This is a genomic window from Pseudomonas sp. TE3-3-F2023 (genome assembly GCF_036784815.1).
GTDB lineage: Bacteria > Pseudomonadota > Gammaproteobacteria > Pseudomonadales > Pseudomonadaceae > Aquipseudomonas > Aquipseudomonas pudica.
The window spans coordinates 5,518,784-5,634,126 of sequence record NZ_CP145113.1; the positions used below are offsets into that span (position 1 = coordinate 5,518,784).

The window sequence follows — 115,343 nt, forward strand, 5'->3', positions numbered from 1 at the left end:
TGCTGCTGTCGGCGCGTGACGACGGCGATGGCAAGCACTATGCGGTCGGGTTCCGCCTGGACGGCACCCAGGTGTTCAGCACCCAGGTCGCCCAACGTTGCCATGCCATCATCCATCACCCGGATCTGCCGATCGCCCTGTTCGTCGCCCGCCGTCCCGGCACCGAAAGCTACCTGGTCGACCTGCGCGACGGGCGCCTGCTGCAGACCGTGAGCTCGCAGCCGAACCGGCATTTCTACGGCCACGCGGTCATCCATAAAAGTGGCGAATGGCTGTACGCCACCGAGAACGACACCACCGACCCGGGGCGTGGCGTACTCGGTGTATACCGCTTCGAAGGCGAGCGCCTGGTGCACAGCGGCGAGATTCCGACCCATGGCATCGGCCCGCACGAAGTGGCCTGGCTGCCGGACGGCGAGACGCTGATCGTGGCCAACGGCGGTATCCGCACCGAAGCCGAGAGCCGGGTGGAGATGAACCTCGACGCCATGGAACCGAGCCTGGTGCTGATGCAGCGCGACGGTACCCTGCTGAGCAAGGAAACCCTGGCCCAGCAGATGAACAGCGTGCGCCACCTGGCGGTGGGCAGCGATGGCACCATAGCCGCCTGCCAACAGTTCATGGGCGATGCCGATGAAACCGCCGAACTGCTGGCAATCAAGCGCCCGGGCGAGCCGTTCAAGGCCTTCCCGGTACCGGAGCGGCAGTTGCAGGCCATGGCCCAGTACACCGCCAGCGTGGCTATCCACAGCGAGCTGCGGCTGGTCGCGCTTACCGCGCCACGGGCCAACCGCCTGTTCGTCTGGGACCTGGACAGCGGCGCGGTGCGCCTGGATGCGCCAATGCCCGATTGCGCGGGGGTGGGCGCGGTACGGGACGGCTTTGTCGTCACCTCCGGGCAGGGCCGTTGCCGGTTCTATGATTGCCGCAAGGCCGAGCTGGTCGGGCAACCGATGAACCTGCCGTCCGGTTTCTGGGACAACCACCTGCATCTCGTCTGATTTTCAGGTTGGCTGTACTGGCCTCTTCGCGGCTAAAGCCGCTCCCACAGGAACAGCGCAACCCACTGGCTGCGTGGTCCCTGTGGGAGCGGCTTTAGCCGCGAAGGGGCCGGCACAGGCATTCCACTCCCCCTTCCCCCCAAAAACAGTCAATACTTCCCCCATCCACACGTGGGCAGGATCGCCCGATGTCGTGTCCAAGCCAATAACAACCCTATCCAAGGAACCGGACCTATGCTGCGCCGCCGCATGCTCATCATGTTGGCCGTGGTTCTGCTGATCGTGCTGGCCCTGGGGGGCTACAAAGCTTTTTCGATCTATCAGCAGATCCAGATGTTCACTGCCCCCAAGCCGCCCATCACCGTGGCGGCCGCCTTGGCCGAACAGCGCCCGTGGCAGGAGCGCCTGCCCGCCGTCGGCAGCCTCAAGGCGCTACAGGGCGTGGAGCTGAGCCTGGAGGTGGAAGGCATCGTCAAGGCCCTGCATTTCGACTCGGGCCAACAGGTCAAGGCCGGGCAACTGTTGCTGCAACTCAATGACGACCAGGAAACCGCCCTGCTCGGCACCGCCCAGGCCGACCTGGGCCTGGCCAAGGTCGATTTCGGCCGTGGCAGCCAACTGGTCGGCGACTCGGCCATCTCCCGCGGCGAGTTCGACCGCCTCACCGCCCAGTACAGACGCAACCAGGCGGTGGTCGACCAGCTCAAGGCATCGAAGACCAAGAAAAGCATCAGCGCCCCGTTCAGCGGCACCATCGGCATTCGCCAGGTGGACGTCGGCGACTATCTGGCCGCCGGCACGGTGATCGCCACCCTGCAGGACACATCCAGCCTCTATGTCGACTTCAACGTACCGGAACAGGCCCTGCCGCACCTGAGCCTGGGCCAGCAGGTGCTGGTGCAGGTGGCCGCCTACCCGGGCCAGACCTTCCCCGCCAGCCTCAGCGCCATCAACCCCAAAGTCGAGGAAACCACGCGCAACCTGCTGGTGCGCGCGACCATGGCCAACCCGGACGGCAAGCTGCTGCCAGGCATGTTCGCCAGCCTGCTGGTCCTGCTACCCAACCCGCAGCCAAAAGTGGTAGTGCCGGAAAGCGCCATAACCTACACCCTGTATGGCAACTCGGTATACGTCGCCACGCCGAAAAAGGACAAGGACGGCAAGCAGGAAAACGACGACAAGGGCCAGCCGCAACTCACCGCCGAGCAGCGCACGGTGCAGACTGGCGAGCGCCGTGACGGCATGGTGGTGGTCAGCAAGGGCCTGCAGGCTGGGGAACAGGTGGTTACCGCCGGCCAGCTGAAGCTCACCCCCGGCGCCGCGATCCGCATCGGCCAGGACAAAGCCCTCAAGCCCGCACAGGGCGCGCCGGGCAAGGACTGACAGGAGGCTGGCATGGCGTTCACCGACCCGTTCATCCGCCGCCCGGTGCTGGCCAGCGTGGTCAGCCTGCTGATCCTGCTGCTGGGCTTCCAGGCCTGGAACAAGCTGCAGATCCGCCAGTATCCGCAAATGGAAAACGCCCTGATCACGGTGACCACCGCCTACCCCGGCGCCAACGCCGAGACCATCCAGGGCTATATCACCCAACCGCTGCAGCAAAGCCTGGCCAGTGCCGAAGGCATCGACTACATGACCTCGGTGAGCCGGCAGAACTTCTCGATCATATCCATCTACGCACGCATCGGCGCCGACAGCGACCGCTTGTTCACCGAACTGCTGGCCAAGGCCAACGAAGTGCGCAACAAGCTGCCCCAGGACTCGGAAGACCCGGTACTGAGCAAGGAAGCCGCCGATGCCTCGGCGCTGATGTACATAAGTTTCTACAGCAAGGAAATGAGCAACCCGCAAATCACCGACTACCTGTCGCGGGTGATCCAGCCCAAGCTGGCGACTCTGCCGGGCATGGCCGAAGCGGAAATCCTCGGCAACCAGGTGTTCGCCATGCGCATCTGGATCGACCCGGTGAAACTGGCAGGCTATGGCTTGTCGGCCAACGACGTGACCAATGCCGTGCGCCGCTACAACTTCCTTTCCGCGGCCGGCGAGGTGAAGGGCGAATACGTGGTCACCAGCATCAACGCCAGCACCGAGCTGAAGTCGGCCGAGGCGTTCGCCGCCCTGCCGGTCAAGACCAGCGGCGACAGCCGCGTGCTGCTGGGCGATGTGGCACGGGTCGAGATGGGGGCGGAAAACTACGACACGGTCAGCTCGTTCGACGGCACCCCATCGGTGTACATCGGCATCAAGGCCACACCGGCCGCCAACCCGCTGGACGTCATCAAGGAAGTGCGGCGCATCATGCCCGAGCTGGAAAGCCAGCTGCCCTCGGCGCTGAAGGTATCCATAGCCTACGACGCCACGCTGTTCATCCAGGCCTCCATCGACGAAGTGATCAAGACGCTCGGCGAGGCAGTACTGATCGTCATCGTGGTGGTGTTCCTGTTCCTCGGTGCCCTGCGTTCGGTGCTGATCCCGGTGGTGACCATTCCGCTGTCGATGATCGGCGTGCTGTTCTTCATGCAGATGATGGGCTACTCGCTCAACCTGCTGACCCTGCTGGCCATGGTGCTGGCCATCGGCCTGGTGGTGGACGACGCGATTGTCGTGGTGGAGAACATCCACCGGCACATGGAAGAAGGCAAGTCACCGTTCGACGCCGCCCTTGAGGGCGCACGCGAAATCGCCATGCCGGTGGTGTCGATGACCATCACCCTGGCGGCAGTGTATGCACCGATCGGCTTCCTTACCGGGTTGACCGGCGCGCTGTTCAAGGAGTTTGCCCTGACCCTGGCCGGTGCCGTGATCATATCCGGCATCGTTGCCCTCACCCTGTCACCGATGATGTGCGCCCTGCTGCTGCGCCAGGAACAGAACCCCAGCGGCCTGGCCCACCGCCTGGACATGCTGTTCGAACGCCTGAAGGTGCGCTACCAGCGCCTGCTGCACACCACCCTCGACAGCCGGCCCGTGGTGCTTGTGTTTGCCGTGATCATCCTGTGCCTGATTCCGGTGCTGCTGAAGTTCACCCAGAACGAACTGGCGCCTAACGAGGACCAGGGGGTGATCTTCATGATGAGCAGCTCGCCTCAGCCGGCCAACCTTGATTACCTCAACGCCTATACCGACGAATTCACCCCGCTGTTCAAGGCTTTCCCCGAGTACTACTCGTCGTTCCAGATCAACGGTTTCAATGGCGTGCAGACCGGCATCGGCGGCTTCCTGCTCAAGCCCTGGAACGAGCGCGAGCGCACGCAGATGGAGCTGCTGCCACTGGTGCAGAGCAAGCTCGAGGAAATCAGTGGCCTGCAGATCTTCGGCTTCAACCTGCCGTCGCTGCCCGGCACCGGCGAGGGCCTGCCGTTCCAGTTCGTCATCAACAGCGCTGGCGACTACCCGGCTCTGCTGGATGTGGCCCAGCGCATCAAGGCCCGCGCCCAGGAATCTGGCAAGTTCGCCTTCCTCGACATCGACCTGGCCTTCGACAAGCCCGAGGTAGTGGTGGATATCGACCGGGCCAAGGCGGCGCAGATGGGGGTGTCGATGGACACCTTGGGCAGCACTCTGGCGACCTTGCTGGGCGAAGCGGAAATCAACCGCTTCACCCTCGAAGGCCGCAGCTACAAGGTGATTGCCCAGGTCGAGCGGCCGTACCGCGACAACCCCGGCTGGCTGAACAACTACTACGTGAAGAACGACCAGGGCCAGCTGCTGCCGCTATCTACCCTGATCACCATCACCGACCGCGCCCGCCCGCGCCAGCTCAACCAGTTCCAGCAGCTGAACTCGGCGATCATCCAGGGCGTGCCCATGGTCAGCCTGGGCGAGGCGCTGCAGACCGTGCAGGGTATCGCCCGCGAAGAGGCTCCGGAAGGCTTCGCCTTCGACTATGCCGGCGTGGCCCGCCAGTACGTGCAGGAAGGCAGCGCGCTGTGGGTGACCTTCGGCCTGGCATTGGCGATCATCTTCCTGGTGCTGGCGGCGCAGTTCGAGAGCTTCCGTGACCCGCTGGTGATTCTGGTGACGGTGCCGTTGTCCATCTGCGGCGCGCTGCTGCCGCTGTTCCTGGGCGTATCCAGCATGAACATCTACACCCAGGTCGGGCTGGTGACGCTGATCGGGCTGATCAGCAAGCACGGCATCCTCATTGTCGAATTCGCCAACCAGTTGCGTGAGGAACGCGGCCTGAGCGTGCGCGAAGCAATCGAGGAAGCCGCTGCGATTCGCCTGCGTCCGGTGCTGATGACCACGGCGGCAATGGTGTTCGGCATGGTGCCGCTGATCCTGGCGACCGGCGCGGGGGCGGTCAGCCGCTTCGACATCGGGACGGTGATTGCCACCGGGATGTCGATCGGCACGCTGTTCACCCTGTTCGTGTTGCCTTGTATCTACACCCTGCTGGCGCACAAGGCGAAAGCCAGGGAACCCGCTGTAGCCTGATCCGGCCTCTTCGCGGGCTTGCCCGCTCCCACAGGTGCGGCACCAGTTTCAGGACCGGTGCCATACCTGTGGGAGCGGGCAAGCCCGCGAAGAGGCCGGTAAGGCAGATGCAAAAATGCCAGAGGCCCCGCAATCGCGAGGCCTCTGGCATTTCCATCTACACCGGGTTCAACCGAACGGCCGCAACCCCTGGCGCAGGCCGAACAGGAACAGCAGCAGGTCCTGATCTGGCGCGGCCTCGGCTTGTTGCTGCGGTTTCACTTCCCGCGGCAACGCGCATTGGTCGGCCAGCTCGGCCTTGCTGAACACAGTCGGCCTCGGCTCTTCCCAGGCAGCCACCGCCACGGTGGTCACCGCCAGGCCAGCTACCAGGAACAAAGCTCGAGCTATTTCTAGTTTCATTACCCTAACCCTTTGACAGCGCTGCCAAACGCCATCTGGTAAAAGTAGAGCAGTGTTTGCCATTCCGCGTCATTGAGCGACGAATGGCGGCGCAACTGGCGCAGGTCATTGCCCGCCGCGCGCTGGCAGCTGATGCGCCGCCGGCATTTTTCCAGGTCCAGCAGGGCGACTTCGACCCGGGCCTGCTCGCCCTCGCCAATCACCTTGACGAACACGTGCTTGCCATACAGGCAGCCGTGCTGCCAGTGCCCCAGATGCATGCGCGCCAGGTTGTCTGCCAGGTCCTTGAGCATACGCTCATGCACCACCTGCGGATAACGCTCGCGGGCACCTTCGGCATGCCAGGTGTCGAGTTCGACGAAGCCGTCGAGTGCTTCGCTCACCAGCAGCGCACGCCACTGCTGGTCGGCACCCCGCTCGGCGCCACAGAAGACGATGCGCGGTACACGCACACCCAGTTGCTCGAAGCTGTTCAACGCATCCAGCTCACGCAATACGGTCGGCCGGCCGAAAGGGTGCAGCAGGCTACGGTAGATATGCCCGACCTGGCGCTTTGCATACAGCAGCTTGCCATTGCCATCGTCGAGGCGTTGCACACCGCTCTCGCCACCACGGCGCTGGTTAGGCTCCTCGACCCACTCGCCCTGCTGGCGCCAGTAAAAATCGAACCGCGACTCCCCTTTCTGGGCTACAGCCATCAAACACTACCCCTTACGCAATACATAGACCCGCCACATGGCATAGAACGGCAGGAAGTCGAGGCGTTCCTGGATTCTGAAGCCGGCGGCTCGGAATTCTTCTTCGACCGTGTCGGCCGGTAACACAAAACGGTTCTGGTAATTGTCCTGGTCGCCCTTTCGGGCGTTGCGACGTTGTTCCAGCTTTTTCCGGCGCCAGGCCTTGAAGTTACCATCCACCCACAAGGACAGGATCACACTATCACGGCTAACCCGTTGAAATTCCGAAAGAATGGTCTTTCTGTGCGCCGCTTCGCCAATGTGGTGGAACAAGCGCATGCAGAAAATGCTGTCCACCGAGTTGTCCGGCAAGTCGATGGCAAATGCCGAAGTCTGCAAAGGCCGTACCCGTGCCACCACCTCTGGCGCTTGCGCGGTACAGGCTGTCTCGATCATCGCTTCGGAGTTGTCGGCGCCGATGATCACCCGGTTGGGCTTTTCTGCCAGCAACGGCCAGAAGCGGCCGGCGCCGCATGGCAGGTCGAGGACCAGGCCAGGCTCACCAGCCAATGCCAAGGCGCGACGCGCCAACTGCTCATCACGCTTGTGGGAAAGGCGTCGCGCCAGGCCATCCTGGTGCTTGAGAAAGTACTCGCGCGCATGTTCTTTGTCGTACTTCTCGGAAAATTCAAGCTTGATGGGGCTACGCATTGGGCATCTCCTGACTCCATTCCGCCCACATTAGGTAAGCAAGCGTAGGAATCAGGTCATGCTGATGTGAAAAATATGTTGAGCGCCGAGTGACCTGTTACAACAGATTACTCGGCCAACGTGTCCGGATCGCCTTTTGCCGCAGTATTGCTCAGGTCTACCACGAAACGGCAGCCGTGCGGCAAGGTGGAGGTCAGGGTGACATGCCAGCCTTGGTCGTCGCAGATCCGCTGCACCAGCGACAGGCCAAGGCCCAGCCCCTCGCCGCGCCGCTCGTCGCCGCGTACGAACGGCCGGAACATCGCTTCGCGCTGCTCCTCCGGGATACCCACGCCACTGTCCTCCACGCTGAAACCGTTGGCTTCCAGGCTCAGGCGGATATAGCCGCTGTCGGTGTAGTGCGCGGCGTTGCGCAGCAGGTTGCCCATTACCGATTGCAGGAAAGTAGCGTTGTACAGCACAGGGCTGGCACTGACGCGGCCATCGTAATACAAGGCCAGGCCCTTCTGCTCGATGGTGTCGCGCCACACCCCGACCAGTTCGTCGGCCACCTCCCGCAGGGTGGCGCGCGAAGCCACTGCGCCCTCGTCGCGCTGTGCCCGGGCCAGCATCAGGAAGGTCTTGACTAGCTCGCGCATCTCTTCGGTGGCCCGCGCCACACGCTCCACCTGGCTGCGCGAACGGGCATCCAGGGCCGGGTTCTCCATCAGCAGTTCGCACGAGGTAGCCAGCACCATCAAGGGGGTGCGCAGTTCGTGGCTGACGTCGCTGGTGAACAACCGTTCACGGGTCAGCGCATCGCGCAGGCGGCCCAGGGTGTCGTCGAAGGCTACCGCCAACTGGCCGACTTCGTCCGCGGCATAGTCCGGCGCCAGCGGCGGGGCCAGGCCCAGCAACTGGTCACGGTGGCGTACCTGGCGTGCCAGGCGAATTACCGGCGCCATCACCCGGCGCGCCACCAGCCAGCCGAGAATGACTGCCAGCACCAGGCTGAGCAGGAAGCCCACCACCACCACCGCGAACAGCACGCGCTCGCGTTCCTCGAAGTCGCTCTGGTCCTGCAGCAGCACATAACGGCGGCCATCAACGATCTCGACCATGGCGTGGTACGACAGCTGATCGCGGAATACCTCGTGGAAGCCGCGGTCAAGGTGGCGCAGGTCCTTGGGCAGTTCGAAGTCGTCACGCCCGCCGCTGAAGTAGAAAAGCTGGTCGGGGCGCGGCCGGTGGCTCCAGTCGCTGACGCTGTCCATGCGCAGCAGGCGTTGCAGGTCACCACCCAGCACCGAGGAAATCAGCCGCTCTTCGACCAGGTGCACGGTGCCGACGATGCCGAAGGCGAAGGCCCCGGCCACCAGCGCGCTCATCAGGGCAAAGGCAATGATGATGCGCTGGGCAAGGCTTTGCTTAAACTCCATCACGGCCCTCGGCGAGGCGATAGCCGACGCCATGGACGGTATGCAGCAGCGGTTTTTCGAACGGTTTGTCGATCACCTGGCGCAGCTGGTGCACGTGGCTGCGCAGGCTGTCGCTGTCAGGGCAGTCATCGCCCCACAGGGCTTCTTCCAGCACTTCGCGACGCAATACGTGCGGGCTCTTCTGCATCAGCACCGCCAGCAGCTTGAGGCCGACCGGGTTGAGCTTGAGCAGGCGGCCCTGGCGGGTGACTTCGAGGGTGTCGAGGTCATAGCTGAGGTCGGCCACCTGCAAGGTGCGGCGCCCGCCGCCCTGGGCCCGGCGCAGCACCGCTTCGATGCGGGCGGCCAGCTCCGACAGGGCGAAGGGCTTGAGCAGGTAATCGTCGGCACCGGAGCGGAAGCCCTGCAGGCGGTCGTCCAGTTGGTCGCGGGCGGTGAGCATGATCACCGGCGTATCGCGGCGGGCGTCTTCGCGCAGGCGCTTGCACAGGGTGTAGCCGTCGATGCCCGGCAACATGATGTCGAGCACGATCAGGTCGTAGTGCTCGGTGGCAGCCAGGTGCAGGCCGGACAGGCCATCCTGGGCACAGTCGACGGTGTAGCCCTTCATGCCCAGGTAGTCGGCCAGGTTGGCCAGGATATCGCGGTTGTCTTCAACCAAAAGAATGCGCATCGGTTTCTCCTGTGCGGCGCTTCTCGCTGTGGTGCGCGGCAGGCGCAGCTTAAGGCCTATGCCTGCAGGGTGCCAGCCCCAGGGAAAATTCAGCGCACTTGACGGTTTTTTCACTGATCCTTCACGGACACAGGATAGCGGGCGGCCGACAATGCCCGATCTTTTTCGCGCCCTGGAGCCGTCATGCAGCAACCAACCCGCCCTCGCCCGATCAATTTCTGGCTGTACCTGGGGCTACCTCTGGCGACCGCGCTGGGCCTGATTCTGCTGGAACTGACCTCGGTCGACATGGACATTGCCAACCTGTTCTTCGACCCTGCTGCCGGGCAATTCATCGGCCGCCACAGCTATTTGCTGGAGAACATCCTGCATGACCGGGTCAAGCAGGGGGTGATCCTGCTGGGGGTGATGTCGCTGGTGACTTTTGCTGCCAGCTTCTTCTGGAAGCGCCTGTTCGGCTGGCGCCGTGAGCTGGGCTGCCTGGTGCTGGCGCTGGGCCTGTCCACGGCATTTGTCACGCCGCTGAAGAAAGTTACCCAGGTGCAATGCCCATGGAGCCTGACCCAGTTTGGCGGGAAGGAAACCTACAGCAAGCTGCTGGAGCCGCGGCCGGCGACCGACAAGCCCGGGCTGTGCTGGCCGGGCGGGCATGCCGCGACCGGGTTCTGCCTGTTCGGCCTGTTCTTCATGTTGCGTGATCGCAAGCCGCGCCTGGCGCGGGTGGCATTGACGGTTGCCTTCGTCGCCGGGTCGGTGTTGTCGCTGGGCAGGATGATGCAGGGGGCGCACTTCCTTTCGCACAACGTGTGGACGGCGGTGTTCTGCTGGTTGATCGGGTTGGGGTCGTATTACCTGATTCTGTACCGTCGGGGAATGGCTGAGGTGCCTGCTGCCGAGCGTAGCGTCGCCTGACCCAGGGGCCGCTTTGCGGCCCTTTCGCCGGCAAGCCAGCTCCCACAGGTACAGCGCAAGTCCCAGTGTTGGCGCAATCCTGTGGGAGCTGGCTTGCCGGCGATGGGCTGCGCAGCAACCCCAATGGCCCTCACAAGGCAAACGAAAAAGCCCCGACTCTCGCGAACCGGGGCTTTCTGGTGGTGCAGGGGGTAAGGCTGGCTTACGGCATGCCAGCATGCCTGCAGCATCGCCTGAACCAGGGGCCGCTTTGCGGCCCTTTCGCCGGCAAGCCAGCTCCCACAGGTACAGCGCAAGTCCCAGTGTTGGCACAATCCTGTGGGAGCTGCCTAGCCGGCGATGGGCTGCGCAGCAGCCCCAATGGCCCCAACAGGAAAAACAAAAAAGCCCCGGTTCTCGCGAACCGGGGCTTTCATGGTGCAGGGGGTAAGGCTGGCTTACATCATGCCGCCCATGCCACCCATGCCGCCCATGTCAGGCATGCCAGCAGCTGGCTTGTCTTCCGGCAGGTCGGCAACCATGGCTTCGGTGGTGATCATCAGACCGCCGATCGAAGCAGCAGCTTGCAGCGCCGAGCGGGTGACCTTGGCTGGGTCCAGGATGCCCATCTCGATCATGTCGCCGTATTCGCCGGTAGCAGCGTTGTAACCGAAGTTACCCGAACCTTGCTTGACCTTGTCAGCGACAACGCTTGGCTCGTCGCCGGCGTTGGCAGTGATCTGGCGCAGCGGCGCTTCAACGGCGCGACGCAGCAGGGCGATACCGACGTTCTGGTCTTCGTTGTCGCCTTTGAGGTTGGCAATGGCCGCCAGGGAGCGAACCAGAGCTACACCACCGCCAGGCACCACGCCTTCTTCAACGGCTGCACGGGTAGCGTGCAGGGCGTCTTCAACGCGGGCTTTCTTCTCTTTCATTTCAACTTCGGTGCCGGCACCGACCTTGATCACGGCAACACCGCCGGCCAGCTTGGCCAGACGCTCTTGCAGCTTCTCACGGTCGTAGTCCGAGGAAGTCTCTTCGATCTGGGCACGGATCTGCTTGACGCGTGCTTCGATCTCGGTGTCGGCGCCAGCGCCGTCGATGATGGTGGTGTTTTCCTTGGACAGGATGACGCGCTTGGCGTTGCCCAGGTGCTCCAGGGTAGCGGTTTCCAGGGACAGGCCGATTTCTTCGGAGATGACCTGGCCGCCAGTCAGGACCGCGATGTCCTGCAGCATGGCCTTGCGGCGGTCGCCGAAGCCCGGAGCCTTGACCGCAGCAACCTTGACGATGCCGCGCATGTTGTTGACTACCAGGGTAGCCAGGGCTTCGCCTTCAACGTCTTCGGCAACGATCAGCAGTGGGCGGCCGGCCTTGGCAACGGCTTCCAGAACTGGCAGCAGCTCACGGATGTTGGAGATCTTCTTGTCGACCAGCAGCAGCAGCGGGCCTTCCAGCTCGGCAACCATGGTGTCCGGCTTGTTTACGAAGTACGGCGACAGGTAACCACGGTCGAACTGCATGCCTTCCACGACAGACAGTTCGTTCTCCAGGCCCGAGCCTTCTTCAACGGTGATCACGCCTTCTTTACCGACTTTTTCCATGGCTTCGGCGATGATTTCACCGATGGAGTTGTCGGAGTTGGCAGAGATGGTACCTACCTGGGCGATGGCCTTGGAGTCGGCGCATGGCTTGGACAGGTTCTTCAGCTCGGCGACGACGGCAGCGGTGGCCTTGTCGATGCCGCGCTTCAGGTCCATAGGGTTCATGCCGGCAGCAACGGCTTTCAGGCCTTCGTTGACGATGGCCTGAGCCAGGACGGTAGCGGTGGTGGTGCCGTCACCGGCTGCGTCGTTGGCCTTGGAAGCAACTTCCTTGACCAGCTGGGCGCCCATGTTCTCGAAGGCGTCTTTCAGCTCGATTTCCTTGGCAACGGAAACGCCGTCCTTGGTGATGGTCGGCGCGCCGAAGCTCTTGGCCAGCACCACGTTACGGCCTTTCGGGCCCAGTGTCGCTTTTACCGCGTCAGCCAGAACGTTGACACCTACCAGCATTTTCTTACGAGCGGAATCGCCGAATTTTACGTCTTTAGCAGCCATGATCGTTTAATCCTTGGAATTTCTTTGGAGTAACGGGAAGTCGTGGAAATCAGCCTTCGATAACGGCGAGGATTTCGTTCTCGGCCATGACCAGCAGGTCTTCGCCATCGACTTTCACGGTGTTGCTGCCCGAGTAAGGGCCGAAAACCACTTTGTCACCCACTTTCACGGCCAGCGCGCGAACTTCGCCGTTGTCCAGGATGCGACCGGTGCCGACGGCGACGACTTCGCCGCGGTTTGGTTTTTCAGCGGCCGAACCCGGCAGGACGATACCGCCAGCGGTTTTCGATTCTTCTTCGCTGCGACGGATGACGACGCGGTCATGCAGAGGACGAAGCTTCATTGTCGATCTCTCCCAAATAGTGGTTTTCATCGGCCGGTGTCGACACCGGCGGTTTGATGCAGTCCGGCGTTGCCGGGGGTGATCCGCAATGGGCGAAGCACCTGTGTAATGTCTGGTGTCGCCACCAGAAACCTTGCGGTGACCACTACATGAGGCCGTCATATTCAATTACAAGGCTTGCTTCAGAAAATTTTTCATTAGCCTGAAAAGCTTGGGGCCGCTTCGCAGCCCTATCGCGACACAAGGCCGCTCCTACAGGGGTTCGCATACTCTGTAGGAGCGGCCTTGTGTCGCGATAGGGGCGCGAAGCGGCCCCCGGCTATTACTTGTCGCGGCGCTCGTACTCGCCTTCGATCACGTTCGGGCGATGCCCGCCATCGTGCGGCCGTGCCTGGAACGGGTCGTCCTGGAAGGCACGCTGGCGCATGGCCTGAGCCTCGGCACGCTCGCGCATCTTGCGCGCGGCCAGGTGACGGGTGAATGGCAGCAGGCACAGCAGGCCCAGAACGTCGCTGATGAAACCTGGCAGCAACAGCAGGCCCCCACCAACGGCCAGCATCATGCCCTGGAACATGTCCTCGGCGGGCAGTTCGCCACGCTGCAGGCTTTCACGGGCGCGCAGTGCGGTAGCCAGCCCGGCCACGCGCATCACCAGCACACCCAGGGCGGAGCCGGCGATGATCAGCAGCAGCGCCGGGAAGAAACCGATGGCGGCACTGACCTTCACGAAGACGAACAGCTCCAGCACGGGAAACAGGAGAAACAGCAGTAGAAAAGCACGCATCAAAGCAATCCTCGTTGGAAGACAACCTTCCTGTAAGACCAACAAATGGATGCGTGAGCTCGGCTTTTCAACCCTCGACTTCCGTGGCAACCGGCCACTTGTCGGCGCGAGCCAGCAAAACCAGGGCTTCGCGGACTTGTGTCGGCGTGTTGCAGTTACTTGGGAAAGGCAACCAGTACACCGCCTGGCCGATACGCAGGTGCATGCCTTCGCTGTCTACACCGACCATCTGCGCGGGTGCATGGCGTGGCAAATCGCTCAGCTCCACATAATGGGCTATCGCGTTGGCGTGGTCGTTGTTCATGTGCTCGACCATGCTCGTCTCGGCCTTGCCGGCGAACGGGTTGGCCAACGTCACCTGGTCGAGCCAGTGGATTGCGCCGAAGCCGCCAATGTAGCGGTGACGTACCGGCTGCAACACCCAGAAGTCGAAGTCGTGGGCCTTGTGGTAGTTGGCCGCGTCCGGGAAATAGCGGTAGTAGCGCTCGGCGGCAGCCTCGATGACGGCCTCATCCACCAGCTTGTGGGCCTCGGCCATCACCGTCAGCCGCCCCACGGCCTGTACGTCCTCGGCTTCGCGTTCGCCCACCAGCAGCGAGCACTTGGGGTCCTTCAGCAGGTTGTGGGTGTGCTGGGCGATGCGGCTGATGAGGATCAGCGGGTTGCCCTGGGCGTCCAGGCAATACGGTACAACAGAGCCGAAGGGGTAGCCGGGCATCGACTTGGAATGGGTCGAGAGTACGCCGCGGTATTCCTTGAGTAGCAGCTCCCGGGCGGGGCGGATGGCATTGGTACTCACTTGGGGGCGGCTCCTGATATCGGACTGGATGAGACAAGATAAGCATTATCAGATCCAGTGCCAATGGGCCTGCTTTGCAGCCCATCGCGACGCAAGGCCGCTCCTGCAAGGGATCGCGTACATCCTGCAGGAGCGGCCTTGTGTCGCGAAAGGGGCGCTACGCGCCCCCGGCGGTTCACCAGGTAACGCCGAAGCCTGCGGTGTAACGGGTCTTGTCCAGGTCACTGTCCCGCGTACCAGTGATTATGTCCTTTTCCGCCTTGAGGTTCAGCGAGGCCCACTCGGTGACCTTGTAGCGCAGGCCAACCTCGGCATCCAGCGCGTAGTCGGCCACGCCACCCAGCGGCTTGGCGAACTCGCCGTTGGTGAACAACTGCACGTTCTTGCCAATCAGGTAGCGGGTGTAGTCCCACTTCACCGCCGCGGAATAGAAGTTGTCCTTGGCGCCATCCTGGTATTCGAAGTCGGTACGGTTGATCAGCGAACCCAGCGAGAACGCGCCCAGCTCGTTGTCCCAGAACTGGTAACCCGGGCCGGTACCCACGGTGCGCTGGCGGGCGAGGTCTTCGATGCGGTCGCGCTTGTACTCCACGCGCCCCTGCCAGAACCACTTCTCGGTGAGGAAGCGGTCCAGGGCGTACTCGGCACTCCAGTTGTCGGTGGTGGTGACGTCGTCCTTGGTCTCGCGGTTGTATTCGCCTTCGGCGTTGTGCCGCCAGCGGCCATGGCGGGCACTGGTCTTGAAGCCGACGTCGTAGTCGTCGGTGTCGTTCTCGGCGCGCTTGTAGTCCAGGGCCACGTCGACGTTGCCCTTCCACACGAAATCCTCGACCAGTGGCTTGGGCTTCATGATCTGCTCGATGCTGGCCAGCTCCACGGTCTTCGGCGCCTCGCCATTGGCCAGGGTCACCTTGCCGGGCTCGGCGGCCTTCAGCGACTTGGCGCGCTCACCGCTGTAGGCGTCCTGCTTGACCAGCATCTCCTGGTCGCTCTCCAAGGTCTGGACCTCTTTCCAGTCCAGGGCGATGGAACCGCCATAGGGGGTTTCCAGCAGCAGCTTGCCGCCATCGAATACTTTGATCTTGCCGCTTAGCCGATCACCGTTCTTCATCCACACGGTGTCGGCGAACACCGGGGAGGCGCACAGGGAAGCAGCAAGCAGGCACAACAAGGATCTAGAATTCATAAGCGGGCTATGATTTGCGGAGTACGGGTTCGATTTGACGAAAAAAGCCGGGCATTATCCAGATAACCACGACCAGAGCAAGGAAAGACCGGGAGCATGCCGTTGAGTTCAACTCTCATTTGCCAGACCGCCGGTCCGGTTTCATCTGCAGCCCAGTGGGTGCCTGATGTCTGACGGATATGAGCACGCCCTCGACTCCGCCGAGGGCCGACGAACGGCGCTGTATTCGGTACTCGGCCAAGTGCCCGCCGGCAAGGTGGTCAGCTATGGCCAGCTGGCCGAGCTGGCGGGGCTTGGGCGGGCGGCACGCTGGGTCGGGCGCACCCTCGGGCAACTGCCCACGGACACTCGCCTGCCCTGGCACCGGGTGCTTGGCGCTGGTGGCCGGCTGAGCCTGGCACTGGGTACCCCATCGGGGGATGAACAACGGGCGCGACTGCGCGCGGAGGGTGTGAATGTAACCAACAATCGTGTGGATATGACGCGCCATGGCTGGCGCCCGATGGAGCACAGCGGTTAGAGTGCGCGCTTTGTTTTCGCAAACTTGAGGCAGATGTTGGCCCATGCCCCGTAAAACCTGGCGCGCTGCGCTTGCTGCCTATGCCAGCCCGTCAACCTTGGTACTTTTGCTGCTCGGCTTCGCTGCCGGTCTGCCCTACATGCTGGTGTTTTCCACCCTTTCGGTGTGGTTGCGCGAAGCCGGCGTGGCCCGCGAGACCATCGGTTACGCCAGCCTGATCGGCCTGGCCTACGCCTTCAAGTGGGTATGGTCACCGCTGCTCGACCAATGGCGCCTGCCGCTGCTTGGCAGCCTGGGGCGTCGGCGTTCGTGGCTGCTGCTGTCGCAGGCACTGGTGGTGGTCGGGCTGGTCGGCATGAGCCTGTGCGACCCGCAGCAGCACCTGTCATGGCTGATCGCCCTGGCGGTGCTGGTGGCCTTCGCTTCGGCCACCCAGGACATCGCCGTCGATGCCTACCGCCTGGAAATCGCCGACGACCAGCGCCAGGCAGCGCTCGCCGCCAGCTACATGGCCGGCTACCGCGTGGCGGCCCTGCTGGCCACGGCAGGCGCACTGTTCTTCGCAGAGTGGTTCGGCTCCACCGGTTTCAGCTACCTGCACAAGGCCTGGGCCGGCACCTACGTCATGTTCGCGGTGATGATGCTGCCCGCCGTGTTCACCACCCTGATCATGCGCGAACCGCCCGTACCCATGCGTACCCAGCTGTCGGCAGCGCGCTATGGGCTGGTGCACCAACTGGCCTCTGTGTTCGTGCTGATCATTCTGCTGGTGTCGGTACCGGCCAGCTTCACCCAGATGTTCAATACCGGCTGGTCCAGCGTCATCTCCGGTGATGCCACGCCACTGGACCTGCTGCTGGAAGACCGCGCCTTCCTGCGCCTGATCCTCTATGTGCTGCTGACCTGGGCGTGCCTGTCGAGCCTGGGCCGTCGGGGCCTGGCGCCGGTGCTGACCCCGGTCAACGATTTCATTGCCCGCTACCGCTGGCAGGCCTTGCTGCTGCTCGGCCTGATCGCCACCTATCGCATGTCGGACACGGTGATGGGTGTGATGGCCAACGTGTTCTACATCGACATGGGCTTCACCAAGGACCAGATCGCCAGCGTCAGCAAGATTTTCGGCCTGATCATGACCCTGGTCGGCGCCGGGGTTGGTGGCCTGCTGATCGTGCGCTTCGGCATCATGCCGATCCTGTTCATCGGTGGTGCGGCCTCGGCGGGTACCAACATCCTGTTCCTGATGCTGGCCGACATGGGCCCGAACCTGCAGATGCTGGTGGTGACCATCTCGTTGGACAACTTCAGCTCAGGCATGGCCACCTCGGCCTTCGTCGCCTACCTGTCGAGCCTGACCAACCTGAAGTTCTCGGCTACCCAGTACGCGTTGCTCAGCTCGATCATGCTGCTGTTGCCAAGGCTGATCGGCGGGTATTCGGGGGTCATGGTGGAGAAGTTCGGCTACCACGACTTCTTCCTGATCACTGCCCTGCTGGGCGTGCCGACCCTGATCCTGATTGCCCTGCAGTGGCGCCAGGAGGCCGGGCCGGGCAAACCGGTGGCAGAGGAAGGTTCGGCGGCCGAGCGGCCCTGACAGGTTTGTATTGCCTGTACCGGCCTCTTCGCAGCACAAGGCTGCTCCTACAGAGCTGTTGTGTATCTGTAGGAGCAGCCTTGTGCTGCGAAGAGGCCGGTACAGGCAATGAAGTTTACTGAGCAACAGCCCCCTCACCAGGCCGTCTACCCACCACAAACCACAGTGGCCAAAGCGCCAAGGCCCCCGCCACACCCGCCGCCAGGGCAAAGTGCAACAAGCTGGCCCCGGCGCCAATCATTGCCAGCACCGCCCCACCCAGCCCCAGCAAGGCGATGGTGATCATCCCCAGCATGGCCGAGACGAGACCCTTGCTCTGCTCGCTGGCGAACAGCGTCATGCGATACAGCACCGCGTTGGCCACGCCCAACCCCAGCGCGTACAGCGACATGCCCGCCACCACGCTGGTCACGCTCGGCCAGTGCCAGGTCGCCAGTACCATCAGGCAAAGGCCGGCCAGGTATGGCCACAACGCACCCCGCACCAGCGTTGGCAGCGGATAACGGTCGGCTATGCGGTTGATGATCAGGTTGCCCAGAATCAGCCCGCCAAACACCGGCAACTGCCACAACGCGTACTCCATGGTGCTCAGCCCCTCGTCGTGGATCAGCAGCACCGGCGACAGGCCGATCCAGCCAATCAGCGGCAGACCGACCAAGCCCAGGGCCGCGCTACCAGCGACAAAGCGGCGGTTGGCCAGCAACTGGCCGTAACCGGCCAGCAGCGGCAGCAGATGGATCGGCGTGAATGCCAGGCGCGAGCCATCGCGGCGTTCCACGCCAAGGGTTTCCGGCATCAGCCGGTACAGCAGCAGCCACGCCAGAACCGCGCCAATGGCAAAGGCCACGAACAGCCAGCGCCAGTCCAGCCACTGCAGCAGCAAGGTGCCCACCAGCGGCCCGAGCAGTGGCGAAAGCAAGGCGATGTTGGCCAGCAGCGCCATCATGCGCACGGCGTCGGCTTCGCTGAAGGCTTCGTTCAGGGCCGGGTAGCTGACCGTGACCACGAAGCCCAGGCCGATGCCCTGCAGCAGGCGCAGCAAGTTGAACAGGCCAATGTCGTGGACCCAGAAGGTGGCCATGCAGGCCAGGCCGAAGAACGCGCAACCACTCAGCAGCAACGGGCGCCGGCCATAGCGGTCGGCCAGCGGGCCGATCAGCCATTGCAGCACCACGCCCCCCAGCAGGTACAGGTTGAGGGCGTGGGGAATGTATTCGGGGCTGGCGTTCAGATCGCCGACCACCACCGGCATGGCCGGCATGACGGCATCGCTGGCCAGGTAGGTGAGCAGCTCGAACAGGGCCAGGGTCAGGCCGAACAGCAAGGCGCGCAGTGGGGTGATGTACAGCAGTGGTTTCATGATGGCGTATCGGGTGTGGCAGCTGGGGTCAGGCTATATGCCAGAAATGTCGGGGTATTGCTGTGAACAAGTGTAAAAAAACTGGGGCCGCTTCGCGCCCCATCGCCGGCAAGCCAGCTCCCACAGGGTTATCACAGTCTTCAGGCCTGTGTTGTACCTGTGGGAGCTGGCTTGCCGGCGATGGGGCGCGAAGCGGCCCCGGCTTCAACGCGGTATTACTGCGCTGCAGTCTCCTGCACCACACGAATCACCCGCTGTGGGAACGGAATGTCGATCCCTTCGGCCTTCAACCGGTCACGCGCATGCTCGTTGAGCATGAACATCACATCCCAGTAATCGGCGGTCTTGGTCCACAAGCGCAACGATACGGTGATAGAGCTGTCGCCCAGGGTCGCGACCACCGCCTGCGGCGCCGGGTCGGGCAGCACACGAGGGTCCTGCGCCAGCTCCAGCAGCACGTTACGGGCCTTCTGCAGGTCGGCCTCGTAGTCCACGCCCACATCGAACACCACCTTGCGCGTCGGCTGGCGGTTGGTGTTGGTGATGATGCCGTTGGACAGGCTGCCGTTGGGCATGATCACGGTCTTGTTGTCACCGGTGCGCAGCACGGTGTGGAAGATCTGGATGCTGTCGACGGTGCCGGCCACGCCTTGCGCCTCGATCCAGTCACCGATGCGGAACGGGCGGAAGAGCAGGATCAGCACACCACCGGCGAAGTTTGCCAGGCTGCCCTGCAACGCCAGACCGATGGCCAGCGTGGCACCACCAATCGCAGCCACGAACGAAGTGGTCTCAATGCCGATCATGGAGGCAACGCTGATCGCCAGCATGACCTTGAGGATGATGTTAGCCAGGGTGCGGATGAAGCCCTGCAGCGCCGGGTCTTGTACGCGCAAACCCACCAGCCTGGCGAGTCGATCACTGACCACGTTGGTAAGCCACCAGCCGATCGCCAAGGTCAGCAGTGCCAGCAGCAGGCGGCTGCCGTATTCCATGATCAAGGGGACCCAGGTCTGCGATTGGCGGACCAGCTGATCGACTTCAGCGTTCAAATCCATATTCATCTCCTGATGCCGCACGGCATGTACACGTATAGCAGGCCGCCGTAGGTTCGGCGGCCATGACCCCCATGGACATCATTACGCCATCGGGGTTCCGGACAACCCTGCGATCAGTCGCGGAAGTTGTTGAACTGCAGCGGCATGTCGAATTCCTTGGTACGCAGCAGGGCAATGGCCTCCTGCAGGTCGTCACGCTTTTTACCGGTAACGCGTACCTGCTCGCCCTGGATGGCGGCCTGCACTTTCAGCTTGGCATCCTTGATGGTGGCGACAATCTTCTTCGCCAGGTCCTTGTCGATGCCTTCGCGGAACTTGGCTTCCTGTTTCTTTTCCTTGCCCGAGGCGTACGGGTCCTTGGTTTCCAGGCACTTCACGTCGATCTTGCGCTTGACCAGCGCCAGGCGCAGGATTTCCAGCATCGCTTCGAGCTGGAACTCTTCCTCGGCGGTGAGCATCACGGTCTGCTCTTTGTCCTTGAACTCGAAGGTACCCTTGCCCTTGAGGTCGTAGCGGCGGTCCAGGTCCTTGATGGCGTTGTCGACCGCGTTCTGCACTTCGTGCTTGTCCAGTTCCGATACCACGTCGAACGAAGGCATGGTTGTTCTCCCAAAATAAAAGCGCGCTCAGGCTGAAGATGGAGCGCGCTGGGTTTGACGGTTAAAATGCGGGCTCATTATAACGGGTTGCGAAACGCATATGAGCAGCACCTGGCATATTCTCGGCGCCGGTAGCCTGGGCAGCCTGTGGGCTTGCCGCCTGGCGCGCGCGGGCAAGGCAGTACGCCTGATCCTGCGTGACGGGCAACGGCTGCAGGCCTATCAGCAGGCCGGCGGCCTTACCGTGGTCGAACAGGACCAGCCCCGCCACTACGCCATCCCCGCCGAAACCGCGCAGGCACACGGCCCGATCCATCGCCTGCTGGTGGCCTGCAAGGCCTACGACGCCGCCCCGGCCATTGCGGGCGTCGCAGCGCGCCTGGCCGAGGGCGCCGAAGTGGTGCTGCTGCAGAACGGCCTGGGCAGCCAGGACGAAGTCGCCGACCTGGTGCCCCACGCGCGCTGCATCTTCGCCTCCAGTACCGAAGGGGCGTTCCGCGAGGGTGACTGGCAGGTACGCTTTGCCGGCCACGGCTTCAACTGGCTGGGTGACCCACGCAACCCGACGATCCCGACCTGGTTCGATGACCTGCACGAGGCCGGCATCCCCGCCGAGTGGACGGTGGATATCCTCACTCGCCTGTGGCGCAAGCTGGCACTCAATTGCGCCATCAACCCGCTGACCGTGCTGCACGACTGCCAGAACGGCGGGCTGCTGGGGCACCTGGGCGAAGTTGACGCCCTGTGCGCCGAGCTGGCCCAGCTGCTGCGCCGCTGTGGCCAGCCAGAGGCGGCGGATGGGCTGGACGAAGAAGTACAGCGGGTTATCCTCGCCACGGCTGCCAACTACTCTTCCATGTACCAGGATGTACGCGCTGGCCGGCGCACCGAGGTGCACTACCTGCTTGGCCACGCCTGCCGCGCCGCCGACCGCCACGGCCTGCAGTTGCCAGAGCTGGAACGCCTGCTGCGGCACCTGGTCGATAACCTGCGCGGGCGTGGTTTGCCCTGCGACTGACGCGGCCCTTTCAACCGGATACGGACATTGCCTAGCCCATGACCTTGCGCCAACGCCTGGAAAACCTCCCGGTCGGGCAGAAGCTGCTGGCAGCCCTGCTGGTGTTGCTGGTGACCATCCTGCTGGTGGCCAACCTCACCTTCATCAGTGCCGCCTACTGGATCACCCAGGAAAGCATGGCGCCACAGGCGCTGCACACCATCGGCCGGCTGGTGGCCAACCCGCAGCTGGCGGCCCGCGCCGGCGATAGCCCGGACACCGCCAGCGCCCTGCTCAAGGAACTGGACAGCTACACGCCGCTGCGCGCCGCCGCCGTCTACGGGGGTGACGGCCGTATACTGGCGCAACTGCAACACGGCGAGCCGCTGGCGCTGCCCAGGCGTTTTCGCGACATCGACGGCTGGCGCCTGATGGAGTTTCGCAGCACCCAGCTGATCCGCATGCCACGTGACGCCAACCCACCCGCGCACCTGCTGCTGGTGGCCAGCAGCGAACTGCCCACGGCCTTTTACACCGGCACCCTGAGCGCAAGCCTGGGCATCCTGGTATTCAGCATCCTGCTGTGGATAATCATCGCCCGGCAGATCAAACGCCTGATCACCCAGCCGATCAACCAACTCGAAGAGCTCAGCCGCCAGGTCACCCGCGAAGAGAGCTATGCCCTGCGTGCGCAGCGCGGCAACGACGACGAAATCGGCAGCCTGGCCGAAGCGTTCAACACCATGCTCTCGCGCATCGAGGCTCGCGAACAGCAGCTCAAGCGCACCCGCGACGAGTTCCAGGAAGCCTATGACCAGGCCCAGGGCCTGGCCGAGGAAACCCGCCACACCAACCGCAAGCTGGAACTGGAAGTCCAGGTGCGCAGCAAGATCGAGAAGAAACTCACCGGTTTCCAGAACTACCTCAACAGCATCATCGACTCGATGCCCTCGGCGCTGATCGCCCTCGATGAGCAGCTCTACGTGACCCAATGGAACCACGAAGCCACGGTGCTATCCGGCACGCCACTGGACGAAGCGCTGAACCAGCCGATCTTCATCGCCTTCGAACCGCTCAAGCCGTTCTTGCCGCAGTTGAAGGAAACTGTGGAGAAACACCGCGTTGCAAAGATCGAGCGGGTCACCTGGCCCAAGGGCGAAGACCTGCGCCACTACGCCCTGACCTTCTACCCGCTGACCGGTGGAGGCGGCCGTGGCGTGGTCATCCGCATCGACGACATCACCCAGCGCCTGTCGTTGGAAGAAATGATGGTGCAATCGGAGAAGATGCTTTCGGTCGGAGGCCTGGCCGCCGGCATGGCCCATGAGATCAACAACCCGCTAGGCGCGATCCTGCACAACGTGCAGAACATTCGCCGGCGCCTGTCACCAGAGCTGCCGCGCAACCAGGAGCAGGCCGAAGAACTGGGCATCGACCTGCCCACGGTCAACCGCTACCTGGAGAGCCGCGAAGTGCCGCAATTGCTCGACGGCATCCAGCAGGCCGGTGCCCGGGCGGCAAAGATCGTCACACACATGCTCAGTTTCAGCCGACGCAGCAACCGCCAACTGGCGCCGTGCGACCTGCCAGCGCTGATCGACCAGGCGGTAGAGATTGCAGGCAACGACTTCGACCTGGCCATCGGCTTCGACTTCAAGGGCCAGGCCATCGTGCGCCAGTTCGACCCCGAACTGGGGCCGGTGCCGTGCACGGCCAACGAACTGGAGCAGGTGCTGCTCAACCTGCTGAAAAACGCCGCCCAGGCTATTCACCAGCGACCACAGCCGAGCGAGCCTGGGCGCATCATCCTGCGCACCCGCTTGAGCCCGCCATGGGCGGAAATCCAGGTCGAGGACAACGGCGTCGGCATGCCCGAGGGGGTGCGCAAACGCACCTTCGAACCGTTCTTCACCACCAAGGAAATCGGCCAGGGCACCGGGCTGGGCCTGTCGGTCTCGTACTTCATCATCACCAACAACCACAAGGGGCAAATGGAAGTGCAATCCACGCCCGGCCAAGGTACCTGCTTCACCCTGCGCCTGCCCCTCGGCCAGCCGGCAGCGGTAGCGCCGGCCAAAACGGAGAAATGACATGGGCTACCGCCTGTCGAAGATCTACACCCGCACCGGCGACAAAGGCGAAACCGCCCTGGGCGACGGGCGCCGGGTACCCAAGGACCACCCACGGATCGAAGCGATTGGCGAGGTGGACAGCTTGAACAGCCAGCTGGGTTTGTTGCTGGCGGGGCTGGCCGAACAAGGATTGAGTGAAGTGAGCGTAGTGTTGGCACCATGTCAGCACCGCCTGTTCGACCTGGGCGGTGAGTTGGCGATGCCCAGTTATCAGGCGCTGAACCTGGCGGAAGTGGAACGCCTGGAAGCAGCGATCGATGTGTGGAATGAAGAGCTGGGGCCGTTGAAGAACTTCATCTTGCCCAGCGGCTCGGCGCTGGTGGCGCAGGCGCATGTGTGCCGTAGCCTGGCGCGCAGTGCGGAGCGGCGGTGCCAGCAGCTGAATGCGCTGGAGCCGTTGGCGGGGGTTGGGTTGGCGTATATCAACCGGCTTTCGGACCTGCTGTTTGTGGCGGCGCGGATCATTGGGCGGCGGCAGGGGGTGGCTGAGGTTTTGTGGCAGCCTGCTGAGAAACCAAAAGGCTGATATTTCTGGGGCTGCTTTGCAGCCCGTCGCGACACAAGGCCGCTCCTACAGGGGGTTCGCGATTCATTCAGGATTACGCGATTCCTTTGTAGGAGCGGCCTTGTGTCGCGAAGGGGCGCAAAGCGGCCCCAATTACAGGCGACTCAGATCTCGGGCCAGAACGCCCGGATGCCGGCAACACCCTGCGCCCCCGCTTCCCAGGCCTGTTCACGCTCGCCCGGCCCGACCCCACCCAGCAGGTAGACCGGCTTGTTGAAGCCGGCGATCAACCGCTGTGCCTCGTCCCACCCCAGCGGCACCGCCTCAGGGTGTGTCCGGGTTGCCTGCACCGGTGACAAGGTGACGAAGTCCACGCCCATCTGCTCCGCCAGCGCCAGCTCTTCGGCACTGTGGCAGGACGCCGCCAGCCAGCGCTCCTTGGGGAACGGCCGGCCGTTGGCGGCATACTTGCGCAGTTGTGCAGCCGTCAGGTGCCAACCCGCGGCAGGGAAGTCACCCAGCCACTCTAGCGGCCCCTTGAGCATCAGCTGCGCCTTGCCCGCGCACAGGCCGACCGCATCCACCGCCACATCGCGGTACTTGGGGTCGTACATGTCCGGGGCACGCAACTGGATCAGGCGAATTCCGCTGGCCACCGCCTTCTGGATGCCCTTGAGCATCTGCGGCACTTCCAGGCCATCTGGGGTGATCAGGTACTGGTCCGGCAGGCGCGCGGCTGCAACGATCGGCTTGTTGGCCTCGGGGAATTCGTACTGCGGCAAATCACGTGGGGCAACCCATTCCAGGGGTTGGCCCTCGGCGCCATGCGGCTCGCCGGTGAACGCCTGGACTTCGCGCACGTCCAGCAGCACCTGCTTGTCCGGGTAGTCGTGGCTGACCTTGATCAGCGCGCGCGAACGGCTCACCTCGATGCCCAGCTCCTCGCGCAGCTCGCGGGCCAGCGCCGCCTCGACGCCCTCACCCTCTTCCACCTTGCCGCCCGGGAATTCCCACAGGCCGCCCTGGTGCTGGGTATCAGCACGCCGCGCGATCAGAATGCGGCCGTCAGTACCGCGGATGACAGCGGCTACAACATGAATCCGTTTCACCCTTCACGCTCCGCCAGGCCAGCCTTCTGCCAGGCCTGGAAGGCCGGCCACTGGTAAATGGTTTCGATATAGGCCGCCGCCTCCGCAGGCACTTCCACGCGGTAAGTGCGCAGACGCACGGCCACCGGGGCGAAGAAGACATCGGCCAGGCTCGGCTTGCCGAACAGGAACGGGCCGCTGTCCTTGGCCACCAGGCGGCACTCGGACCACAGTGCAACGATACGGTCGATATCGATCTGAACCTCCAACGGCACGCTCTCCAGCGCCTGGTCGCGCGACAGGTCGAACGGCATGGCACCGCGCAAGGCGAAGAAGCCGCTGTGCATCTGTGCGCAGGCCGAACGGGCCTGTGCCCGGGCCGCCACGTCGGCAGGCCACAGCTGGGCGTCGGGGTGGCGTTCGTTGAGGTATTCGGCAATGGCCAGCGAGTCGGCGATCACACCGTGCTCGGTCTTGAGCAGCGGTACCTTGCCGGTGGCAGAGAAGGCGAGGATGCGCTGACGAGTGTCAGGCTGGTTGAGTTTGATCAGTGTTTCTTCGTAAGGCACGCCAGCCAGCTCGAGGGCCAGGGCGCCACGCAGCGACCAGGAGGAATACAGCTTGTCGCCGATGATCAGGTGATAGCTCATGGTTCGGCTCCATCGTTTGGGAATTTTGGGGCTGCTCTGCAGCCCTTTCGCGACACAAGGCCGCTCCCACATGCGGCGGTGTACGCAGGTCCTTGTGGGAACGGCCTTGTGTCGCGAAAGGGCCGCAATGCGGCCCCAATTACATCAGGTACGGTACTCGGCGTTGATCTTCACGTACTCGTGGGACAGGTCGGTGGTCCAGATGGTTTCGCTGCACTGGCCACGGCCCAGTTCGATGCGGATGGTGATCTCTTCCTGGGCCATTACCTTGGCGCCCTGGTCTTCGGTGTAGCTCGGGCTGCGGCCGCCTTTGCTGGCAATGCACACGTTGTCCAGGTACACATCAATCAGGCTCACATCCAGCTCCGGTACGCCGGCACGGCCGACGGCAGCGAGGATACGGCCCCAGTTGGGGTCTGAAGCGAACAGCGCGGTCTTGATCAGCGGCGAGTGGGCCACGGCGTAGCCGACGTCCAGGCACTCCTGGTGGTTACCACCGCCGTTGACCTGCACGGTAACGAACTTGGTGGCGCCTTCGCCATCACGGACGATGGCCTGGGCTACTTCCATGCACACCTCGAACACCGCCTTCTTCAGCGCTTCGAACAATGCGCCGCTGGCTTCGGTAACTTCCGGCAGGTTGGCCTTGCCGGTGGCGATCAGCATGCAGCAGTCGTTGGTCGAGGTGTCGCCATCGATGGTGATGCGGTTGAACGACTTGTTGGCGCCGTCCAGCATCAGGTCCTTGAGTACCGCTGGGGCAACCTTGGCGTCGGTGGCGATGTAGCCGAGCATGGTAGCCATGTTCGGGCGGATCATGCCTGCACCCTTGCTGATGCCGGTGACGGTAATGGTCACGCCATCGTGCTGGAACTGGCGGCTGGCACCCTTGGGCAGGGTGTCGGTGGTCATGATGCCGGTGGCGGCTTCGGCCCAGTGGTTTTCCGACAGGTTGTCGAGGGCGGCCTGCAGCGCGCCTTCGATCTTCTCGACCGGCAGCGGCTCACCGATTACGCCGGTGGAGAACGGCAGTACCGATTCGGCCGGTACGCCGGCCAGTTCGGCCAGCTTGGCGCAGGTGCGCTCGGCGGCGGCCAGGCCTGGCGCGCCGGTGCCGGCGTTGGCGTTACCGGTGTTGGTCAGCAGATAGCGCACGGTGCCCTGCACACGCTGCTTGGACAGGATCACCGGCGCTGCGCAGAAGGCGTTGAGGGTGAACACGCCAGCCACGCTGGAGCCTTCGGCGCAGCGCATGACCACCACATCCTTGCGCCCCGGGCGCTTGATGCCGGCGGAAGCAATGCCGAGTTCAAAACCCGGAACCGGGTGCAGGGTGGGCAAAGGACCAAGACCAACAGCCATTAGAGCGCTCCTAGAAAATACGGTTGATATCGAAAAACGGGGCCGCTTCGCGCCCCATCGCGACACAAGGCCGCTCCCACATAGGACGGCGCAGCGTTGCGGCTGTGCGCTATCCCTGTGGGAGCGGCCTTGTGTCGCGATAGGGCCGCACCGCGGCCCCAATTCAGGTCAGATCACTCGATCTGCCCGTGGCAATGCTTGAACTTCTTGCCCGAACCACACCAGCACGGCTCGTTGCGGCCCAGCTTCTGCTCGTTGCGCACCGGTGCCGAGGCAACGGCCACTTCGGCGCCCTCCTCGTTCAGCTGCTCGCTTTCCAGGCCCGGAGCAGCGGCGTGCTGGAACTGCATGCGGCTGGCCAGTTCCTCGGCCTCGCGGCGCAGGCGGGCTTCCTCTTCGACCGGGTCTTCGCGGCGTACCTGAACGTGCGACAGCACACGGATGGTGTCGCGCTTGATCGACTCGAGCAGCTCCTGGAACAGGCTGAAGGATTCGCGCTTGTACTCCTGCTTCGGGTTCTTCTGCGCATAACCACGCAGGTGGATACCGTGACGCAGGTGGTCCATGGTCGACAGGTGGTCTTTCCACAGGTCATCCAGCACGCGCAGCAGGATCTGCTTCTCGAAGGTACGCAGGGCTTCGATACCGGCCTGGTCTTCCTTCTCGGTGTACGCGGTGGTGATTTCGTTCAGCAGCTTCTCGCGCAGGGTCTCTTCGTAGAGGTGATCGTCCTCGTCGAGCCACTGCTGGATCGGCAGCCTCATGGCGAAATCGCTGGCAAGCGAAGCTTCCAGACCGGCCACGTCCCACTGCTCTGGCAGCGACTGCGGCGGAATGTGCTGGCTGATGGTAGCGTCCAGTACCTCCTTGCGGAATTCGACAATGGTGTCGCCAATGTTCTCGGCGGCCAGCAGGCTGTTGCGCATGTGGTAGATCACCTTGCGCTGCTCGTTGGCCACGTCGTCGTATTCCAGCAACTGCTTGCGGATGTCGAAGTTGCGGCCTTCGACCTTGCGCTGGGCCTTCTCGATGGCGTTGGTGACCATGCGGTGCTCGATGGCCTCGCCGGACTGCATGCCCAGCGCCTTCATGAAGTTCTTCACCCGGTCAGAGGCGAAGATACGCATCAGGCTGTCTTCCAGCGACAGGTAGAAGCGGCTGGAGCCCGGGTCGCCCTGGCGGCCGGAACGGCCACGCAGCTGGTTGTCGATACGACGCGACTCGTGGCGCTCGGAAGCGATCACATGCAGGCCACCCGTCTCGATCACCTGCTGGTGACGCTTCTGCCAGTCGGCCTTGATCTGGGCGATCTGCTCGGCGGTCGGGTTTTCAAGGGCAGCCACTTCGGCTTCCCAGTTACCGCCCAGCAGGATGTCGGTACCACGGCCGGCCATGTTGGTGGCGATGGTCAGGGCACCTGGCGCACCGGCTTGCGCGATGATCTCGGCTTCCTTCTCGTGATACTTCGCGTTGAGCACCTTGTGGTCGATACCTTCCTTCTTCAGGAGGTTGGACATATGCTCGGAGGTTTCGATGGTCGCAGTACCCACCAGCACCGGGCGGCCCTGCTTCATGCTTTCCTTGATGTCGGCAATGATCGCGGCGTATTTCTCGTCGGCGGTCAGGTACACCAGGTCGTTGAAGTCTTTACGCGCCAACGGCTTGTTCGGCGGAATGACCATCACGTTGAGCCCGTAGATCGACTGGAACTCGAACGCTTCGGTGTCGGCGGTACCGGTCATGCCGGACAGCTTGGTATACAGGCGGAAGTAGTTCTGGAAGGTGGTCGAAGCCAGGGTCTGGCTCTCGGCCTGGATGTTCAGGTTCTCTTTGGCTTCGATGGCCTGGTGCAGGCCTTCGGACAGACGACGGCCCGGCATGGTACGGCCGGTGTGCTCGTCGATCAGCAGCACCTGGCCGTCCTGGACAATGTATTCGATGTTGCGGTGGAACAGCTTGTGCGCGCGCAGGCCGGCGTAGACGTGGGTCAGCAGGCTCAGGTTATGCGCCGAGTACAGGCTCTCGCCCTCGGCCAGCAGGCCGGACTGGGTGAGCATCTCTTCGATGAACTGGTGACCGGCTTCGTTCAGCTCGACCTGACGGCTCTTCTCGTCGATGGTGAAGTGGCCTTCCTGGGTAACCTGGCCTTCGACCTCTTCGATGTGCTGGGTAAGGCGCGGGATCAGACGGTTGATCTCGATGTACAGCTTGGAGCTGTCCTCGGCCTGACCGGAGATGATCAGCGGGGTACGCGCTTCGTCGATGAGGATGGAGTCGACTTCGTCGATCACGGCGAAGTTCAGTTCACGCTGGAACTTCTCGTCCTGGCTGAACGCCATGTTGTCGCGCAGGTAGTCGAAACCGAATTCGTTGTTGGTGCCGTAGGTGATGTCGGCCGCGTAGGCGGCGCGCTTTTCTTCCGGCGGCTGGAAGGCCGAGACGATGCCAACCGACAGGCCGAGGAACTCGTAAAGCGGGCGCATCCAGTTGGCGTCGCGGCGGGCCAGGTAGTCGTTGACGGTGACCACGTGCACGCCCTTGCCGGACAATGCATTGAGGTACACGGCCAGGGTACCGACCAAGGTCTTGCCTTCACCGGTACGCATTTCTGCGATCATGCCCTCGTGCAGGGTCATGCCACCGATCAGCTGCACGTCGAAGTGGCGCATGCCCATCACGCGCTTGCCGGCCTCACGAGCCACGGCGAAGGCTTCAGGCAGCAACTGGTCCAGTGTCTCGCCTTTGGCCAGGCGCTCCTTGAACTCTGCGGTCTTGCCCCGCAGTTGCTCGTCGGAGAGGGCCACCATCTTCTCTTCGAGAGCATTGACGATGTTCACCGTCTTGAGCATGCGTTTGACTTCACGCTCGTTCTTGCTTCCAAAAAGTTTCTTTAACAAAGGCGCAAACATATCGGCAGGATCTTCCACACGTAGGGATGGAGGGCGGCCCCATGAGTCGCCCGTGCAGCCCTGAGGCCGCATGCGAACGAGCATTCTACCCGGAAACGATGGTGAGGAAAGTGGTGGATTTCCACGATGCTTGTACAGCGTTTTGGCGGGGGCTTGTTTTAGATAGGGGCATTTTCCTTGAGTTCAAGGTTCGGGAAGATGAAACGTATCGAGAATGAGTCTTGTCTTTGTTATCTGTGCCGACCTCTTCGCGGGTAAACCCGCTTCCACAGGATCATCTACACACTAGGGCAGTGCCGTACCTGTGGGAGCGGGTTCACCCGCGAAGAGGCCAGTGCAGGCTGTGGAGATGTTAGACTGCGGACCATGTAATCTCATGCGTACCCCCATGGCCTACAAACCCTCCCCCGCCCAGCCGCCCTCGGCCCTGCTTCGCCAGGTACGCCCGCTGCGCCTGCTGCTGAACCAGGCCGAACGCCTGGAGCACCTGCAGCGCCTGCTGGAAAGCCAGTTGCAACCGGCTGCCCGCGAGCACTGCCATGTGGCGTCGTGGCGCGATGGCACATTGTTGCTGGTGGTAACCGACGGCCACTGGGCAACCCGCCTGCGCTATCAGCAGAAACGCCTGATGTCGGCATTACAGGCCATGGAAGCGTTGGCCAACCTCAGGCGCATCCTGTACAAGGTCCAGCCCCCGCTGGTGCCAGCCAAGCGTGGTGGCCATGCTGCGGAACTGTCCAATAACGCAGCCGAAAGCCTGCTCGATACGGCCGAGGGCATCACTGACCCAAGGCTGCGCGCAGCACTGGAACGATTGGCCGCCCACGCACGGAACAAGCCATAAAAAAGGCCACCCGAAGGTGGCCTCAATGAACTAGAGAGTGTTCGAACTTACACGGCCGCAACAGGGCGCATGTACGAGATCGGTGCCGTACTGGCATCTTCGAAGGTGACCACTTCCCAGGCATCGGTTTCGGCAATCAGCTTGCGCAGCAGTTGGTTGTTCAGCGCGTGGCCGGACTTGTAGCCCTTGAACTCGCCGATCAGGCTGTTGCCCAGCAGATAAAGGTCGCCAATGGCGTCGAGGATCTTGTGCTTGACGAATTCGTCATCGGAACGAAGGCCGTCTTCGTTGAGCACACCGGTCTCGTCAACCACGATGGCGTTCTCGACACTGCCACCCAGCGCAAGGTTGTGCTTGCGCAGGTACTCGATGTCACGCATGAAGCCGAAAGTACGGGCGCGGCTGACTTCCTTCACGAACGAGGTGCTGGAAAAATCGACGACCGCACTCTGGGTCTGGCCCTTGAGGACCGGATGATCGAAGTCGATCTCGAAGCTCACCTTGAAACCGTCGAAAGGCAGGAAAGTGGCGCGCTTGTCGCCCTCTTCCACGGTTACCTCACGCAGGATGCGGATGAACTTCTTGGCTGCGTCCTGTTCTTCCAGGCCGGCAGACTGAATCAGGAATACAAAGGGTCCGGCGCTGCCATCCATGATCGGCACTTCCGAGGCGGAGAGCTCGACGTAGGCGTTATCGATGCCCAGGCCCGCCATGGCGGAGAGCAGGTGCTCGACCGTATCGACCTTGACGTCACCGTTGACCAGCGTCGTCGACATGGTTGTCTCGCCGACGTTGGCCGCACGCGCCGGGATTTCGACCACAGGGTCGAGGTCGGCGCGGCGGAAGACGATGCCGGTGTCAACAGGTGCAGGCTTGAGGGTCAGGTAAACCTTCTCCCCGGAGTGCAGACCGACACCTGTGGCACGGATGGTATTCTTCAGGGTGCGTTGTTTAATCATGGCATTGGCCGCTTCAGCGCAAATTGCGAACAGGTATCAACAAAGGCTGGGGATGATAACAGACCCAACCTTTGATGAATACCAATCACCTTTATACCCCTGATAAATTCCATTAATCAGCCTGACGACGCAGGAATGCCGGGATATCGAGGTAGTCCAGGTCATCCTGAGGGTTCAGTTTAGCGGCCGCAGCAGCACCTGCATGGGCCTGGTTGCGCATTACGGTCGGGCGCTCCAGGTCACGGTAGTTGACCGCAGGCTGCTCCTGGCGTACCGGCGCCGGGTTGGAAGCCTCGTATGCCTGCTGGGCAGTCTGCAGGGTGTTGTCGACCACCTTCACAGGCTTCTCGATGCGCGCGCCCAGGCCGGTGGCCACTACGGTCACGTGCAACTCGTCACGCATGTCCGGGTCGATCACGGTGCCGACCTTGACCATGGCGTGGTCGGAGGCGAAGGCTTCGATGATGCTACCCACGTCGGAGTACTCGCCCAGCGACAGGTCAGGGCCTGCGGTGATGTTAACCAGAATGCCGCGGGCGCCCTGCAGGTTGACGTCTTCCAGCAGTGGGTTGCGGATCGCTGCTTCGGTGGCTTCACGCGCACGGTTCGGGCCGCTGGCGCAACCAGTACCCATCATGGCCATGCCCATTTCACCCATCACGGTACGCACGTCGGCGAAGTCGACGTTGATCATGCCCGGACGCTTGATGATATCGGAGATACCGCGCACGGCACCGGCCAGTACGTCGTCAGCCTTGGCGAAGGCGGACAGCAGGCTGGCATCCTTGCCCAGGATGGTCAGCAACTTCTCGTTGGGGATGGTGATCAACGAGTCGACGCTTTCGGCCAGCATGCGGATGCCTTCATCGGCGATCTGCATGCGCTTGCGGCCTTCGAACGGGAACGGACGGGTCACCACGGCAACGGTGAGAATGCCCATTTCCTTGGCCACTTCGGCGATGATCGGCGCTGCACCGGTACCGGTACCGCCGCCCATGCCAGTGGTGATGAACACCATGTTGGTGCCCTGCAGCACTTCAGCGATGCGCTCACGGTCTTCCAGCGCGGCCTGGCGGCCGACTTCCGGATTGGCACCAGCACCCAGGCCCTTGGTCACGCCAGTGCCCAATTGCAGGATGGTGCGCGCGCCAATGTTTTTCAGCGCCTGGGCATCGGTGTTGGCGCAGATGAATTCCACGCCCTCGATGCTGCTCTTGACCATGTGGTTCACGGCGTTGCCGCCACCACCGCCAACACCGATCACTTTGATGACCGGGCTTTGCGGGACGTTGTCTACGAGCTCGAACATTTTCCCTCTCCTTACAGTTCTCTAGTTGTCGCGCCTACCACTACTGCTTTGAAACTTAGAAATTGCCCTGGACCCAGCGCTTGAAGCGTTCAAGCACTGGAGCCTTCGGTTCATCGCCATAGCTGTTGTTGCTGCTGTTGCCGGTCAGGGGCAGGTCTTCGGTCTGCTTCTGCAGGCCGTAGGTGAGCAAGCCCACACCGGTGGAATAGATCGGGTTGCGAACCACGTCGCTGAGCCCCCGAACGCTGTGCGGCACGCCCAGGCGTACCGGCATGTGGAAGATTTCCTCGGCCAGTTCCACGGCGCCTTCCATCTTGGCGGTGCCGCCGGTAAGGACGATGCCGGCCGGCACCAGGTCCTCGTAGCCGCTGCGGCGCAGTTCGGCCTGGATCAGGGTAAAGAGCTCGTCGTAACGTGGCTCCACCACCTCGGCCAGGGCCTGGCGCGACAGCTCGCGCGGTGGGCGATCACCCACGCTCGGCACCTTGATGGTCTCGCCGGCGCCAGCCAGTTTGGCCAGGGCGCAGGCGTAGCGGATCTTGATTTCTTCGGCGTACTGGGTCGGGGTACGCAGGGCCATGGCGATGTCGTTGGTCACCTGGTCGCCGGCAATCGGGATCACCGCCGTGTGACGAATCGCGCCCTCGGTGAAGATGGCGATGTCGGTAGTGCCACCACCGATGTCCACCAGGCACACGCCCAGCTCTTTTTCATCGTCGGTCAGTACCGAGTAGGCCGAGGCCAGCTGCTCGAGGATGATGTCGTCGATTTCCAGGCCGCAGCGGCGTACGCATTTCTCGATGTTCTGCGCCGCGTTGACCGCGCAAGTGACCACGTGGACCTTGGCTTCCAGACGCACGCCAGACATGCCCAACGGCTCGCGCACGCCTTCCTGGTTGTCGATCACGTAATCCTGCGGCAGGGTGTGCAGCACGCGCTGGTCGGCCGGGATGGCCACGGCCTGGGCGGCGTCGAGTACGCGCTCCAGGTCGGCCAGGCTGACCTCGCGGTCGCGGATGGCGACGATGCCGTGGGAGTTCAGGCTGCGAATGTGATTGCCGGCCACGCCGACGAAGGCCGAGTGGATGCGGCAGCCGGCCATCAGCTGCGCTTCTTCCACGGCGCGCTGGATCGACTGCACGGTGGACTCGATGTTCACCACCACGCCTTTTTTCAGGCCGCGGGACGGATGGGTACCGATCCCGACGATTTCCAGGGTGCCGTCCTCGCCCACTTCACCCACCAGCGCCACCACCTTGGAGGTGCCGATGTCCAGCCCGACGATCATTTTGCCGCTATGCGCGTTTGCCATGGTCCTGCCTCTCTCTAATTCTTCGCAACGGCGGGTTGGGCCGTCGTCGGTGCAATCGGTTCCCGCCAACCAACGGCAAGTCCGTTGGAGTAACGCAGATCAATGCGGGCGATAGTGCTGATCTGGTCTTTGAGTGTCTTGTCGTAAATGGCAATGAAACGGCGCATCTTCTCCACCAGATGGTCGCGCCCCAGCAGCAGCTCGATGCCCGGCCCGGCGCTGCTCGCGCCCGTGGTCAAGAACCAGCTGCCTCGCTCGCGCAGCTCCAGGCGAGCGATGGAAAAGCCCAGGGGGCGCAGCATCTGGCTCAATACCTGATACTGCTGCATCACTTGTTGCTGAGCACGCTGCGGCCCGGCCAGCTGCGGCAGGTGCTCGTAGTTGGCCAGTTCGCGCGGGGTGAAAGCCTGACCCTGGTTGTTGAGCAAGGCTTCGTCACCCCAGCGCGCCACCGGCAACTGTTCTTCCAGGCGGATCACCACCTCATCGGGCCACACCCGGCGCACTTCGGCATGGGCAATCCACGGCATCTGCTCGAGCTCTGCGCGCATCGCCGGCAGGTCGACGCTGAAGAAGCTCGCTGCCACGTAGGGCGCGATACGCTGCTGCACCGACTGTTGGCTGATGTAGCTGAGATCGCCCTGCACATCGATCTTGGTGATCGGCCGGTCGGCGTACGGCATCAGGCGAATGGCGCCCTCGTAGGCGCCGAACCCGGCTGCCACCAGGACCACCGGCCACAGCAGACGCTTCAGGCCACCCAAGCTTGGCCGCGGCAGGCGCGCCGATACGGGCTCGTCGGCCACCAGCCGGCTGGCACCACGCGGTACCGGCTTGCTTCGGCCGGTAACGGGTTGCTGCTGACGTATCATCGCGCCTTGCATGGTCGTTAACCTCGCGTCGCCACGCTCTCGGCCAGGATCGCCAGCACCAGTTGCTGGAAGTCCAGGCCGGCCGCGCGGGCCGCCATGGGCACCAGGCTATGGTCGGTCATGCCGGGTGCGGTGTTGACTTCGAGCAGCCAGAACCGGCCCTGCTCGTCCTGCATCACGTCCAGCCGCCCCCAACCTTCGATACCGATGGCATCGCAGGCACGAGCGGTCAGGTCGATCAGTTCCTGTTCCTTGACGCTGTCCAGGCCGCACGGAATGCGATACTGGGTATCGTTGGCGATGTACTTGGCGTCGTAGTCGTAGAACACGTGTGGCGTACCCAGGGCGATCGGCGGCAGCACCTGGCCGCGCAATACCGCGACGGTGAACTCCGGCCCGTGGATCCACTGCTCCACCAGTACCTGGGAATCGTATTTAGCTGCGTCCTGCCAGGCGGCGACCAGTTCCTGGGCGCTGTTCACCTTGGCCATGCCGATGCTGGAACCTTCATGGGCGGGTTTGACGATAAGCGGGAAGCCCAGTTCCGTACTGGCCTGCAAACAATCGCTTTCGCTGGCCAGCACCGCGTGGCGCGGGGTCGGAATGCCCAGGCTCTGCCACACCTGCTTGGTGCGCAGCTTGTCCATGGCCAGTGCCGAGGCAAGGATGCCACTGCCGGTGTAGGGGATACCCAGGCACTCCAACAGGCCCTGCATGCTGCCGTCCTCGCCGCCACGGCCGTGGAGGATGATGAAGGCGCGGTCGATCTTCTCGCTTTGCAGGCGATCGAGCAGGTCGTCACCCACGTCGATGGCGACCACGTCGACACCGGCGGTGGTCAGCGCGTCGATCACTGCGGCACCGGACTTGAGCGACACTTCGCGCTCGGCGCTTTTGCCGCCGTACAGCACTGCGACGCGGCCGAACGCCTTGACGTCCAGGGTCGAGTGCAGCTTGTCGTAGGCGCTGGTCATTTCGACTTCTCCTGCTTGGCGCCAGCGAACAGCGGGCTTTTCATCAATTGAGGGGCCAGGCCGCCGACATCACCGGCACCCTGGCAGATCAGGATGTCGCCAGCGCGCAGCAGTGGCTTGACCACTGGCGCCAGGTCGACGCCACGCTCGATGTAGATCGGGTCCAGCTTGCCGCGCTGGCGGATGCTATGGCACAGCTGGCGGCTGTCGGCACCGGGGATCGGCTCTTCTCCGGCCGGGTAGACTTCCATCAGCAGCAGCACGTTGGCATCGCCCAGCACCTGGACGAAATCGTCGTACAGGTCGCGGGTACGGCTGTAGCGGTGCGGCTGGTAGACGATCACCAGGCGACGGCTTGGCCAACCGCCGCGCACGGCCTGGATCACCGCAGCCACTTCGGTCGGGTGGTGGCCGTAATCGTCGACCAGCATCACGCTGCCGCCTTCGACCGGCAGTTCGCCGTACACCTGGAAGCGGCGGCCGACGCCCTGGAAGCCGGACAGGCCCTGAACGATGGCTTCGTCAGTGATGCCTTCGTCGGTGGCGATGGCAATGGTGGCCAAGGCGTTGAGCACGTTGTGGTTGCCGGGCATGTTCACCGACACCTCCAGCGGCTCGCGGTCGCGGCGCAGCACGGTGAAGTGGGTCTGCATGCCCATCTGGCGCACGTTGATGGCGCGGATGTCGGCCTCGTCGCTGAAGCCATAGGTCACGGTCGGGCGCTTGACCTGTGGCAGGATCTCGCGCACTACCGGGTCATCCAGGCACATCACGGCCAGGCCGTAGAACGGCAGGTTGTGCAGGAACTCGACGAAGGTCTTCTTCAGCTTGTTGAAGTCACCTTCGTAGGTCGCCATGTGGTCGGCGTCGATGTTGGTGACCACGGCAACCATTGGCTGCAAGTGCAGGAAGCTGGCATCGCTTTCGTCCGCTTCGGCAATCAGGTAGCGGCTGGTACCCAGCTGGGCATTGGTGCCGGCAGCGGTCAGGCGCCCACCGATGACGAAGGTCGGGTCCAGGCCGCCTGCGGCGAACACCGAGGCCAGCAGGCTGGTGGTGGTGGTCTTGCCGTGGGTGCCGGCAACGGCCACGCCATGGCGGTAGCGCATCAGTTCGGCGAGCATCTCGGCACGCGGCACCACCGGAATGCGCCGCTCGAGGGCGGTGGCGACTTCCGGGTTGGCCGGGTTGATGGCGCTGGACACCACCAGCACATCGGCGGTGGCGGCGTTCTCGGCGCGGTGGCCGACGAATATCTCGGCGCCGAACGATTCCAGGCGCTCGGTGACCGGCGAGGCCTTCAGGTCGGAGCCGGACACTTCATAGCCCAGGTTCAGCAACACTTCGGCAATGCCGCACATGCCCACGCCGCCGATACCGACGAAGTGGATACGGCGGATACGGCCCATCTTCGGCTGGGGCATGGCTTTCTGGCTCTCAACCATGGGCCACCTCCAGGCAGATATCGACCACGGTGCTGGTTGCGGCAGGTTTGGCCAGGCGCCGTGCGGTGCCTGCCATGACATTGAGTTTCTCGGGTTGCATCAGCACCTCGTTCAGGCGTTCAGCGAGCTGCGCTGCGCCAGTTGTCGCTTGTGGCATCAGGAAGGCTGCGCCTTCCCGGGCCAGATATTGGGCATTGTGGGTCTGGTGGTCGTCGATCGCATGGGGCAACGGCACCAGCATCGAAGGCAGGCCCGCTGCCGCCAGCTCGCTGACGGTCAAGGCGCCGGCCCGGCACACGACAATGTCGGCCCAGCCATAGGCCTGGGCCATGTCCTTGATGAAGGGCTCTACCTGAGCTTCGACGCCCGCCTCGCGATAACGCTCGGCGGTGACCGGCGCATGTTGCTTGCCGGCTTGGTGGAATACCTCTGGCCGCAGCGCAGCGGGCACTTCGGACAGGGCCTTAGGCAACAATTTGTTCAATGGTTCCGAACCCAGGCTGCCGCCCATCACCAGCAGTCGCGCACGGCGCTCGGCCAGGGGCGCGCGCAGGGTATCCATGAACAATTCCGGGCGCACCGGGTTACCGGTGGTGCGCAGTTTGTCGCTGGCGGCGAAGGTGGCCGGGAAGGCTTCGCACACACGCGCAGCCAGCGGCAGCAGCAGGCGGTTGGTGGTACCGGCGCGGGCGTTCTGCTCGTGGATCACCAGCGGTACACCGCACAGGCGTGCGGCCACGCCGCCGGGGCCGGTCACATAGCCACCGAAGCCGACCACGCATACCGGCTTGAGCTCACGCACGATACGCCGCGCCTGCAGTACGGCCTTGACCAGGGTGAACGGCGCCTTGAGCAAAGACAGCTTGCTCTTGCCGCGCAGGCCGCTGACCTGGATCAGGTGCAGCGGCAGGCCGGCCTGGGGCACCAGTTCGTTCTCGATACCACGCGGGGTGCCCAGCCAGTGCACGCTGTAACCGCGCGCCTGGAATTCACGGGCGCAGGCCAGGGCCGGGAACACGTGGCCCCCGGTACCGCCCGCCATGATCAGTACGTTCTTGCCGTCAGCGGCCATGATTGGTCTCCTCGGCAAAATCGCTTTCGCTGAATTCGTGTTCCTCACTGCCCAGGTGCGTGCGGCTTTCCCACTCGATTCGCAGCAACAGGCCCACGCAGGCACAGCAGATCACCAGCGAGCTGCCCCCGTAGCTGAGGAACGGCAGGGTCAGGCCCTTGGTCGGCAGCAGGCCGACGTTCACACCGATGTTGATCAGGAACTGGCCGATCCAGAGGAAGGCCAGGCCGAAGGCAACATAAGCGGCAAAGAACTGCTTGGCTTTTTCGGCCCACAGGCCGATGTACAGGGCACGCACAGTCACGAATACGAACAGCGCGATAGTCAGCAGCGAGCCGACCACGCCGAGTTCTTCGGCCAGTACCGAAAACACGAAGTCGGTGTGCGCTTCAGGCAGGTAGAACTGCTTCTGCACGCTGTTGCCAAGGCCAACGCCCAGCCACTCGCCACGGCCGAAGGCAATCAGCGCCTGGGTCAGCTGGTAGCCCGAGCCGAACTGGTCGGACCACGGGTCGGTAAAGGTAATCAGGCGCGCCATCCGGTAAGGCTGCGCCTGTACCAGGACGAACACCGCGACCACCGCCAGCACCACCATCAGGCTGAAGCGGAACAGCCCCACGCCGCCGAGGAACAGCATGGCCGCCGCCGCGCCCATCATTACCACGGTGGCACCGAAGTCCGGCTCCATCAGCAGCAGGGCGGCCATGGGCAGCAGCACGATGAACGGCTTGAAGAAGCCCATCCAGGTTTCGCGTACCTCGGTCTGCCGGCGCACCAGGTAGCCGGCCAGGTAGATGACCACGAACACCTTGGCGATTTCCGAAGGCTGCACGTTGAAGAAGCTGAAGCCGATCCAGCGCATGGACCCGTTCACTTCGCGGCCGATACCCGGTACCAGCACCAGTACCAACAGGCCGAAGGCCCCCAGCAACATCAGGAAGCCCATGCGCTGCCAGGTGGCGATCGGCACCAGCATGGTGGCGCCACAGGCGACCAGGCCGAGGAACACGTACACCAGGTGGCGGAACATGTGGTAAAGAGGGTTGCCCGACTGCACCGCAGCCACCTCCGAAGACGCCGAGGTGATCATCACCAGGCCCAGGCCCAGCAATGCCAGGCAGCCAGCGAGCATCGCGAAGTCCAGATCGATGCCACGGCCGCTGATCAGCGGCGACGGATAGGGCTTGAGGATGCCAAAGATCATGCAAGGCCTCCCGCTGCCTGGGCGAACAGGCGCCCGCGTTCTTCGAAGTTCTTGAACATGTCGAGGCTGGCGCACGCCGGCGACAGCAGTACTGCATCACCCGCCTGGGCCAGTTCGGCGCATTGCTGCACGGCGTCGTCGAGGGTCTTGACGCGGACCAGTTGCACGCCATCGCCCAGGGCTTCGGCCAGGCGCTCGGCATCACGGCCGAGCAGCACCACGGCGCGACAGAAGCGCTTGACCGGTTCGCGCAGCGCGGCGAAGTCGGCGCCCTTGCCATCGCCACCGGCGATCAGCACCAGCTTGCCTTCGATGTCGGCACCCAGGCCTTCTATGGCGGCCAGGGCAGCACCGACGTTGGTGGCCTTGGAATCGTCGTACCAGTTCACACCATTGCGCTCGCGCACCCACTGGCAACGGTGGGCCAGGCCGCCGAACTCGCGCAGCGCCTCGAGCATCGGCTCGAACGCCAGGCCGGCAGCATGCCCCAGGGCCAGCGCCGCCAAGGCGTTGCTCTGGTTGTGGGCACCGCGAATCTTCAGCTCACGTGCAGGCATCAGCGTCTCGAACTCGAACGCCAGGTATTTCTCGCCGTCCACTTCGCGCAGGCCGAAGGCCTTGAAGTCCGGCTGATTCAGGCCGAAGGTCCAGCATGGGCGGCCTTCCACCGGCAGCGGTCGGCTCAGGGCGTCCTGGCGGTTGACCACGACCTGGCGGGCACCACGGAAGATCCGGTGCTTGGCCAGGTGGTAGGCCGGCAGGCCGCTGTAGCGGTCCATGTGGTCTTCGCTGATGTTCAGCACGGTGGCCACTTCGGCGTTGAGCTGGTCGGTGGTTTCCAGCTGGAAGCTGGACAGTTCCAGCACGTACAGCTCGACTTCATCGGCCAGCAGGTCCAGCGCCGGGGTACCGAGGTTGCCGCCCACCGCCACGCGCTTGCCAGCCTTGGCGGCCATTTCGCCGACCAGGGTGGTTACCGTGCTCTTGGCGTTGGAGCCGCTGATGGCGATGATCGGGGCCTTGGCATTGCGGGCGAACAGTTCGATGTCACCGGACAGCTTCACGCCACGTGCGGCCGCCTGCTGCAAGGCCGGGGTGGCCAGGGCCAGGCCAGGGCTGACGTACAGCTCGTTGGCGCGGCACAGGAAGTCGACGTCCAGTTCACCACAGCGCACTTCCACCTGCGGGTAATCACGGCGCAGGGTGTCCAGTTCCGGCGGTTGCTCGCGGGTGTCGGCGACCGCAAAGGCAATGCCCCGGCTCGCCAGGAAGCGAACCAGGGACATGCCGCTCTTGCCGAGGCCGACAACGATGCGGAATTGGTCGGAAGCGATCAGGGACACGCTCATCTACCTCAGTTTCAGGGTGGCAAGGCCGACCAGCACCAGGATCACGGTGATGATCCAGAAGCGGACGATCACCCGTGGCTCTGGCCAGCCCTTGAGTTCAAAGTGGTGGTGGATAGGCGCCATGCGGAACACGCGCTTGCCGGTCAGCTTGAAGGAGGCAACCTGGATCACCACCGACAGGGTTTCCATGACGAACACGCCACCCATGATGAACAGCACGATTTCCTGGCGGACGATCACGGCGATGGTGCCCAGCGCGGCGCCCAGGGCCAGCGCGCCGACGTCACCCATGAATACCTGCGCCGGGTAGGTGTTGAACCACAGAAAGCCCAGCCCGGCACCGATCAGCGCGCCGCAGAACACGATCAGCTCGCCCGAACCCGGCACATAAGGGATCAGCAGGTATTCGGCGAACTTCACGTTGCCCGACAGGTAGCAGAAGATGCCCAGGGCGCCGCCGACCATCACCGTCGGCATGATCGCCAGGCCGTCGAGGCCGTCGGTGAGGTTGACCGCGTTGCTCGAACCGACAATGACGAAGTAGGTCAGCACGACGAAGCCGATGCCCAGCGGAATGGTGACATCCTTGATGAACGGCAGGATCAGCGTGGTTTCGACGCTGGTCGGCGCGGTCTTGTACAGGAAGATGGCTGCAGCCAGGCCGAACACCGACTGCCAGAAGTACTTCCAGCGGCTTGGAAGGCCGCGCGAATTCTTTTCGATCACCTTGCGGTAGTCATCGACCCAGCCGATGGCACCGAATGCCAGGGTAACGATCAGCACCACCCACACGTAGCGGTTGGTCAGGTCGGCCCACAGCAGGGTGCTGACGGCAATGGCGGACAGGATCAGCGCCCCACCCATGGTCGGGGTGCCGGACTTGGACAGGTGCGATTGCGGGCCGTCGTTACGTACGGCCTGGCCGATCTGGCGGATTTGCAGGGTACGGATCATCCACGGCCCCAGCCACAGCGCCAGGGACAACGCGGTCAGCACACCCAGAATCCCGCGCAGGGACAGGTATTGGAAGACCGCGAAGCCTTTGTGGAACTGTTGCAGATACTCGGCCAACAGCAGCAGCATTAATGTTTCTCCCCGCTGGCACCGCACAATGCCGCCACGACGTTTTCCATCGCAGCGCTGCGCGAGCCCTTGATCAAGATAGTGGTGTCGCTGGCATTCTCGGCGCCAACCGCGTCGATAAGCTCAGCTTGAGTAGCGAAATGGCGACCATTGGCGCCGAACGCCTTGACCGCGTATGTCATGTTGGAACCCACTGCATACAGGGCGTCGACCTTGCCACGCGCGTAGTCACCCACCTGACGGTGGCCTTCTTCCGCCCATTGCCCCAGTTCGCCGATATCTCCAAGCACCAGGACGGTGCGTCCGGAAAAGCCGGCGAGTATATCAATGGCCGCACACATGGAGGTGGGATTTGCGTTGTAACTGTCGTCGATCACACGCACGCCGTTCGGCGCGATCTGCGCCACGGTACGGCCCTTGACCGGCTGCACGGCAGCCAGGCCGGCAGCGATGCCGCTCAGGGTCAGACCAACGGCATGGGCAGCAGCGGCGGCAGCAAGGGCGTTGCTGACGTTGTGCTCACCAAGCACATTGAGCTGCACGTCTACCACTCCACCAGCGCCATGCAGCTTGAACGACGGGCAACCACGCGCATCGCGACCGATGTCGCTGGCATGGAAATCGGCCTTTGCATTGCTGCGGGCGAAGCTGAAGACCTTGTGCGTGCCGGCGCGTGCCTTCCAGATATCAAAGGCCTTGTCGTCCAGGTTGAGGATGGCGATACCACCCTCGCCCAGGCCTTCGAGGATCTCGCCCTTGGCTTCGACGATCTTTTCCGGGCCACCGAACTCGCCAACATGGGCGGTACCGGCGTTGTTGATGATGACCACCTGGGGCTGGGTCAGGCCGACGGTGTAGCGGATCTCGCCAATGCGCGAGGCACCCAGCTCGATCACCGCGGCGCTGTGCTCGGGGGCGATCTCCAGCAGGGTCAGCGGCGCGCCGAGGTCGTTGTTCAGGTTGCCGCGGGTGGCGTGCACAAGGCCACGGGTGCGCAGAATGCTGGCGAGCATCTCCTTGACCGTGGTCTTGCCGCTGGAACCGGTGATGGCCACCACCGGCTTGTCGAAGGCAGCACGGTTCAGCGCGCCAAGCTGGCCGAGGGCCAGGCGGCAATCGGCGACCAGCAACTGCGGCAGGTCGACATCGGCCACTTCACGCTCGACCAGGGCCGCGACAGCGCCCTTGGCCTTAACGTCGGCAAGGTAGTCGTGGCCATCGAAGCGCGGGCCGGCCAGGGCGACGAACAGTTGCCCGGCGCCAACGCTGCGGCTGTCGATACTGACGCCAGTAAAGGTGGCATCGGCACCGACTTGTTGACCACCCAGCGTTTTGGTCAGCTGGCTGAGTGACATCGGCTTAAGCATGTGGAGCCTCCCAGGCTGCAAGTGCCTTTTCGGCCTCGGTCAAATCGGAGAAGTCATGGCGCTCGCCATTGATCTCCTGGTAATCCTCGTGCCCCTTGCCGGCCAGCACGATCACATCATTGGCAGCGGCAGTGGCGATCAGGTGTGCGATGGCTTCGCCACGACCGGCAACGAACTCGACCTCGGCAGGCCTTGCGAAACCGGGACGGATGTCATCGAAAATGCGCAGCGGGTCTTCGGTACGAGGGTTGTCGTCGGTGACCAGCACGCGATCGGCCAGGCGCTCGGCCACTTCGGCCATCAGCGGGCGCTTGCCGCGATCTCGGTCGCCGCCGCAGCCGAACAGGCACAGCAGCTTGCCGTGCGCGTGCGGGCGCAGGGCTTCGAGCACTTTCTCCAGGGCGTCCGGCGTATGCGCGTAGTCGACCACAACCAGCGGCTTGTCGCCCCCACCCAGGCGCTGCATGCGGCCGATCGGCCCCTGCAGCTGCGGGGTGACCTTCAGGATTTCGTCCAGCGCATAGTCCAGCGCCAACAGGGTCGCCACGGCGGCGAGCATGTTGCTCAGGTTGAAGCGGCCCAACAACTGGCTGCGCAGGGTACGTTCGCCCTGGGCGGTGACCAGGGTGGCGCGCACGCCATCGTCATTGAACACGGCTTCACGACAGTACAGCGAGGCCTCCGAGTTCTCCAGGCTGTAGCTGAGCAACCGGGTCTCGATATGGTCGACACTCGGGCGGCGGGCAAAATCGGCGGCCAGGCGGCGGCCGAAATCGTCATCCAGGTTGACCACCTGGCAGCGCAGGCTCGGCCAGGCGAACAGCTTGGCCTTGGCGGCCTCGTAGGCCTCCATGCTGCCGTGGTAGTCCAGATGGTCGCGGGACAGGTTGGTCATGACCGCGATGTCGAATTCCAGCGCGGCGACCCGGCCCTGCTCCAGGGCATGGGAGGAAACCTCCATGGCCACGGCCTTGGCGCCACCTTTCTTGAGGTCGTTGAGGGTCGACTGCACGGCGATCGGGTCGGGCGTGGTCAGGCGGCCACTCTGCAGCTCACCATAGAAGCCGGTACCCAGGGTGCCGATCAGGCCGCAACGCTGGCCAAGCAAGTCCAGCGCCTGGGCCACCAGCTGGGTAACGCTGGTCTTGCCGTTGGTACCGGTCACGCCCACCAGGTTCAGCTGGCGGCTCGGTTCGCCATAGAAGCGACCTGCGATATCCGAAAGCTGGGCGATCAGGCCCTTGACCGGGATGAGCGGCACATCGGTGATCGGCAGGACCCTGGCGCCCTGCTCTTCGTAGGCCACGGCGGCGGCGCCACGGGCCAGGGCATCGGCGATATGCTCGCGGCCATCGACCTTGGCGCCCGGCACGGCCAGGAACAGATCACCCGGGCGCACATTGCGGCTGTCCAGGGTCAGTTCACGGATCAGCGGGTCACGGCTGGCGTGAGCGAAAAGCTTGCTCAATGGCATTGTCATCATCCACGCCCTCCCTTGGCTGTTGCTGCTGCATTGACTTGCGATTGTTCGACGGGTGCTGGTGGCGGCAGGTTGTCTGGCGGCACGTTCATCAGGCGCAGGGTGCCGGACATGACCTTGCTGAACACCGGCGCCGAAACCAGGCCACCGAAGTAGCCGCCCTTGCCTGGTTCGTCGATGACCACGACGATGGCGTAGCGCGGGTCGCTCATCGGCCCGAAGCCGGCGAACAGCGAGCGGTAGGCGTTTTCGGTGTAGCCCTTGGAGCCCACGGTGGCTTTACGCGCGGTACCGGACTTGCCGGCCACGTGGTAGAACGGCACCTGGGCGCGGAACACGCCACGTGGCGCTTCAATCACCTGTTGCAGCATGCCCTGGACGGTTTCGGCGGTTTCCTTCGGAATGGCCTGCACGGCTTCCGGGGCCTTGTCGACCTTGAGGATCGACAACGGCACCATCTTGCCGTCGTTGGCCAGCGCCGCGTAGGCATGCACCAGCTGCAGGGCGGTCACCGACACGCCATAGCCATAGGACAGGGTCGCGGTCTCGGCCTTGCGCCACTCGCGGTGGTTGGGCAGGTTGCCGACGCGCTCGCCGGGGAAGCCAAGGCCGGTGTACTGGCCCAGGCCGACCTGGGACATGACCCGGTAGATGGCCTCGCCGCCGATGTCGAAGGCGATCTTGCTCATGCCCACGTTACTGGAGTTGATCAGGATGCCGGTCAGGTCGAGGATCGGCCCCTCGCTCCTGGACACGTCCTTGATGGTGTAGCGGCCGATCTGCAGGCTGCCCGGATACACCTCGACCTTGTCGGTCGGCTTCCAGCGGCCACTTTCCAGCGCCGCGCTCATGGAGATCGGCTTGACCGTGGAGCCCGGCTCGAACACGTCGATGATCGCGCGGTTACGCATGGCGGCCGGGAACATGCTGCGGCGGTTGTTGGGGTTGTAGGTCGGCTGGTTGACCATGGCCAGGACCTCACCGGTCTTGACGTCCATGATCACCAGGCTACCGGCCTTGGCGTCCTGTTCGGCAATGGCGTTGCGCAGCTCACGGGTGGCCAGGTACTGCAGGCGCAGGTCTATCGACAACGCCAAGGTCTTCCCGGCCTTGGCGTTCTTGGTTACCTGGATGTCCTTGATCAGCCGACCGCGCCGGTCCTTGATCACCTGCCGCTTGCCGGGTACGCCGGCCAGCCACTCGTCATAGGCCAGCTCCACTCCTTCGCGACCGTGATCGTCGAGGTCGGTGAAGCCGACCATGTGCGCGGTGACATCACCGGCCGGGTAGAAGCGACGGAACTCTTCCAGGCCGTAAACGCCCGGCACCTTCAGGTCGAGTACATGCTGGCCCTGCTCCGGGGTCAGGCCGCGAACCAGGTAGATGAACTCCTTGTTGGCCTGCTGGGTCAGGCGCTCGGCCAACTGCTGCGGGTTCTGCCCCAGTGCTGCGGCCAGCTGTGGCCAGCGGTCTTTGGAGGCCTGCATTTCCTTTGGGTTGGCCCACAAGGTGGTGACCGGGGTACTGACTGCCAGCGGTTCACCATTACGGTCGGTGATCAGCCCGCGGTGAGCCGGAATAGGGATGTGACGCAGACTGCGCGCATCGCCCTGGCCCTTGAGGAAGTCACGATCGACCACCTGCAGGTCGATGATGCGCCAGCAGATGGCACCGACCATCAGCGCCAGCAAGCCGATCACCACGCGGAAGCGCCATGGGTAGAGTGCGCCTTCGAGCTTCATCATGGCGCCACCATCCGTACTTCGTCAGCCGAAGGTACGCGCATCTTCAGTTGCTCGGAGGCCAGGTTTTCGATGCGGCTGGCGGCGGTCCAGGTGCTTTGCTCGAGGATCAGCCGGCCCCACTCGGCCTGGGCCTTGTCGCGCTCGTTCAACTCGCCGTAAAGGGTGTTGAGCAACTGACGGTTCCAGTGCGCGCTGTAGGATACGGCGATGGCCGAAATCAGCACGGCAACGAACAGCAGAAGCATCAGGAAGCTTCCGCCTGGCAAGGGTTTGGCAAACAGCCTGCTCACCGCAGCTTCTCCGCCACCCGCATCACGGCGCTGCGCGCCCGCGGATTGGCTTTGAGCTCAGCTTCGGAGGCGAACTGGGCCTTGCCGATGAGCTTGATTTTCGGCTCGAAGGCCTTGTGCTGAACCGGCAGGTTGCGTGGCAGGTTGTCGGCCTCGCCCTTGACCAGCTTGCGCATGAACAGCTTGACGATACGGTCTTCCAGCGAGTGGAAACTGATGACTGCCAGGCGACCACCCACTTCCAGCGCATTGATCGCGGCCTCGAGGCCTGCCTCCAGATCACCGAGTTCGTTGTTGACGTGGATGCGCAGACCCTGGAAGGCGCGGGTCGCTGGGTTCTTGCCCTTCTCCCATGCCGGGTTGGCCACCTTCAGCACCTCGGCGAGGTCGCTGGTGCGGGTGAACGGTTGCTGTTCACGGCGCTGCACCACGGCGCGGGCCATGCGCTTGGCGAAACGTTCTTCGCCGTATTCCTTGAACACGCGGGCGATTTCTTCTTCAGGTGCAGTGGCGATGAACTCGGCGGCGCTGATGCCCTGATCCGGGTTCATGCGCATATCCAGCGGGCCATCATTGAGGAAGCTGAAGCCACGCTCGGGGTCATCCAGCTGCGGCGAGGAAACGCCCAGGTCCAGCAATACGCCGCTGACCTTGCCATCCAGGCCGCGCTCAGCCACTTCCGAGCCCAGCTCGGCAAAGCTGCGCTGCACAATGACAAAGCGGCCGTCTTCGGCCGCCAGCGCTTGCCCCGTGGCAATCGCCTGTGGATCTTTGTCGAAACCCAGCAGCCGCCCTTGCGGCCCGAGCTTGCTGAGAATCAGCCGGCTGTGCCCGCCACGGCCGAAAGTGCCGTCCAGATAGCAACCGTCGGCGCGCAGGGCCAATGCCTCGACAGCTTCGTCGAGCAGGACGGTAATGTGGTTGAAGCCGCTATCTATGGTCACAGGATCAGGTCACGCAATTCGTCGGGCATGGCGCCCGGTTGTTGAATAGCTGCAAGGTCGGCTGCCGAAACCGCGTTCCAGGCATCTTCATCCCACAGCTGGAATTTGTTCAGTTGCCCCACCAGCATCGCCTTCTTGTCGAGCTTGGCGTACTCACGCAGACGGGGCGGCACCAGGAAACGCCCGCTGCCATCGAGCTCCAGGTCAACCGCATTACCGATCAGCAAACGCTGCAGGCGGCGGTTTTCCTCACGCAACGATGGCAAGGCACGCAACTTGGCTTCTATCTGTTCCCACTCATCGAGGGGATAAACACACAAGCAGGGGTCAACGGCGTCGATGGTCACGATCAGCTGACCATTGCAACGCGAATCGAGCTCGTCACGGTACCGGCTCGGCATGGCGAGACGGCCCTTGGCATCGAGGCTGACGGCGTTGGCTCCGCGGAACACGGCTGCGATTCCCCACAATGTTAGCTTTTTTGTGCCAGAAAACCCACTTCATCCCACTTTCTGCCACTTGCGCACACTATAGGAATCCGCCCGCAGCACCGTCAAGGCACGTTCGGAAGGAAAAGCCTTACAGGACCGAGATTTAGCGCAATAAAGGAATGCGGAAGGACTACCGAGGGGAAAAAAACACGAGAAAAATCAAACCCACGCAAGCGGATGGAGTTCAAAGTTAAAGTGATTTATTAAGAGTAAGATTTTTTCGGTATTACCAGAGGGCATCTGCTATCGAATAAAGCAGGGAGGGAAAGGTGGAGAGTCGATCTGTAAGCCGGGTTTTGTCGAGGACAGTCATTCCTCTACGACGGCCATCGCTGGACGCCTCTAGCAACCTACCCGGTTCCGACGCGGGCCACGCCTGATGGAACCCTATTTGGTCTTGCTCCGAGTGGGGTTTACCTAGCCACGAACTGTTGCCAGCCGTGCGGTGCGCTCTTACCGCACCTTTTCACCCTTACCGGCACCGAAGTGCTTAGGCGGTTATTTTCTGTGGCACTTTCCGTAGGCTCGCGCCTCCCAGGCGTTACCTGGCACTCTGCCCTATGGAGCCCGGACTTTCCTCCCCCTGCTGTTGCGGAACAAAAGCAGGCAGCGACTGTCCGATCGACTCTCCGCCGCCAAGATTAACGGCACGCGCGCCCGAGAACAAGCAATACCGACATCTATATCAATTTGCCACTACTCGGCTTTCTGCTTTTCCAGAGCAAGTTGATAGAGCAGGTTCTTGCGCACCCCGGTAATTTCCGCAGCCAGCGCCGCTGCCCGCTTGAGCGGCAACTCGGCCAGCAGCAGGTCGAGCACCCGCTGCGCTTCGGCACTGATTGCCTGCTCGCCCTCCGGCGCACTCCAGCCACCGACCAGCACCACGCACTCACCACGCTGCTGATTGCTGTCACCGGCAACGAACGCGCGCAGCTCGGCCAGGGGCAGGCCCTTGAGGGTCTCGAAGGTCTTGGTCAGCTCGCGCGCCAAAAGCGCCGGGCGCTCTCCACCGAACACCGCCTCCATGTCCTCGAGGCATTCCAGAATACGGTGCGGGGCCTCATAGAAGATCAGCGTGCGCGGCTCTTCCTTTACTTGCTCCAGGCGCGCCCGGCGCCCCGCTGCCTTGGCCGGCAGGAAGCCTTCGAAGATGAAGCGGTCCGAAGGCAGGCCGGCCGCCGACAGCGCGGCGATCAGAGCGCAGGCGCCCGGCACCGGCACCACGTTCACACCCGCAGCCCGCGCCTGGCGAACCAGGTGGTACCCCGGGTCGGAAATCAGCGGCGTGCCGGCATCGGAGACCAACGCCACATTTTCGCCCGCCAGCAACTTGGTGAGAAAACGACCGCCCTCATCACGCTCGTTGTGCTCATGGCAGGCTGCCAGCGGCGTGTCGATGCCGAAGTGCTGCAACAGGCGGATCGAGTGACGAGTATCTTCCGCCGCGATCAGGGCCACGTCCGCCAGCACCTTCAGCGCCCGGGCACTCATGTCGTCGAGGTTGCCGATGGGGGTTGCGACCACATACAGCGTCCCCACGGTGGATTTCGAAGCCCCTGCCACATCAGTCACTGCGCACACCTGTCGTTCGGATCAAAGGCGCCATTGTAGCCCGAGCGCCTGCAACAGGGCGCAAAGAACTTCGCCGACGACCGATGGCAGGCCACCTATAGTGAAGGATCGACACGGCAACATCGCGCCCCGGCCAGCGCTTGGGTACAATTGCCGGCCAACTTGATCGAGTAACAGGACCTTTACATGATCGCTTGCCTGCGGCTGTTCACAGCCCTCTGCCTTGCCGCCCTGCTGGCAGCCTGCGCCAGCTCGCCCTCATCCAGCCTGGGCGAGCTGCCGCGCACCCCGGACGCCAGCATCGAGCAACTGCTCGAAAAGGCGGCGTCCAGCAAGTCCGCGGAAGACGCCGCGCTGCTGCGCCTGAGCGCAGCCGACCTGGCCTACAAGCAGAAGGACTTCCCACGCGCCGCACGCATTCTCGAGCTGGTGCCGCTGGAAACGCTAAAGCCGGCCCAGCAAGTGTTCGCCAGCACCCTCGGTGCCGAGCTGGCCATGAGCCGCAACCAGCCCAAGGCTGCCCTGACCGCCCTGGCCCACCCCAGCCTGCAGCGCGTCGCCGAACTGCCGGAAGACCAACAAGCGCGCACCTACAGCGTGCACGCGGCCGCCCTCGAAGCCGATGGCCAGACCCTGGCCGCCGCGCAACAGCGCGTGCTGCTGGCTCCGCTGCTCAGCGGCCAGGCCGCCAGCGCCAACAATGACGCCATCTGGGCCTTGGTCGCCTCGCTGCCGGCAGAGCAATTGCAGCAGCCTGGCAACGACCAGACCCTGGCCGGCTGGACCAGCCTGGCCTTCGCGGTAAAAAGTGCCGGCACCCTGGAGCAGCAGCAAGCGGCTATCGACGCCTGGGTCAAACAGCACCCTGACCACCCGGCCGCCCAGCAACTGCCGCTGGCACTGACCAAGCTCAAGGAACTGGCCAGCCAGCCGCTGACCAAGATTGCCCTGCTGCTGCCCCAGGAAGGCCCACTGGCTGGTGTTGCCCGCGCCCTGCGTGACGGCTTCATGGCTGCGCACTTCCAGGCTCAGCAAGCCGGCCAGCAGGCGCCAGCCGTGCAGGTATTCGACAGTTCGCGCATCGGCTCGCTCGACGACTTCTATCGCCAGGCACAGGCCGCAGGCGTACAGCTGGTCATCGGCCCGCTGGAGAAACCGCTGGTCAAGCAACTGGCTGCCAAGCCACAACTACCGATCACCACCCTGGCCCTGAATTACGCCGACGCCGGCCAGAAGGCGCCGCCGCAACTGTTCCAGTTCGGCCTGGCTGCCGAAGACGAAGCCCGTGAAGTGGCCCGCCGCGCCCGCGCCGATGGCATGGTCCGCGCCGTGGCCCTGGTGCCGAGCGGCGAATGGGGCGACCGCGTGCTTGCCGCCTTCCGCCAGGACTGGGAAGGCAACGGTGGCACCCTGCTCGCCGCCGAGCGCATCGCCCAGCCGGTTGCACTGGCACAGCAGATTGCCGACCTGTTCCAGCTGCGCCAGAGCGAAGGCCGCGCCAAGAGCTTGCAGAGCACGGTAGGCGGCAGCATCGCCGCGCAGCCGTCGCGCCGCCAGGACATCGACTTCATCTTCCTCGCCTCGACCCCGCAACAGGCGCAGCAGATCAAGCCGACCCTGAACTTCCAATACGCCGGTGACGTACCGGTCTACGCCACCTCCAACCTGTACAGTGCCAGTGGTGACGTCAACCAGTACAAAGACATGAACGGTATCCGCTTCTGCGAAACCCCGTGGCTGCTCGATACCAGCAACAGCCTGCGCCAGCAGGTGGTGCAGCAGTGGCCGCAAGCCGCCGGCAGCCTGGGCCGCTTGTATGCCATGGGCGTCGACGCTTACAGCCTGGCGCCGCGCCTGGGCCAGCTGAAAGCGCTGCCGGACAATCGCGTACTGGGCCTTTCGGGCAGCCTGAGCATGAACGCCAACCAGCGTGTCGAGCGCCAGCTGCCTTGGGCCGAGTTCGTCGGCGGCCAGGTCCAGCGCCTGCCTGATACCGCTCGCTGATGGCAGCAGCGTCGCCTACCAGCGCCGGCCAGGCAGCGGAAACCCAGGCCCTTGAGTACCTTCAAGGGCAGGGCCTGCAACTGCTGGCGCGCAACTGGCGATGCAAAGGCGGTGAGCTTGATCTGGTCATGCTCGACGCCGATACAGTAGTATTCGTCGAAGTCCGCTACCGGTTGCACGCCGGCTTCGGTGGCGCCCTCGGCAGTATCGACGGGCGCAAGCAGAAACGGTTGGTGCTTGCCGCCAGCCTGTTCTTGCAGAAGGAGCCCCACTGGGGCAACCACCCTTGCCGCTTCGACGTAGTCGCCCTGCAGGGCAGCCACCATGCAGGCAGACCGCTTCAATGGCTGAAAAACGCCTTCGAATGCTGAACCCACTCCGTTTTTTTGCTCTATGTTTCGCGGGCTGGTCGTTGTTGCGCGTAGCAAAGGCCACCGCCCCACTTAAGGTCACCAGATGGACATGCAATCCCGAATTCGCCGGCTGTTCCAGGCCAGCATCGATACCAAGCAACAGGCAATGGACATCCTGGCACCGCACATCGAGCAGGCCAGCCTGGTCATGGTCAATGCACTGCTCAACGAGGGCAAGATGCTCGCCTGCGGCAACGGCGGCTCGGCTGGCGATGCCCAGCACTTTTCCTCGGAGCTGCTCAACCGCTTCGAGCGCGAACGCCCGAGCCTGCCGGCCATTGCGCTGACCACCGACAGCTCCACCCTGACCTCGATCGCCAATGACTACAGCTACAACGAAGTCTTTTCCAAGCAGATCCGCGCGCTGGGCCAGCCCGGTGACGTTCTGCTGGCGATCTCTACCAGCGGCAACTCGGCCAACGTGATCCAGGCGATCCAGGCCGCACATGACCGCGAAATGATTGTCGTAGCATTGACTGGTCGCGACGGCGGCGGCATGGCTTCGTTGCTGCTGCCCGAAGACGTGGAAATCCGCGTGCCTTCGACGGTTACCGCGCGTATCCAGGAAGTCCACCTGCTGGCGATCCACTGCCTGTGTGATCTGATCGACAGCCAACTGTTCGGGAGTGAAGAATGACCCCTATGCGCCTCGGCCTTATGGCCCTGACCCTGTGCCTGAGCGTCACTGGTTGCAGCTCGGTACTGACCTCTACCCGCAATTCGCCGATCGAGGACGATCGCGGCACTCGCACCATCGGCAGCAAGATCGACGACTCGCTGATCGAAACCAAGGCCTCGGTCAACATCGCCAAAGCCAGCCCTGACCTGGACAAAGGTTCGCACATCGTTGTCAGCAGCTACAACGGCATCGTCCTGCTGGCCGGCCAGACCCCGCGCGCCGAACTCAAGAGCCTTGCCGAGCAGACTGCCAGCCAGGTACAGCGGGTCAAGAAAGTGCACAACGAGCTGCAGGTAATGCAGCCCTCCTCCATCCTGGCCCGCAACAACGACGCCTGGCTGACCACCAAGATCAAAGCCCAGATGCTGACCGACAATGCCGTGCCAAGCTCGCGCATCAAGGTGATTACCGAGAACGGCATCGTCTACCTGCTCGGCCTGGTGACCCAGCAGGAGGCCAACTCGGCCACGGCCGTGGTACAGGGCGTGTCGGGTGTGCAGAAGATCGTCAAGCTGTTCGAGTACATCGACTGATTCACTGATTGCCTGCGTCGGCCTTTTCGCGGGTAAACCCGCCCCCACAGGGATCTCACAGCTTTCAAGGCTTGTTGTATTCCTGTGTGGGAGCGGCTTTACCCGCGAAAAGGCCAGCAAAGGCGACAACACTGCCCCACCTTTCAGAAATCCAGGAAACACCGCATGAAAAAGCTTCTGCTGCCCGCCCTGCTGTTCGGCACTTTCGCCACCTTGGCCGGCTGCTCCACCCCAAGCCTGATCACCCTCAACGATGGCCGTGAAATCCAGGCCGTCGACGCACCGAAGTTCGACCGCGACGCCGGCTTCTACGAGTTCCAGCAACTCGACGGCAAGCGTACCCGCATCAACAAGGATCAGGTACGCACCATCAGCGACCTGTAAGCCAGGGTTGGCAGCAACAAAAAAGGCGATCCGGTTGGATCGCCTTTTTATTACTTGACCACTTTCAGGCTTGGTCGACCAGTCGGGCGTGGCGGCTGGCCACCACCTTCTGGCGGGCCATTGTCGTCCGGCTGCACATCATCATCTTCCGGCTCATCGTCATCCATCACGGGCGGCTCCAGTTCGAAGACCATACCTTGGCCATTTTCGCGGGCGTAGATACCCAGAATGGCACCAACCGGCACGAACAGCGAGTGAGCCACGCCACCGAAGCGGCCCTCGAAGCTGACCGCGTCGTTGTCCATGTGCAGGCTGCGCACGGCGCTTGGCGAGATGTTCAATACGATCTGGCCATCACTGGCGAAACCGTCCGGCACCTGTACCTTTGGGAATTCGGCATTGACCAGCATATGGGGCGTGCAATCGTTGTCGACGATCCACTCGTACAGTGCTCGAACCAGATAGGGGCGACTGGAGTTCATCAACGGCTCCTTAAAGCTTGCGCATTTCACGTTCTACGGAGGACAGGCTCGCCTGGAAAGGCTCGCGGGCGAACTGCCGCTCCATGTAATCCAGCAGCGGCTTGGCTTGCCGCGGCAGCTCGATGCCCAACACTGGCAACCGCCAGAGTATGGGCAATAGACAACAATCGACCAGACTTTGCTCCTCACTCATGAAGCAGGCGTATTCGCCGAACAACGGCGAAACCCCGGTCAGGCTCTCACGCAATTCCTTGCGCGCTTCGGCTCGGGCAGCCTCGCTGCTGCGCGAGTCGAGCACGGTATCGGCCAGGGAGCACCAGTCACGCTGGATGCGATGCATCAGCAAGCGGCTGTTGCCCCGCGCAACCGGGTACACCGGCATCAGCGGCGGATGCGGATAACGCTCCTCGAGGTATTCCATCACCACGGTCGATTCATACAGCGCCAGGTCACGGTCGACCAGGGTCGGCACGCTGCCGTAAGGGTTCACCTCGGCCAGCTTGGGCGGCAGGCGGCTGGGGTCGACATCGATGACCTGCACGCTGATACCCTTCTCGGCCAGCACAAGGCGTACCCGATGAGAATAGTGATCAGCGGGGTCGGAATAGCAGGCTAACCTGTTGGTTGCGCCCATGTAGCGCCTCCTCGCACGGGATGCTTGTGAAACTGTAAATGAAAACGCGCCCGTGGTGACCTGGCAGATCTGCCAGGCCACCACGGGCGCGTTCAACAACCAGAAACTACTGCGTGATCAGTGCACGTCCTTCCAGTATTCACGCTTGAGCAAGTAGGCGAATACGAAGAAGAAAGCCAGATACAGCAACACGTAGGTACCGATGCGCTGGCTTTCCAGTTTGACCGGGTTGGCCGAATAGGCCAGGAAGGTCACCAGGTTCTTGACCTTCTCGTCGAACTGCTCGGTCGTCAGGGTACCGGAATTCGGTGTAATGGTCAGCTGGTCGCACGCTTCATGGGTGATCGGGGTGCCGGTCAATGGGTCGAATTGCTTCTTGCCATCGGCCACGGTCTGCACCTGTTTGCAGCCGATGTGCTGGTTGCCCTGCAGGCCAACCAGTACGTTGGGCATGCCGACGTTCGGGAACACTTTGTTGTTTACCCCATAAGGCCGCGACGGGTCCTCATAGAAACTGCGCAGGTATGTGTACAGCCAGTCGGTGCCACGCACCCGGGCTACCAGGGTCAGGTCGGGTGGTGCAGCGCCGAACCAGGTCTTGGCGTCACTGGGTTTCATGCCGATTTGCATGTGGTCACCGATCTTGGCACCGGTGAACACCAGCTTCTCGAGCATCAGCTCGTGGGGGATGCCCAGGTCATCAGCCACCCGCTCGTAACGCTGGAACTTGGCACTGTGGCAGCCCATGCAATAGTTGGCAAAAGTACGCGCACCGTCCTGCATGGCGGCCTTGTCGGTCAGGTCGATGTCGACCTTGTCCAGCTCCAGGCCCGTTTCGGCCGCAAAGGAAAAGGCAGGCATCACTGCCAGCAAAAATACTGCAATCAACTTTTTCATCAGCCAGTCACCCTTTCCGGAACCGGTTTGGTCTTCTCGAGCCTTGTGTAGAACGGCATAAGCAGGAAGTAGGCGAAGTACAACACCGTGCACACCTGCGAAAGCAAGGTACGCCCAGGTGTCGGTGCCAGTACGCCCAGCACGCCGAGGATGACGAAGGCCACGCAGAACACCAGCAGGAAGAGCTTGCTGATCCAGCCCTTGTAGCGCATGGAACGCACCGGGCTGCGGTCGAGCCAGGGCAGTACGAACAGCACGGCAATGGCCGCCCCCATGGCGATGACGCCCATCAGCTTGTCAGGCACCGCACGCAGGATCGCGTAAAACGGTGTGAAGTACCACACAGGCGCAATGTGCTCCGGGGTCTTGAAGGCGTTGGCCTGCTCGAAGTTAGGCTTCTCCAGGAAGTAGCCGCCCATTTCCGGGAAGAAGAACACCACGGCGCAGAACACGAACAGGAATACCACCACGCCGACAATGTCCTTGACGGTGTAGTACGGGTGGAACGGGATGCCATCCAGCGGGATACCGTTTTCGTCCTTTTTCTTCTTGATGTCGACGCCATCGGGGTTGTTCGAACCCACTTCGTGCAGGGCGAGGATGTGCAGCACCACCAGGCCGAGAATCACGATCGGCAGGGCGACCACGTGCAGGGCGAAGAAGCGGTTCAGGGTGATGCCCGAGATCAGGTAGTCACCGCGAATCCACTGGGTGAGGTCGCCACCGATCACCGGAATGGCGCCGAACAGCGAGATGATCACCTGGGCTCCCCAGTACGACATCTGGCCCCACGGCAGCAGGTAGCCCATGAAGGCTTCGGCCATCAGCGCCAGGTAGATCAGCATGCCGAACAGCCACACCAGTTCACGCGGTTTCTGGTAGGAGCCGTAGAGCAGGCCGCGGAACATGTGCAGGTAGACCACGATGAAGAACGCCGATGCACCGGTGGAGTGCAGGTAGCGCAGGATCCAGCCGTATTCCACGTCACGCATGATGTACTCGACCGAGGCGAACGCCTCTTCCGCCGAGGGCGTGAAGCTCATGGTCAGCCAAACACCGGTGACGATCTGATTGACCAGCACCAGCAGCGCCAGGGAGCCGAAGAAGTAGAGGAAGTTGAAGTTCTTGGGCGCGTAATACTTGCTCAGGTGGTCTTCCCACATCTTGGTGGCGGGGAAGCGAGCATCAATCCAGTCCATGAACTTGCTCATCATGCGTTCTCCTGGTCAACGCCGATGACGACGATCTCGTCCGACTCGTAAGAGTGCGGTGGCACGGGCAGGTTGAGAGGCGCCGGCTGCGACTTGTAGACACGGCCGGCCAGATCATAGTGGGAGCCGTGGCATGGGCAGAAATAGCCACCGACCCATTTCGGGCCAAGATCGGCAGGTGCGACTTCCGGGCGGAAGGTGGGCGAGCAACCCAGGTGTGTGCACAGGCCGACGAGAATGAGGATTTCCGGCTTGATCGAACGAACCTGCGGATCGACGTAGGTGGGCTGTACCGAGGCCTTGGACTCGGGGTCAGCCAGGTCGCCAACGACCTTTTTCAGGTTACCGAGGATCTCGTCCGTTCGCCGCACGATGAACACCGGCTGGCCACGCCACTCGGCCACCATCTGCTGCCCGGCCTCGACCTTGGCGATATTGACCTTCACCGGTGCACCCGCGGCTTTCGCCTTGGCACTGGGAAACCATGACCCCACGAACGGTACCGCAGCCCCCACTGCCCCCGCTGCCCCGACTACAGATGTCGCGGCTACGAGGAAGCGGCGCCGGCCTGCGTTGACGCCGTCATTGCTCATTCAGTCCTCTCCCATCAGCTTGCTTGGCCTGTTGAACCAGACCCTGTACTTAGGTTGTGTCAGTGGCGCTAAAAATTGGTCGCCATGGTAAGAAACAAATCCACACACTGACAAGGTGAATACCCCAGCCAGGGGACACTACCCGCGCTTTGCTTGATCTGCGTCTATGCGACAAGTGGTCACTGACATGCTGACAGGTTAGTCCAAGACATAAAAAAAGCCCGGTTCCAAGGAACCGGGCTTTTTTCGACTGCCGAAGCGGTATTAACGCTTGGAGTACTGAGGACGCTTACGCGCTTTACGCAGACCCACTTTCTTACGCTCGACTTCACGAGCGTCGCGGGTGACGTAGCCAGCACGACGCAGAGCGCCACGCAGGGTTTCGTCGTATTCCATCAGAGCGCGGGTGATACCGTGACGGATCGCACCGGCCTGACCGCTGACACCACCACCGGAAACGGTGACGTAGATGTCGAACTTCTCGACGGTTTCGGTCAGCTCGAGTGGCTGACGAACAACCATGCGAGCGGTTTCGCGACCGAAGAACACGTCCAGAGAACGGTTGTTGATGGAAATGTTACCAGTACCCGGACGCAGGAATACGCGAGCGGTTGCGGTCTTGCGACGGCCAGTGCCGTAGTTTTGAGTCGCCGACATAATGAACTATCCCGTTAGATCTTCAGTTCTTGAGGCTGCTGAGCAGTGTGTGGGTGAGCAGCACCCGCGTACACTTTCAGCTTGCGGTACATGTCGCGACCCAGCGGGTTCTTCGGCAGCATGCCTTTGACCGCAGTTTCGATAACACGCTCAGGGGCCTTGGCGATCAACTTCTCGAAGTTGATTTCCTTGATACCGCCCGGGAAACCGGAGTGGGAGTAGTACATCTTGTCGGAAGACTTGGCACCAGTCACACGAACCTGCTCGGCGTTGATGACGACGATGTAGTCGCCGGTGTCAACGTGAGGGGTGTATTCTGGCTTGTGTTTGCCACGCAGACGGCTAGCGATTTCGGTAGCCAGACGACCCAGGGTCTGGCCAGCGGCGTCGACTACGAACCACTCGCGCTTTACTGTTTCCGGTTTAGCAGTAAAAGTTTTCATTCTCTAAAGCCTCAGAGGCCGCCCAGCGAAAAATAGACGGCGAATCTTACTGGATAGTGCACAGCTTGCCAAGGGCAAGCGCGCAGCCGAACGCTGACGCTTTTGGGGGCTCGGGTCAGGCACGCCAATGTTCGACGGGGTTCTTCCTGTGTGGTGGTGCATCACTTCCGCCACACGGAGAGGGGCCGAATTATCCAGATTGCGCGAAAAATTTCAACCTGCTTTGATGGGATTCTTTGTCAAGGAGTGTCTATCCGATGGAATACCGCCAGCTCGGCCGTACCGACCTCAATGTCAGCGCCCTGTGCCTGGGCACCATGACCTGGGGCGAGCAGAACGTCCAGCCCGAGGCCTTCGAACAGATTGCCCGAGCCAAGGCCGCCGGGGTCAACTTCATAGACACCGCCGAGATGTACCCGGTGCCGCCCCGCCCCGAAACCTACGCCGCCACCGAGCGCATCATCGGCAACTGGTTCCGTGACAATGGCGATCGCGACGCCTGGGTGCTGGCCAGCAAGGTCGCCGGTCCCGGCAATGGCATCAGCCACATCCGCGACGGCCAGCTCAAGCACAACCGCCAGCACATCGTCTCCGCGCTGGACGAGAGCCTAAAGCGCCTGCAGACCGACCGCATCGACCTGTACCAGCTGCACTGGCCCGAGCGCAGCACCAACTTCTTCGGCAAGCTGGGCTACCAGCACCTGCCACAGGACCACTTCACCCCGCTGGAAGAAACCCTCGAAGTGCTCGACGAGCAGGTGCGCGCGGGCAAGATCCGCCACATCGGCCTGTCCAACGAAACGCCATGGGGCACCATGAAGTTCCTGCAGCTGGCCGAAAGCCGCGGCTGGCCGCGAGCGGTGTCGATCCAGAACCCGTACAACCTGCTCAACCGCAGCTTCGAGGTAGGCCTTGCAGAAGTGGCCATCCGCGAACAGTGCGGCCTGCTGGCCTATTCGCCGCTGGCGTTCGGCATGCTTTCCGGCAAATACGAGAACGGCGCACGCCCGGAAAACGCGCGCCTGACCTTGTTCAGCCGCTTTGCCCGCTACTCCAACCCACAGACCGTGGCTGCCTGCAGCCGCTATGTGCGACTAGCCCGCGAGCACGGCCTGGATCCGGCGCAGATGGCTCTGGCATTCGTCACCCGGCAGCCGTTCGTGACCAGCAACATCATTGGTGCGACCAGCCTCGAGCAACTGGACAGCAACCTTGCCAGCCTCGAGCTGAACCTCAGTGATGAGCTACTGGCGGCGATCGAGGCAATTCACCAGGAGCAACCGAACCCAGCGCCTTGAGCCGGACCCTGTGCCCACTTCAAGGCCTGTGGGGCACCTGCAGGAGCAGCCTTGTGCTGCGAAGAGGCCATTGCTTGCGCAGGCAATCTTCAGCCATACCGGCCTCTTCGCAGCAAGGCTGCTCCTACAGGTTGGCACTCACCCTCTCTTGCACAGGCTAGACACAATCGCCAAAAAATAAGACGATCCAGCCGGTGATTGACCACTCTACCCTATAAGAACAATGACAATGATGTTTACCCAACCCTCCGCGTCGCTGCGGCGCGTCAGCATCCTGGCCATTGACAAGGTGTTCGCTTCGACCTTGATGCAGGCCAAGGATTTCTTCCACCTCGCCAGCTTGCGCTACAGCAAGCAGCTGGGCCTGGGCCTTCAGCCCATGTTCGAGATCCGCCTGGTAAGCCCGGACGGCCAGCCCGTGGACAGCTTCAGCAATGTGCAGCTGCCAGTCGAAGGCGGCCTGGACGACGCCGATGTGATCATCCTCCCGGCCTTCTGGGACGACTTCGACAACCTGCTGGAACGTTATCCACAGGTGCTGCCGTGGCTGCGTGAACAGCATGCCCGTGGCGCTGTGCTGTGCGCCGAGGCCAGTGGCGTGTTCTGGTTGGCAGAGTCCGGCCTGCTCGACGGCAAGGAAGCAACCACCTACTGGCGCTTCTTCAACAGCTTTGCCGAACGCTTTCCGAAGATCCGGCTGAACCAGGACAAGCACCTGACCGACGCGGACAACCTGTACTGCGCCGGCGGCACCACCTCGGCCTGCGACCTGTACATCTACCTGATCGAACGCTTCTGTGGGGCCAACGTGGCCCGCGCCGTATCCCGCGACATCCTCTACGAAGTGCAGCGTAACTACACCCCCGGGCGCATGGGCTTTGGCGGGCAGAAGCTGCACCAGGACCTGATCATCCTGCAGATCCAGCACTGGCTGGAAGAACACTTCGCAGACAAGTTCCGCTTCGAGGACGTGGCCCGCAACCACGGCATGAGCATTCGTAATTTCATGCGCCGCTTCCAGGGCGCGACGGGTGACAAGCCGCTGCACTACCTGCAACGGCTACGGATCGAGACGGCCAAGGGCTTGTTGTCGAGTACGCGCAAGAGCATCAAGACCATCAGCTATGAGGTCGGATACGACGATGCCAGTTTCTTTGCGCGGCTGTTCCGTCAGCATACCGAGCTGTCGCCGAACCAGTATCGGCAACAGTTCATGCAAGAGGCTTGAGGCCAATGGGGCTGCTCTGCAGCCCATCGCAGGCAAGCCAGTTCCCACAGGTATTGCATAAGTCTCAAGGGCTGCGCTAAACCTGTGGGAGCTGGCTTGCCTGCGATGGGCCGCAAAGCGGCCCCGGGAATGTCAAGGCTTGTGCGCCCGCGCCAGAAACTCGTGAGACTGCATTTCCAGCAAGCGGCTCAGGGTACGCTGGAACTCGAACGCCAGGCGCCCACCGGTATACAGGTCCTTCAGCTCCACTTCGGCCGAGATGATCAGCTTGACGTTGCGGTCGTAGAACTCGTCCACCATGTTGATGAAGCGGCGGGCGATGTCGTCGGTAGTGACGCCCATCTGCTCGACGTTGCTCAACAGCACGGCATGGAAAATCTTGCCCAGTTCGATGTAGTCGTTCTGGCTGCGGGGGCCGTCGCACAGGGCGCGGAAGTCGAACCAGGCCACGTCGTCACAGGTAAGCAGGGCATTGATCGGGCGATTCTCGATCATTAGCACGTCGTTCTCGACCGCCTGGGTGCATTCAGGGGTCAGCGCCTTGAAGCTTGCGCGCAGGCTCTGGTGCGCAGCCTCATCGAGCGGGTAATGGTACAACTCGGCCTGCTCCAGGTGACGCAGGCGGTAGTCGACCCCGCTGTCGACGTTCACCACATCGGTGTACTGCTTGATCATGGCAATGGCCGGCAGGAAGCGCGCGCGCTGCAGGCCGTCCTTGTACAGGCCGTCCGGCACGATGTTGGAAGTAGCCACCAGCGATACGCCGTTCTTGAACAACTCTTCCATCAGGGTGCCGAGGATCATCGCGTCGGTAATGTCCGACACGAAAAATTCATCGAAGCAGATCACCTTGGCTTCTTCACTGAAGCGCTTGGCAATGATGGTCAGCGGGTTCTTCTCGCCCTTGAGGGTTTTCATTTCCTCGTGCACACGCTTCATGAAGCGGTGGAAGTGCGTACGCATCTTCTGCTTGAACGGCAGCGCCTCGAAGAAGGTATCGACCAGGTAAGTCTTGCCGCGCCCTACCCCACCCCAGAAGTACAGGCCCTTGACCGGGGTCTGCTCCTTCTTGCCGAACAGCTTGCCAAACACGCCCGGCTTGTTGTTCTGCGCGTGCACCAGGTCGTCGTACAGGCGCTGCAGGTGACGCACCGCAGTTTCCTGCGCCGCGTCATGGAAGAAGTCGGGACGTTTCAGATCTGCTTGATATCGTTCTAGGGGCGTCATGATTCGTTAGCGAGGCAACAAAAAACGGGCCGTCACTGTAGCGACAGGCCCGCTTAATGGCAATCAGACTTGCGTCAATATGCCTCATCCAGACCAACAAAGTGCTGGATGGCACCAGCTTTGCCGGTGTTCGCGGGTAAACCCGCTCCTACAGGCGAAATGCCTCAGTCCGGTTGAGGCGCAAGCGCTGCACGCAGGCTTTCGATGGCTGAATCACGGGCTTCGGCGCTGTCGAACTGCGGCCCGTCGGCAACTTGTTCGCCGTTCAGCCACAGGCCGAAGCCCAGGCCTTCGACGCGCACATCCGCCTCGCCACCTTGCTGCAACTGCTTGCTAACGGCGCCGGCGCTCTTGCCGTCGGCGAAACTGCGCGAAAGCAGCAGTTGTTCACCGTCAGCGGCCAGCAGGCGGAAGCGGAAGCTGCCGTCTTCATCGCGGAAGCTGACGAAACGCGCGCTCTTGGCGGCCTTTTTCTTCACTTCGGTGCTGGCCTGCACGCTGCTGCGGAACGAACGCAGGCCAACGGCCTCGCGCAGCTGCTCGAGGAACGGCGTGGCGATCTTGCGGGCTTTGGCGGCACCGGCCAGCAGGATATCTTCCAGGTCCGCCGGGCGGGCGATCAGCTGATGGTAGTACTCGCGCTTCTCGGCCAACTGGCCGTCCAGCAGCTGGAACAGGCGCTGCTTGGCCTCCCCCCAACCCAGGCCCTGTAGCAGCTCTTCACGGAACTCGGCGCACTGCGCCGGCGTCGAGAAGGCCTGGTACAGGGTGAACAGATGCGCGTTGTCCGGGTCTTTCGCTTCGCCAGGCGCACGCGAGTCGGTGACGATGCGCGAGATGGCGTCTTTCATTTCCTTGGCGCTGGTGAACAGCGGGATGGTGTTGTCGTAGCTCTTGGACATCTTGCGCCCGTCCAGGCCCGGCAGGGTCGCCACGCTCTCCTCGATCACCGCTTCCGGCAGGGCGAAGAAGTCCTTGCCCTGGCCGAACAGGTGGTTGAAACGCTGGCCAATGTCGCGGGCCATTTCCACGTGCTGGATCTGGTCACGGCCGACAGGCACCTTGTTGGCGTTGAACATCAGGATGTCCGCGGCCATGAGCACCGGGTAGCTGTACAGGCCCATGGTCACGCCGGCATCCGGGTCTTCGCCGTTTTCCAGGTTCTTGTCCACCGAGGCCTTGTAGGCGTGCGCGCGGTTGAGCAGGCCCTTGGCGCTGACGCAGGTCAGCAGCCAGGTCAGCTCGGGGATTTCCGGGATATCGGACTGGCGGTAGAAGGTGACCTTGTCCGGATCGAGACCACCGGCCAGCCAAGTGGCGGCGATTTCCAGGCGCGAACGCTGGATGCGCAACGGGTCGTCGCACTTGATCAGGGCGTGGTAGTCGGCCAGGAAGTAGAACGAGTCGACACCGGGCTGCTGGCTGGCACGGATCGCCGGGCGGATGGCGCCGGCGTAGTTGCCCAGGTGCGGAGTGCCGGTGGTGGTGATACCGGTAAGAATGCGCGTGGTCATGGGTGTTCGCTTATTCAGGCTTGGCTCAGTTCGAAAGGCGCGGCAGCAGCAGATCCTTCAGATCGGTCAGCTTGCCATGGAAGAAGTGTCCGCATTCTGCCACTTTCAGCAGCTCATGGGGGCGCGACAGGCTGTCGGACCAATCGTAAACCAGCTGCGGCGCGACGACTTCGTCGGCGTCCGGCTGCACCACGGTAATCGGGCAGCGCTGCGGCAAGGGGAATTCCGCCGTCAGGCGCATGACCGCCGGGGCGATCATGAACAGCTGCTGCAGCTCTACCCCGGCGGCCTCCAGGCGGCCGGCCAGGCTGATGGCGACGAAGCCACCGAACGAGAAGCCCATCAGCACCAGCGGCAGGCCCAGATGCTTTTCGCGCAGCCAGGCCGCAGCGGCCTCGGCATCGTCCACCTCGCCAGCGCCCATGTCATGGGTGCCGGCGCTCTGCCCGACGCCACGATAGTTGAACCGCAATGTCACGTAACCGGCATCACGGGCAGTGCGTTGCAGGGTCGAGACCACCTTGTTGAGCATGGTGCCGCCCTGGACAGGGTTGGGGTGGCAGATCAGCACCGCACCACGTGCGTTGGCCACATCCAGATACAAGGCTTCCAGCTGGCCGCTGGGGCCATCGATGAACAAGGGGGTTTCGCGGACAAGCAAGGCACTACTCCGTGACCTCGGGAGGGGTCGATTCGTCTAGGTGAGGAATTCTGTTCTGATTTGCGATCGCTCGCGGTATACAGCGCAGGTCTGAGCCGTTAACGTAAAGCAAAGCCGTTTATAGAGGAAGGACTCGTGGAACTCTCGCTCCTTGTTTGGTTGTTGCCGACCCTGGCCCTGGTCATCGGCGTGGTGGTCGGTTTCGTCGTCGCTCGCCTGCTGCCCAATGCCGCGCCGAGCAGCACCCAGCGTCAGCTGGATGATATCCAGAAGCGTTTCGACAGCTACCAGAACGAAGTGGTCACCCACTTCAACAGCACTGCCGTGCTGGTCAAGAAACTGACCCAGAGCTACCAGGACGTCCAGGATCACCTGGCCGACGGCGCCAATACCTTGGCCCTCGACGACGTGACCCGTCAGCGCCTGCTGGCCGCCCTGCATTCCGAAGGCAGCCAGGGCCCACGTGACCGCCTGACCCCTCCGAAAGACACCGCCGAAGTGCCGCGCGACTACGCGCCGAAAGCGCCGAACTCGCCGGGCATGCTCGACGAGAGCTACGGGCTCAAGCGCTGATCTGCCGAACATGAACAAGGCCTCGCAAGAGGCCTTTTTTGTGGGCTGGATTCACTGGCCTCTTCGAGGGTGAACCCGCTCCTACGGGTCGGCGCAGGTTTCAAATACTACGCCTGACCCGCGAAGAGACCGGCCCGGGCAACCTAGCTGCAAGCCTCCAGCGCCTGCTCGACATCCGCCAGCAGGTCCTCCACATCTTCCAACCCCACCGACAAGCGCACCAGCCCCTCCGATATCCCGTGATGCGCCCGCTCCTGCGGCGTATAGCTGGAATGGGTCATGCTCGCCGGGTGCTGCGCCAGTGACTCGGCATCGCCCAAGCTCACCGCCCGGGCAAACAGTTGCAGGGCATTCATGAACCTGCGCCCGGCCTCGATACCCCCTTTGAGCTCGAATGCGATCATCCCGCCCGGCAAACGCATCTGCCGCTGCGCCAGCTCGTACTGGGCAAACGACGGCAACCCCGGGTAGTGAATCAGCTCCACCTGCGGCTGCCGAGCCAGAAACTCCGCCACATGCTGGGCATTGGCACTATGGCGGTCCATGCGCAGGGCCAGGGTCTTGATCCCGCGCATCAGCAGCGCTGCATCGTGGGGCGACAGCACCGCCCCGGTCATGTCCTTCAGCCCTTCCAGGCGAATGCGGTCGACCAACGCCTTGCGCCCCACCACCAGCCCGGCAGTGATATCACCGTGGCCACTGAGGTACTTGGTCGCCGAATGCACCACCAGGTCCGCCCCCAGCTCCAGCGGCCGCTGCAGGTAGGGTGTGCAGTATGTGTTGTCGACCACCACATGCACATCATGCCCGCACACCGCCTCGGCCACCGCAGCGATATCCACCAGTTGCATGTTGGGGTTGGCCGGCGTTTCGAAATAGATCATCCGCGTTTTGCTGTTGATCGCCGCTTTCAGGGCTTTGGCATCGTTCAGGTCTACATGGCGGATCTTCACCCCGAATTCGCCAATGCCATGGTGAAGGAAGGCAAAGGTGCAGCCGTACAAAGTACGCCCGACGATCAGCTCATCACCGGGGCGCAGCAGGGTCCAGATCGTCGAGGTGATGGCCCCCATGCCCGATGCCAATGCCAACCCCGCCTCACCGCCCTCCAGCGAGGCCATGCGCTGTTCCAGCAGGGCCAGGGTAGGGTTGGAGATGCGACTGTAGAAATGCCCAGACTCCTCCCCGGCAAAGCACGCAGCGCCGTATTCCACGGTGGGGAAGGCATAAGTAGCGGTCTGGTACACCGGCGGCACCAGGGCGCCACCGTGGGAAAGCGGGTCGTAGCCATGGTGAATGGCCCGTGTGGAAAAACCGGTGTTGTTATGGGAGTCGCGCATGGCAACAGCCTCTTGTGGTTTGCTATAAGCTTATGCCACCGAGCTGCCCGAATTTTTCCAAAATGACCCACGCATACGCGTGCTTTCTGGAACAAAAACAACAATTACCGGATCAGGAGGGCAAAACATGCCTTCAAGCCTCGACCGCACCGACCGCGCCCTGCTCGCTGCCCTGCAGGACAACGCCCGCCTCACCGTTGCCGAACTTGCCGACCAGGTAGCGCTGACCACCTCGCCGTGCTGGCGGCGGGTCAAATTGCTGGAGGACAACGGCTACATCACCGGCTACCAGGCCATCCTGTCGCCCAAGTCGCTGGGGTTTGGCGTGACCGCGTTCGTCAGCATCATGATGGACTCGCACACCAAGGACATGGCGCTGGCGTTCGAGCAGCGGCTGATGGAAATTCCCGAGATTGTCGCCTGCCACAACATCTCCGGGCGCTACGACTTCTTGCTGGAGATTCTGGCGCGGGACCTGGAGTCGTTTGGGGAGTTCACCCGGGAAGTGCTGCAGCGGTTGCCGGGGGTGAAGGAGATCTATTCGAGCTTTTCCTACAAGGCGGTAAAAGAGCGGCGGGTGATACCGGTGTCGGAAAAACACATCTGACAACTTGCGCGCTCCGTTCGGGAGTAACTGTCTTGCTCAAAAATCCAGAAGCTTGCGCAGTCCCTGTGGGAGCGGCTTTAGCCGCGAACACCGGCACGGCCGGTGCCATCCACCGCGCCGCCTGCTTCGCGGGTGAACCCGCTCCCACAGGTACAGCGTGAGCCCGAAGCATGCGCTGTATCTGCGGTAACGAGAAACAAAAAACCCCGCCGAAGCGGGGTTTTTCTTACAGGCTAGCGCTTAGATCGCGCCACGCTGACGCAGCACGTCCAGCACCTGTTTCACGCCCTCGTCCACGCTAGTGGCCTGGGTGTCGATCACAAGGTCTGCGTCCAGCGGCACATCGTACGGGAAGCTTTCGCCCGGGATGTTGTCGCCACCAGCAGCGTACAAGCCTTGCGGGTCACGCTCACGGCAGGCCAGCGGCGAGGCCTGGACGTAAACGGTCACCAGGCGCTCCTTGCCGATCAACGCCTTGGCCTGTTCGCGGCCTTCGGCATCCGGGGCCACGAACGCTGCCAGGGTCAGCAGACCGGCTTCGTTGAACTGGCGCGCCACATGGGCGGCGCGGCGCCAGTTCTCGGTGCGGCCGGCGCGGTCCTGTGGCAAGCCCTTGTTCAGGTCGTGGCGCAGGTTCTGGCCGTCGAGCACGTACACCGCACGGCCCATGTCGAACAGCTTGCGCTCCACGGCGTAGGCCAACGTGCTCTTGCCAGCGCCGGACAGGCCGCTGAACAACACGGTGGCAGGCTGCTGGCCGAAGCGCAGGGCACGCTCTTCTGTGGCCACATGGCACAGCTTGCCATGATGGCCGGTGCTGCCGTGCGGCAGGACTGGAGGGGCGATGATCATGCCAGCGCCAACGGTGCCATTGGTCAGGCGGTCGATGACGATGAACGCACCAGTAGTGCGGTTGCTGTCGTAACCGTCCAGAGCGATCGAGGCGTCCAGGGACACCTTGACGCGGCCGATTTCATTCAGCTGTAGCGCGCTGGCAGCGCCCTGCTCCAGAGTGTTCACATCAACCTTGTGGGTGATGCTGGCAATCGAGCCCGGTACGTAGCTGGTGGCGCGCTTGATGTCGTATTTCTTGCCCGGGAGCATCGGCTCCTCGGCCATCCACACCAGCATGGCGTCGAACTGGTCGGTGACCGGCGGGACGTTGTCGGCATGCACCAGCAGGTCGCCACGGGAGATGTCGATCTCGTCTTCCATGGTCAGGGTCACGGCCTGGCCAGGGCCTGCGTTTTCCAGCTCGCCTTCGTAGGTGACGATGGACTTGACGCGGCTGCTCTTGCCCGACGGCAGCACGACGATTTCGTCGCCCTTGTGCACCACACCGCTGGCGATGGTGCCGGCGAAGCCACGGAAGTTCAGGTTCGGACGGTTGACGTACTGCACCGGGAAGCGCAGGTCGGTGAAGTTGCGGTCGGCCGACACTTCGACGGTTTCGAGGATTTCCATCAGCGTAGGGCCGGCGTACCACGGCGAACGCTCGCTATGGTTGACCACGTTGTCGCCCTTGAGCGCCGACATCGGCACGAAATGCAGGCTGCTCGGGGTCAGCTTGATGGCTTCGGCGAACTTCAGATAGTCGGCCTTGATCGACTCGAAGACATCCTGATCGAAGCCCTTGAGGTCCATCTTGTTGACCGCGACCACGATATGCTTGATGCCCAGCAACGAGGCAATGTAGCTGTGGCGGCGAGTCTGGGTCTGCACGCCGTAGCGGGCGTCGACCAGGATGATCGCCAGGTCGCAGGTGGACGCACCGGTAGCCATGTTGCGGGTGTACTGCTCATGGCCTGGGGTGTCGGCAATGATGAACTTGCGCTTGGCGGTGGAGAAGTAGCGGTAGGCGACATCGATGGTGATGCCCTGCTCGCGCTCGGCCTGCAGACCGTCGACCAGCAGTGCCAGGTCGACTTCCTCCCCGGTGGTGCCGACTTTCTTCGAATCACGGGTGATGGCCTCGAGGTGGTCCTCGTAGATCATCTTCGAGTCGTGCAGCAGGCGCCCGATCAGGGTGCTCTTGCCATCGTCGACGTTGCCGCAGGTCAGGAAGCGCAGCAGTTCCTTGCGCTCGTGCTGGGCCAGGTAGGCGAGGATGTCCTCGCTGATCAGATCAGATTGGTGCGACATGGAGTAACCCTGAAATTAGAAGTAGCCTTGGCGTTTCTTGTCTTCCATGGAACCGGCGCCATCGTGGTCGATGACACGGCCCTGGCGTTCGGACGTACGGGTCAGGAGCATTTCCTGGATGATGTCCGTCAGGGTCTCGGCTTCCGACTCGACAGCACCCGTCAATGGGTAGCAGCCGAGGGTACGGAAACGCACCTTCTTCTTGACGATGCGCGCTTTCTCTTCGTCGGTGAGATGTTCGAGGATGCGCTCGTCGTCGATCATGATCAGGGTGCCGTTCTTCTCGATCACTTCACGCTCGGCGGCAAAGTACAGCGGCACGATCGGGATGCCTTCGAGGTAGATGTACTGCCAGATGTCCAGTTCGGTCCAGTTCGACAGCGGGAAGACGCGGATCGACTCGCCCTTGTTGACCTTGCCGTTGTAAACGTTCCACAGTTCCGGGCGCTGGTTCTTCGGGTCCCAGCGGTGCTTGCTGTCACGGAACGAGTACACGCGCTCCTTGGCCCGCGATTTCTCTTCGTCGCGGCGCGCACCACCGAAGGCGGCATCGAAACCATGCTTGTCCAGCGCCTGCTTCAGGCCCTGGGTCTTCATGATGTCGGTGTGCTTGGAGCTGCCATGGGTGAACGGGTTGATGCCCTGCGCCACACCCTCGGGGTTGACGTGGGTGATCAGCTCCAGGCCCATTTCCTCGACCATCTTGTCGCGGAAGCTGTACATCTCCTGGAATTTCCACTGAGTGTCGACGTGCATCACCGGGAACGGCAGCTTGCCCGGGAAGAAGGCCTTGCGCGCCAGGTGCAGCATCACGGCGGAATCCTTGCCGATCGAGTACAGCATCACCGGGTTGTCGAACTCGGCGGCCACCTCGCGGATGATGTGGATGCTCTCCGCCTCCAGCTGTTTCAAGTGCGTCAGTTTGTCGACCATGGCTACTCACGAAAAACGATCTTATGGACGGCCTGCGGGCCGTGTTCGAGCGAGCCACTTTATCACAGCAGCTGCTTCTATTTAGGAGGCTGGCTAGATCGAAAAAGTCTAACGATATGACTGGGGGTTTGGGCTGGAATTGGGGCCGCTCTGCGGCCCTTCGCGGGCACGCCCGCTCCCACAGGTGCAGCGGAGCCCTTGGACTGCCCCCAAGAAGTTGGACACCAATCCAACCCTTTGGGGGATCTATGGGTAAATACACAGAGCAGTTCAAGCTCACGGCTATCACCGCTTACCTAGAGGGCAACCGGGGCTTTCGCAAGGTGGCACAACACTTTGGCATCGATTTCAGCCTACTTCGGCGCTGGGTTGCTGGCTACCAAGTCGATGCCAGCCTCAGCCCTCGCTCGCATGGTCGCCGCTACACCGAGGAATTCAAGCGACGGGTGCTCAAGTACATGCTTGAGCATCGTCTGTCCTTGCGCCAAACAGCGGCGCACTTTGGCCTTGGACAGTCCTCACAGATAGGCATTTGGCTGCGGCAGCACTACAGTGGCAGTCCTGTAGCCACTCTCGCCAAACAAAGAAAATCAGCCGTGCCGAAGAAAATTAAGCCCATCAAGCCGACAGACACCAATGACGCAGAGAAATCTCGTGAGCAGTTGTTGAGCGAGCTCGAGTATCTGCGCATGGAGAATGATGTCCTAAAGGAGTTAAAGGCTCTGCGAGAGGAGAAGGAGCGAACACGGACGAAAAAGCCCTGATCGTCTGCAAATTCAGACATAAATATCCGCTGCTTGACCTCTTGCAGATGGTGGGGTTGGCACGCAGTACCTTTTATTACCAGGTCAAGTGCCAGCAAAAGCCGGACAGGCACGCTTCGCTCAAGGAGTTGGTGCAGCGTGTCTATCACGAGGAGAAAGGGCTGTATGGCTACCGCCGAATTGCCCTTGCCATCAGGAACCAGGGAACCTTGGTCAACAAGAAGGTCATTGAACGGTTGATGGCTGAGCTTGGTTTGCAGTCCGTTGTACGCCCGAAGAAGTATCGATCCTATCGCGGCATTGTCGGCAAGGTGGCCATGAATTTGCTGGAGCGTAATTTCGTCGCGCAACGCCCCAACCAGAAGTGGGTGACCGATGTCACTGAGTTCAAAGTGGCCCAGCAAAAGCTCTACCTGTCGCCCATGATGGACTTGTACAACGGTGAGATCATCGCCTATGAAACAGCTTGCCGGCCGACCTATGGCTTGGTCGGGAACATGCTGGAAAAGGCGCTCGATGGGTTGGGTGAAAAGCCCAAGCTAGTGATCCACTCAGATCAAGGATGGCATTACCAGCAGCCCCAATACCGCCATAAGCTCGCAGCGCGCGGTGTGAAGCAGAGCATGTCTCGCAAGGGTAATTGTCTGGATAATGCGGCGATGGAAAGCTTCTTCAGCACACTGAAGTCAGAGTTCTTCTACCTGAAGCGCTTTGAAAGCGTCGAAGAGCTGAAGGCTGGCCTGGAGGAGTACATCCATTATTACAACCATGATCGCATCAGGCTGAAACTCAATGGCCTGAGCCCTGTCAGCTACAGGACTCAGGCTACTGGCTAAAACTGTCCAACTTTTCGGGGGCAGTCCACCCTTGTGGGAGCGGGCGCGCCCGCGAAGAAGGCGACGCCGATGTCAGATCGGGTTCGGGCAATCGATGAACAGGTGCTCCACGGCAAAGCGCCGCGCCAGGTAATCCCCCAGCGCCTGCACCCCATACCGCTCGGTGGCGTGGTGCCCGGCGGCAATGAAGCTGACACCATTCTCGCGAGCACTATGGTAGGTCTGCTCCGACGCCTCGCCGGTCAGGTAAAGGTCTACCCCGGCCGCGATCGCGGTGTCGATGTAGCCCTGCCCGCCCCCCGTGCACCAGCCGACCCGGCGAATCATCTGCTCACCTTCGACCAGCAGAGGCTCACGCCCCAGCACCTCACGCACCCGTCGGGCAAAGTCGAGCGCGGTCATCGGCTCGGCCAGCGAGCCGACCAGGCCGACCACCTTGGGGTTCTCCGGGTCCAGCGGCCCTTCGACGGTGATGTCCAGCTGCCGCGCCAGTTGCACGTTGTTGCCCACGTCCGGGTGCACATCCAGCGGCAGGTGGAACGCCAGCAGGCTGATGTCGTTGTTCAACAGGGTCTTCAGCCGGCGCTGCCGGATGCCGGTGATGCAAGGGTTCTCACCCTTCCAGAAGTAGCCATGGTGCACCAGCACCAGGTCGGCCTCGGCCTCGACCGCCGCATCCAGCAGCGCCTGGCTGGCGGTAACGCCGCTGACGATTCGGCTGACCTGCGGCCGGCCTTCGACCTGCAGGCCATTGGGGCAATAATCCTGGATCTTCGCGCTGCCCAGGTAACGCTCGGCTTCCTCGACCAGGGTGTTGAGAGCGACGGCCATGAAAATCTCCTCGAAATCTGCGTTTTTCTCGGGCACAACGCCCATGCAACGCCCGTATAATGCCGGCCATTATGGGCCGTCGCCGGCACTGGGGGAACCGGTGTATGATCGCGCGCGCTCATGCCCCACCGCACGGTCACCGTCCCCGGCTCTTTCCAGGATTCATTCATGTTCAAGGCTTTGCGTTATTTTGGCTGGCCCCTGCTTACCGGCGTACTGATCGCCATGCTGATCATCCAGCGCTTCCCGGAGTGGGTCGGCCTCCCCAGCCAGGACGTCAACCTGCAGCAGGCGCCGCAGACCTCGCGGATCATGCAGGGCCCGGTATCCTATGCCGACGCCGTGACCCTGGCCGCCCCGGCGGTGGTCAACCTGTACACCACAAAGGTGGTGAACAAGAGCGCCCACCCGCTGTTCGAAGACCCGCAGTTCCGCCGTTTCTTCGGTGACAACCTGCCCAAGCAGCGCCGCTGGGAATCAAGCCTGGGCTCGGCGGTGATCATGAGCCCCGAGGGCTACCTGCTGACCAACAACCACGTCACCAGCGGCGCCGACCAGATCGTCGTAGCCCTGAAGGATGGCCGCGAAACCCTGGCCCGGGTCATCGGCAGCGACCCGGAGACCGACCTTGCGGTGCTGAAGATCGACCTGAAGAGCCTGCCGGCGATCACCATCGGCCGCTCCGACAACATTCACATCGGCGACGTGTCGTTGGCCATCGGCAACCCGTTCGGGGTCGGCCAGACCGTGACCATGGGCATCATCAGCGCCACTGGCCGCAACCAGCTGGGCCTGAACAACTACGAAGACTTCATTCAGACCGACGCCGCGATCAACCCGGGCAACTCTGGTGGTGCGCTGGTGGATGCCAACGGCAACCTGATCGGTATCAACACCGCGATCTTCTCCAAGTCCGGCGGTTCACAGGGCATCGGCTTCGCCATCCCGGTGAAACTGGCACTGGAGGTGATGAAGTCGATCATCGAGCACGGCCAGGTGATCCGTGGCTGGCTGGGCATCGAAGTGCAGCCGCTGAGCCAGGAACTGGCTGAATCGTTCGGCATGAAGGACCGCCCGGGCATCGTGGTGGCGGGTATCTTCCGCGAAGGGCCGGCGGCCAAGGCCGGGCTGCAGCTGGGTGACGTGATCCTGAGCATCAACGGCGAGCCGGCCGGCGACGGGCGCAAGTCGATGAACCAGGTGGCGCGGATCAAGCCCAACGAGAAGATCACCATCGAAGTGATGCGCAATGGGCAGCAGCTTAAGCTGATCGCCGAGGTGGGGCTGCGGCCGCCACCGGCGCCGGCAGTCGCCAAGGAAGAAAAGTAAGCCTTCGATCTGGGGCTGCTTTGCAGCCCATCGCCGGCAAGCCAGCTCCCACAGGTATTGCACAGGGCTTGAGGCTGATGTGATTCCTGTGGGAGCTGGCTTGCCGGCGATGGGCCGCAAAGCGGCCCCTTTTGCATCAATGCAGGATCTGGCTCAGGAACAACTTGGTCCGGTCACTGCGCGGCCGGTCGAAGAAGTCATCCGGCGCCGCCTGCTCGACGATCTCGCCCTTGTCCATGAAGATCACCCGGTTCGCCACGGTCCGGGCAAAGCCCATCTCGTGGGTCACGCAGAGCATGGTCATGCCATCCTCGGCCAGGCCCACCATGGTATCGAGCACTTCCTTGACCATTTCCGGGTCCAGCGCCGAGGTCGGCTCGTCGAACAGCATGATTTTCGGTTTCATGCACAACGCGCGGGCAATCGCCACACGCTGCTGCTGGCCACCGGACAACTGCCCTGGGTACTTGTGCGCCTGCTCCGGAATACGCACCCGCTCCAGATAGTGCATGGCAATTTCCTCGGCCTTGCGCCGTGGCATCTTGCGCACCCACATCGGCGCCAGGGTGCAGTTTTCCAGGATGCTCAGGTGCGGGAACAGATTGAAGTGCTGGAACACCATGCCCACTTCGCGGCGAATGGCCTCGATCTGCTTGAGATCGTTGGTCAGCTCCACACCATCGACCACGATGCGCCCCTGCTGGTGCTCTTCCAGGCGGTTGAGGCAACGGATGGTGGTGGATTTGCCCGAGCCGGACGGCCCGCACAGCACGATGCGCTCGCCCTGGCGCACGTTCAGGTTGATGTCCTTGAGCACATGGAACTGGCCGTACCACTTGTTCACGCCCTGCATCTGGATGATGCCTTCGGGGCCGGCAGGCTGCTTGATCGCTTCACTCATTTCGAAACTCCTAACGCTTGTGGCCAGTGTCCAGCTTCCGCTCCAGATGCATGGAGTAGCGGGACATACCGAAACAGAAAATCCAGAACACCAGGGCGGCGAACACGTAGCCCTCGGTAGCCATGCCCAGCCAGGCCGGGTCGGCGGCGGCTTGCTTGACGCTGTTCAGCAGGTCGAACAGGCCGATGATGATCACCAGGCTGGTGTCCTTGAACAAGGCAATGAAGGTGTTGACGATGCCGGGGATCACCAGCTTGAGCGCCTGCGGCAGAATCACCAGACCCATCGCCCGCCAGTAGCCCAGGCCCATGGCCGCGGCAGCTTCGTACTGGCCCTTGGGGATGGCCTGCAGGCCACCACGCACCACCTCGGCGATGTACGCCGACTGGAACAGGATCACGCCGATCATCGCCCGCAACAGCTTGTCGAAGCTCATGCCCTCAGGCAGGAACAACGGCAGCATCACCGATGACATGAACAGCACGGTGATCAGCGGCACGCCACGCCAGAACTCGATGAAGGTCACGCATACCACCTTCACCGCCGGCATCTTCGAGCGCCGCCCCAAGGCCAGCAGGATGCCCAGCGGCAATGCGCCGACAATGCCCACGGTGGCGATCACCAGGGTCAGCATCAGCCCGCCCCACTGGCTGGTCGGTACGTTTTCCAGGCCCAGCACGCCCCCGTGCAGGAGGGTGTAGGCCAGCAGCGGGTACAGCACCAGGAAGCCCAGGCCGTAGAAGGCCTTGCGTGGGAAACGCTTGATGAACAGCGGCGCGGCGCCAAGCACGGCAAGCCACACGGTGAGGTCCACGCGCCAGCGCAACTCGGCCGGGTAGTAGCCATACATGAACTGGCCGAAGCGCTGCTGCACGAACACCCAGCAGGCGCCCTCCTTGGTGCAGTCGGCGCGTGTGGTGCCGACCCAGTTGGCGTCAAGCAACGCCCACTGCAGCAGCGGAGGCACGATCAGCCATACCAGGTAGATGGCAAACAGGGTCAGCAGCGTGTTGAGCCAGCTGGAGAACAGATTGGCACGCATCCATGCGAGCACGCCGACGGTTTTCACCGGTGGCGGCATGTCAGGTTTGAAAACATGGGCATTCACGGGCGTATCCTCACCGCTCGATCAGCGCAATGCGCTTGTTGTACCAGTTCATCAGCAGCGAAATGCTGATGCTGATGGCGAGATAGACACTCATGGTGATGGCGATCACCTCGATAGCCTGGCCGGTCTGGTTGAGCACGGTACCGGCGAACAGCGAGACCATCTCCGGGTAGCCGATACCGGCTGCCAGCGATGAGTTCTTCGCCAGGTTCAGGTACTGGCTGGTCAGCGGCGGGATGATCACCCGCAGTGCCTGGGGGATGATCACCTTGCGCAGGGTCGGCCCCTCGCGCAGGCCAAGCGAGTGCGCGGCCTCGGTCTGGCCATGGCTGACCGAACGGATACCAGAGCGCACGATCTCGGCGATGAACGCAGCGGTATAGATGGTCAACGCCAGGGTCAGCGCCAGCAACTCGGGGATCAGTACCCAGCCACCGACGAAGTTGAATCCTTTCAATTGCGGCACTTCCCAGTGCACAGGGCTGCCGAACAGCAGTGCACAAACGCCCGGAATGGCGATGAACATTGCCAGCCCCACCCAGAACTTGTGGAACGGCACGCCGGTCTCGTCGAAGCGCTTGTTGGCAAAGCGCACCATCGCCACGATGGCCAGCAGCGCCAGGACCAGCGCCACGACGAACGGCCAGAAGCCTTCGGCCATGGATGCGCCGGGCATGTTCAGGCCACGGTTGCTGATGAAGAAGGTGTCGTCGATATTGATGCTGCCCCGCGGTCCCGGCAGGGTCAGGAACACTGCGAAGTACCAGAACAGGATCTGCAGCAACGGCGGGATGTTGCGGAAGGTTTCCACATACACGGTCGCCAGCTTGTTGATCATCCAGTTCGGCGACAACCGCGCCACACCGATGATGAAGCCGAGAATGGTCGCCAGTACCACGCCGATGAAGGTCACCAGCAAGGTATTGAGCAGGCCGATGACGAACACCCGCGCATAGCTGTCGGATTCCACGTAGGGGATCAGATGCTGGGCGATGCCGAAGCCGGCACTGCGGTCGAGGAAGTCGAAGCCCGAGGTGATGCCCCGGTGTTGCAGGTTGGTTTGCGTGTTGTGGAACAGATACCAGCCCAGACCGACCACGAAGACTATCGTGAGGATCTGGAACAGCCACGCGCGCACACGTGGATCGCTCAGGGATAAACCCTTTTGTGCGCCGATTCGATTTTGCATGAAGTGCCCCGGACAGTAGGGTTCCGAACAGCCTGCGGCGGCGGGATGCCGCCGCAGGGTGCAGCCATCAGCGCACAGGTGGCGCGTACTGGATGCCGCCGTTGTTCCACAGGGCGTTCATGCCACGGTCGATCTTCAGGTCGGTGCTTTGGCCCAGGTTCTTCTCGAACACTTCGCCGTAGTTACCGACTTGCTTGACGATCTGCACTACCCAGTCCTTGGGCAGCTTGAGGTCCTTGCCGTACTCACCGTCCGCACCCAGCAGGCGGGCGACGTCCGGGTTCTTGGTGCCTTTGGCCTCGGCCTCTACGTTCTTCGAGGTGATGCCCGCCTCTTCGGCGTTGAGCATGGCGAACAGGGTCCACTTGACGATGCTGAACCATTCCTCGTCGCCTTTGCGCACCACCGGGCCCAGCGGTTCCTTGGAAATGGTTTCCGGCAGTACCACGTAGTCGGCCGGCGCGGCCAGCTTGGAACGCTGGGCGAACAGCTGCGACTTGTCCGAGGTCAGCACGTCGCAACGACCGGACTCCAGCGACTTGGCGCTTTCGTCAGAGGTATCGAAAGTGATCGGGGTATATTTCAGGCCATTGGCGCGGAAGAAGTCCGACACGTTCAGCTCGGTGGTGGTACCGGCCTGGATGCAGATGGTCGCGCCATCGAGCTCCTTGGCGCTGGAAACACCCAGTTTCTTGTTGACCAGGAAGCCGACGCCGTCGTAGTAGGTAACACCGGCGAATACCAGGCCCATGCCCGCATCGCGCGAGCTGGTCCAGGTGGTGTTGCGAGACAGCACGTCGACTTCGCCCGACTGCAGGGCGGTGAAGCGTTCCTTGGCGTTGAGCTGGCTGAACTTGACCTTGGTGGCATCGCCGAACACGGCGGCAGCCACGGCGCGACAGACGTCAGCGTCGATACCAATGATCTTGCCCTGTGCATCAGGTACCGAGAACCCTGGAAGACCGTCGCTCACGCCACACTGGACGAAGCCCTTCTTCTTTACCGCATCTAGGGTGGCGCCGGCCTGGGCGTTGCTCACGGCGCCCAGCGCGGCAGCAGCGGCCAGGACTGCCAGGGTGGTTTTCAACATCTTCATTCACAACCTCCAAATCGCTCTTGTTGTATCGAGCCGGAATTGCACCGCACCCTTTTGAGGCGTATCCGACCCGTGTTGGCTTGTTATTGGGTCAATGGCGCAATGGGCTGTTCTGTGACAGCCTTCGCGTGCAAAGGGTGTTACCGTCACGGCCTGCCCTTTGCATCGTTGGTGGAATTGCAAAGCGCGTACCAAAATTTCTGGCTGTAGCGTTTAAGCGCAAGTCAAGTAGGGAAAGTTGTATCGTTGCGACATTCTTTTTCCGACAATCATTTCCAGCGCCTTCTTTTCACGCACGCCATAACAAGACCCGCACACTTTCGGAGCAGTCATGACCAATCCGCTGATTCTCGAACCGCAGAAAACCGCAGACGCCTGTGTGATCTGGTTGCACGGCCTGGGTGCCGACCGTTACGACTTCCTACCAGTGGCCGAATTCATGCAGGAACGCCTGCTCAGCACCCGTTTCGTCATGCCCCAGGCTCCAACCCGCCCGGTAACCATCAACGGCGGCTACGCCATGCCCAGCTGGTACGACATCAAGGCCATGACCCCGGCCCGCGCCATTGACGAGGCGCAGCTGGAAGAATCGGCCGAGCAGCTCATTGCCCTGATCAAGGCCGAGCAGGCCAAAGGCATCAGCCTGTCGCGGATCTTCCTGGCCGGTTTCTCCCAGGGCGGCGCGGTGGTGCTGCACACTGCCTATATAAAGTGGCAAGAAGCACTGGGTGGGGTGATCGCCCTGTCCACCTACGCCCCCACCTTCAACGACCAGCATCAGTTGAGCGCCTGCCAGCAACGCACCCCGGCCCTGTGCCTGCACGGCGTGCACGACCCGGTGGTGATCCCCGCGATGGGCCGCACCGCCTTCGAGTACCTGAATACCTGGGGCGTAGCCGCCCGCTGGCACGAATACCCGATGGAACATGAAGTGGTGGTGGAAGAGTTGAACGACATCCACGACTGGCTGAGCAAGCAATTGCAATAAGCCAGGGCCGCATGTAGTTGTAAGGCTATTCCACTACGCCGCGCCTGAATCTTGCATTACACTGCCCGGCGTACATTCCTTAACCAGTTGACGAGACGATCGTGCTCAAGGCACTCAAGAAAATCTTCGGCAAGGGAGACGCCGCGCCACAGGCCGTCGCTCCTGCTGCCAGCGTGACGCCGCCTGCGCCCGCCCCCGCCAGCGAGGCCCAGCCTGCGGCAAAACCGGCCGCCTCACGCGCCACCCACGCCCCCCTGGCCGAGCAGCCTGCCACCATTACGCCAGCCGCCGACAAGCCGGCCAAGGACAAACCGCGTCGCGAGCGCAAGCCCAAGCCACAGGCCAGCCTGTGGAAACCGGAGGACTTCGTGGTCGAGCCGCAGGAAGGCAAGACCCGCTTCCACGACTTCAAGCTATCCAACGAGCTGATGCACGCCATCCACGACCTGGGCTTTCCGTACTGCACGCCGATCCAGGCACAGGTGCTGGGTTATACCCTGCGTGGCCAGGACGCCATCGGCCGCGCCCAGACCGGTACCGGCAAGACTGCAGCGTTCCTGATCTCGATCATTTCCCAGCTGCAGCAGACGCCGCCGCCGAAGGAACGCTACATGGGCGAGCCACGCGCGCTGATCATCGCGCCCACCCGCGAGCTGGTGGTGCAGATCGCCAAGGATGCCATCGCCCTGACCAAGTACACCGGCCTGAACGTGATGAGCTTCGTCGGCGGCATGGACTTCGACAAGCAGCTCAAGGCCCTGGAAGCGCGCCATTGCGACATCCTGGTGGCCACTCCGGGCCGCCTGCTGGACTTCAACCAGCGCGGTGAGGTGCACCTGGACATGGTCGAGGTGATGGTGCTGGACGAAGCCGACCGCATGCTCGACATGGGTTTCATCCCCCAGGTGCGTCAGATCATTCGCCAGACGCCGCCGAAAAGCGAGCGCCAGACCCTGCTGTTCTCCGCCACCTTCACCGACGATGTGATGAACCTGGCCAAGCAGTGGACCACGAACCCGGCCATCGTCGAGATCGAGCCGGAGAACGTTGCCAGCGAAACGGTGGAGCAGCACGTCTATGCGGTGGCCGGCAGCGACAAGTACAAGCTGCTGTTCAACCTGGTGACCCAGAACAAGTGGGAACGGGTGATGGTATTCGCCAACCGCAAGGACGAAGTGCGGCGCATCGAGGAAAAACTCGTGCGCGACGGCATCAATGCCGCGCAGCTGTCGGGCGACGTGCCGCAGCACAAGCGTATCCGCACCCTGGAGAACTTCCGCGAAGGGCGCATCACTGTGCTGGTGGCCACCGACGTGGCGGGGCGTGGCATCCACATCGATGGCATCAGCCACGTGATCAACTTCACCCTGCCGGAAGACCCGGACGACTACGTGCACCGCATTGGCCGGACTGGCCGTGCAGGCACCAGTGGTGTGTCGATCAGCTTTGCCGGTGAGGATGACTCGTACCAGCTGCCGGCGATCGAAGAGCTGCTGGGGCGCAAGATCAAGTGTGAAATGCCGCCGGATGAGCTGCTGAAGCCGGTGCCGCGCAAGCATCACTGATTCATCAGCGCTGGCCTGCCCTCTGTAGGAGCGGCCTTGTGTCGCGAAAGGGCCGCATCGCGGCCCCAGCAATCTCTGCATTAATGCTGAAATCCTGGGGCCGCGATGCGGCCCTTTCGCGACACAAGGCCGCTCCTACAAGGAATCAGCGCAGCCTGGCTACCAGCGCTCGGCGGCATCCTGGTCACTCTGCTTCCCTTCTACCCACCGTGCCCCTTCCTGGGTATTTTCCTTCTTCCAGAACGGCGCCCGGGTCTTGAGGTAGTCCATGATGAAGTTGCAGGCATCGAACGCCGCCTGCCGATGGGCACTGGCCACACCTACGAACACGATCGGCTCACCCGGCTCCAGTGCACCGATGCGGTGCAGCACCTCCACCTTGAGCAACGGCCAGCGCTGCTCGGCCTCGACCACGATCTTGGCCAAGGCCTTTTCGGTCATGCCCGGATAGTGCTCGAGGAACATCCCCGCCACTTCGCGGCCATCGTTGAAATCCCGCACGTAGCCGACAAAACCGACCACCGCGCCCACGCCGACATTCGCCGCGTGCATGGCGTTGGTCTCGGCCCCCGGATCGAACGCGCCCTCCTGTACTCGCACAGCCATGTTCAGCCTCCGGTCACCGGCGGGAAGAATGCCACTTCATCGCCCTCTTCCAGCGGTTCATCGAGCTTGCACAGTTCTTCGTTGCGCGCACACATCAGGTTCTGCTCGGCCAGCACTTCGTACTGCCCGCCCTTGGCCACCAAGGCCTGGCGCACATCGTCGAGCACCTTGAACGCACCCTCCACCCGCTCGGCATCCACGCCCAGCAGTTCGCGGTAACGGGCGAAGTACATCACCTTGACCTTCATCACGCCTCCACCTTGTAGTGGCCGCTCTTGCCACCGAGTTTTTCCAGCAGGCGCACCTGTTCGATGACCATGCCTTTATCCACAGCCTTGCACATGTCATAGATCGTCAGCGCAGCCACGCTGGCGGCGGTCAGCGCTTCCATCTCCACGCCGGTCTGCCCGGCCAGCTTGCATCGGGCGACGATACGCACGGCGTCCTGCCCTTCGGCGCTGAGCTCGACCTTGACGCTGGTCAGCATCAGCGGGTGGCACAGCGGGATCAGGTCGCTGGTCTTCTTCGCCGCCTGGATCCCGGCAATGCGCGCCACGGCGAACACGTCGCCCTTGGGGTGTTCACCGTCGACGATCATCTGCAAGGTCTGCGGCAACATGCGCACCCGCGCCTCGGCGGTGGCCTCGCGCTCGGTCACGGCCTTTTCAGTGACGTCGACCATGTTGGCCCGCCCCTGAGAATCAAGATGTGTCAGCACTGCTCTGCTCCTGTGAAGGGAATTCGCAGTGTAAACCTGTGAGTCAGGTTTGAGCAGAGGGTGCGTCAACCGGGCCGGCCTCTTCGCGGGCACGCCCGCGAAGAGGCCGGGCGGAGAACCGCCCGGCACCGAGGGTTACAGATGCGACTCGGCGTACTCGGCCAGCACCGAGCGTGGCACGCCCTGCAGGGTGATATGCACGCCATGGGGGAAGTCCTTGAAGCGCTCGGTCAGGTAGGTCAGGCCCGAGCTGGTCGCGGACAGGTAGGGGGTATCGATCTGCGCCAGGTTGCCCAGGCAGACAACCTTGGAACCGGAACCCGCACGGGTGATGATGGTTTTCATCTGGTGCGGCGTCAGGTTCTGACACTCGTCGATCAGGATCAGGCTCTGCTGGAAGCTACGGCCACGGATGTAGTTCAGCGACTTGAACTGCAACGGCACGCGCTCGAGGATGTACTCGACGCTGCCATGGGTGCTTTCGTCATCCATGTGCAAGGCTTCGAGGTTGTCGGTGATGGCACCCAGCCAGGGTTCCATCTTCTCGGCCTCGGTGCCCGGCAGAAAGCCGATCTCCTGATCCAGCCCCTGCACGCTGCGGGTGGCGATGATGCGTCGGTAGCGCTTGCTGACCATGGTCTGTTCTATCGCCGCAGCCAGGGCCAGGATAGTCTTGCCGGAACCGGCTGCGCCGGTCAGGTTGACCAGGTGGATATCCGGGTCGAGCAGGGCGAACAGCGCCAGGCTCTGGTGGATGTCACGCGGCTTCAGACCCCACGCTTCCTGGTGCAGCAGCGGCTCCTGGTGCAGGTCGAGCAATAGCAGCTCATCGTTGCGGATACCCTTGATCCAGCCGACGAAGCCCTGTTCATCGATGATGAACTCATTGACGTGAACCGCCGGCAGGTTGTCGATCAATTGCACGCGGTGCCAGGTGCGGCCACGCTCCTGACGGGTATCGACCTTGCTCACCCGGTCCCAGAACGAGCCGGTGACCGAATGGTAGCCCTTGGACAGCAAGGACACGTCATCGACCAGCTGATCGGTGCTGTAGTCCTCGGCCGCGATGCCACAGGCACGCGCCTTCAGGCGCATGTTGATGTCTTTGGTGACCAGCACAACGTCCAGGTCGGTGCGCCGGGCGCGTACTTCGAGCAACTGGTTGATGATGATGTTGTCGTTGAGGTTTTCCGGCAGCAGCTTGTTCGGCTCGTTGCGCGGAGTCATCAGGATGGACAGGAAGCCCTTGGGCCCACTCTTGCCACGCTGGATCGGCACGCCCTGCTCGACATCGCTGGGCGAGGAGTCACCAAGGGTCTGGTCGATAAGGCGAATGGCCTGGCGGCATTCGGCGGCGATGCTCTGCTTGCCGGTCTTGAGCTTGTCGAGTTCCTCCAGCACCGTCATCGGGATGGCGACATGGTGCTCCTCGAAGTTCAGTAACGCGTTGGGGTCGTGAATCAGGACGTTGGTATCGAGCACATACAGGATAGGCTTGCTGGAGGAAGGGTTGCGTCCTTGGTCATCCATACTCGGTCACCTTATGTCGAAGCCACACGGCGTGGTCTGTTACGCCGCAGAGTGACTGCCGCTGTCCCCGTATCCGCGTTGTTACGGGCGGGAAGCGAACCTGGCTAGGTGGGCCTGGATGACGCCACCTGTGCTGCAGGAATCGGCTGTCTGGTTTCTTCATACCGCAAAAATGATGACTAGAAAAAGTCTTTTTACGTGCAGGTGAAGTTTATTTTTCCAAATGACGAACAGGGGTTGGCGAGGGGGCGAGTGAGGACTACAGTCAAAAATCAGGCTGGCCTTGCAGGGGCCATCGCCAGCAGGCCATGCACGGTACCTGTGGGAGCTGGCTTGCCGGCGATGGGCTGCGTAGCAGCCCCCTATCACCCCTGGTTGGCATATCCCTGGCAATCTTCCCAACCAATCCCGCTCTGCGCCGTATTGCGCAACAACCACTCTACCGCCGGCTGTGCCTTGGGCAGGCTGTCATGGAACTGGATCACTCCCTTGCGCCACAGCAGCATCAAGGTCAGCACCCGCTGGGCAGAGGCCTCGGCGCTCAGTGCGCCGTCATCCTGTGCATCGATGTCCCACAACGACACCTGCAACTGCTGGCTGGCCATGAACGCCTCGCCATCGGCCCGACGCTGCCCATAAGGCGGCCGGAACAATGGCACATACTGCTCCGGCAGGTCGGCTTGCACCCGCGCCTGGCTGCGTCGCAGCGAGTCCTGCCAGCCTGTCCACTGCGCGTGGGAGCGGTACTCCCAACCCTGGACCCCCACGCACTGCCCGGCATAGACCTTGCGCAAGGTATCTGCCGCGCCGGCATCGCGGCGCTGCTGCAGGCGGTTGCCGAGCACGAAGAACGTGCCTTCAAGCTTTTGCCGACGCAGGTAATCCGCCAGCAGGTCGGTACTGCCGGCATCCGGCCCTGGCCCGCCGACGAAGGTCAGCAGGAACATTCGGTCGTTCAGTTCATCCCCATTGCGCTCACGCGAGGATAGCCGCTCGACCTCGCTGCTGGTCTGCGGCAGCAACGCCGCCTTGCGCAATTGTTCGTCCAGGTAACGCACATGGAACTGGTGGCTAGGCTCGATCCAGCCGGTGTAGAAAGTGCCGACATCGGCAGCGAACGTCGCCGCTTGCGTGCGCAACTCCGCCATCGACGTCACCGGATAGCAGAACGACGCATCCTGCTCGCAACTGCGCTGCGCCTGTTGATAGCCTTCCCACAACCGCTGCCACATGCGCGCCCGCACCTGGCGCACCTTCTGCAGGTTGACTTGCCGTAGCCCCAGGCGTGCCGCCAGCGCCGCGTCGTCCAGCAGTTCGCTTTCGTGAAGTACCTGGGCGAAGGAGAGGATCTCGGCCCGCGAGGCCACATCGAACAACGCCGGGCTGTCCAGCTGTTCGGGCCACAGGCTGCGGTCCAGGCTCACCTGGGGTGATGACGGGGCGGCCTGAACGGCCAGGCTCAGCAGAGCGGCCAGCAAGGCAGAGGCAATACGCACGGTTGAAGGCTCCGCAACGGCGAAACGCGCACTATAGCCTCTGCACCGGCCATGGTCTGTGACTATCGTCGCCATAGTTTGGACTTGCACCGTACAGCCCGTAGAATTCCCCGCCAACGATGCCAGGAGCCGACCCGATGCTGACGGTGATTTCACCCGCCAAGACCCTCGACTACGACACCCCGCCGGTGACCGAGCGTTTCACCCTGCCCCAGTACCTGGACGACTCCCAGGAACTGATCCAGCAGCTGCGCGACCTGTCGCCAGCGCAGATCAGCGAACTGATGCACCTGTCAGACAAGCTCGCCGGCCTGAATGCAGCGCGCTTCGGCAGCTGGACCCCGGACTTCACCCCGGCCAATGCCAAGCAGGCGCTGCTGGCGTTCAAGGGCGACGTGTACACCGGCCTTGATGCCGAGAGCCTGGGCGATGACGATTTCAACTATGCCCAGCAGCACTTGCGCATGCTTTCGGGCCTGTATGGCCTGCTGCGCCCGCTCGACCTGATGCAACCCTACCGCCTTGAAATGGGCACCAAGCTGGCCAACGCCCGCGGCAAGGACCTGTACGCCTTCTGGGGCACGCGCATCAGCGAATGGCTGAACCAGGCCCTGGCCGAACAGGGCGATGACGTGCTGCTGAACCTGGCCAGCAACGAGTATTTCAGCGCGGTGAAACGCAGCGCGCTGAAGGCCCGGGTGATCAACGTCGACTTCAAGGACCTGAAGAACGGCCAGTACAAGATCATCAGCTTCTACGCCAAGAAGGCGCGAGGGATGATGAGCCGCTTCGTCATCCAGCAGCGCATCAGCGACCCGGAGCAACTCAAGCAGTTCGATGTGCAGGAGTACTACTACAGTGCCGAGCAGTCGAAGCCGGACCACCTGGTGTTCCTGCGGGATCATCCTTCCGAGTGATCCTGTCACGCCCTCTTCCCGGCTAAAGCCGCTCCCACAGGTACTCCACTGAACGCAAGACCAGTGCAATACCTGTGGGGGCGGCTTTAGCCGCAAAGAGGCCAGCAGCCATTTACGCATCTCTCTTGCCCCGCAACAGGGCGCACCTCATATCGCCATCACGCCACAAATCCGACGCCAAAAATTCGGCGCACTGCCGCTTATAGCCAAACGCCATAAGACCGTTCGTAGCTTTTTTGACGAATTTTTCAAAATATTTTTCGATGCTGGCATAAAAATATCTCGCAACAGTTTCGCCCTTTATATATCGGGGCAAAACACCCGTGTGCTATCAGATTGAAATTGTCCGCCACTGAAAAAATATTTAGAAATCTTTCATCCACACCGAACCCACCCCGGAACTTCTGCTACGACGAATCGCTCATAGTGCCGTAACGATTTTCCTGCCCCCGGGCTGTGAGAGATGACTTACAGATGACAACGGCAGGTATCCACTACCAGCCCAACAACTTCGACAGGTATGACGGGCACCCCCCGAAGAGCCTGTCCATGCAGGAGAGACGCGTCCCTTTCAATTCGTCCTAGTGGTTGATTTCAAAGGATTTTTCCACTTGAAAAAACAAGCACAGCAAAGCGCCACGTAGCGCCTTGCAATAAAGACGGCTGCATTCCAGGGCACGTTTTTTAATTAATGGCTTTTTACTGCCACATTTGAGTGCATAACTTTTTGCGCTCCGGATTTATTTTGCCTGCGCTCGGCGAAGTGTGCATTTCGCCATGGATCCGTGCGCCCGAAAACTGTTGTTAATCAACCCAGTCCGGCTCTCTCCGGAGGTGCCGACGTGATAAACACATGAGGTGATAGCGATGCGTATCAGCATCTTTGGTTTGGGTTATGTGGGTGCGGTCTGTGCAGGTTGCCTGACGGCGCGAGGCCATGAAGTGATCGGAGTGGATGTGTCCAGCACCAAGATCGACCTGATCAATCAGGGCAAGTCGCCCATCGTCGAACCTGGCCTGGAAGCACTGCTGCAACAGGGCATCGCCAACGGCCGCCTGCGCGGTACTACCGATTTCGCCGAAGCCATCCGTGCCAGCGACGTATCGATGATCTGCGTGGGTACCCCAAGCAAGAAGAACGGCGACCTGGGCCTCGAGTACATCGAGTCGGTGTGCCGCGAAATCGGCTACGTGCTGCGTGACAGCGAGCGCCGCCACACCATCGTGGTACGCAGCACCGTGCTGCCGGGCACCGTGAAGAACGTGGTGATCCCGATCCTCGAAGACTGCTCGGGCAAGAAAGCCGGCGTCGACTTCGGCGTCGCGGTCAACCCGGAATTCCTGCGTGAAAGCACCGCGATCAAGGACTACGACCAGCCACCGATGACCGTCATCGGCGAACTGGACAGCGCCAGCGGCGACATCCTGCAGGCCCTGTACGAAGAGCTCGACGCACCGATCATCCGCAAGCCGATCGAAGTGGCCGAGATGATCAAGTACACCTGCAACGTGTGGCACGCCACCAAGGTCACCTTCGCCAACGAGATCGGCAACATCGCCAAGGCCGTAGGCGTGGATGGCCGTGACGTGATGGACGTGGTCTGCCAGGACAAAGTACTGAACCTGTCCCAGTACTACATGCGCCCTGGCTTCGCCTTCGGCGGCTCGTGCCTGCCCAAGGACGTGCGCGCCCTCACCTATCGCGCCGCCAGCCTCGATGTACGCGCACCGCTGCTCGACTCGCTGATGCGCAGCAACGAATCGCAGGTGCAGAACGCCTTCGAACTGATCGAGGCCCACGACAAGCGCAAGGTCGCCCTGCTCGGCCTGAGCTTCAAGGCCGGCACCGACGACCTGCGTGAAAGCCCGCTGGTGGAACTGGCCGAACGCCTGATCGGCAAGGGCTACCAGCTGGACATCTACGACGAGAACGTCCAGTACGCCCGCGTCCACGGCGCCAACAAGGACTACATCGAGTCGAAAATCCCGCACGTGTCGTCGCTGCTCAACGCCGACTTCCAGAAGGTGATCGACAACGCCGACATCATCGTCCTGGGCAACCGTGACGAGCAGTTCCGTGCGTTGGCCCAGCAAGCGCCGGCCGGCAAGCACGTGATCGACCTGGTCGGCTTCATGAGCAAACCGACCTGCGCCACCAGCCGTACCGAAGGCATCTGCTGGTAAGTGCTGGCCGGGCAGCGGGGGCCTCCCCACCCCGCTGCCCACCTTTTCCCGAATTCTCGACGGATGCTGAACATGCAAAGGATCCAGACAGTGCTGTTGCAGTGCGCCGGTTGGCTGCTCTACATGAGTCTGCTCATGCTGATCGCCCTGGCCCTGCCAGCCGATATCTTCGACTCGCAGTCGAAGCACTTCATCTTCCTGGTCGGCGCAGTCGGCATCTGGCGCTATTCCATGGGCGCCACCCATTTCATCCGCGGCATGATCTTCCTCTACGGCGTGTACCCGTACCTGCGCCGCAAGGTGCAGAAAATGGGCAAGGACGCCGACCCGTCCCACGTTTACCTGATGGTGACCAGCTTCCGCATCGAAGCGCTGACTACCGCCCAGGTGTACAGCTCGGTGATTCGCGAGGCGATCAACTGTGGCTTCCCCACCACCGTGGTCTGCTCGCTGGTGGAGATGTCGGACGAACTGCTGGTGAAAAGCCTGTGGGCCAAATACAACCCGCCCGCCCACGTGAAGCTCGACATCGTGCGCATCGCCGGTACCGGCAAGCGTGACGGCCTGGCCTACGGTTTCCGTGCCATCTCGCGCATGCTGCCGGACGAGAACGCCGTGGTGGCGGTCATCGACGGCGACACCGTGCTGGGCGATGGCGTGGTACGCAAGACCGTGCCGTGGTTCAAGCTGTTCCCCAACGTCGGCGGCCTGACCACCAACGAGTTCTGCGAAGTGCGTGGCGGCTACATCATGAGCGAGTGGCACAAGCTGCGCTTCGCCCAGCGCCACATCAACATGTGCTCGATGGCCCTGTCCAAGCGCGTGCTGACCATGACCGGGCGCATGTCGATGTTCCGCGCCAGCGTGGTGACCAACCCCGAGTTCATCGCCGACGTCGAAAGCGACTCGCTGATGCACTGGCGCCTGGGCCGCTTCAAGTTCCTCACCGGTGACGACAAGTCCAGCTGGTTCAGCCTGATGCGCCTGGGCTACGACACCTTCTACGTGCCGGACGCCGCCATCAACACGGTCGAGCACCCGCCGGAGAAGAGCTTCTTCAAGGCCAGCCGCAAACTGATGTACCGCTGGTACGGCAACAACCTGCGGCAGAACTCCCGCGCGCTGGGCCTCGGCCTGCGCCGCCTGGGCCTGTTCACCAGCATCGTGCTGTTCGACCAGCGCGTGTCGATGTGGACCAGCCTGCTGGGCCTGACCGTGGCGGTAATCGCCAGCCTCAAGTTCGGCATGGGCTTCCTGCTGGTGTACCTGCTGTGGATCGGCATCACCCGTCTGATCCTCACCATCATGCTGCTGTGCTCCGGCCATAACGTGGGCCCGGCCTACCCGCTGATTCTCTATTACAACCAGATCATCGGCGCGCTGATGAAGATCTACGTGTTCTTCCGCCTCGACAAGCAGTCCTGGACGCGTCAGCCCACTGCCCTCAAGCGTGACCTCGCCAGCTTTCAACAATGGTTCAACACCTGGTCCTCGCGGACCATGACCTTCTCGGCTGCCAGCATCTTCGTCGCTGTGCTGTTCATGGTCGTGTGAGCCCAACCCGGATCGGAACTAACAGGAACAAACCACATGAATACCGCCGTGAACGTCAACGTCGTGCATGAGTCCGAAGCCCAGCGCCAGCACGCCCGGGTACGCATCCCCGCCAAGCTGCGCTTCCTCGACCCTCAGCGCCAAGCCCACGATGTGAAAGTCGACGATCTTTCCGCCGGAGGCCTGAGCTTCCACACCAAGCAACCACTGTCGGTTGGCGACGTGCTCCGCGGGCGGCTGCAGTTCACGGTCGACAACCTCGGCCTGTCGATGGACATCGAGTTCCAGGTGCGCTCCTACAACCCGGACAGCGGCCGTACCGGCGCGCAGTTCCAGAACCTCGAGCCACGCGACATCGCCACGCTGCGCCACATCATCACCTCGCACCTCTCGGGTGAACTGATCACTGCTGGCGATGTGCTCAGCACCTTGCAGCGCGACAACTTCACCAAGGCACGCAAGCAGAAGGATGGCGGCAGTGGCCTGAGCGCCTTCGGCCGCCTCAAGGCAGTCACCGTCACCCTCGGTGTATTCGTGGTCGGTGTCGCCGCCTTCGGCTTCATCGCCAAGTCGCTGTACGGCATGTACTTCGTAAGCCATGCCGAAGCCGGCGTGGTCGCGGTACCCACCACCAACGTCACCATGCCGCGCGACGGCACCGTGAACAGCCTGGTCGAAAGCGGTGGCCAGATCGCCAAGGGCGCACCACTGGCCAGCTTCACCACCAGCATGCTGGACATGCTCAAGGGCAACCTGGAAGACGCACAGCTGGAGCCGGCGAAGATCGAGGAACTGTTCGGCAAGCAGCTGTCCGGCACCCTCACCAGCCCGTGTGATTGCGTGGTTGCCCGCCAGCTGGTCGACAACGGCCAGTACGCCGCCAAGGGCCAGCCGATCTTCCAGCTGATCCCGCGTACCACCAACCCGATGATCGAGGCGCGCTTCACCTACCGCCAGTTCGACGAGGTCAAGCCAGGCACCCGGGTCAACTTCCAGGTAGCCGGCGAAGACGAAGTACGCACCGGCCAGATCGTCAGCAGCGCCAGCCTCAACAGCGAAGACCTGGCCGCCGACATCCGTGTGCAGATCAAACCTGACAGCGCCCTGCCCGCCGAACTCGCCGGTCGCCCGGCTTCGGTCAACAGCGACCGTGGCCCATCGCTGAACTGGCTGATCGACAAAGCCATGGCCCGTGGGCTGTAAGAGGATCACAACATGATTCCCCACAAGAAAAGCGCCAGCCTGGGCCTGTGTGCCCTGGCTGCTGCCATCACCCTGGCCGGCTGTGCGGGCCTGCCCGACCAGCGCCTGGCCAACGAAGCCATGAAGCGCGGTGACACTGCACTGGCCGAGCGCAACTACAAGGCGCTGGCCGACCTGGGCTACAGCGAAGCGCAAGTGGGCCTGGCCGACATCAAGGTTGCCACCCGCGATCCGGCGAAAATCAAGGAAGCCGAGGCTACCTACCGCGCCGCGGCCGCCATTTCGCCGCGTGCCCAGGCGCGCCTTGGCCGCCTGCTGGTGGCCAAGCCCGACAGCACCCAGGCCGAGCGCGAAGAAGCCGAAACACTGCTCAAGCAAGCCGCCAAGCAGGGCGAAAGCAACACCCTGATCCCGCTGGCGATGCTCTACCTGACCTACCCGCAGAGCTTCCCCAAGGTCAACGCGCAGCAGCAGATCGACCAATGGCGCGCCGCCGGCAACCCGGAAGCGGGCCTGGCCCAGGTGCTGCTGTACCGCACCCAGGGCACCTACGACCAGCATCTGGGCGAAGTGGAAAAAATCTGCAAGGCCGCGCTGAACAGCACCGACATCTGCTACGTCGAACTGGCCACCGTGTACCAGAAGCGTGGCCAGGCCGACCAGCAGGCTGCCCTGCTCGGCCAGCTCAAGGCTGCCTACGCCCGTGGCGCAGTACCGGCCACCCGGGTAGACAGCGTTGCCCGGGTACTGGCTGACCGCAGCCTTGGCCAGACCGACGAGAAAACCGCCAAGGACCTGCTCGAACAGGTGGCCCCGGCCAACCCGGCGTCCTGGGTCAGCCTGGCGCAACTGGTGTACGACTTCCCAGAGCTGGGCGATACCGACCAGCTGATGGCCTACATCGACAAGGGCCGCGAAGCCGAACAGCCACGCGCCGAACTGTTGCTTGGCCGCCTGTACTACGAAGGCAAGACCGTGCCTGCGGACGCGGCCAAAGCCGAACAACACCTGCAGGCTGCCGCCGACGCAGGCGAAGTCAGCGCCCATTACTACCTGGGCCAGCTGTACCGCCGCGGCTACCTGGGCAACGTCGAGCCACAAAAGGCCGTCGACAACCTGCTGGCCGCCGCCCGTGGTGGGCAGAACAGTGCCGACTATGCCCTGGCCCAGCTGTTCAGCGAAGGCCATGGCATTCGCCCGCAACCGGGCAACGCCTGGGTATTCGCCCAGCTGGCCCAGGCCAACCCGTCGCCGCAGTCCGCTGAACTGCTGCAGCAGCTCGACCAGCAACTTACGCCTGACCAGCGCAGCCAGGCCCAGCAACTGCTGGCACAAGAGAAGCAGGCACGCGGCAGCATGGCGCAAGGCGCCAACAGCACCCTGGCCATCGAAGCCCTGCAAGACGATGAAAAAGAAGTAACCGGTGAGGACTCGCTATGACGCTCAATCCCTTCGTGAAAGCCGGCATCGGCCTGAGCTTCGCCCTGCTGTGGTCCTGCCCGACCCTGGCGGAAATGACCGCTGAAAAGAACTTCGGCCTGGATGTGAAGATCACCGGCCAGTCGGAAGACGACCGTGATCTGGGCACCCGCTCCGGCGGCGACGTCAACGGCCTGGGTCTCGACTTGCGCCCTTGGGTATATGGCGAGCGTGGCAACTGGAGCGCCTATGCCATGGGCCAAGCCGTCACCGCGACCGACACCATCGAAACCGACACTCTGCGCCAGAACGACGACGGCACCACGACCGACACCGCCGCCGACGGCCGTGAGCAGGACAAGAGCTACCTGGCCATGCGCGAATTCTGGGTCGGCTACAGCGGCCTCACCGCCTATCCCGGCGAGCAGCTGCGTTTCGGCCGCCAGCGCCTGCGCAGCGACGATGGCATGTGGCGCGACACCAACATCGAGGCGCTGAACTGGACCTTCGACACCACCCTGCTCAAGGCCGACCTGGGCGTTGCCCAACGCTTCAGCGAATACCGCACCGACCTCACCGAGCTGGCCCCCGAAGACAAGGACCGTACGCACGTCTACGGCAATGTCGCCACGCAGTGGACCCCTGGCCACTGGGTCGGTGTACGCGCCCACCACACCCACGACGGCGGCAGCCTGAAGAACCCGGGCGAAACCGTCGATGCGCTGGACAAGACCCGCACCGGCGACCTCACCTGGCTGGGCCTGGAAGCCAACAGCGACGCCTACAACTGGCGCAACGACCACACCGTCAACTACTGGGGCAGCGTCACCTGGCTGACCGGTGACCGCGACACCCTCAGCAGCCAGGTGGTCGGCGACGACACCGTGGCCACCGGCAAGCAGAGTGGTGATGTCAACGCCTGGGCCACCGACCTCGGCATCCGCCTGCGCCTCGACCCGCAATGGCAGGTCGGTGCGGCCTACGCCCGTGGCAGTGGCGGTGGTGGCGACGACGGTTCGAGCAACTACGAGCAGACCGGCCTGGAGAGCAACCGCTCCAACTACACCGGTACCCGTTCGCGCGTGCACCGCTTCGGTGAAGCCTTCCGCGGCGAGCTGGGCAACCTGCAGGCGGCCACCCTGTTCGCCTCCTGGCAGCTGCGCGACGACTACGACGCCAGCTTCATCTACCACAAGTTCTGGCGTGTCGATGGCAACCAGAACATCGGTTCCAGCGGCATCAACGCGGTGGTCAACGACAACGGTGTGAACCGCCCGCTGGTCGATGGAGAAAAAGACCTTGGCCAGGAAATGGACGTGGTCGTGACCAAGTACTTCAAGCAAGGCCTGCTGCCGGCTTCGATGAGCCAGGCCATCGACGAGCCATCTGCCCTGGTGCGCCTGCGTGCTGGCGTGTTCAAGCCGGGCGATGCCTATGGCAAGGAAGCGGACTCGTACATGCACCGCGCCTTCGTCGACGTGATCTGGCGCTTCTGAGGCCGGTAGAGGACTTACCGTTATGAACCTTCACCCGCACTTACGTCACAGCCTGTTGGCCAGCGCCTTGCTGCTGGCCAGCGGCCTGGTGGCTGCCGCAGAGCCCCAGGTGATCGCCAAGGAACTGCAGCAGGCCAAGACCTACACGGTCTCCAGCGCGCCGATCGAGCCGCTGCACATGGACCCGCCGAAGCTGCCTGACCTGACCGGCTACACCTTTGATGCGGTGCAGAAGAAAATCGACCGCCGCCACAAGGGCAAGGTCAGCCTGCGCCGCATGTTCCAGGAGGATACCCTCAAGGAATTCGTCGGCGGCGACAACAAGGCGGCCGAGTGGGTCCAGCGCCAGCATGGCATTCCACAGGCGATCTTCATCGATGACGGCCATGTCGACCTGGTCGAGCTGAGCAAGAAGGTACCCAAGCAGTACCTCAGCGAAGTCGAGCCGGGTGTGTACCTGGCGCGCCTGCCGATCGTGGTCGGGCAGAAGGGCATCCTCGAGATCGACGGCAAGGTCAAGCAGCTGCGCCTGTCCCAGGAAGGCGGTTCGTTCCTGGTCAACGACGGCAAGCTGTTCGTCACCGACACCCAGGTGACCGGCTGGCGGGAAAAGGAAAATGGCCCGGCGACCTTCCGCTCGCCCAAGGAATTCCGCCCGTTCCTGCTGTCGTGGGGCGGTACCGAGACCTACATCGTCAACACCAAGATGGCCAGCTTCGGCTACGCCAAGTCCAAATCGTACGGCGTGAGCATCTCGCAGTACACGCCGAACATGGCCAAGCGCATGGGCCGCCCGGAACCCACCGGTTGGATCATCGGCTCTGAGTTCAGCGACATGTGGTACGGCTTCTACTGCTACGAGACCCAGGACTTCGTGGTCAAGGACAGCACCTACCGCGACAACATCGTCTACGGCATCGACCCGCACGACCGCTCGCACCGGCTGATCATCGCCGGCAACACGGTGTACGGCACCAAGAAGAAGCACGGCATCATCGTTTCGCGTGAGGTCAACGACAGCTGGATCATCAACAACAAGAGCTTCGACAACAAGCTCTCGGGCGTGGTGATCGACCGTAACAGCGTCAACAACCTGATCGCCTACAACGAGATCTACCGCAACCACACCGACGGCATCACGCTGTACGAAAGTGGCGACAACCTGATCTGGGGCAACAAGCTGATCAACAACCGCCGCCACGGCATCCGCGTGCGCAACAGCGTGAACATCCGCCTGTACGAAAACGTCGCCATGGCCAACGGTCTGGTCGGCGTGTACGGCCACATCAAGGACCTGTCCAACACCGACCGCGACATCGCCCTCGACCCGTTCGACACCAAGGTGTCGCTGATCCTGGTCGGTGGCGAACTGTCGGCCAACGGCTCCGGCCCCCTGTCGATCGACTCGCCGCTGTCGGTCGAGCTGTACAAGGTGTCCATGCTCGCCCCGCGCAAGGCCAGCGGTATCAGCCTCAACGGCGTTCTGGGCGAACGCCAGGACGAAATCCTCGACCTGCTGGTACGCCAGCAAAAGGCTGTGCTGATCGACCCGGTCGAACGCCAGACCGAAATGATCGATTAAGGAAGCCCAGACCATGACCCCACATCTGATGAAACTGCTGGGCCTGTCCGCCGCCCTCCTGGCGATCAGCCAGGGCGTGCGCGCCGAAGACGTCAAGGCCCCTACCTTCAGCGCCGAGCCTTGCTGCCAGCTGTGCCCTGAAGCGCATGACCCAAGCCGCTACACAACCCGTTACCAGCAGAACTTCACCACGCTGGTGCAGGCCCAGGGCGACTGGCTGTTCCGTACCCGCGAAGACCTGCGCACCGAGTTCAATACCACCCCGGCCGGCTACAAGCGCCTGCAGCAAGTGCACGACGCGTTCAAGAAGCGCGGCGTGGAGCTGGTGGTGGTGTACCAGCCGACCCGTGGCCTGGTGAACCGCAACATGCTCAACCCGGCGGAAAAGGCTGCCTTCGACTACCAGAAGGCCCTGGGCAACTACCAGGCCATGCTCAAGCGCTTTGCCAGCATGGGCTACAACGTACCCGACCTGTCGCCGCTGACCAACGAACAGCTGGCCGCTGCCGACCAGGGCAAGGACTTCTACTTCCGTGGCGACCAGCACTGGACGCCTTACGGCGCCGAGCGCGCTGCCAGGATCGTGGCCGATACCGTGCACAAGATGCCGGCCTTCGAAGGCATCCCGCGCAAGGAATTCGAAACGAAAAAGTCCGGGCGCATGGGCAAGACCGGCACCTTGCATAACGTCGCCGGTCAGCTCTGTGGTACCAGCTACGCCGTCCAGTACATGGACCAGTTCGCCACCGAGCCCAAAGGCTCCGACAGTGGCGGTGACGACCTGTTCGGTGACGCCGGCAACGCGCAGATCACCCTGGTGGGTACCAGCCACAGTGGCAAGAACTACAACTTCGCGGGCTTCCTGCAACAGTACATTGGTGCCGATGTACTGAACGTCGCCTTCCCCGGCGGCGGCCTGGAAGGCTCGATGATCCAGTACCTGGGCAGCGAGGAATTCCAGAAGAACCCGCCGAAGATCCTGATCTGGGAATTCTCCCCGCTGTATCGCCTGGACCAGGAAACCATCTGGCGGCAAATCCTTGGTCTGCTCGACGACGGCTGCGATGACCGCCCGGCCCTGATGAGCGCCAGCGCCACCCTCAAGCCCGGCAAGAACGAGCTGATGGTCAACGGCAAGGGCGGCGTGATCAAAGACCTGATCAACCGCAACATCCAGATGGACGTCAAGTTCGAAGACCCATCGGTGAAGGTGCTGCAGGCCACCCTCTGGTACCTCAACGGTCGCCACGAGGACATCAAGCTGGAAAAACCGGAAACCTCCGACACCGACGGCCGCTTCGTCTTCCAGATGCGCGAAGACGAGGACTGGGCCAGCCAGAGCCTGCTGGCGTTCGAGGTGCAGGGGCCGGAAAGCGGTACCCAGAAGGTCGAGGCCAAGCTCTGCAAACGCAACAACTTCGCCGTGCCCGCGCAGACCGCGCAGGCCGGCCAGTGAGGCGACCATGACCATGCTCAAGCGAATCTTCCGCCCTGCCCTGCTCACCCTGGCCCTGTTCGGCGGCGCCGCGCAGGCCGCGCTGGTGCCCCCGCAGGGTTATTACGAAGGCATTGAAAAGCTCAAGACCGGAGACGGCAACTTCCATTGCGAGCCGGCGCCAAAGCCGTACACCGGCGCGTTGCAGTTCCGCAGCAAGTATGAAGGTTCGGACAAGGCTCGGGCGACGCTCAACGTGGCCTCGGAAAAGGCCTTTCGCAAGTCGACCGAGGGCATCACCACCCTCGAGAAGGGCGTGAGCAAGATGGTCGGCCAGTACATGCGTGACGGCCGCCCGGCCCAGCTGGATTGCGCGCTCACCTGGCTGGGCTCCTGGGCACGTGCCGATGCGCTGATGTCCACCGACTACAACCACACCGGCAAATCCATGCGCAAGTGGGCGCTGGGCAGCATGAGCGGGTCCTGGCTGCGCCTTAAGTTTTCCAACTCGCAGCCGCTGGCCGCGCACCGGGAAGAGGCCGAGCTGATCGAGAAGTGGTTCGCCCGCCTCGCTGAACAGACCGTGCGCGACTGGAGCGATCTGCCACTGGAGAAGATCAACAACCACAGTTACTGGGCGGCCTGGTCGGTGATGGCTACCGCCGTGGCCACCGACCGCCGCGACCTGTTCGACTGGGCGGTGAAGGAATACAAGGTCGGCGCCAACCAGGTGGATGAACAGGGCTTCCTGCCCAACGAGATCAAGCGCAAGCAGCGCGCCCTGGCGTATCACAACTACGCCCTGCCGCCGCTGGCGATGATCGCCAGCTTCGCCCAGGCCAATGGTGTCGACCTGCGCAGCGAGAACAACTTCGCCCTGCAGCGTCTGGGCGAAGGCGTGCTGGCCGGTGTACGCGACCCGAGTCAATTCAAGGCACGCGCCGGCGAGAAGCAGGACATGACCGACCTGAAGATCGACAGCAAGTATTCATGGCTCGAACCCTGGTGCGCGCTGTACCACTGCGTCGGTGACACCCTGGAGCGCAAGCACGACATGCAGCCGTTCAACAGCTTCAGGCTCGGCGGCGACGTGACACGGGTCTACGACCCGAGCGCAAAGAGCAAGAAGTGACACCTCCCATCTGGGAGTGAACCTGTGGCAGCGGGCTTGCCCGCTACCACAAGGACCTAAGTTGCCTTCCGGTTTTTCGCTGGGGGGTTTGGGGGGCGCTTTGCCCCGGATGCTGTGAACAAAAAGGAGAACCGGGATGGTCTTCTCGTCCAACGTGTTCCTGTTCCTGTTCTTGCCGATCTTCCTCGGCCTGTACTACTTGAGCGGGCAACGTTATCGCAACCTGCTGCTGCTGGTCGCCAGCTACATCTTCTACGCGTGGTGGCGGGTGGACTTCCTGGCCCTGTTTGCCGGGGTCACCCTGTGGAACTACTGGATCGGCCTGAAAGTCGGCGCTGCCGGTGTGCGTACCAAGCCCGCGCAGCGCTGGCTGCTGCTCGGCGTCGGTGTCGACCTGGCGATCCTCGGCTACTTCAAGTACGCCAACTTCGGTGTCGACAGCCTCAACGCGATCATAACTTCGTTCGGCCTGGAGCCGTTCATCCTCACCCACGTGCTGTTGCCGATCGGTATCTCGTTCTACATCTTCGAGTCGATCAGCTACATCATCGACGTGTACCGCGGCGATACCCCGGCCACCCGCAACCTGATCGACTTCGCGGCGTTCGTGGCGATCTTCCCGCACCTGATCGCCGGCCCCGTGCTGCGCTTCAAGGACCTGGTCGACCAGTTCAACAACCGCACCCATACCCTGGACAAGTTCTCCGAAGGCTGCACCCGCTTCATGCAGGGCTTCATCAAGAAAGTGTTCATCGCCGATACCCTGGCGGTAGTGGCCGACCACTGCTTCGCCCTGCAGAACCCGACCACCGGCGATGCCTGGCTCGGCGCCCTGGCCTACACCGCGCAGCTGTACTTCGACTTCAGCGGCTACAGCGACATGGCCATCGGCCTGGGCCTGATGATGGGCTTCCGCTTCATGGAGAACTTCAAGCAGCCGTACATCAGCCAGTCGATCACCGAGTTCTGGCGGCGCTGGCACATCAGCCTGTCGACCTGGCTGCGCGACTACCTGTACATCACCCTGGGCGGTAACCGCAAAGGCACCTTCAACACCTACCGCAACCTGTTCCTGACCATGCTGCTGGGCGGCCTGTGGCATGGCGCCAACTTCACCTACATCATCTGGGGCGCCTGGCACGGCATGTGGCTGGCCATCGAGCGCGCGCTGGGCATCGACACCAACCCCCAGCGTTTCAACCCGGTGAAGTGGGCATTCACCTTCCTGCTGGTGGTGGTCGGCTGGGTGATCTTCCGTGCCGAGAACCTGGAAGTGGCCGGCCGCATGTATGGCGCCATGTTCAGCTTCGGTGAATGGCAGCTGTCGGAACTCAACCGTGCCCAGCTCACCGGCCTGCAGGTAGCCACTTTGGTTGTCGCCTACATCACCCTTGCGTTCTTCGGCCTGCGCGACTTCTACCGCAACGCCAGGCCAACGCCCAAGGCCACCCCGGTGGAGGTCAACAGCGACGGTTCGATCGGCCTGGACTGGACCCGGGTGATGACCCGCGCCCTGGTGCTGCTGCTGTTCGTGGCCTCGATCCTCAAGCTTTCGGCGCAGAGCTACTCGCCGTTCCTTTACTTCCAGTTCTGAGGTTGATGACATGACCCGGACATTACGCATTACCTATTCGCTGTCGTTCCTCGGCCTGCTGGTGGGCATGGGCGTCTGGTCCACCGGTGGCCTGCAAAGCTTCCAGCGTACCGAGCAGATGACCCTGCTCAACGGAAAGCTGGCCAAGGCCGCCGAGACCCATTACGACGAGCAGTTCCCGATCAAGCGCCTGGGCACCAACCTGTGGGCGGCGATGGACTTCAAGCTGTTCAACGAAGGCCGCCCCGGCGTGGTGCTGGGCCGCGACCAGTGGCTGTTCAGTGACGAGGAGTTCAAGCCCACCGCCGGTGCCGAGCAGTTGATGCAGGAAAACCTGGCGTTGATCCGTGGCGTGCGCGACACCCTGCAGCAGCACGGCAGCCAGCTGGTGCTGGCGATCGTGCCGGCCAAGGCGCGGGTGTACGCCGAGTACCTGGGCAAGGAACTGCCGACCAGCCTGCATGACGACCTGTACAACCAGTTCCATGCCCAGGTGCGCCAGGCCAACGTGTTCGCTCCGGACCTGATGGCACCCATGGAACAGGCCAAGGCCCGCGGCCAAGTGTTCCTGCGCACCGACACCCACTGGACGCCAATGGGTGCCGAAGTGGCGGCGCAGGCCGTGGCCGAGGCGGTCAGCCGCCAGAGCCTGCTCAACGGCGACCCGCAGGCGTTCATCACCGAAGCCGGCAGCACCGCGCCATACAAGGGTGACCTGACCAACTTCCTGCCACTGGACCCGCTGTTCAGCAACCTGCTGCCGGCCCCGGACAACCTGCAGCAACGCACCACTCGCCCTGTCGAGGCCGAAGGTGAAGCCGGTGACGCACTGTTCGCCGACAAGCAGATCCCGGTTGCCCTGGTGGGCACCAGCTACAGCGCCAACCCGCACTGGAACTTCCTCGGCGCGCTGCAGCAGGCCCTGCGCAGCGACGTGGCCAACTACGCCGAAGACGGCCATGGCCCGCTGCTGCCGATGCTCAAGTACCTGCAAAGCGATGCCTTCAAGAACGCCGCACCCCAGGTGGTGGTGTGGGAATTCCCCGAACGTTATCTGCCAATGAAGAACGACCTCAGCAGCTTCGATCCGCAGTGGATCGCCCAGCTGAAGAACACCCGTAAATCCGAAGAAAACCTGGCTTTGTCGTCCACCCGGACTAACCACTAATCAGAGGAACATACATATGACTACCAAGACTTCCATTGCCAAAGCCCTCACCCTCGCGGCCGGCCTGTCCCTGGCCTCCATGCAGGCCTTCGCCGGTGCCGACGCCGCGCTGTACGGCCCGAGCGCACCAAAAGGCTCGACCTTCGTGCGCCTGTACAACGCTTCCAGCGCACCGGCTGCAGCCTCGGTCGGCAACACCCAGATCAAGCAGGTTGGCGCCCAGGGCAGCAGCGACTTCAGCTTCCTGCCAGGGGGTGACTACACCGCCCAGGTCGGCGGCAAGAGCGTGCCGGTCAAGCTGGCTGCGGACAAGTACTACACCCTGGTCAACAGCGCCAGCGGCAACCCGCAGCTGATCGAAGAGCCGCCGTTCAAGAACAAGCAGAAAGCCTTGGTTCGTGTGCAGAACCTCAGTGACCAGCAACTGACCCTGAAGACCGCCGACGGCAAGACCGAAGTGGTCAAGCCCGTTGCCGCCAACGGCCGTGGCGAACGCGAAATCAACCCGGTCAAGGTCAACCTGGCGCTGTACCAAGGAGACAAGAAAGTGGGTGACGTCAAACCCGTCGCCCTGGAGCGCGGCGAAGCCGCAGTGCTGTACGTAACGGGTTCCGGCAACGCCTTGTCGCCGGTGTGGGTAACTCGCCCCGTGGCTAGCAACTGATTCCCCTGCCTCTCAACGACTATTGGAGAAACATGATGATCCCGGTAATTCTTTCTGGTGGTAGCGGTTCCCGTCTGTGGCCTCTGTCGCGCAAGCAGTTCCCCAAGCAGTTCCTGGCCCTGACCAGTGAACACACGCTGTTCCAGCAAACCCTCGAGCGCCTGGTGTTCGAAGGCATGGACACCCCGATCGTGGTCTGCAACAAGGACCACAAGTTCATCGTGCAAGAGCAATTGGCCGCGCTGAAGCTGGAAACCCAAGGCATCCTGATGGAACCGTTCGGCCGCAATACCGCGCCGGCCGTGGCCATGGCTGCCATGAAACTGATCAACGAAGGCCGCGACGAGCTGATGCTGGTGCTGCCCGCTGACCACGTGATCGAGGACCAGAAGGCCCTGCAACGCGCCCTGGCCCTGGCCACCGTGGCCGCCGAGCGTGGCGAGATGGTGCTGTTCGGCGTGCCGGCAACCAAGCCGGAAACCGGCTACGGCTACATCCGTTCCAGCCAGGACGCCCTGCTGCCAGAAGGCGTGGCGCGCGTGGCGCAGTTCGTCGAGAAGCCCGATGAAAAACGCGCCGCCGAGTTCGTCCAGGCCGGCGGTTACTTCTGGAACAGCGGCATGTTCCTGTTCCGTGCCAGCCGCTTCCTCGAAGAGCTGAAAAAACACGACGGCGACATCTACGACACCTGCGTGCTGGCCCTGGAGCGCAGCCAGGAAGACGGTGATGTGCTGAGCATCGACGAAGCCACCTTCGCCTGCTGCCCGGACAACTCCATCGACTACGCGGTGATGGAAAAGACCCAGCGCGCCTGCGTGGTGCCGATGTCGGCAGGCTGGAGCGATGTGGGCTGCTGGTCGTCGCTGTGGGAAGTGCACGAGAAGGACGACAACGGCAACGTCACCAAGGGCGACGTGGTGGTGCAGGACAGCCACAACTGCATGATCCACGGTAACGGCAAGCTGGTCTCGGTGATCGGCCTGGAGAACATCGTGGTGGTCGAGACCAAGGACGCCATGATGATTGCCCACAAAGACAAGGTCCAGGGCGTCAAGCAGATGGTCAAGACCCTCGACGAGCAGGGCCGCAGCGAAACCCAGAACCACCTGGAAGTGTATCGCCCGTGGGGCTCGTACGACTCGGTGGACATGGGCGGCCGCTTCCAGGTCAAGCACATCACCGTCAAGCCGGGCGCCAGCCTGTCGCTGCAGATGCACCACCACCGCGCCGAGCACTGGATCGTGGTGTCCGGTACCGCCGAGGTGACCTGTGACGAGAACGTGTTCCTGCTGACCGAGAACCAGTCCACCTACATCCCGATCGCCTCGGTGCACCGCCTGCGCAACCCGGGCAAGATCCCGCTGGAGATCATCGAAGTGCAGTCCGGCAGTTACCTGGGCGAGGATGACATCGAGCGCTTCGAAGATGTTTACGGGCGTACCTCCACTCCGATCGAACGGGGTGTTTCGGTGAAGACCATCGCGCAGTAATGCATCCCCTGGGGCCGCTTTGCGGCCCCGCTTTTTTGAGCCACTTCCCATTTCGGGCTACGATGGTCAGACCCCGCGCAACCAAGGTCTGCCTGCCCCATGATCATCGGTGCCTTCCTCATTCTCACCTGGCTGGTGCTGCTGTTGCGCTACCCGGCCAAGGCCCTGCCGATCTCGCTGGCCGCCGTTTGTGGCCTGGGCCTGGTGGCCTTGTTCGTCATCTGGCAGGACACCCGCGAAACCTCGCAACTGGCCCGCCTGGACCTGCGCCTGGCCTACGCCCCCGAACACTGCCCCGCCGACCGCGCCCTGCAGGTGCGCATGAAGAACGGCAACGACGTGCCGCTGACCGAGCTGCGCTGGCGGGTGGCCGCGTATGCGCCGGGCGATACCGTGAACCTGGCGGAGAACACCTACAACGCCCCGCGCTACCGTGGGCCGGGTGAACTACAGCCAGGGGCCGAGTGGAAAGACTGCCTGCCACTGCCGCCACTGCGCTCTGGGTACCGGCCGCAGACCCTGGAGTTTCGTGCAGAGCACCTGCAAGGTGCGTTTGCCAACTAATGTATCGCCTGTGCCGGCCCTTTCGCGGGCTTGCCCGCTCCCACAGGTACTGCACAGTACTCAAGAGCTGTGGAGTACCTGTGGGAGCGGGCAAGCCCGCGAAAGGGCCGGCACAGGCAACACCAACTTCCCCTGACAACAGGCCCCAACCATGCCCACCGTCCTGATCACCGGTTGTTCCAGCGGCATCGGCCGCGCCCTGGCCGACGCCTTCCGCGATGCCGGCCACCACGTCTGGGCCACCGCCCGCAAACCTGAGGATGTCGAGCAACTGAACGCCGCCGGCTTCACCGCCCGGCAACTTGATGTGAACGACAGCGAAGCGCTGGCCCGCATGGCCGAGGAACTGGTAAACCTCGATATCTTGATCAACAACGCCGGCTACGGCGCCATGGGCCCGCTGCTCGATGGCGGTGTGGATGCCTTGCGCCAGCAGTTCGAAACCAACGTATTCGCCGTGGTCGGCGTTACTCGCGCATTGTTCCCACAGCTACGCCGCTCACGGGGCCTGGTGGTGAACATCGGCAGCGTATCAGGCGTGCTGGTCACGCCGTTTGCCGGCGCCTACTGCGCTTCGAAAGCAGCCGTGCATGCACTGAGCGATGCATTGCGCCTGGAATTGGCGCCGTTTGGGGTGCGAGTGATGGAAGTGCAGCCTGGGGCGATTGCCTCGCAGTTCGCCAGCAATGCCCAGCGTCAGGCCGAGCAGGTGCTGGCGGCGGACTCGGCGTGGTGGCCGCTGCGCGAGCACGTGCAGGCACGGGCACGGGCTTCGCAGGACAAGCCCACCTCGGCGGCAGTGTTTGCCCAGGGCGTGCTGGCGGCGGTCGGGAAGTCGCCGGTGCCGGCGATGGTACGGTTGGGGAACGGCAGTACGGCTTTGCCGTTGATGGCCCGGTTACTGCCACGGCGGGTGCTGGACTGGGCGCTACGCAAGCGGTTTGGCCTACTGCGCCCGCTCTGATTGATGGGTAGCCTGTGCTGGCCTCTTCGCGGGTAAACCCGCTCCCACAGGTACCCCACAGAATTTGAGTACTGTGCGATCCCTGTGGGAGCGGGTTTACCCGCGAAGAGGCCGGTACAGGCAAAACAGATCAGGCAATGGAACGCAGCACCCCGCCATCCACCCGCAAGGCAGCCCCGGTGGTAGCACTGGCCTGCATCGACGCCAGGTACACCACCATGTTCGCCACTTCCTCCACCGTCGCCAGCCGCTTGATCAGCGAGGTCGGCCGGTGCTCAGCCAGGAAGTTGGCTTCCAGTTCTTCAGTCAACACCCCCTGCTCCTCGGCCAGCTTGGCAAAGAAATCACCCACCCCCTCCGAGCGTGTGGGCCCCGGCAGCACCGAATTCACCGTCACCCCGGTACCAGCCAGCGTCTCGGCCAACCCGCGCGACACCGCCAGCAACGCAGTCTTGGTCATGCCGTAATGAATCATCTCAGTCGGGATCTGCAGCGCCGACTCACTGGACAGGAACACCACCCGCCCCCATTTGCGCTCGGCCATGCCTTGGGCATAGTGGCGCGACAGACGAACAGCGCTGAGCACATTGACGTCGAAGAAACGCTGCCAGTCCTCATCCTCGATCTCGAAAAACGGCTTGGGCTCGAAGATACCCAGGTTGTTGACCAGTATGTCGGTGTGCGGCACCTGGTCGAAAAGCTGCTGCGCACCAGCCTGGGTGCCCAGGTCGGCAGCGATGCCGATGATGCGCGCCTGTGGCAGGCGTTCGCGCACAACTTTGAGAGCTTCGTCGACCCGGGCCTGGGTGCGACCGTTGAGGACCACCTCGGCCCCCGCTTCGGCCAGGCCGATGGCGATGGCCAGGCCGATGCCCGCGGTGGAGCCGCTGACGATGGCGCGCTTGCCGTTCAGGGAAATGTGCATCTGTGCCTCCTCATCTGTCTGGGGAATCGCAGGGGGCTGCTTTGCAGCCCATCGCGACACAAGGCCGCTCCTACATGCGGACGCGATCTCCTGTAGGAGCGGCCTTGTGTCGCGATGGGCCGCAAAGCGGCCCCCAAAAATCACACTTTCTTCACAGGCTGCTCATCAAACGCCTGCCAGCCACCACCCAGGGCCTTGTACAGCCCCACCAGCGCCTGCGACACCGCCGCCGAACTGTCGATCCACTGTTCCTCGCTGGCCAGCAAGGCACCCTGCACTGTCAGCACGTTGAGAAAGTCCACTGCCCCTTCCACATACTGGCGCTGGGCAGTTTCCAGGGCGATGCGGTTCTGCCGCACCGCCTCGGCCAGGTGGTCGCGGCGCAATTGGCTGGCGTTGTACAGGCGTAGCACATCGTCGATTTCATGCCAGGCACCCAGCACCACCTTGCGGTAGTTCAGCGCCGCTTCCTGCTGCTGCGCCTCGCGCAGTTCCAGGGTGCCCTTGAGCCGGCCACCCTCGAAGATCGGCAGCGACAGCTGCGGCCCAAAGGCGAAACGGCGCGAATCCCAGGCGCCGAAATCGGACAGCTGCATGGCCTGGAACCCGACATTGCCCGACAGCCGGATGCTGGGGTAGAAATCAGCCTTGGCCACGCCAATGCTGGCAGTGGCGGCATGCAGGCGGGCCTCGGCCTGGCGAATGTCCGGGCGGCGCTCGGCCAGTTCGGACGGCAAGCCAATGGCGAACTTCTGCTGCGGCGCAGGCAGTTCGCCGCCCTGCAGCAACTCGGCCTGCAGGCTGCGCGGCGGTTCGGCGGCAAGCAGGCTGAGGGCGTTGATCAGGTCATCGCGCCGCGCTTCCAGGGTTGGCAGGCGAGACTCGATCGAGGAGACCTGGGCATTGGCCTGGGCCACGTCCAGACGCGTGGCGACACCTTCGGCCTGGCGGTTTTCGGACAACTTCAGGCTGTGCTGGGCGACCTTGAGGTTGTCGCGGGTCACATCGATGGTGTGCTGCACGGCGCGCAGCTGGATGTAGTTGCCGGCGGTTTCCGAAAGCAATGCCAGCAACACGCCGCGGCGGTCGTTCTCGGCTACCTCGACCGTGGCATCGGCAGTCTCGACCTGGCGCCGCACACGGCCCCACAGGTCCAGCTCCCAACCGGCCACCAGGTCGCCCTGCCAGAGGTTGAAGGCTTCCTTGCCCGCCTTGCCGGACGGGTCACTCAGGCCTTCGGCACTGTTGCGCGCGCGGCTGTAGCCGGCGTTCACGTCCACCGAAGGTACTTGGTCGGCTGCCACGGTGCTGCGCAGGGCGCGGCTTTGCAGCAGGCGGGCGCTGGCCATCTGCAGGTCGAGGTTGCGCTCGGCAACACGCTGGATCAAGGCACTCAGGCGGCCATCGTGGAAGCTCTCCCACCAGCGCAGTTCCAGCGGTTCGGCCTGCGGCTGGCTGGCCGCCACCTCGCCTTGCAGCGGCGCCCACTGTTGCGGTGCCTGGCTGTCAGGGCGCTGGAAGTCCGGGCCCAGGGTGCAGCCAGCCATCAATGCGGCCAGCAGCAAAGGGCTCAAGCGTGATGCCGGTTTCATCGTGCGCTTACCTCTTTGCCGTCCAGCTTGTCGCCACGGGTGTCGATGGTCGCCTCCACCGACATGCCTACGCGCAGGCGGGCAAGCAGCGGCTGGCCGTCATCGAAAACGATCTTCACCGGAATGCGCTGTACCACCTTGGTGAAGTTGCCGGTAGCGTTGTCGGGCTTGACCGCAGCGAATGTCACGCCGGTGGCCGGAGCGATGCTGTCCACATGGCCCTGCAGTTTCTCGCCGGCAAAGGTATCGACGCTGATGCTCACGGCCTGGCCAGGCTGTACGTGGGTCAGCTGGGTTTCCTGGAAGTTGCCTACCACATAGGCCTGTTGCAATGGCACCACCGACAGCAGGCGGGCGCCCGGGTTGACGTAGGCACCCACACGCAAGGCGCGCTCGCCGACCATGCCGTCCACCGGCGCGGTGATGCGGGTGTAGGACAAATCGAGCTGGGCCTTTTCCAGCCCCGCCTCGGCGCGTTTCAGCTGGCCGTCGGCACTGGCAACCTGGGCGGCAAGGATATCCACCTGCTTGCGCGCCGCTACCAGTGCCGCCTGGGCATTGGCCAGGCGTGCGCGGGCCTGGTCGACCCCGCTGCGCGCCTGCTGGGCGTTCTGCACTGTGCCGGCACCCTGCTCGGCCAGACGGCTGTAGCGGTTGACCTCATGATCGGCGAACGCAGCTTCGGCCTGGGCCGCTTTGACTGCAGCCTCAGCCTGGGCGATCAGCGAAGCCTGGCGCTCGAGGGTGGCACGGGCATCGGCGCTTTGTGCCTGGGCCACCAGCAACTGCGCCTTCGCGGCATCCAGCGCGGCCTGGTAGTCACGGTCATCGATGGTCGCCAGCAACTGGCCGGCCTTGACCTGCTGGTTGTCCTCCACCAGCACCTCCTTGATGAAGCCAGCGATCTTGGGCGCGACCACTGTGTAGTCGGCGATCACATAGGCGTCATTGGTGCTCTGGCGATGGTCGCTGCCGAACATCCAGGGGCCGACGATGCCGGCCAGGACGGCCACGGCAAGCACCGAGCCGATGAACAGGGTTTTGCGGTTGTTGGTCATTTCAGTGGTTCTCGAATTCATCCAGGGTTCAAGCCACCGCGCGCGGCGGATAGACCCGGGTAGGCACGAAAGGAATCAGGCAGATCAGGGCCACGGCAATGCAGGCCATGACCAGGTAGAGGTCGGCCGAGGTCAGCACCAACGCCTGATCGTGGATGCGCCTGGCCAGGCCGGCTGCGTTATCGTCGACCAGCGGGGCGTTGCCCAGGCTGTCCACCAGGTGGTTGGAATGGAAGTGCCGGCGCAGGGTGCCAAGGGCGTCCAGCAGGCCACCGGCGATCACCGCGGCCAGGCCCTTGACGGTGTTGAACCAGCTGGAGGCGAACGGGCCTTCCTGCGGGGTCATGCCGTTGGTGGACAGCATCAGCAGCGGCAGCACTGCCATTGGCTGGCCGAACACCTGCAGCAGGTAGAACGGGTAGAAGTCGCCTCGGATCCACTCGCTGGTCAGCAGGCTGCTGCCGACACAGGACACGGCCAGCATCGCCAGGCCGATGCCCAGTACCCAACGGCAGTCCACCGCGCGGATGTTGCACAGCGCCGCCGTCAGCGGCAGGGCGATCAGCTGCGGCATGGCCACCAGCATCATCAGCGGGCTGGTCTGCGCAGGGCGGTAGCCCTGGATCTGCGCCAGGTAGGCTGACGGAATGCTGCCAACACCCGAGAGCACGATCAGCACACCGGCCAAGGTCACCAGGGCGAAACTCAGGTTGCGCCGCGACAGCATGCGCAACTGGAAGAACGGCAGCGGCTCGGACCATTCGTTGAACATGAACAGCACCAGCAACAGCAGGCCACCGCCGAGCAGCCAGCAGATCAGCGGCGAATCGAACCAGCCCCAGCGGTCGCCCAGCGACAGGCCCAGCACGATGCAACTGATGGCCGGCAGGCCGAGCAGCAGGCCGCGCCAGTCGAACTGCTTGAAGCGCTCCAGGCGCAGCGGGTCCTGCGGCAGGCCCCAACCGACGCAGAACATGGCCAGCGCCGAAGGCAGGATGATCTGCCAGAACGCCCACTGCCAACCGACGTATTCAGTCCACAGCCCTGCCAGCGGCGTGCCGAGGTTGGGGCCGAAGGTGGCGGTGAGGGCATAGCAGGCCAGGCCATAAACCTTGATGCCCGGTGGCAGGAAACGCAGGGCAACGCTCATCAACATGGGCGGCAAGGCGCCAGAGGCGAAGCCTTGAAGTACACGCAGCAACATCAGGCTGTGCAGGTTTGGGGCGAACGGTTGCAGCAGGCCGAGCACGGCAAACAGGCAGATGGCGCTCATGGTGAAGCGCCGCAGCGAGAACGTGGTGGCCAGCCATGGCGCGAAGGCCATGGCCGAGACCGAAGCGGCGCTGTAGACCGCCAGCAGCCAGGCGCCTTCGTCGGCACCGATGCCCATGGCACCACGGATATCGGCCAGGGAGATCTTGGTTACCGACTCGTTGAGGCCCGCGCACAGCACGGCCAGCAGCACACCGAACAGCCCGACCACTACCTGCAGGCCGAACGCAGTCTGCGCAGGCGCGGCCGGCGCGGGGGCGGCGGCAATCGCGGCAGACTGGGCGGACAGGGAACTCATGGGCAGACATCTCCAGCAACAAATTTGCGACTGGAGCAAGTCTAAGAAGGTCGAATGCTGACGAAAACTGACTTCTCGGTAGGTTTATGTTGCGTCAGGCGCAATCCACCTTTTGCAGGTCTGGCCCTATCGCCGGCAAGCCAGCTCCCACAGGTGCTGCGAAGTTTTCGAGATATGCACCGATCCTGTGGGAGCTGGCTTGCCGGCGATGAGGCCCTCACAGGCAATCAAGGGTCAACGCTGCAACAGGCCTTCAGGGTCTGCCGCAACCAGCGATGCGCCGGGTCATTGTGAAACCGTGGGTGCCATGCCTGCAGCACGTTCACCCGCTCCAGCGGCACCGGGATCTGGAACGAGCGCAGCGGCAGCCCAAGCTTGTGCACGCTGTTGAGGATGTTCGCCGGCATCGGCAGGATCAGGTCGGAATCCGGCAGCGAGAACAGCGCCGAGTGAAAGCTCGGGGTGATCAGCGCCACCCGCCGCTGCACCTTGAAGTTGGCCAATTCCACATCGATCGGACCATTGGCACGGCCACGGCGGGACACGCTGATCTGTGGATAACTGGCAAAACTGGTCGGCGTGATCGGCTGCTCGAAGATTGGGTGGTCACGCCGCGCCAGGCCCACGTAGTAGGTCTGGAACAGGCTCTGCACCTTGATCTCCGGGCCCAGGTCCACGGTCGAGCTGATGATCAGGTCGGTACGTCCGTCGCGCAGCACGCTGTCATCATCGCCGCCGGGGCTTTCCGGCACGAAGCGCAGCACCGTGCGCGGCGCCTGCTCGTGCATGCGCCGCAGCAGCTGGGCGCCGTACAGGGCGATGAACAGGTCGTTGGTGCGGATGTTGAAGGCCCGGTCAAGCTTGGGCAGGTCGACCTCGTCTGCACTGCGGAACACCTCGCCAGCCTGCTCCACCAGTGCCGCCACCTGCTCGCGCAGGGCCAGCGCCCGCGGCGTCGGCACCAGGCCGCGACCGGCGCGCACCAGGATCGGGTCACCCAATGCATCGCGAATACGCCCCAGGGTCCGGCTCATCGCCGCCGGGCTCAGGTTCATGCGCTGCGCCGCGCCGACCACGCTGCCCTCGTCGAGCAGGGCATCGAGGGCGACGAGCAGGTTCATGTCCGGGAGTTGCATGGCCGTTTTCCGTTACAGCTGTGAGGAATGGCGATGGTAGCAGGTTGGTGGAATGCACCAGACGCAATGCGCTCGTGCGTGGTGGGGCATTTATTTTGGACGGTGATTGGGTCATAAGATTTGCAGTGCCTGTACTGGCCCTATCGCCGGCAAGCCAGCTCCCACAGGTTCAACACAGGCCTTGGGCAATGCGGGGTACCTGTGGGAGCTGGCTTGCCGGCGATAGGGCCGGTACAGGCAAATGCTTAGCCAGCCTGAAACAAGGATTCCACATGCCCAGCCCTGTCCTGATCGCCATCGACGCCTCCCCTGCATCCACTGCCCTGCTCACCCTCGCCCGCCACTACTGCCGCCCCGGCGAACACGAACTGCATGTGCTGCTGGCCATCGACTCTACCTTCGCCGTCCACGATCAACCCGCGCCCTACACCGCGGAAGAACTGGAAGAATACCCCGCCGCCTGCGAAGAGCAGCACCAGGCCGACCAGGCGGTGGCCGAGGCGGTGCGCGAGTTGCAGCAAGCCGGCTTCGCCAGCCGGGGCTGCATGGTGGCCGGGCAGCCGGTCGAGGCAATCGTGGCCAAGGCGCAGGAACTGAATTGTGAACTGATCATCATGGGCCACCGCCACCTGTCACGGCTGGGGCGGATGCTGGACCCGTCGATCAGCGCGAAGGTGATTGATCGGGTGAAGGTGCCGGTGTTGGTGGGGGCAGCGAGTGCATGACTTGAGAGGTATATCGCCTGAGATCGAACGCCGCCCGCGCAGCGCTTGATCCCAGGCGACATACTTATCAAGGCGAACTCGGCTTCACCACCACCGTACAAGTCGTCCCCGCTGCCAGCAAAAACCCGTCCGGCACTTCATCGATATGAATGCGCACCGGCACCCGCTGCGCCAGCCGCACCCAGTTGAAAGTCGGGTTCACATCGGCGATCAACTCGCGGCTCTGTGGGTTGTCGCGGTCATAGATGCCACGGGCGATGCTCTCCACGTGGCCCTTGATGCGCTCGCCGCTCATCATCTGCAGCTCGGCCTGGTCACCCACCTTCACATGCGGCAGCTTGGTCTCCTCGAAGAACCCGTAGACCCAGAACGAGTTCTCGTCGACCACCGCCATCACCGCTTCACCGGTACGCGCATAGTCACCCTTGTGGATATTCAGGTTGGTCACGTAGCCGTCCACCGTGGCCACGATATGCGTGCGCTTGAGGTTCAGTTCGGCGGCGGCCAGTTCGGCAAGGGCCTGCTGGTAGTCCGCCTGGGCGGAGTTGGCGATGTTGCTGGCGTCGTCGCGGTTTTCCTTGGAGATCACCAGGTTGTCCATGTCGGCACGGCGCTTGGCGTTGACCTTGCGCATCTCCCAGGTGGCCTTGCGCGAAGCGACCAGCGCCTTGGCCTGGTCGACCGCCAGTTGGTAGTGCTCGGGGTCGATCTGGATCAGCAGGTCGCCCTTCTTCACCCGCTGGTTGTCCTTGACCGGCACGTCCACCACATAGCCAGGCACATCGGCAGCGACGTTGATGATGTCGGCACGCACACGGCCGTCGCGGGTCCAGGGCGTGGTCATGTAGTGCAGCCACAACTGGCGACCGATCACCACGGCAGCGGCAAGCACCAACAGGGTGGCGATCAGGCTGAAGAACTTTTTCATCGAAGGATTCTCACCAGTAGAGCGACAGCGCCAAAGCGCCGAACAGGCAGACGAACAGGCTCAGGCGCAGCAGCGCCGGGTGCCAGAAGAAGCGGTAGCCATCATGGCTGGCAATGAACCGGTCCAGGCCCCAGGCCAGGCCCAGGGCGAACAGGAACATCAAGGTCATGGTGGGCATGTACACACCATGGAAAGCGATTTCACGGGGCATGGTTTCACGGAGCATCGTGCGGTCCTTTCGCCGGTGCCAACGGCGACTGTGGGTCGAGCAGGGAAGAACGGATGAAGTGCAGGTAGCTTTGCGCGCGGCGCAGCACCGAAGTGTCGAAGTGGCGGGCGAAGGGCTCGTCGGTTGCCTGCACGCGGGAGATGGCGTGGTCCACCGCCACCAGCGCGCGTTCGTGGTTGCTGGCGCTGGGCTGCAGGAACAACCGGGCCAGGGCACGGCCCATCACGCGGATCGCCTGGCGCCAGGGCTGCGACTCGGCGTAAGCCGGGTGCACCGGCGCACGGGCCTGTTCCTTGCGTAGCTCGATGATGGCGTGGCCGATTTCCAGCACGGTGAACATCCAGCCCATCAACTGGCTCTGTACCTGCGGCTTGCCGGCTGCCAGGCCATAGGCCTGGTGCAGCAGGTCTCGGGTGCGGCTTTCGAAGGCGGTACCGATGCCGCGCAGGCGGCCGCTGATGGCGAACAGCACCTGCTCGCGCAGTTCCTGCTCCAGGCGGCTCCACAGCCAGCGGCTGTTGGGCGGCAGGATGATCGCCCCGGCAGCGGCACAGACGAACATGCCGATGACCATGCCGATGTAGTCGTTGATGAAGGTGTATGGGTCATACACGGTGAGGTTGTTCGGCACCGAACCGATGGCGAAGAACACCAGCAGGCCTATGCCATAGCCGGCATAGGCCGGCCGTGACGAAAGGAACGCCCCCAATACGAACACCGGCGCCAGGACCATGCACAGCAGCGGGAAACCGTCGATCCAGGGGAACACGAAAAAGGTTTCGAAGAAGCCGACGAAGGCACCGATCGCCGTGCCGCAGGCCATCTGGAACGACATGCGCTTGGGGTTCGGCGAGGCCGCCGACAGGCCCACGGTGACGGTGGCGATCAGGGTCATCATGGCGCCGCTGGGCCAGTCGCTGAACAACCAGTAGCTGCCCAGCAGCAACAGCACCGCCGAGGCGCGCACACCGGCGGCCAACGATACCAACCAGCTGGTCTGCGCCACATAGGGCTCACTCCACTGCTCGCGCTCGTGCCGGTGCGCGGCCAGCGAGGCGTGGGTTTCGGCGTAGCTGTACATCTCGTCGACGAAGCGGTAGAGCAGCTCGAAGGCAGTGTGGAAGTCGAGCAGGTCGGACTCGCTCGGCTCGGTTGCCAGGTACTCGGCGCGCAGGCCGCGCACCTGTGCCTGCAGGCCTTCCTTGTAAGCGGCCAGCTCCAGGGTCAGGCGCAGCGCATCGGCGTCGGTCAGCGCCCGGCCCACGTAGGGCTGCAACAGCTCCACGAGGGTGTTCAGGCCCGGCTCGATGGCGCCGACGATCTGCAGCGGGCCGCGAGCGCGCAGGCGCTCCAGCAAACGATGCAGGGCATTGAAGCGTGTGGTAATGGCCATGAACTCGCTGTTCATGCGCACCAGGCGACCAGAGCGCCGGCGCATGTGCGGGTCTTCGAAGGCGGTTACGTTGCGCAGGCTCTCCAGGCCCACTGCTTCAGCGACGAAGCGCACGTTGCTGCTCTCGAAGCGGTCCCGCTGGCTTTCGCCGCGCAGGGCCTCGACCACCACTCCGGCGAACACGCCAAAGCGCTGATACAGGGCGTTGCGCATGGCGGCACTGGCCGACTGCGGCAGAATCGCCGCGCTGACGAAGGTCGACACCAGAATGCCCAGGGCGATTTCCAGCACCCGCCATACCGCCGCCATGAACGCCTGGTCAGGGTGTTCCAGCACCGGCAGGCCGATCATCGCCGCGGTGTAGCCGGCCAGCACGAAGCCATAGGCGCGGAAGGTGCGGTAGCGCATGGCACCGGCCGAACAAAGGCCTACCCACAGGGCCAGGCTGGGCAGGAACAGCTCGGTGTTCTGCGGGAATATGGCGATCAGCGCCACCATCATCGC

Annotated in this window: 104 protein-coding genes and 1 other RNA gene (2 of these 105 running past the window's edge); 39 read left to right on the plus strand and 66 right to left on the minus strand. The window is 63.0% G+C overall.

Translation table 11 applies throughout. The features are described from left to right. The 3 genes from V3314_RS25270 to V3314_RS25280 all read left to right on the plus strand — a co-directional run. Positions 1–1,001, plus strand: the 3' portion of a protein-coding gene (locus V3314_RS25270) for a DUF1513 domain-containing protein (RefSeq protein WP_046616948.1). 97 nt of this gene lie to the left of the window's left edge; the window shows 1,001 of its 1,098 coding nt (coding positions 98–1,098); its start codon lies off the left edge, out of view; it ends in the stop codon at positions 999–1,001. A 234-nt stretch (positions 1,002–1,235) separates the two neighbouring features. Then, positions 1,236–2,384 (plus strand): efflux RND transporter periplasmic adaptor subunit, encoded by a 1,149-nt coding sequence (locus V3314_RS25275; protein ID WP_046616949.1) that lies wholly within the window; start codon positions 1,236–1,238, stop codon positions 2,382–2,384. 12 nt (positions 2,385–2,396) lie between these two features. Continuing rightward, entirely contained in the window at positions 2,397–5,441 is a 3,045-nt protein-coding gene (locus tag V3314_RS25280; RefSeq protein ID WP_338459772.1) for a multidrug efflux RND transporter permease subunit, read from the plus strand. A gap of 168 nt (positions 5,442–5,609) precedes the next feature. On the opposite strand, the gene V3314_RS25285 is transcribed toward V3314_RS25280, so the two are convergent. The 5 genes from V3314_RS25285 to colR form a co-directional block, all read right to left on the minus strand. Further along, on the minus strand, positions 5,610–5,843 hold the full coding sequence (locus V3314_RS25285) for a hypothetical protein (protein WP_046616951.1): 234 nt from the start codon (positions 5,841–5,843) through the stop codon (positions 5,610–5,612). Then, positions 5,843–6,541, minus strand: a complete 699-nt coding sequence (locus V3314_RS25290) for a lipopolysaccharide kinase InaA family protein (RefSeq protein ID WP_046616952.1) — start codon at positions 6,539–6,541, stop codon at positions 5,843–5,845. Before V3314_RS25290 ends, V3314_RS25285 begins: the two co-directional genes overlap by 1 nt. 6 nt (positions 6,542–6,547) lie before the next feature. Further along, positions 6,548–7,231 carry a class I SAM-dependent methyltransferase gene (locus V3314_RS25295; RefSeq protein WP_046616953.1) on the minus strand — a complete coding sequence of 228 codons (684 nt, stop codon included), beginning with the start codon at positions 7,229–7,231 and terminating at the stop codon, positions 6,548–6,550. A 107-nt stretch (positions 7,232–7,338) separates the two neighbouring features. Further along, positions 7,339–8,649, minus strand: a complete 1,311-nt coding sequence (locus V3314_RS25300) for a HAMP domain-containing sensor histidine kinase (RefSeq protein WP_046616955.1) — start codon at positions 8,647–8,649, stop codon at positions 7,339–7,341. Then, a complete protein-coding gene (colR, locus tag V3314_RS25305) occupies positions 8,639–9,322 on the minus strand; it encodes a two-component system response regulator ColR (RefSeq protein WP_003255215.1) in 684 nt (227 codons plus the stop codon). The genes V3314_RS25300 and colR overlap by 11 nt, the downstream gene beginning before the upstream one ends. A 183-nt stretch (positions 9,323–9,505) precedes the next feature. On the opposite strand from colR, the gene V3314_RS25310 reads away from it, so the two are divergent. Then, the gene (locus V3314_RS25310) at positions 9,506–10,234 is read left to right on the plus strand and encodes a phosphatase PAP2 family protein (protein ID WP_046616956.1); all 729 of its coding nucleotides are present in this window, start codon (positions 9,506–9,508) and stop codon (positions 10,232–10,234) included. Positions 10,235–10,671: 437 nt separating this feature from the next. Here the strand turns inward: V3314_RS25310 and groL are convergent, their stop codons facing one another. The 5 genes from groL to V3314_RS25335 all read right to left on the minus strand — a co-directional run bounded on the left by groL (position 10,672) and on the right by V3314_RS25335 (position 15,424). After that, positions 10,672–12,312 carry a chaperonin GroEL gene (gene groL, locus V3314_RS25315; RefSeq protein WP_013974091.1) on the minus strand — a complete coding sequence of 547 codons (1,641 nt, stop codon included), beginning with the start codon at positions 12,310–12,312 and terminating at the stop codon, positions 10,672–10,674. 49 nt (positions 12,313–12,361) lie between these two features. After that, a complete protein-coding gene (locus tag V3314_RS25320) occupies positions 12,362–12,655 on the minus strand; it encodes a co-chaperone GroES (protein WP_003260750.1) in 294 nt (97 codons plus the stop codon). A gap of 322 nt (positions 12,656–12,977) precedes the next feature. Continuing rightward, entirely contained in the window at positions 12,978–13,439 is a 462-nt protein-coding gene (locus V3314_RS25325; protein WP_046616551.1) for an FxsA family protein, read from the minus strand. A 67-nt stretch (positions 13,440–13,506) separates the two neighbouring features. Then, complete coding sequence (locus V3314_RS25330; RefSeq protein WP_046616549.1) at positions 13,507–14,238, minus strand: HugZ family protein; 732 nt, start codon at positions 14,236–14,238, stop codon at positions 13,507–13,509. A gap of 175 nt (positions 14,239–14,413) precedes the next feature. Further along, positions 14,414–15,424 (minus strand): DUF481 domain-containing protein, encoded by a 1,011-nt coding sequence (locus V3314_RS25335; protein WP_338459774.1) that lies wholly within the window; start codon positions 15,422–15,424, stop codon positions 14,414–14,416. A gap of 166 nt (positions 15,425–15,590) precedes the next feature. Here V3314_RS25335 and V3314_RS25340 point away from each other — a divergent pair, with 166 nt between their 5' ends. Both V3314_RS25340 and V3314_RS25345 read left to right on the plus strand, forming a co-directional pair. Next, positions 15,591–15,944, plus strand: a complete 354-nt coding sequence (locus V3314_RS25340) for an MGMT family protein (protein ID WP_080958524.1) — start codon at positions 15,591–15,593, stop codon at positions 15,942–15,944. 43 nt (positions 15,945–15,987) lie between these two features. Beyond that, entirely contained in the window at positions 15,988–17,535 is a 1,548-nt protein-coding gene (locus V3314_RS25345; protein WP_046616544.1) for an AmpG family muropeptide MFS transporter, read from the plus strand. A 115-nt stretch (positions 17,536–17,650) separates the two neighbouring features. Here V3314_RS25345 and V3314_RS25350 read toward each other — a convergent pair whose 3' ends face one another. From V3314_RS25350 to V3314_RS25360, 3 genes are all read right to left on the minus strand, one after another. Beyond that, positions 17,651–18,895 carry an MFS transporter gene (locus tag V3314_RS25350; RefSeq protein ID WP_046616541.1) on the minus strand — a complete coding sequence of 415 codons (1,245 nt, stop codon included), beginning with the start codon at positions 18,893–18,895 and terminating at the stop codon, positions 17,651–17,653. Positions 18,896–19,110: 215 nt separating this feature from the next. Beyond that, positions 19,111–19,953, minus strand: coding sequence for a mechanosensitive ion channel family protein (locus tag V3314_RS25355; RefSeq protein ID WP_046616540.1), 843 nt, complete (start codon positions 19,951–19,953; stop codon positions 19,111–19,113). A 113-nt stretch (positions 19,954–20,066) separates the two neighbouring features. Beyond that, complete coding sequence (locus tag V3314_RS25360; protein WP_013974099.1) at positions 20,067–20,552, minus strand: YajQ family cyclic di-GMP-binding protein; 486 nt, start codon at positions 20,550–20,552, stop codon at positions 20,067–20,069. A 100-nt stretch (positions 20,553–20,652) separates the two neighbouring features. Between V3314_RS25360 and V3314_RS25365 the strand changes: the two genes are divergently transcribed. Genes V3314_RS25365 through V3314_RS25375 form a run of 3 tightly spaced genes read left to right on the plus strand, consistent with a single transcriptional unit; the run spans position 20,653 to position 24,207 of the window. Beyond that, complete coding sequence (locus tag V3314_RS25365; RefSeq protein ID WP_338459776.1) at positions 20,653–21,570, plus strand: putative 2-dehydropantoate 2-reductase; 918 nt, start codon at positions 20,653–20,655, stop codon at positions 21,568–21,570. A 38-nt stretch (positions 21,571–21,608) separates the two neighbouring features. Next, the gene (locus V3314_RS25370; protein WP_046616537.1) at positions 21,609–23,639 is read left to right on the plus strand and encodes an ATP-binding protein; all 2,031 of its coding nucleotides are present in this window, start codon (positions 21,609–21,611) and stop codon (positions 23,637–23,639) included. Between the two features lies 1 nt (position 23,640). After that, positions 23,641–24,207: a cob(I)yrinic acid a,c-diamide adenosyltransferase gene (locus tag V3314_RS25375; protein WP_338459777.1), complete on the plus strand. Its 567-nt coding sequence runs from the start codon at positions 23,641–23,643 to the stop codon at positions 24,205–24,207. Positions 24,208–24,350: 143 nt separating this feature from the next. Here V3314_RS25375 and V3314_RS25380 read toward each other — a convergent pair whose 3' ends face one another. The 4 genes from V3314_RS25380 to secA all read right to left on the minus strand — a co-directional run bounded on the left by V3314_RS25380 (position 24,351) and on the right by secA (position 30,195). Further along, on the minus strand, positions 24,351–25,295 hold the full coding sequence (locus V3314_RS25380) for a Nudix family hydrolase (RefSeq protein ID WP_046616535.1): 945 nt from the start codon (positions 25,293–25,295) through the stop codon (positions 24,351–24,353). Beyond that, positions 25,292–25,924, minus strand: coding sequence for a glutathione S-transferase family protein (locus V3314_RS25385; RefSeq protein ID WP_046616533.1), 633 nt, complete (start codon positions 25,922–25,924; stop codon positions 25,292–25,294). The genes V3314_RS25380 and V3314_RS25385 overlap by 4 nt, the downstream gene beginning before the upstream one ends. A 144-nt stretch (positions 25,925–26,068) precedes the next feature. Beyond that, positions 26,069–27,286, minus strand: coding sequence for a bifunctional glutamate N-acetyltransferase/amino-acid acetyltransferase ArgJ (gene argJ / locus V3314_RS25390; RefSeq protein ID WP_046616532.1), 1,218 nt, complete (start codon positions 27,284–27,286; stop codon positions 26,069–26,071). Between the two features lie 173 nt (positions 27,287–27,459). Continuing rightward, positions 27,460–30,195: a preprotein translocase subunit SecA gene (gene secA, locus V3314_RS25395; protein WP_338459778.1), complete on the minus strand. Its 2,736-nt coding sequence runs from the start codon at positions 30,193–30,195 to the stop codon at positions 27,460–27,462. Positions 30,196–30,583: 388 nt separating this feature from the next. Here secA and V3314_RS25400 point away from each other — a divergent pair, with 388 nt between their 5' ends. Next, positions 30,584–31,039, plus strand: a complete 456-nt coding sequence (locus V3314_RS25400) for a DciA family protein (RefSeq protein ID WP_338460333.1) — start codon at positions 30,584–30,586, stop codon at positions 31,037–31,039. A gap of 47 nt (positions 31,040–31,086) precedes the next feature. Here V3314_RS25400 and lpxC read toward each other — a convergent pair whose 3' ends face one another. From lpxC to rsmI, 18 genes are all read right to left on the minus strand, one after another. Then, entirely contained in the window at positions 31,087–31,998 is a 912-nt protein-coding gene (lpxC, locus tag V3314_RS25405; protein WP_003260771.1) for a UDP-3-O-acyl-N-acetylglucosamine deacetylase, read from the minus strand. A gap of 112 nt (positions 31,999–32,110) precedes the next feature. Then, positions 32,111–33,307, minus strand: coding sequence for a cell division protein FtsZ (ftsZ, locus tag V3314_RS25410; protein WP_003251871.1), 1,197 nt, complete (start codon positions 33,305–33,307; stop codon positions 32,111–32,113). Positions 33,308–33,362: 55 nt separating this feature from the next. Further along, complete coding sequence (gene ftsA / locus V3314_RS25415; protein WP_015271706.1) at positions 33,363–34,619, minus strand: cell division protein FtsA; 1,257 nt, start codon at positions 34,617–34,619, stop codon at positions 33,363–33,365. 14 nt (positions 34,620–34,633) lie between these two features. Next, positions 34,634–35,503: a cell division protein FtsQ/DivIB gene (locus tag V3314_RS25420; RefSeq protein WP_046616529.1), complete on the minus strand. Its 870-nt coding sequence runs from the start codon at positions 35,501–35,503 to the stop codon at positions 34,634–34,636. A gap of 5 nt (positions 35,504–35,508) precedes the next feature. Next, positions 35,509–36,465 carry a D-alanine--D-alanine ligase gene (locus V3314_RS25425; RefSeq protein ID WP_023661967.1) on the minus strand — a complete coding sequence of 319 codons (957 nt, stop codon included), beginning with the start codon at positions 36,463–36,465 and terminating at the stop codon, positions 35,509–35,511. Next, the gene (gene murC, locus V3314_RS25430) at positions 36,462–37,910 is read right to left on the minus strand and encodes a UDP-N-acetylmuramate--L-alanine ligase (RefSeq protein WP_046616527.1); all 1,449 of its coding nucleotides are present in this window, start codon (positions 37,908–37,910) and stop codon (positions 36,462–36,464) included. Before murC ends, V3314_RS25425 begins: the two co-directional genes overlap by 4 nt. Then, complete coding sequence (gene murG / locus V3314_RS25435; RefSeq protein ID WP_046616525.1) at positions 37,903–38,982, minus strand: undecaprenyldiphospho-muramoylpentapeptide beta-N-acetylglucosaminyltransferase; 1,080 nt, start codon at positions 38,980–38,982, stop codon at positions 37,903–37,905. Before murG ends, murC begins: the two co-directional genes overlap by 8 nt. Continuing rightward, entirely contained in the window at positions 38,972–40,183 is a 1,212-nt protein-coding gene (ftsW, locus tag V3314_RS25440; RefSeq protein ID WP_178081796.1) for a putative lipid II flippase FtsW, read from the minus strand. The genes murG and ftsW overlap by 11 nt, the downstream gene beginning before the upstream one ends. Then, entirely contained in the window at positions 40,183–41,529 is a 1,347-nt protein-coding gene (gene murD / locus V3314_RS25445; protein WP_338459779.1) for a UDP-N-acetylmuramoyl-L-alanine--D-glutamate ligase, read from the minus strand. Before murD ends, ftsW begins: the two co-directional genes overlap by 1 nt. Before the next feature lie 6 nt (positions 41,530–41,535). Continuing rightward, positions 41,536–42,618 (minus strand): phospho-N-acetylmuramoyl-pentapeptide-transferase, encoded by a 1,083-nt coding sequence (mraY, locus tag V3314_RS25450; protein WP_025340548.1) that lies wholly within the window; start codon positions 42,616–42,618, stop codon positions 41,536–41,538. Beyond that, positions 42,618–43,985 (minus strand): UDP-N-acetylmuramoyl-tripeptide--D-alanyl-D-alanine ligase, encoded by a 1,368-nt coding sequence (murF, locus tag V3314_RS25455; protein ID WP_135002709.1) that lies wholly within the window; start codon positions 43,983–43,985, stop codon positions 42,618–42,620. The genes mraY and murF overlap by 1 nt, the downstream gene beginning before the upstream one ends. After that, positions 43,978–45,465, minus strand: a complete 1,488-nt coding sequence (murE, locus tag V3314_RS25460; protein WP_046616554.1) for a UDP-N-acetylmuramoyl-L-alanyl-D-glutamate--2,6-diaminopimelate ligase — start codon at positions 45,463–45,465, stop codon at positions 43,978–43,980. The genes murF and murE overlap by 8 nt, the downstream gene beginning before the upstream one ends. Beyond that, entirely contained in the window at positions 45,465–47,207 is a 1,743-nt protein-coding gene (locus V3314_RS25465; protein WP_161797638.1) for a penicillin-binding protein 2, read from the minus strand. The genes murE and V3314_RS25465 overlap by 1 nt, the downstream gene beginning before the upstream one ends. After that, the gene (gene ftsL / locus V3314_RS25470) at positions 47,207–47,500 is read right to left on the minus strand and encodes a cell division protein FtsL (RefSeq protein ID WP_025340552.1); all 294 of its coding nucleotides are present in this window, start codon (positions 47,498–47,500) and stop codon (positions 47,207–47,209) included. Before ftsL ends, V3314_RS25465 begins: the two co-directional genes overlap by 1 nt. Continuing rightward, the gene (gene rsmH / locus V3314_RS25475; protein ID WP_178081795.1) at positions 47,497–48,438 is read right to left on the minus strand and encodes a 16S rRNA (cytosine(1402)-N(4))-methyltransferase RsmH; all 942 of its coding nucleotides are present in this window, start codon (positions 48,436–48,438) and stop codon (positions 47,497–47,499) included. The genes ftsL and rsmH overlap by 4 nt, the downstream gene beginning before the upstream one ends. A gap of 2 nt (positions 48,439–48,440) precedes the next feature. Then, positions 48,441–48,896, minus strand: a complete 456-nt coding sequence (mraZ, locus tag V3314_RS25480; RefSeq protein WP_004575120.1) for a division/cell wall cluster transcriptional repressor MraZ — start codon at positions 48,894–48,896, stop codon at positions 48,441–48,443. Positions 48,897–49,204: 308 nt separating this feature from the next. Next, positions 49,205–49,564: RNase P RNA component class A (gene rnpB, locus V3314_RS25485), an RNA gene on the minus strand. Positions 49,565–49,631: 67 nt separating this feature from the next. Beyond that, the gene (rsmI, locus tag V3314_RS25490; RefSeq protein ID WP_230384974.1) at positions 49,632–50,426 is read right to left on the minus strand and encodes a 16S rRNA (cytidine(1402)-2'-O)-methyltransferase; all 795 of its coding nucleotides are present in this window, start codon (positions 50,424–50,426) and stop codon (positions 49,632–49,634) included. A gap of 267 nt (positions 50,427–50,693) precedes the next feature. Here rsmI and V3314_RS25495 point away from each other — a divergent pair, with 267 nt between their 5' ends. From V3314_RS25495 to V3314_RS25515, 5 genes are all read left to right on the plus strand, one after another. Beyond that, the gene (locus V3314_RS25495; protein WP_046616518.1) at positions 50,694–52,511 is read left to right on the plus strand and encodes a penicillin-binding protein activator; all 1,818 of its coding nucleotides are present in this window, start codon (positions 50,694–50,696) and stop codon (positions 52,509–52,511) included. Beyond that, on the plus strand, positions 52,511–52,882 hold the full coding sequence (locus V3314_RS25500; RefSeq protein ID WP_013974121.1) for a YraN family protein: 372 nt from the start codon (positions 52,511–52,513) through the stop codon (positions 52,880–52,882). Before V3314_RS25495 ends, V3314_RS25500 begins: the two co-directional genes overlap by 1 nt. 85 nt (positions 52,883–52,967) lie before the next feature. Further along, on the plus strand, positions 52,968–53,561 hold the full coding sequence (locus V3314_RS25505; RefSeq protein WP_012274070.1) for a phosphoheptose isomerase: 594 nt from the start codon (positions 52,968–52,970) through the stop codon (positions 53,559–53,561). After that, positions 53,558–54,136: a BON domain-containing protein gene (locus V3314_RS25510; protein WP_046616517.1), complete on the plus strand. Its 579-nt coding sequence runs from the start codon at positions 53,558–53,560 to the stop codon at positions 54,134–54,136. The genes V3314_RS25505 and V3314_RS25510 overlap by 4 nt, the downstream gene beginning before the upstream one ends. A gap of 165 nt (positions 54,137–54,301) precedes the next feature. After that, on the plus strand, positions 54,302–54,520 hold the full coding sequence (locus tag V3314_RS25515) for a YgdI/YgdR family lipoprotein (protein WP_046616516.1): 219 nt from the start codon (positions 54,302–54,304) through the stop codon (positions 54,518–54,520). Between the two features lie 50 nt (positions 54,521–54,570). Here V3314_RS25515 and V3314_RS25520 read toward each other — a convergent pair whose 3' ends face one another. From V3314_RS25520 to rplM, 7 genes are all read right to left on the minus strand, one after another. Further along, positions 54,571–55,002 (minus strand): ClpXP protease specificity-enhancing factor, encoded by a 432-nt coding sequence (locus tag V3314_RS25520; RefSeq protein ID WP_046616515.1) that lies wholly within the window; start codon positions 55,000–55,002, stop codon positions 54,571–54,573. Positions 55,003–55,012: 10 nt separating this feature from the next. After that, on the minus strand, positions 55,013–55,636 hold the full coding sequence (locus tag V3314_RS25525) for a glutathione S-transferase N-terminal domain-containing protein (RefSeq protein WP_046616513.1): 624 nt from the start codon (positions 55,634–55,636) through the stop codon (positions 55,013–55,015). Between the two features lie 117 nt (positions 55,637–55,753). Next, positions 55,754–56,533, minus strand: a complete 780-nt coding sequence (locus V3314_RS25530; RefSeq protein WP_046616512.1) for a cytochrome c1 — start codon at positions 56,531–56,533, stop codon at positions 55,754–55,756. Next, on the minus strand, positions 56,533–57,744 hold the full coding sequence (locus tag V3314_RS25535; RefSeq protein WP_025340560.1) for a cytochrome bc complex cytochrome b subunit: 1,212 nt from the start codon (positions 57,742–57,744) through the stop codon (positions 56,533–56,535). The genes V3314_RS25530 and V3314_RS25535 overlap by 1 nt, the downstream gene beginning before the upstream one ends. Continuing rightward, entirely contained in the window at positions 57,744–58,337 is a 594-nt protein-coding gene (gene petA / locus V3314_RS25540; RefSeq protein WP_015271723.1) for a ubiquinol-cytochrome c reductase iron-sulfur subunit, read from the minus strand. Before petA ends, V3314_RS25535 begins: the two co-directional genes overlap by 1 nt. A 264-nt stretch (positions 58,338–58,601) precedes the next feature. Then, on the minus strand, positions 58,602–58,994 hold the full coding sequence (gene rpsI, locus V3314_RS25545) for a 30S ribosomal protein S9 (protein ID WP_003260797.1): 393 nt from the start codon (positions 58,992–58,994) through the stop codon (positions 58,602–58,604). 14 nt (positions 58,995–59,008) lie between these two features. Beyond that, on the minus strand, positions 59,009–59,437 hold the full coding sequence (gene rplM, locus V3314_RS25550) for a 50S ribosomal protein L13 (RefSeq protein WP_003260798.1): 429 nt from the start codon (positions 59,435–59,437) through the stop codon (positions 59,009–59,011). A gap of 257 nt (positions 59,438–59,694) precedes the next feature. On the opposite strand from rplM, the gene V3314_RS25555 reads away from it, so the two are divergent. Further along, complete coding sequence (locus V3314_RS25555) at positions 59,695–60,735, plus strand: NADP(H)-dependent aldo-keto reductase (protein ID WP_046616510.1); 1,041 nt, start codon at positions 59,695–59,697, stop codon at positions 60,733–60,735. Positions 60,736–61,042: 307 nt separating this feature from the next. Further along, a complete protein-coding gene (locus V3314_RS25560; protein ID WP_338460334.1) occupies positions 61,043–61,963 on the plus strand; it encodes a GlxA family transcriptional regulator in 921 nt (306 codons plus the stop codon). A 132-nt stretch (positions 61,964–62,095) separates the two neighbouring features. On the opposite strand, the gene zapE is transcribed toward V3314_RS25560, so the two are convergent. The 3 genes from zapE to V3314_RS25575 form a co-directional block, all read right to left on the minus strand. Beyond that, positions 62,096–63,190: a cell division protein ZapE gene (zapE, locus tag V3314_RS25565; protein WP_046616509.1), complete on the minus strand. Its 1,095-nt coding sequence runs from the start codon at positions 63,188–63,190 to the stop codon at positions 62,096–62,098. Positions 63,191–63,354: 164 nt separating this feature from the next. Further along, positions 63,355–64,704 (minus strand): tryptophan--tRNA ligase, encoded by a 1,350-nt coding sequence (locus V3314_RS25570; RefSeq protein ID WP_046616508.1) that lies wholly within the window; start codon positions 64,702–64,704, stop codon positions 63,355–63,357. 25 nt (positions 64,705–64,729) lie between these two features. Then, positions 64,730–65,365 (minus strand): alpha/beta fold hydrolase, encoded by a 636-nt coding sequence (locus tag V3314_RS25575; protein ID WP_085601201.1) that lies wholly within the window; start codon positions 65,363–65,365, stop codon positions 64,730–64,732. 135 nt (positions 65,366–65,500) lie between these two features. On the opposite strand from V3314_RS25575, the gene V3314_RS25580 reads away from it, so the two are divergent. After that, positions 65,501–65,938 (plus strand): DUF1043 family protein, encoded by a 438-nt coding sequence (locus tag V3314_RS25580; protein ID WP_025340565.1) that lies wholly within the window; start codon positions 65,501–65,503, stop codon positions 65,936–65,938. Between the two features lie 143 nt (positions 65,939–66,081). On the opposite strand, the gene V3314_RS25585 is transcribed toward V3314_RS25580, so the two are convergent. Further along, positions 66,082–67,278 (minus strand): methionine gamma-lyase, encoded by a 1,197-nt coding sequence (locus tag V3314_RS25585; RefSeq protein WP_338459782.1) that lies wholly within the window; start codon positions 67,276–67,278, stop codon positions 66,082–66,084. A gap of 127 nt (positions 67,279–67,405) precedes the next feature. On the opposite strand from V3314_RS25585, the gene V3314_RS25590 reads away from it, so the two are divergent. Beyond that, entirely contained in the window at positions 67,406–67,885 is a 480-nt protein-coding gene (locus V3314_RS25590) for an Lrp/AsnC family transcriptional regulator (RefSeq protein ID WP_016498026.1), read from the plus strand. 240 nt (positions 67,886–68,125) lie between these two features. On the opposite strand, the gene cysN is transcribed toward V3314_RS25590, so the two are convergent. Next, positions 68,126–70,027, minus strand: a complete 1,902-nt coding sequence (cysN, locus tag V3314_RS25595) for a sulfate adenylyltransferase subunit CysN (protein WP_046616504.1) — start codon at positions 70,025–70,027, stop codon at positions 68,126–68,128. Positions 70,028–70,042: 15 nt separating this feature from the next. Further along, positions 70,043–70,960, minus strand: a complete 918-nt coding sequence (cysD, locus tag V3314_RS25600) for a sulfate adenylyltransferase subunit CysD (RefSeq protein WP_013974136.1) — start codon at positions 70,958–70,960, stop codon at positions 70,043–70,045. A 248-nt stretch (positions 70,961–71,208) separates the two neighbouring features. On the opposite strand from cysD, the gene V3314_RS25605 reads away from it, so the two are divergent. Beyond that, positions 71,209–72,560, plus strand: a protein-coding gene (locus V3314_RS25605) for an IS3 family transposase (RefSeq protein ID WP_235431436.1) whose coding sequence is annotated in 2 segments (ribosomal slippage) — positions 71,209–71,686 and positions 71,686–72,560 — 1,353 coding nt in all. Because the reading frame shifts where the segments join, the coding sequence is not laid out codon by codon here. A gap of 72 nt (positions 72,561–72,632) precedes the next feature. On the opposite strand, the gene V3314_RS25610 is transcribed toward V3314_RS25605, so the two are convergent. After that, complete coding sequence (locus V3314_RS25610) at positions 72,633–73,391, minus strand: Nif3-like dinuclear metal center hexameric protein (RefSeq protein WP_108480653.1); 759 nt, start codon at positions 73,389–73,391, stop codon at positions 72,633–72,635. Between the two features lie 168 nt (positions 73,392–73,559). Here V3314_RS25610 and algW point away from each other — a divergent pair, with 168 nt between their 5' ends. Next, on the plus strand, positions 73,560–74,720 hold the full coding sequence (algW, locus tag V3314_RS25615) for a Do family serine endopeptidase AlgW (protein WP_046616502.1): 1,161 nt from the start codon (positions 73,560–73,562) through the stop codon (positions 74,718–74,720). Positions 74,721–74,856: 136 nt separating this feature from the next. Here the strand turns inward: algW and V3314_RS25620 are convergent, their stop codons facing one another. The 4 genes from V3314_RS25620 to V3314_RS25635 all read right to left on the minus strand — a co-directional run bounded on the left by V3314_RS25620 (position 74,857) and on the right by V3314_RS25635 (position 79,014). Then, entirely contained in the window at positions 74,857–75,621 is a 765-nt protein-coding gene (locus tag V3314_RS25620; RefSeq protein WP_003251792.1) for an amino acid ABC transporter ATP-binding protein, read from the minus strand. Positions 75,622–75,631: 10 nt separating this feature from the next. Further along, the gene (locus tag V3314_RS25625; RefSeq protein ID WP_046616500.1) at positions 75,632–76,729 is read right to left on the minus strand and encodes an amino acid ABC transporter permease; all 1,098 of its coding nucleotides are present in this window, start codon (positions 76,727–76,729) and stop codon (positions 75,632–75,634) included. A gap of 10 nt (positions 76,730–76,739) precedes the next feature. Next, positions 76,740–77,918: an amino acid ABC transporter permease gene (locus tag V3314_RS25630; protein ID WP_085601197.1), complete on the minus strand. Its 1,179-nt coding sequence runs from the start codon at positions 77,916–77,918 to the stop codon at positions 76,740–76,742. Between the two features lie 67 nt (positions 77,919–77,985). Then, entirely contained in the window at positions 77,986–79,014 is a 1,029-nt protein-coding gene (locus tag V3314_RS25635; protein WP_046616498.1) for an amino acid ABC transporter substrate-binding protein, read from the minus strand. Between the two features lie 331 nt (positions 79,015–79,345). Here V3314_RS25635 and V3314_RS25640 point away from each other — a divergent pair, with 331 nt between their 5' ends. Next, positions 79,346–80,002, plus strand: coding sequence for an alpha/beta fold hydrolase (locus tag V3314_RS25640; RefSeq protein ID WP_108480652.1), 657 nt, complete (start codon positions 79,346–79,348; stop codon positions 80,000–80,002). A gap of 101 nt (positions 80,003–80,103) precedes the next feature. Further along, the gene (rhlB, locus tag V3314_RS25645; protein ID WP_046616496.1) at positions 80,104–81,567 is read left to right on the plus strand and encodes an ATP-dependent RNA helicase RhlB; all 1,464 of its coding nucleotides are present in this window, start codon (positions 80,104–80,106) and stop codon (positions 81,565–81,567) included. 159 nt (positions 81,568–81,726) lie between these two features. Here the strand turns inward: rhlB and moaE are convergent, their stop codons facing one another. The 5 genes from moaE to V3314_RS25670 all read right to left on the minus strand — a co-directional run bounded on the left by moaE (position 81,727) and on the right by V3314_RS25670 (position 85,917). Then, positions 81,727–82,173: a molybdopterin synthase catalytic subunit MoaE gene (moaE, locus tag V3314_RS25650; protein ID WP_013974144.1), complete on the minus strand. Its 447-nt coding sequence runs from the start codon at positions 82,171–82,173 to the stop codon at positions 81,727–81,729. A 2-nt stretch (positions 82,174–82,175) separates the two neighbouring features. Further along, the gene (gene moaD / locus V3314_RS25655; RefSeq protein WP_003251777.1) at positions 82,176–82,421 is read right to left on the minus strand and encodes a molybdopterin converting factor subunit 1; all 246 of its coding nucleotides are present in this window, start codon (positions 82,419–82,421) and stop codon (positions 82,176–82,178) included. Further along, positions 82,421–82,891: a cyclic pyranopterin monophosphate synthase MoaC gene (gene moaC / locus V3314_RS25660; protein WP_003251775.1), complete on the minus strand. Its 471-nt coding sequence runs from the start codon at positions 82,889–82,891 to the stop codon at positions 82,421–82,423. The genes moaD and moaC overlap by 1 nt, the downstream gene beginning before the upstream one ends. 135 nt (positions 82,892–83,026) lie before the next feature. Further along, complete coding sequence (locus V3314_RS25665; protein WP_046617058.1) at positions 83,027–84,421, minus strand: PhoH family protein; 1,395 nt, start codon at positions 84,419–84,421, stop codon at positions 83,027–83,029. A gap of 365 nt (positions 84,422–84,786) precedes the next feature. Next, positions 84,787–85,917 carry a polysaccharide deacetylase family protein gene (locus tag V3314_RS25670; protein ID WP_046617057.1) on the minus strand — a complete coding sequence of 377 codons (1,131 nt, stop codon included), beginning with the start codon at positions 85,915–85,917 and terminating at the stop codon, positions 84,787–84,789. 137 nt (positions 85,918–86,054) lie between these two features. Here V3314_RS25670 and yaaA point away from each other — a divergent pair, with 137 nt between their 5' ends. The 15 genes from yaaA (at position 86,055) to V3314_RS25745 (ending at position 105,283) form a co-directional block, all read left to right on the plus strand. Next, entirely contained in the window at positions 86,055–86,834 is a 780-nt protein-coding gene (gene yaaA / locus V3314_RS25675) for a peroxide stress protein YaaA (RefSeq protein WP_338459786.1), read from the plus strand. Between the two features lie 867 nt (positions 86,835–87,701). Further along, entirely contained in the window at positions 87,702–89,018 is a 1,317-nt protein-coding gene (locus tag V3314_RS25680) for a UDP-glucose/GDP-mannose dehydrogenase family protein (protein ID WP_003257136.1), read from the plus strand. A gap of 72 nt (positions 89,019–89,090) precedes the next feature. Next, positions 89,091–90,572, plus strand: coding sequence for a glycosyltransferase family 2 protein (locus tag V3314_RS25685; RefSeq protein WP_046617055.1), 1,482 nt, complete (start codon positions 89,091–89,093; stop codon positions 90,570–90,572). 36 nt (positions 90,573–90,608) lie between these two features. Continuing rightward, positions 90,609–91,775, plus strand: coding sequence for an alginate biosynthesis protein Alg44 (locus V3314_RS25690; RefSeq protein ID WP_046617054.1), 1,167 nt, complete (start codon positions 90,609–90,611; stop codon positions 91,773–91,775). A 12-nt stretch (positions 91,776–91,787) separates the two neighbouring features. Beyond that, entirely contained in the window at positions 91,788–93,215 is a 1,428-nt protein-coding gene (gene algK / locus V3314_RS25695; protein WP_046617053.1) for an alginate biosynthesis TPR repeat lipoprotein AlgK, read from the plus strand. Beyond that, positions 93,212–94,690, plus strand: coding sequence for an alginate export family protein (locus V3314_RS25700; RefSeq protein ID WP_046617052.1), 1,479 nt, complete (start codon positions 93,212–93,214; stop codon positions 94,688–94,690). The genes algK and V3314_RS25700 overlap by 4 nt, the downstream gene beginning before the upstream one ends. 22 nt (positions 94,691–94,712) lie before the next feature. Next, the gene (gene algG / locus V3314_RS25705; protein ID WP_085601193.1) at positions 94,713–96,272 is read left to right on the plus strand and encodes a mannuronan 5-epimerase AlgG; all 1,560 of its coding nucleotides are present in this window, start codon (positions 94,713–94,715) and stop codon (positions 96,270–96,272) included. 13 nt (positions 96,273–96,285) lie between these two features. Then, positions 96,286–97,728, plus strand: coding sequence for an alginate O-acetyltransferase (locus V3314_RS25710; RefSeq protein WP_046617050.1), 1,443 nt, complete (start codon positions 96,286–96,288; stop codon positions 97,726–97,728). 7 nt (positions 97,729–97,735) lie between these two features. Further along, on the plus strand, positions 97,736–98,839 hold the full coding sequence (locus tag V3314_RS25715; RefSeq protein WP_046617049.1) for a mannuronate-specific alginate lyase: 1,104 nt from the start codon (positions 97,736–97,738) through the stop codon (positions 98,837–98,839). Between the two features lie 136 nt (positions 98,840–98,975). After that, positions 98,976–100,433, plus strand: coding sequence for an MBOAT family protein (locus V3314_RS25720; RefSeq protein ID WP_046617048.1), 1,458 nt, complete (start codon positions 98,976–98,978; stop codon positions 100,431–100,433). A 10-nt stretch (positions 100,434–100,443) separates the two neighbouring features. After that, positions 100,444–101,601 carry an alginate O-acetyltransferase gene (locus V3314_RS25725; RefSeq protein WP_046617047.1) on the plus strand — a complete coding sequence of 386 codons (1,158 nt, stop codon included), beginning with the start codon at positions 100,444–100,446 and terminating at the stop codon, positions 101,599–101,601. A 16-nt stretch (positions 101,602–101,617) separates the two neighbouring features. Then, a complete protein-coding gene (locus tag V3314_RS25730) occupies positions 101,618–102,265 on the plus strand; it encodes an alginate O-acetyltransferase AlgF (protein WP_046617046.1) in 648 nt (215 codons plus the stop codon). 35 nt (positions 102,266–102,300) lie between these two features. Continuing rightward, positions 102,301–103,755 carry a mannose-1-phosphate guanylyltransferase/mannose-6-phosphate isomerase gene (locus V3314_RS25735; RefSeq protein ID WP_046617045.1) on the plus strand — a complete coding sequence of 485 codons (1,455 nt, stop codon included), beginning with the start codon at positions 102,301–102,303 and terminating at the stop codon, positions 103,753–103,755. Between the two features lie 99 nt (positions 103,756–103,854). Further along, the gene (locus V3314_RS25740) at positions 103,855–104,319 is read left to right on the plus strand and encodes a multidrug transporter (protein ID WP_085601224.1); all 465 of its coding nucleotides are present in this window, start codon (positions 103,855–103,857) and stop codon (positions 104,317–104,319) included. Positions 104,320–104,470: 151 nt separating this feature from the next. Next, positions 104,471–105,283: an SDR family oxidoreductase gene (locus V3314_RS25745; protein WP_338459787.1), complete on the plus strand. Its 813-nt coding sequence runs from the start codon at positions 104,471–104,473 to the stop codon at positions 105,281–105,283. A 130-nt stretch (positions 105,284–105,413) separates the two neighbouring features. On the opposite strand, the gene V3314_RS25750 is transcribed toward V3314_RS25745, so the two are convergent. The 5 genes from V3314_RS25750 to V3314_RS25770 form a co-directional block, all read right to left on the minus strand. Further along, positions 105,414–106,208, minus strand: coding sequence for an SDR family oxidoreductase (locus tag V3314_RS25750; RefSeq protein ID WP_338459788.1), 795 nt, complete (start codon positions 106,206–106,208; stop codon positions 105,414–105,416). A 140-nt stretch (positions 106,209–106,348) separates the two neighbouring features. After that, positions 106,349–107,800 carry an efflux transporter outer membrane subunit gene (locus tag V3314_RS25755; RefSeq protein ID WP_338459789.1) on the minus strand — a complete coding sequence of 484 codons (1,452 nt, stop codon included), beginning with the start codon at positions 107,798–107,800 and terminating at the stop codon, positions 106,349–106,351. Then, a complete protein-coding gene (locus V3314_RS25760; protein ID WP_046617101.1) occupies positions 107,797–108,858 on the minus strand; it encodes an HlyD family secretion protein in 1,062 nt (353 codons plus the stop codon). The genes V3314_RS25755 and V3314_RS25760 overlap by 4 nt, the downstream gene beginning before the upstream one ends. 28 nt (positions 108,859–108,886) lie before the next feature. After that, positions 108,887–110,428: an MFS transporter gene (locus V3314_RS25765; RefSeq protein ID WP_196183812.1), complete on the minus strand. Its 1,542-nt coding sequence runs from the start codon at positions 110,426–110,428 to the stop codon at positions 108,887–108,889. Positions 110,429–110,655: 227 nt separating this feature from the next. Then, positions 110,656–111,564 carry a LysR family transcriptional regulator gene (locus V3314_RS25770; RefSeq protein WP_046617099.1) on the minus strand — a complete coding sequence of 303 codons (909 nt, stop codon included), beginning with the start codon at positions 111,562–111,564 and terminating at the stop codon, positions 110,656–110,658. Between the two features lie 272 nt (positions 111,565–111,836). Here V3314_RS25770 and V3314_RS25775 point away from each other — a divergent pair, with 272 nt between their 5' ends. Continuing rightward, on the plus strand, positions 111,837–112,289 hold the full coding sequence (locus V3314_RS25775; protein WP_046617098.1) for a universal stress protein: 453 nt from the start codon (positions 111,837–111,839) through the stop codon (positions 112,287–112,289). Positions 112,290–112,356: 67 nt separating this feature from the next. On the opposite strand, the gene V3314_RS25780 is transcribed toward V3314_RS25775, so the two are convergent. The 3 genes in view from V3314_RS25780 to V3314_RS25790 are tightly spaced (at most 10 nt apart) and all read right to left on the minus strand, a layout consistent with a single transcriptional unit that may run on beyond the window. Continuing rightward, the gene (locus tag V3314_RS25780; RefSeq protein WP_046617097.1) at positions 112,357–113,217 is read right to left on the minus strand and encodes an HlyD family secretion protein; all 861 of its coding nucleotides are present in this window, start codon (positions 113,215–113,217) and stop codon (positions 112,357–112,359) included. Positions 113,218–113,227: 10 nt separating this feature from the next. After that, positions 113,228–113,428 (minus strand): DUF1656 domain-containing protein, encoded by a 201-nt coding sequence (locus V3314_RS25785; protein ID WP_008097766.1) that lies wholly within the window; start codon positions 113,426–113,428, stop codon positions 113,228–113,230. 4 nt (positions 113,429–113,432) lie between these two features. After that, positions 113,433–115,343: the 3' portion of an FUSC family protein gene (locus tag V3314_RS25790; RefSeq protein WP_338459791.1), read on the minus strand. It continues 267 nt past the right edge of the window; the window shows 1,911 of its 2,178 coding nt (coding positions 268–2,178); its start codon lies beyond the right edge, outside the window; the stop codon is at positions 113,433–113,435.

Coding starts and splice junctions, on each gene's coding strand:
- V3314_RS25740 (WP_085601224.1), top strand. CDS start 103,855: ATGATCATCGGTGCCTTCCTCATTCTCACCTGGCTGGTGCTGCTGTTG.
- V3314_RS25275 (WP_046616949.1), top strand. CDS start 1,236: ATGCTGCGCCGCCGCATGCTCATCATGTTGGCCGTGGTTCTGCTGATC.
- V3314_RS25530 (WP_046616512.1), bottom strand. CDS start 56,533: ATGAAAAAGTTGATTGCAGTATTTTTGCTGGCAGTGATGCCTGCCTTT.
- zapE (WP_046616509.1), bottom strand. CDS start 63,190: ATGACGCCCCTAGAACGATATCAAGCAGATCTGAAACGTCCCGACTTC.
- V3314_RS25725 (WP_046617047.1), top strand. CDS start 100,444: ATGACCCGGACATTACGCATTACCTATTCGCTGTCGTTCCTCGGCCTG.
- ftsZ (WP_003251871.1), bottom strand. CDS start 33,307: ATGTTCGAGCTCGTAGACAACGTCCCGCAAAGCCCGGTCATCAAAGTG.
- V3314_RS25690 (WP_046617054.1), top strand. CDS start 90,609: ATGAATACCGCCGTGAACGTCAACGTCGTGCATGAGTCCGAAGCCCAG.
- V3314_RS25465 (WP_161797638.1), bottom strand. CDS start 47,207: ATGAAGCTCGAAGGCGCACTCTACCCATGGCGCTTCCGCGTGGTGATC.
- V3314_RS25680 (WP_003257136.1), top strand. CDS start 87,702: ATGCGTATCAGCATCTTTGGTTTGGGTTATGTGGGTGCGGTCTGTGCA.
- murG (WP_046616525.1), bottom strand. CDS start 38,982: ATGGCCGCTGACGGCAAGAACGTACTGATCATGGCGGGCGGTACCGGG.
- V3314_RS25420 (WP_046616529.1), bottom strand. CDS start 35,503: ATGCAAGGCGCGATGATACGTCAGCAGCAACCCGTTACCGGCCGAAGC.
- V3314_RS25735 (WP_046617045.1), top strand. CDS start 102,301: ATGATCCCGGTAATTCTTTCTGGTGGTAGCGGTTCCCGTCTGTGGCCT.
- V3314_RS25780 (WP_046617097.1), bottom strand. CDS start 113,217: ATGAAAAAGTTCTTCAGCCTGATCGCCACCCTGTTGGTGCTTGCCGCT.
- V3314_RS25280 (WP_338459772.1), top strand. CDS start 2,397: ATGGCGTTCACCGACCCGTTCATCCGCCGCCCGGTGCTGGCCAGCGTG.
- V3314_RS25370 (WP_046616537.1), top strand. CDS start 21,609: ATGACCTTGCGCCAACGCCTGGAAAACCTCCCGGTCGGGCAGAAGCTG.
- V3314_RS25755 (WP_338459789.1), bottom strand. CDS start 107,800: ATGAAACCGGCATCACGCTTGAGCCCTTTGCTGCTGGCCGCATTGATG.
- V3314_RS25285 (WP_046616951.1), bottom strand. CDS start 5,843: ATGAAACTAGAAATAGCTCGAGCTTTGTTCCTGGTAGCTGGCCTGGCG.
- V3314_RS25425 (WP_023661967.1), bottom strand. CDS start 36,465: ATGACCAGCGCCTACGACAAGCTGCACTCGACCCTGGACGTCAAGGCG.
- ftsA (WP_015271706.1), bottom strand. CDS start 34,619: ATGGCAAACGCGCATAGCGGCAAAATGATCGTCGGGCTGGACATCGGC.
- argJ (WP_046616532.1), bottom strand. CDS start 27,286: ATGGCTGTTGGTCTTGGTCCTTTGCCCACCCTGCACCCGGTTCCGGGT.
- secA (WP_338459778.1), bottom strand. CDS start 30,195: ATGTTTGCGCCTTTGTTAAAGAAACTTTTTGGAAGCAAGAACGAGCGT.
- V3314_RS25665 (WP_046617058.1), bottom strand. CDS start 84,421: ATGGATGACCAAGGACGCAACCCTTCCTCCAGCAAGCCTATCCTGTAT.
- V3314_RS25765 (WP_196183812.1), bottom strand. CDS start 110,428: ATGAGTTCCCTGTCCGCCCAGTCTGCCGCGATTGCCGCCGCCCCCGCG.
- murE (WP_046616554.1), bottom strand. CDS start 45,465: ATGACAATGCCATTGAGCAAGCTTTTCGCTCACGCCAGCCGTGACCCG.
- moaD (WP_003251777.1), bottom strand. CDS start 82,421: ATGAAGGTCAAGGTGATGTACTTCGCCCGTTACCGCGAACTGCTGGGC.
- V3314_RS25500 (WP_013974121.1), top strand. CDS start 52,511: ATGGCAGCAGCGTCGCCTACCAGCGCCGGCCAGGCAGCGGAAACCCAG.
- V3314_RS25560 (WP_338460334.1), top strand. CDS start 61,043: ATGCAGGCCAAGGATTTCTTCCACCTCGCCAGCTTGCGCTACAGCAAG.
- V3314_RS25760 (WP_046617101.1), bottom strand. CDS start 108,858: ATGACCAACAACCGCAAAACCCTGTTCATCGGCTCGGTGCTTGCCGTG.
- V3314_RS25340 (WP_080958524.1), top strand. CDS start 15,591: ATGTCTGACGGATATGAGCACGCCCTCGACTCCGCCGAGGGCCGACGA.
- V3314_RS25320 (WP_003260750.1), bottom strand. CDS start 12,655: ATGAAGCTTCGTCCTCTGCATGACCGCGTCGTCATCCGTCGCAGCGAA.
- V3314_RS25295 (WP_046616953.1), bottom strand. CDS start 7,231: ATGCGTAGCCCCATCAAGCTTGAATTTTCCGAGAAGTACGACAAAGAA.
- V3314_RS25770 (WP_046617099.1), bottom strand. CDS start 111,564: ATGCAACTCCCGGACATGAACCTGCTCGTCGCCCTCGATGCCCTGCTC.
- V3314_RS25350 (WP_046616541.1), bottom strand. CDS start 18,895: ATGAAACCACTGCTGTACATCACCCCACTGCGCGCCTTGCTGTTCGGC.
- V3314_RS25685 (WP_046617055.1), top strand. CDS start 89,091: ATGCAAAGGATCCAGACAGTGCTGTTGCAGTGCGCCGGTTGGCTGCTC.
- V3314_RS25715 (WP_046617049.1), top strand. CDS start 97,736: ATGACCATGCTCAAGCGAATCTTCCGCCCTGCCCTGCTCACCCTGGCC.
- V3314_RS25355 (WP_046616540.1), bottom strand. CDS start 19,953: ATGGATTTGAACGCTGAAGTCGATCAGCTGGTCCGCCAATCGCAGACC.
- V3314_RS25310 (WP_046616956.1), top strand. CDS start 9,506: ATGCAGCAACCAACCCGCCCTCGCCCGATCAATTTCTGGCTGTACCTG.
- V3314_RS25520 (WP_046616515.1), bottom strand. CDS start 55,002: ATGAACTCCAGTCGCCCCTATCTGGTTCGAGCACTGTACGAGTGGATC.
- yaaA (WP_338459786.1), top strand. CDS start 86,055: ATGCTGACGGTGATTTCACCCGCCAAGACCCTCGACTACGACACCCCG.
- cysN (WP_046616504.1), bottom strand. CDS start 70,027: ATGTCGCACCAATCTGATCTGATCAGCGAGGACATCCTCGCCTACCTG.
- V3314_RS25365 (WP_338459776.1), top strand. CDS start 20,653: ATGAGCAGCACCTGGCATATTCTCGGCGCCGGTAGCCTGGGCAGCCTG.
- V3314_RS25345 (WP_046616544.1), top strand. CDS start 15,988: ATGCCCCGTAAAACCTGGCGCGCTGCGCTTGCTGCCTATGCCAGCCCG.
- V3314_RS25730 (WP_046617046.1), top strand. CDS start 101,618: ATGACTACCAAGACTTCCATTGCCAAAGCCCTCACCCTCGCGGCCGGC.
- V3314_RS25375 (WP_338459777.1), top strand. CDS start 23,641: ATGGGCTACCGCCTGTCGAAGATCTACACCCGCACCGGCGACAAAGGC.
- V3314_RS25720 (WP_046617048.1), top strand. CDS start 98,976: ATGGTCTTCTCGTCCAACGTGTTCCTGTTCCTGTTCTTGCCGATCTTC.
- V3314_RS25505 (WP_012274070.1), top strand. CDS start 52,968: ATGGACATGCAATCCCGAATTCGCCGGCTGTTCCAGGCCAGCATCGAT.
- groL (WP_013974091.1), bottom strand. CDS start 12,312: ATGGCTGCTAAAGACGTAAAATTCGGCGATTCCGCTCGTAAGAAAATG.
- cysD (WP_013974136.1), bottom strand. CDS start 70,960: ATGGTCGACAAACTGACGCACTTGAAACAGCTGGAGGCGGAGAGCATC.
- algK (WP_046617053.1), top strand. CDS start 91,788: ATGATTCCCCACAAGAAAAGCGCCAGCCTGGGCCTGTGTGCCCTGGCT.
- V3314_RS25525 (WP_046616513.1), bottom strand. CDS start 55,636: ATGGGCGCAACCAACAGGTTAGCCTGCTATTCCGACCCCGCTGATCAC.
- murC (WP_046616527.1), bottom strand. CDS start 37,910: ATGGTTGAGAGCCAGAAAGCCATGCCCCAGCCGAAGATGGGCCGTATC.
- V3314_RS25360 (WP_013974099.1), bottom strand. CDS start 20,552: ATGCCTTCGTTCGACGTGGTATCGGAACTGGACAAGCACGAAGTGCAG.
- V3314_RS25710 (WP_046617050.1), top strand. CDS start 96,286: ATGACCCCACATCTGATGAAACTGCTGGGCCTGTCCGCCGCCCTCCTG.
- algG (WP_085601193.1), top strand. CDS start 94,713: ATGAACCTTCACCCGCACTTACGTCACAGCCTGTTGGCCAGCGCCTTG.
- algW (WP_046616502.1), top strand. CDS start 73,560: ATGTTCAAGGCTTTGCGTTATTTTGGCTGGCCCCTGCTTACCGGCGTA.
- V3314_RS25495 (WP_046616518.1), top strand. CDS start 50,694: ATGATCGCTTGCCTGCGGCTGTTCACAGCCCTCTGCCTTGCCGCCCTG.
- V3314_RS25335 (WP_338459774.1), bottom strand. CDS start 15,424: ATGAATTCTAGATCCTTGTTGTGCCTGCTTGCTGCTTCCCTGTGCGCC.
- moaE (WP_013974144.1), bottom strand. CDS start 82,173: ATGGCTGTGCGAGTACAGGAGGGCGCGTTCGATCCGGGGGCCGAGACC.
- V3314_RS25745 (WP_338459787.1), top strand. CDS start 104,471: ATGCCCACCGTCCTGATCACCGGTTGTTCCAGCGGCATCGGCCGCGCC.
- V3314_RS25785 (WP_008097766.1), bottom strand. CDS start 113,428: ATGCCCCGTGAAATCGCTTTCCATGGTGTGTACATGCCCACCATGACC.
- murF (WP_135002709.1), bottom strand. CDS start 43,985: ATGCTTAAGCCGATGTCACTCAGCCAGCTGACCAAAACGCTGGGTGGT.
- lpxC (WP_003260771.1), bottom strand. CDS start 31,998: ATGATTAAACAACGCACCCTGAAGAATACCATCCGTGCCACAGGTGTC.
- petA (WP_015271723.1), bottom strand. CDS start 58,337: ATGAGCAATGACGGCGTCAACGCAGGCCGGCGCCGCTTCCTCGTAGCC.
- V3314_RS25585 (WP_338459782.1), bottom strand. CDS start 67,278: ATGCGCGACTCCCATAACAACACCGGTTTTTCCACACGGGCCATTCAC.
- rsmI (WP_230384974.1), bottom strand. CDS start 50,426: ATGAGTGCCCGGGCGCTGAAGGTGCTGGCGGACGTGGCCCTGATCGCG.
- V3314_RS25620 (WP_003251792.1), bottom strand. CDS start 75,621: ATGAGTGAAGCGATCAAGCAGCCTGCCGGCCCCGAAGGCATCATCCAG.
- colR (WP_003255215.1), bottom strand. CDS start 9,322: ATGCGCATTCTTTTGGTTGAAGACAACCGCGATATCCTGGCCAACCTG.
- V3314_RS25630 (WP_085601197.1), bottom strand. CDS start 77,918: ATGCAAAATCGAATCGGCGCACAAAAGGGTTTATCCCTGAGCGATCCA.
- V3314_RS25750 (WP_338459788.1), bottom strand. CDS start 106,208: ATGCACATTTCCCTGAACGGCAAGCGCGCCATCGTCAGCGGCTCCACC.
- V3314_RS25640 (WP_108480652.1), top strand. CDS start 79,346: ATGACCAATCCGCTGATTCTCGAACCGCAGAAAACCGCAGACGCCTGT.
- V3314_RS25400 (WP_338460333.1), top strand. CDS start 30,584: ATGGCCTACAAACCCTCCCCCGCCCAGCCGCCCTCGGCCCTGCTTCGC.
- rplM (WP_003260798.1), bottom strand. CDS start 59,437: ATGAAAACTTTTACTGCTAAACCGGAAACAGTAAAGCGCGAGTGGTTC.
- V3314_RS25775 (WP_046617098.1), top strand. CDS start 111,837: ATGCCCAGCCCTGTCCTGATCGCCATCGACGCCTCCCCTGCATCCACT.
- V3314_RS25325 (WP_046616551.1), bottom strand. CDS start 13,439: ATGCGTGCTTTTCTACTGCTGTTTCTCCTGTTTCCCGTGCTGGAGCTG.
- V3314_RS25290 (WP_046616952.1), bottom strand. CDS start 6,541: ATGGCTGTAGCCCAGAAAGGGGAGTCGCGGTTCGATTTTTACTGGCGC.
- V3314_RS25300 (WP_046616955.1), bottom strand. CDS start 8,649: ATGGAGTTTAAGCAAAGCCTTGCCCAGCGCATCATCATTGCCTTTGCC.
- V3314_RS25555 (WP_046616510.1), top strand. CDS start 59,695: ATGGAATACCGCCAGCTCGGCCGTACCGACCTCAATGTCAGCGCCCTG.
- V3314_RS25610 (WP_108480653.1), bottom strand. CDS start 73,391: ATGGCCGTCGCTCTCAACACCCTGGTCGAGGAAGCCGAGCGTTACCTG.
- V3314_RS25385 (WP_046616533.1), bottom strand. CDS start 25,924: ATGAGCTATCACCTGATCATCGGCGACAAGCTGTATTCCTCCTGGTCG.
- V3314_RS25510 (WP_046616517.1), top strand. CDS start 53,558: ATGACCCCTATGCGCCTCGGCCTTATGGCCCTGACCCTGTGCCTGAGC.
- rpsI (WP_003260797.1), bottom strand. CDS start 58,994: ATGTCGGCGACTCAAAACTACGGCACTGGCCGTCGCAAGACCGCAACC.
- V3314_RS25635 (WP_046616498.1), bottom strand. CDS start 79,014: ATGAAGATGTTGAAAACCACCCTGGCAGTCCTGGCCGCTGCTGCCGCG.
- mraY (WP_025340548.1), bottom strand. CDS start 42,618: ATGCTGCTGCTGTTGGCCGAGTATCTGCAACAGTTCCACAAAGGCTTC.
- V3314_RS25535 (WP_025340560.1), bottom strand. CDS start 57,744: ATGAGCAAGTTCATGGACTGGATTGATGCTCGCTTCCCCGCCACCAAG.
- V3314_RS25570 (WP_046616508.1), bottom strand. CDS start 64,704: ATGACCACGCGCATTCTTACCGGTATCACCACCACCGGCACTCCGCAC.
- V3314_RS25515 (WP_046616516.1), top strand. CDS start 54,302: ATGAAAAAGCTTCTGCTGCCCGCCCTGCTGTTCGGCACTTTCGCCACC.
- V3314_RS25700 (WP_046617052.1), top strand. CDS start 93,212: ATGACGCTCAATCCCTTCGTGAAAGCCGGCATCGGCCTGAGCTTCGCC.
- V3314_RS25590 (WP_016498026.1), top strand. CDS start 67,406: ATGCCTTCAAGCCTCGACCGCACCGACCGCGCCCTGCTCGCTGCCCTG.